Genomic DNA, 115343 nt, shown 5'->3' on the forward strand with positions numbered 1-115343 from the left:
ATGGCTTTACGTTTCAACTCCGGGTCGGTAACGTCGGCGAGTTGGTCAAGGAAGCGGTCTTCGGCATCGACACGAATAATATTGAGGCCAAAATGGTCGCCAAACATTTCTATGACCTGATCGCCTTCGTTCAAACGCAACAGGCCGTTATCTACAAATACACAGGTCAACTGAGTGCCAATGGCTTTGTGCAGCAACATCGCAGTGACCGAAGAATCAACACCACCGGATAAGCCCAGAATGACTTTGTCTTTGCCGACCTGTTCACGAATCCGTTCAATCGCATCATCAATAATAGTCGCTGGCGTCCATAGTTTTTCACAACCACAGATGTCATAGACAAAATGCTCTAGCATGCGCAGCCCCTGACGGGTATGGGTCACTTCCGGGTGGAACTGGATACCGTAAAAATGACGTTCAGTGTCGGCCATAGCCGCATGCGGGCAGGTTTTAGTGCGCGCGACTGTGGCAAAACCGGCCGGAATTTCAATTACCTTATCACCATGACTCATCCACACATCAAGCAGCGGCTTGCCGTCTTCACTGACCGCATCTTCGATGTTTTTGAACAGCTCACTTTCTCTGACACGCTCAACCTGCGCATAACCAAACTCACGTTCGTCGGAACCTAATACTTTGCCACCGAGCTGAGCCGCCATAGTCTGCATGCCATAACAGACACCAAGCACAGGCACACCCGCTTCAAACACGTAATCTGGAGCTCGGGGTGAACCGGGTTCAGGTACGCTCTCCGGACCGCCGGAAAGTATAATGCCCTGCGGATTAAAAGCTTTAATATCTTCAGCATCGACGTCCCAGGCCCAGAGTTCACAATACACGCCAATTTCACGAATGCGACGCGCGATAAGCTGCGTGTACTGTGAACCAAAATCGAGGATAAGAATGCGGTGTTGATGAATATCAGTGGTCATGTGTTCTCTCGTTTTAATTTCATTTCGGGCAGGCGCGGCCTGCCATCAGATGTAGCGTGGCGGCAGGCAAAGCCTGCCCTACGATTTTCAGATATCGCGCAGAAGCGAGCGTGCGATTTTAACCTAAACGATAGTTCGGTGCTTCTTTGGTAATTTGCACATCATGCACATGGGATTCACCCATACCTGCCGAAGTCACCCGAACAAACTGCGGTTTAGTACGTAACGTCTGTATATCAGCGGAACCGGTAAGCCCCATTGCCGAGCGTAAACCGCCCATTTGCTGATGGATAATAGTGGCCATAGGGCCTTTATAAGCAACCCGACCTTCAATGCCCTCAGGAACCAGTTTTTCCGCCTGATTGCTGCTCTGGAAATAGCGGTCTGACGAGCCATGGCTCTGATTCATAGCGCCCAGGCTCCCCATACCACGGTAGGACTTGTAATAACGTCCCTGGTAGAGTTCGACTTCACCTGGCGATTCTTCGGTCCCAGCCAGCATGCTGCCTACCATCACACAACTAGCGCCGGCAGCTATAGCTTTGGCGATATCACCAGAGAAACGTATGCCACCATCGGCAATAACTGGAATATCACGGTCCTGCAGAGCTTCAACGGCATCCGCAATAGCCGTGATTTGCGGAACACCGCAGCCGGTCACAATACGGGTGGTACAAATAGAACCCGGACCAATACCGACTTTAACACCATCCACACCGGCGTCTGCCAGCGCGATAGCGCCATCTTTAGTGGCCACATTGCCAGCAATAATCTGGATATCAGGGAAGTTCTTGCGTACCCAGCGAACCCGTTCGAGAACACCTTCCGAATGGCCATGGGAAGTATCGATTAAAATAATGTCAACGCCGACATCCACCAAAGCGGCAACCCGTTCTTCGGTACCAGCACCCACACCAACGGCGGCGCCGACACGCAGACGGCCCTGCTCGTCTTTACAGGCGATAGGTTTATTCGCTGCTTTTTCAAAATCTTTCAGCGTAATCATGCCCAGCAGGCTATGGTCGTCGTTCACCACCAGAATTTTTTCAATGCGATGCTGATGCATTAAGGCCAGGATTTGTTCACTTTTGGCATTACTTTTAACAGTGACGAGGCGCTCTTCAGGGGTCATCACATCAGACACATTCTTGTGATTATCATCTTCAAAACGAGTATCGCGGCCGGTTACAATACCCACAAGGCGGTTGCCTTTGACCACAGGAAATCCCTGAAAACCATGTTCGGCAGCCAGTGCTTTAACCTGCTGAATGGTCATATCGGGAGTTACGGTCACGGGGTCAGAAACAATGCCGCTTTCGTATTTTTTCACTTTGCGCACATGAGCAGCCTGTTCGCTGATACTCATATTTTTATGAATGAAACCAATACCGCCTTCCTGCGCCAGAGCAATGGCAAGGTTGGCTTCGGTCACAGTATCCATGGCAGAGGACACCATAGGGATGTTGAGCTCAATGCTGCGCGTTAAGCGTGTTCTTAAGTCAGCAGTATGAGGAAGTACAGTCGAGTGACCAGGGACGAGTAAAACGTCGTCAAAAGTCAGGGCTTCTTGAGCAATTCTTAGCATAGCAACATCTCTCTAATGACAGGAAGGAGCGGGATCAATGTTGCGGCGGTATTTTACTCATCTCGCCGCCTCCAGTAAACTAGTTTTTTATTTTTATCAGCAGGCAGGCTTATTTGTGTTTAATTCAACACCCCCGGATTCCGGCAGCCAGACCATATACAGCGTATCTAAACTCAACGTAGCGGTGCGTAGATTGCTGGAAGGTCACTTTGGCCAAATCTGGTTAGTGGGCGAAGTTTCCAATTTTTCTGCACCGGCTTCCGGTCACTGGTACTTTACGCTGAAAGATGAACGCGCTCAGGTGCGCTGCGCCATGTTCAAAAACGCCAATCGTAACGTACAAATTCCAGTAGCGTCCGGTAAACAGGTACTGGTACGCGCTAAACCTGCTCTTTACGAACCCCGTGGTGATTACCAGTTAATTGTTGAACATCTGGAAGATGCCGGCGTTGGATTACTGCAGCAGCAGTTTGAAGCCTTAAAAACGAAACTGGCGGCAGAAGGTTTATTTGCCAGTGAACATAAACGGGCGCTGCCAGAGCAGATTCGCAAGGTAGGCATTATCACCTCTCCCACTGGCGCCGCCTTGCATGATGTATTGTCCGTACTGGCACGCCGCGACCCTTCTGTTGAAGTTATTGTCTACCCCACCCAGGTACAGGGCGAGAATGCCCCTGGGCAGCTGCTGATGGCACTCAACGATGCCAACCGGCGTAATGAGGTGGATGTACTACTACTGACCCGTGGCGGTGGCTCTCTGGAAGATCTATGGTGCTTTAACGACGAAACCCTGGCCCGTGCTGTATTTACCAGCCGCCTACCCGTAGTCGCAGCGGTTGGCCATGAGGTGGATTTCTCCATCGCAGACTTTGTCGCTGACTTACGGGCCGCCACTCCATCGGCTGCAGCTGAACTGGTCAGTCGTGATCGCAGTCACCTGCGCCAGCAACAACAGCAAATGGCGCAACGTCTGTGGCGCGCATGGCGCAGTTATCTGCAACAGCTGCAACAGCAACAAAGTTATTTGCAACAACGCTTACAACCACTGCATCCACAACAACAGTTGCAGCAGCAACAACAACGCCTGGATGATAACCGGCTGCGCCTGCAACAGAGCTGGCAACGGGCATTGACGCTTAAGCAGCAGCACCAGCAAAATCTGCAGCAACGCCTGTGGCAAAAACAGCCAGGCAAAGACGTGCAGCGACTGGATGAGAAGTTACAGGGCCTGATACAGCGCCAGCAACGTGCTATGACCCAGTTACTGCAGCAAAAACAACAACAGGCGGCCCGTCATGCGCATGCACTGCAACTCGTCAGTCCCTTAGAAACTCTGAGTCGGGGATACAGCATCAGCTTTACCGAATCAGGCGAGGTGATCAAAAGCGCCGGGCAAGTAAAACCCGGCGCTACTATCCGTAACAAACTGGCGGATGGCGAACTGCTAAGTCAGGTGATCAGCAGCTCGTCAGAGAAAAATTAATGCTGCTCGTTATCTGTCGCAGTATTTTTTGCCGCATTTTTGTCACTCAGAACTGACTGAATACGTATTGGCCCTTCATCGCTGCCCGCCTGATGCAAATGCACGTCCATCTGCGGAAAGGGAATGCCAATACCGTTTTCATCCAGGCGGATTTTGATTTTTTCCATCATATCCCAATACACCGGCCAGTAATCAGCGCTATCCACCCAGGGCCGCACAATCAGGTTAACCGAAGAATCGCCCAGCTCAGTCACCGCCACTCTTGGTTCGGGATCCGGCAATACACGCTCATCTTCGTTAATAACCTGCATCAGTACTTCTTTGGTTTTCTTCAGGTCCGCGGCATAAGACACCCCAATAACCATATCAACCCGCCGGGTTGGCTGCCGGGAGTAATTAGTGATGGGGCTATTGGTAATTTGCGAATTCGGCACTGTCACTACCTTATTATCCGGTGTTTTCAATACCGTGTTAAAAAGCTCAATACTCAGTACTGTGCCCGCAATATTGCCCGCTTCTACATAGTCACCGGAATAAAAAGGCCGGTAAATCATAATCAACACACCAGACGCAAAGTTAGATAGTGAACCTTGTAAAGCCAGGCCTACGGCTAAACCCGCCGCACCCAGAATGGCGATAAAAGAGGTGGTCTGAATGCCAACGTGAGACAACGCCATCAACAAGGCAGCTACTACGATAATGGTACGCAGTATACCGACCAGGAAGGATACTACGGCATTGTCTATCTGGCTCTTATCCAGACGCCGTATCATGGTGCGGCCAATGGCCTTTGAAATCACAAAACCACCAACAATGATCATCAGGGCAATAAGCAGGCGGCCCACATAATAAAAAATACCGGCCTGATTTTCCTGAAACCAGAGAATCACATCATTCATGAAAAATCCTTATAAAATCTGAGTATGAATATCAGCTTACCCGAAGACGAAAGCCATGCAAGTCAGGACATGATTAGAAGGTAAAGTTTAAACGTTGAGTCTGACGTGCTTCAGGCGGTAAAACGTCCATCAGGTTACGAATGGCTCTGGGTGCTTCCGGCGGAGGATTAATACTGAATTCAGCGCGTGCACCCTGCGCCCAGATTTCCGCATCTGCGGTTAAACCCAGTCGGTTAGCATCGTCTAACAGCGCTATAATACGCCCATTTTCACAGTTCAGATCAGCATTGAAGTCACCCAGTTCTTCCCAGTTACGTCCTATTTGCAGGGCGGCATTGTTAACCTGTACCTGACCATTGAGTTCACTGCACAGCGGCTGCCCCCATTGATAGTGAGTGAGGTTCAGGGAGAACTCCCCCTGCAGCGCAAAGGGGCTGGGCACCGGGCTCAAAGTCGCCAAATCAGCCACTCGCCCATGCAGATTAAGGGCTTCAACTGCAAGCGTGGAAGAACTCATACGCAGCTCTCCCTGACCGGTTATTATATTGTCCGGGTGATCACCAATGTGAAGTGACACCTGAGCGCGCCCCACCACCAGTGCGAGCGGACTCAAACGCCAGTCTATCTCGCGCAGGGTGATATCCTGCACACGTAAGGTACCGATTTGTCCTGACCATATACTGCCCGACACAGCGCCCCATTCGACTTCAGCTGGCGGCTGTACAAACTGCAGCACAAAACGTGCGGGTAACAATACCACCAGAGCCACCAGATAGATAAATACCAGTAACCCAATAATGCCCCATTTATTCACTAACCAGCCCTCACTTGCAAACGGCGTACACGCACCACGCCCGCTTCATCGGTTTCCGCCAAATCCATCACATCGATCTGCACCTGCCGCTCAGCAAGAGCGGCAAGAAACTCCAGAAAATCATCAAAGTCAGCCTCATTAAAAACTATCAGCAGCGCTTCACCCTGAGGCTGTATACGCGATATCTCCAGCTCCAGTTCGGAACTGACCTGGTTGATGTACTGAGTTAACTGATTGCTGCTCAGCGCATTAACCTGGGGCGTATCCTGTTCCCGTAACTGCTTCACCCGCTGTGTATTTTCGCTGACCCAGCGCAATGTTTCCTGTTGTACCGCCACACTGCGTTCAGTCTGTTCAATGCCTTGCTGTAACGGTTGCCACACCACAAACCAGAAGAAAGCGATAATCAGTACCAGGCTCAGTCCTGCCAGCAGTCGCTGTTCGCGAGTCTCGCGTTGATTCCACCAATGCAAGGCGCGGGTTCTGTAGGCCTGTATATGCTTTTTCATGAGCCACTCCGTATAATTAGCGTTCCTGCTATCTGCCCGCTGCGACTGGTCAATTGCCCCTGTTCGATATCCAATTGCTGTTCCCGGGCCAGTTCCTGAAAACGCTCAAAAGCGAGAAAATTCTCGGCATTTGCCTGCACTCTGAGTTCATTGCGGTTGCGGTCAAACTGTAACAGCGTAACTTCCAGTTCGCTGGCATCAAAAGCCGGAGCCAATTGCTGCAATAGCCGCAACACATCACTACGACCACCGCCACCCTGCAGTTGCTCCAGATGCCGGGTAAGCTGAGCCCGCACATTCACTATCCGGGTCTCATCCGGAAATGCATCGCGATAAGTCTGCTCAATAGCAGCGGTCAACTGGCTGTGCTGTTGCTGTAATTGCAACCGGTAAAGCCCCTTTTCAGCAAAAACCAAAGTAAGTAACACTGCGGCCGCAATAGCTGGCCAGCGCCAGATTGACCACTGGTTGTTTTTTTTCTGACGCCCTTTAAAGTCGCCTTGCATGAGGTCAATACAACCGGCTGCGGGTATATTCAAAGCCAGTGATAAAGGGTTGGTTTCCTCAGCTGACACCAGTTCAGACGGAGCGTGCGGCCATTCTACCTCGCCCCAGCAGCGTATACGCTGCGGTGGTTCCAGTTCATCACTAAAAAGCCCAGCCAGCTCGGCAAAAAGACCGGCTTCGATAGCAAAACCACGCCATTTTTCATGTCGCACGATAATATCATCGTCAATGCGCACCGCACTCCATTCGTCTTGAGTCATCGGTAGCATATAAAGATCGGGAATAATTTCCTGGTATTCAAGACCGGCTTCATGCAGCCAGCTCTGCCACTCTGCAATTTGTTTTTTAGCCACTACCGCTACCGGTAAAGGGGCATCTTTTTGGGCAGGAATACGCCAGCAAAAATGTAATTCAGCAATATCCTGCGCCAGCTCTTCTTCCAGTGCGTAAGGTACTACCTGCGCCAGATGTCGGCGCGAACCAGGGGGGAGCTGTAAAGTATGAAAAGCAATTTCAGTACTGGCGCAAAGTACCAATAGGCGGGCTCCCTGACTGACACTTCTTAGTTGCCCAAGCTCCGCTGCCGATTCCAGGGTACCGCTTTGTAGCTCAGCGTTGTTGTGGTGGTCCCATAACAACCAGGGCACATTGCGCTGATATTGTCCGGCTAAGCGTATTATTAAAGTTTTAGTCATTCCAGTCATATCCTCGCCGTGAGCGATGCAGGGTCCTTGCTTCGCCTTCTCTTACCTGCAGCTTAGAAACGGCGAAAAATTCTATCTCACCATACTGAATTGCTGCACGTAATTCAAAATACTCACTCGTTACACTCAACATATCGCTACCTGGTGGTGCATTGGTTGAGTTTGGATCAATCGCCTGTATTTCAGGCTGGTCTATCACTTCGTCGGTAGCCGCAAAACCATCATCGGGACGAGCTGCCAACACATTAGCGGCACTTTGTACGTCCAGACGACCACCAAACACAGCACTTAATAACTCAGGTTGTTCCGCGTCAATGGTATTAATATTGGGCTGCCACTCAGCCACTCCGGGAATCACACACACATAGGGTCTGATCACTTCGTAAACTTCGCGTGTATAGCCCTGAATCTGACGTAAGTCAGAAACATGATTAAGCAACGCATTGGCGGCCTGATAAGGCCGCGGCAAAGATTCATAATCCGCATCCTCAGCTCCGTACTGATTGATCAATTGATTATCCTCATCCAGCCAGTCAGTCAGTGTAGCCGCCAGTCTTCGGCTTGTGTACTCATCAAACTCCAGAGCTTCAAGCAAAGCACGATAACTTTCATCTATTAATTCGTAAGTCGCGGTGTCGTTCGGGTCACGAAACATAGCATTCAGATTAAAACAGCTCTGCAGGTCATACACAGTACCTGCTATATATCCGCCCTCTACCGGGTAAGGTCCCTGCTGAGTCGCCCAGTTCTGATTCAGATGTATGGTTTCATCTTCTTCCTGCTCGGCCAGTAATACCTGACGCACCAGTTCTTCGGCACTTAACCAGTGCCAATAGGCTTGTTCTGACTGCTGCACTGCCATCACGCGGTCAATCTGGCCTTTCAGCCGACCCCCCATGCTGACCGCAATAACAGCCACCAGTGCTATTACCAGCAATACCATGACCAGAGCGACGCCCCGTTGTCGTGCACAAATACTCATGGTGTTGCTGCCTCCAACTGTGCCTTACCCGAGGTCAGAAACAGGCGCTCAATATAGCCATACTCTTCCAGAGTAATTTGCACTACAACGATTTGCGGTAGTTCACCGGGCCTGTTCCAGGTATTTATACTTTCACCGTCATGCAAATAAGCTATCCGGAAATCCTCTACCCCATGCAGTAAATCCTGCACATAAGGACGCGCGCTAACATCATCAACATAGGTATTATAAATACGCTGAAGCACATTATCGCGTACCCTGTATAAAACTGGTTGTAAAGTAGAACGAGGTAGCTGTGCATTGGGATTGCTCCAGCCCGCCCTGACAAAAGCCAGTCCGTCCATATCGCTATCCAGAGTACGGCCGTCTGAGAGCACAAATATATCACGCTGCTCCTGCGGCACTGCACGTACCGGGCGTCTCACCATCTGGCGTACATCCCGTTCCAGCATTAACATGGCAAACTGCACTTCATTAAGTGCCTGCTGTCGTTCTTTACTGCGCGCATCGCTGTCAGTCATCTGACTCAGCACCGTATAACTGGCCAGGCCGATCAATGCAAAAATGAGCATAGCTACCAGCAACTCCACCAGCGTGAAACCTCTAGTTCTCATCGTCGCCCCACGAAGCCGCTTAAGCGAGACTCTTCCGGCCCATCTTCACTACTGCGCACGATAATAGTCACTTCGCGTAAATCGCTGGTCACCGTTTCCACCACCTGCTGTTCCCAATACCAGGTACGGTTAGCCAACTCAGCGCTACCGGATTGCTCGTTCTGCGGAGGCCAACGATCGCTGTAATGAACTTCGGCCATGCGGTTGGCAGCCACCATAGTGGCAAAGGTACGCTGCTCCAGGTAACCAATACTACGCAAGTGCTCACTGGACACCTGCAACGCCGCCAGCGCAGCCATGGCGAAGATGCTCATAGCCAGCATTACTTCAATCAGGGTAAAACCTTTATCTTTCATGGCTCTTCCGTCACCAGCAGGGTATGCAGACCATCATTGCCATCAACCCAGTAGGAATAGCCTTGAAAAAGCGGATGAAAGGCAACCTGAAACGGTATGAAATCGGTACTTTCAAATATCAATAAACCTGGCTGAGGTCTGTCTTCATCGCGATCACGATCACCTGGTGCAAAAACAGCGCTGCGGTCACCGTCAATAATATTATCCAGTATGGCGAAGTCGCCGAGCTGCAATTCCATAGCAAGGTCTTCAGGTAACTGAACTTCCTGCAAGGGTGGTTCGCTAAGTAACTGCCACTGGCCCTGAGACCAGCGATAGAAGGTATATCCGCTTTCTTTAATATCAACGCCTATCACCCAGTTTCGTAACAATGCGGTTTGCCGGGCGTGGTTGATTTTCTCTTTAAATACAACCGCGGCATCCTGAGCTGAACTGCCGCTTCTTTGGGGCGGCATGGTATACACCACAGCGCCGGCCATTATCCCCAGCAGCAGTACCACTATCATTATTTCCAGCAACGTAAAGCCACGTTGCTGATGCCTGGCCAGGTTATGCATAAACTTTAATTCTGGTATTCATCCAGATTCCAGTTACCAATGTCGTCATCAGTACCTGCCTGACCATCCGGACCTGCTGAAAATATATCGATATTATTGTACTGACCCGGGTTCAGTAACTGATAGTCATTGCCCCAGGGGTCGCGTGGCAAACGGCGTATATAACCACCCTGGCGATAGCGTCGCGGCTGTGGGTCCATACGCGGTTCATTAACCAATGCGTCCAGACCCTGTTCAGTAGTCGGGTAAATACCGTTGTCCAGACGATACATATCCAGCGCATTTTCCAGCGCTACTATGTCCGAAATTACTTTCTGGCGTTCACCTTCGTCACGGCTGCCCATGACGTTGGGTACTATCATACTTGCCAGGATTCCCAGAATGACCAGAACTACCATTAATTCCAGTAATGAAAAACCGCGTTGTTTTTGCATCTTCATAGTTTAAAAACCTACCTGTTGATTAAGCGCCAGTATCGGCTGAATAATGGCGAGTACAATGAATAACACGATACCAGCCATGCTCACAATCAGAGCTGGTTCAAATATTTTAAGGCTGACATTCACTAAGGCCGCAAACTCGTTGTCCTGATTATCAGCACAACGTTTTAGCATTTGTTCCAGTTCACCACTTTTTTCACCGGACGCAATCATATGTAACATCATCGGTGGAAATAACTTACTGTGCGCCAGTGATGCCCGCAGACTGGTACCCTCGCGCACCCGATCACAGGCATCTTCAACCACTTCCCGCATACGCAGGTTACTCATCACAGAAGCTGTTATTTTCAAGCCATCCAGCAAAGGCACCGCGGAAGCGGTTAAAATACTTAAAGTACGGGCAAAGCGTGCTGTGTTCAGGCCTCTTATAATACGTCCAAAAAACGGCATGAAAAGCAATTTACGATGCACCTTATAGCGAAAAGCCGGCTTTCGCAGTGCCTGCTTAAAAAGCACAATGCTTAACAGTATAGCGAGCCCCAGTAGCAGCCCGTAGTCGCGGATAAAGTCACTGATCGCAATCAGAAACAGGGTCACACCGGGCAACTCCTGTCCCTGATCGGCAAACTGGTCAACAATCTCAGGTACTACAGAGGCCAGCAAAAAGATAATTACCGCCAGAGCTACTACCGTCAAAACGCCGGGATAAACCGACGCCTGCTGGATTTGACTGCGGGTTTGCTGTCGTTGTTCCGTATAGTCAGCCAGGCGATTAAGGACTTCATCCAGGTGCCCTGACTTTTCCCCGGCCGCTACCATAGCGCAAAACAGTTCGTCGAAAATCTGCGGAAAGTCACGCATGCCTTCGGCCAGCGTATAACCTTCAACCACCTTACTGCGAACGGCCATCAGCATACGCTGAAGGCGTGGTTTTTCAGTTTGTTCTGCAACCGCCAGCAAAGCTTGTTCCAACGGCAAACTGGAAGCCACCAGGGTTGCCAGCTGGCGAGTAATCAAAGCAAGATCGCTGGCACTGACCCGTGGCTGGAAAAAGCTGCGTCTCTTCTGCGGCCCTTTCTGGTCCGCGCCTGCTTCGCTTATTGTCAGTGGAATAAGACCCTGTTCACGCAGCTGTTGTCGAACCTGACGCTCGGTGTCCCCGTCCAGTACGCCCTTTTTACGCCTTCCTTTGACATCCATGGCCTGATATTCAAAAGCTGCCATGTATTATTCCTCGCGGGTCACACGCATGACTTCTTCCAGCGTGGTGATACCCAGTAAAATTTTATCCCGTCCATCCTGACGGATGCTGGGAAAGCGCGTGCGGGCATATCGTTCGATCGCCTGTTCACCCTTACCATTGTGCACGTGCTCACGAATCTGATCATCGACTACCAGCATTTCATGAATACCTGTACGTCCTTTGTAACCCGTGTGGTTGCATTTATCGCAACCAACCGGACGATAAATATCATCAATTTCCTGATCGACCGCCAACCCCAGCAGTTCGCGTTCTTCTGCTGAAGGCTGATACGCTTCGCGACAGACCGGACATACGGTACGTACAAGTCGCTGCGACACCACTGCCAACAGGCTGGATGACAATAAAAAAGGCTCGATGCCCATATCTTCCAGACGCGTAATAGCACCGGCCGCAGTATTCGTATGCAATGTCGAAAGCACCAGGTGCCCGGTTAAACTGGCCTGGACACCAATTTGGGCAGTCTCGGCGTCACGTATTTCACCTACCATGACTACATCTGGATCCTGCCGCAAGATGGCCCGTAATCCCCGCGCAAAGGTCATATCAACCCGCGCGTTGACCTGCATTTGACCAATACCGTCAATAGCATATTCAATAGGGTCTTCGACGGTCAGAATATTGCGATCTTTGGAGTTAATTTCGCTGAGACCTGCATACAGGGTTGTACTCTTACCTGACCCGGTAGGCCCGGTAACCAGAATAATACCGTGTGGCTTATGAATAAGTTCAGCAAATATTTCACGATTTTTTTCTGTCATGCCCAATTGCTTTAAACGCAGGCGGGCATTATTTTTATCCAGCAGCCGCAACACCACCCGCTCACCGTGATTCGAAGGCATCGTAGAAACCCGCACATCGACAGCCCGACCAGCAATTAATAAAGAAATACGACCATCCTGCGGCAGTCGTTTCTCGGCGATATCCAGCTGTGCCATGACTTTAATGCGCGATACCAGCAAAGATGCCAGTTTACGGTTGGGACGCAGGATTTCACGCAATACACCGTCGATACGAAAACGCACCAGCAGGTCTTTCTCAAAGGTTTCAATATGAATATCTGAAGCACCTTCTTTAATAGCCTCGCTGAGCATCGCGTTAATCAATTTAATGATCGGCGCATCGTCTTCGCTTTCCAGCAGGTCCTCGGTTTGCGGCATTTCATCTGCTAATGAAAATAAATTGACTTCATTTCCGATATCTTCCATCAGCTGTTTCGCTTCCGAAGAGTCGCGCTGATAAGCTCGGGTCAGTAAGGCTTCAAACTCCGCTTCAGAATGGCGTTCCACTTTATAAGCACGACCCAGTAAACGTCGTACTTCATGTAACGCATGAGGCGTCACCGAAGGGCGACAATGCACCACCACCTGCTCTTCCATCTGCATGAGCACAACCCCATAACGCTTAGCAAAAGCAAATGGCAGGCGAGTGAAGATAGGAGTCGCGGAAGCTTCCGTCATGTCTTACTCCTCTTCCTCTTCATCCCGTTCTTCATCCTGTTCTTCATTCCGTTCAGGTGGCTCTTCTTCAACACGGTCGTCTTCCAGGTAAGGTTCGAAACCTGGTGGTAACAACTTATGCTCTTCCCATTCTGGCAATACCGGAATGCGTGAGTCCTGACGCAGTGACAACCCTTGTTCGCGCTGTGATATCTGTTGCGCCCGGATATAGCTGTATTTGCGACTGCTTAACTGGTCCATAAGATAGTCATCACGAATGATGGTAGGTCGGATGAATATCATCAGGTTACGTTTTCTGGTGGTCACACTGGTGGACTTAAATAAGTGTCCAAGAATAGGAATGTCGCCCAGAATTGGAACCTTAGACAGACTTTCCTGTACGTCTTCGTCGATCAGGCCACCCAGTACAATGGTTTCGCCATCACGGGCCAGCACCGTCGTATTCAATTCACGTTTATTAATGGTAATGTCTACTGCAGTAGCACCTGCCAGGCTTGAAACTTCCTGTTCAATTTTCAGCTGTACTGAGTCGCCTTCATTGATTTGCGGTGTGACCCGCAAACGTATACCAATTTCGGTACGGTCAATGGTCTGGAAGGGATTTTCATTGTTTGAGCCCGGCGTAGAACCGGTTAACGTGGGCACGTCCTGCCCTACCAGAATATTCGCTTCCTGATTGTCCATCGTAGTAATGCTTGGCGCCGACAGAATATTTGAGTTGGTATCTGTAGACACGGCCTGAACAACCGCTGCCCAACCGTCTCGTGCAGTCCCCAGCATCAGGCCGTTTGCCTGGCTCAGCAGCCCCGCCAGCATTGAATAATCACCCCGGCGATCCGGCTCCCGGGTGGTGAACTCGTTACCCGCATTGTCGACACGAACCGTCTCACTACCACGCTGCGTGCGCGCTGCTTCGGCAGCCACACCCAATTGCCCTAAAGGAACCTGATTGCCATTGGTGTGTTGCATCAGGCCAAAGTCTTCACTTGCCCACTGCACACCAAAATTAATACCGTCACCCTCAAATACCTCAACAATGATAGCTTCAACCAATACCTGAGCACGACGAATATCTAGCTGGCGAATAACACCTTCAAAAGAGCGCAACATATCCGGCTGCGCTGTTATCACCAGAGCGTTGGTGCTTTCATGGGCTTCTATGCTGACCTGATTTCCCATCATGCCACGACCTTGCTGAGCACCTCGCTGCTGACCCGATCCGTTACTGCCACCACTGCTCTGCCGCTGTTCTTCGGCAATAATGGTATCGCTCATGCCGCGCAGTACATTAACCATGTCTTCAGCCTGCGCATATTTCAGATAAAAAACCTGGGTGTTACCGGTACTTTCAAGTTCTGCATCCAGTTCTTCAATTAAGCGTCTTACCCGAGTTCGTACCCGCGGCTCGCCGCTCACCAACACGCTGTTGGTGCGTTCGTCAGCGACAATACGAGGGAGTAGCAGCTCCGGCGTATTGCCCGACGAGCCCTGAGGATTAAAAATACTTTGTGCTATGCGCACCATTTCAGCTGCTGATGCATGCTGCAATTCGATACGTTCTACATCCTGATCACCCGCCCGGTCAACGCGCTCAATGATTTGTACCAGACGATTAATTACTGATGCACGACCCGTCATCATAATCACGTTAGAAGGATCGTAACTAACCACGTTACCGCCACCGGACTGATCATTTAACTGGCGTAACAAAGGTGCCAGCTCACGAACCGACACGTTCTCTACCGGTATCACCCGGGTAATCAGGGTAGCGCCCACCGATTCGTCGTCATCAACCACAGGAATGGCTGCATTTCTGGAATCGCGGTCACGAATAACTTTTAGTTCGCCGTTGTCAGACTCAATTGCGGCGTAACCATAAACTTCCAGCACGTTCAGGAAAAATTGATAATACTGATCTTCAGTCATCACATCATAGCTGCGCACATTAATGCGCCCACGCACTTCAGGATGAATAATAATGGTTCGTTCCAGGTTGCGACTTACTGCCTGAATAAATTCATTAATATCAGTATTTTTAAAGCTGGCCGAAAACTCTTCCTGTTCCTGCGCGGATAAAGCGCCCGAAGTCGCTAATGTAGCCGCTAGCAGGGCTCCTGTTATTGCTTTTATCAAATTCATCAATTGCACCTACTGCTGGCTGGGAACACGAAGTTCCAAATCAATTATGTCGTCATTGCGGCGGACCTGCACAATAGCGCTTGCCGCATCCTGTATTTCGCTCATGGCCGCCATAGCCTGCGCGGTATCCGTCAGGTCATAGCCGTTAATAGCAATAGCTATATCGCCTGGCTGTAAACCAACCGCAGCGAATAGCTCAGAATCCTGGCGTGGCTGCAAACGATAGCCCGTAATCTGTCCGTCACTACTAATTGGGGAGATATTTATAAACTCCAGCAGCTCAGTCGGATTTTCCCGCACCGCACTCAGAGCTCTGCTTAATTCTTCATTCTCTTCCAGGTTAACAACTTCACTTTGTGTTTCCCGTCGTCCTGGCGCCGGAGTCGACTGCTGCACCTGCAGCTGGGCTTCATACCCATCACGCCCTTCAAGATAAAGAGCTTCGCGCCGACCACTGTTGTCCAGTATTACCCGGTCACTAAAAACAGCTTCCAAAGTTGCGCGGCTATTCGCGATACGCTCACCGATAATATAAGTTTGCTGATTACCACCCTGCTCAATGATAGCAGCAGACAATAGCTGGTTTCCGCTGGCAGTCAGCCCCACCAGGCTAATATTAAGAGTGGTCTGTGGCGCGTCTATTTGCTCGCTTTGTGCTCGTGCTTCTTGTTCACGGTCACCAAACAGCTTCAATTGTTTAATACTGTTAATTTCTAACGTCTGCACCTGAGCTACTGGCGCCTGATTATAACTTCCCGCAACCACAGCAGCAGTAGGCGTCAGCAATTGCCAGGTCAACTGAGCCAGCCACCATACGGCTAGCACAGCAAGAGTGGCGGCCAGTGCTAATGCACTGCCCCGAAGTCTCGCTGGCGTGATAAAATCTTTAATCTGTGATTGTATTGTTAGCACTGCTTTTATAATCATTGTTTTATTTCATTTGGCCGGACATTCTAGCGCGGCCTACCCTAGACAACAACAAATAGTCAACAGATTATTCAACGCTTGTAGGACAAATGTATGAGTTCTGAATCCACAAATAATATAAAAGTGAGACTTGATAAGTGGTTATGGGCTGCCCGCTTTTTCAAAACCAGAGCACTTGCGCGTCAGGCCGTTCAAGCAGGCAAAATAAGCTATAACCAACAACGTTCAAAACCCGCCAAAATAGTTGAAATCGGAGCTACTATTGTTGTTCCCAAAGGGTATGACCGTATAGAAGTAAAAGTGTTGCAACTTTCTGAACAACGACGCAGCGCTCCAGAGGCTCAGTTATTGTATGAAGAAACTGCGCAGAGCATCAAAAAGCGCGAAGAAAATGCTACAGCAAGGAAAGCTAATGCCATGTATAATCCCCACCCTGACGGGCGTCCGGATAAAAAACAGCGACGCCAGTTAATCAAATTTAAAAACCGATAGAGGTCTCAATGTTGGATTCAGGCGACAGCTTATTACGCTATACTTTTGGTTCGCTTCCGGTAAGGGGTGAGCTGGTGCAATTAACAGGAAGTTACCAGCGTTTAACCGCAGGCCATAACTACCCGGCGGTCGTTCAACAGATGCTCGGTGAATTAATGGCGGTTGCCAGCCTGTTAACAGCGACACTCAAATTTGAAGGTCATATTAATTTACAGGTTCAGGGTAACGGCTGTCTTAATTTCATGACAGTTAATGGCAGTCATGACCAGCAACTACGCGGCCTGGCGCGGTTAACCAGCGAACCTATGGATGACACCTTTAGTGGCCTGACCGGCAACAAAGCCTACCTTATTATTACCCTTAGCCCAGCTCAGGGTGAGCGTTATCAAGGGGTCGTCGAAGTTCGCCCCGAAGACACCCAGCTTAACCAGGTGATTGAGCGTTATTTTGCTCAGTCGGAGCAGCTCAGGACCCGTATCTGGCTACACGCCGATGCCGATTTCTGCGGCGGTATGTTGCTTCAGGCATTACCTGGCGAAGAGCAGGATGACGACAGTTTTCAGCATCTCGAAGCACTAACAGATACCATTCGTAGCGAAGAGTTGAAGACACTGGAAGGCACCCAGATTCTGCATCGCCTGTATCATGAGCAGGACGTGCACCTTTTCCCGGCAATGCCAGTTCGTTTTCATTGCGGCTGCTCTCATGAAAAGAGCATGCAGGCACTCTATAGTGTACCCGTTGCAGAGCTAAAAGATATTCTGCAGGAAGATGGCGAGATTAAGCTGACTTGTGATTATTGTCTGACCGAATATCGTTACAATGAAGAGGATGTAGCCGCTATTCAGGGGCATCAGCCGCCGACGCATACTCAGTAAAAGCAGATATGCACATGCAAAAAGGCCAGCAATCATGCTGGCCTTTTTGTGTTTACTTTTTAACGTGCCGCATCAGTCGTCTGCGCTTACGCTGCTGTGACAAAGTCAGTTTATTTTTCTTACCTTCATAAGGATTTTCACCTTCACGAAATTCGATTTTAATGGGCGTACCCATAACCTTCAAAGCGCGTCTGAAATAATTCATTAAATAACGCTTATAGGTATTCGGCAATGACTTTACCTGGTTGCCATGAATGACTATCAACGGCGGATTATAACCACCTGCATGAGCATATTTAAGCTTGACCCGACGTCCGCGTACTAAAGGCGGCTGATGTTCTTCTTCCGCCATTTCCATAATACGAGTCAGCTGGGAGGTGCTAATACGCTGTGTAGCACTATGATAGGCTTCTTTAACAGAACCAAATAAATGACCCACGTTAGTGCCATGCAGAGCTGAGATAAAATGCATGCGGGCAAAATCAACAAAACCAAGACGCCGATCCAGTTCCACTTTCAACCATTCTTTAGCATCCGGGTCCATTCCATCCCACTTATTGACGGCAATAACAATCGAACGACCTGCATTCAGCGCAAATCCAAGCAGGCTCAGGTCCTGATCACCAATATTGTCGTGTGCATCAATGACCAGCATGACAACATTAGCATCCTCAATTGCCTGCAGGGTTTTAATTACCGAGAACTTTTCTACCGCTAAATCTATTTTGCCGCGCTTGCGCACTCCGGCAGTGTCTATGATCGTGTACTTCTGATCATCCCGTTCCATATCAATATAAATACTGTCGCGGGTAGTGCCAGGCATATCGAAAACAACCACTCGGTCTTCGCCCAGTAGGCGGTTGGTCAGTGTTGACTTGCCCACATTAGGACGGCCTACAATAGCCAGTTTGATCGGCTGGTCAGCGTAAAACTCAGCCTGTCGAACAAGGCCTTCGTCGTCTTCAGGTAATTCTTCGTCGACTTTTAATACATCCGGGTATTCGATGGCTAATGGCTGCAACGTGCGTTGCAGTAGCTGATTTATACCTCGCCCGTGAGCGGCAGCTATATGATAGACCTCGCCTAGCCCCAGCTGATAAAAATCTGCGGCGGCGCTATCCGCATCCAGCCCATCCACCTTGTTCGCTGCAACCCAGACTGATTTTTCCTGACGTCGCAAATGCTCAGCAATAGACTGATCAGAGGCCGTCACACCTTCCCGAGCATCGACCAGAAAAAGCACCACATCTGCTTCATCAATGGCTTGCAAGGACTGCTCAGCCATACGCAGATCCAGTCCTTCTTCATCACCTTGAAGACCACCGGTGTCAATGACGATAAAATGGTAACCGTCATAATTAGCCTGACCATACTTACGATCACGGGTCAGCCCTGGAAAATCTGCCACCAGAGCATCCCGGGTACGGGTCAGACGATTAAATAGAGTAGATTTGCCCACATTAGGGCGACCTACCAGTGCTACCACCGGAAGCATACTAAATCCTTTCCTGTAAGGTTACTGTTGTATTGCCAGTATGCGCCCGCGAACGGTTTGCACAATCAGGTAATCACCTGCACGCACAGGAGCCACCTGAACAGATTCATTTCTAAGCTCCATACGACCTACTATCTGCCCATCATCCCGGTCAAACCAGTGGAGATAGCCGAAGCGGTCACCTGCCACTACATGTCGCGGCATGACCGTAGCTTCCGTCAGACTCCGGTTATAGAGCTGATCATTGCGCCAGCGCTCGTTACCATTCAATCGGTCAAGACCAATGACATGGCTGTTGCTGTCGGTGACAAATATACGGGTACTCGTCACCTGAGGGGTCCGATAACCTGAATAATCACGTTTCCAGATTGTCTCACCAGTGCGTAATTCAAGTGCAACCAACTCACCATTATAACCCAGCATGTAAGCCGTATCGCCACGGATTACCGGTGTCGCATCAATATCTACCATGCGTTCCAGATCACTGCTGCCCGTTGGGGTTACAATACGCTCATCCCAGGCCAGCTGACCATTTTCCAGGATTAACACAATAGCGCGACCGCTGTTAGTGCCAACCAGAACACCACCAGTCTCTATGACCGGCGCCGAAGTACCCCGTAATGATAAAGTAGGGACATCTTCTTCATGCAGCCAGCGTTGGCTGCCATCCCGGGCATCCAGTGCGATCACCGAACCATCACCCAGGTGAGCAATGACAAATCCATCACCCACGGCAGGTTCAGCTAACACTTCACCCGGAACCTGGCGATGCCAGAGAACCTCACCAGACTCTTTATCCAGGGCGTAAATATCGCCATTTTCAGTACCCAGATACAGGCCATTAGCCGCTACCACCAGACCTCCGCTTATACGAGCGGGAGGACCTTTACGGAAAACACTAAATAGCGAAAAAGGTTTATCGGGCGCTATACTGGTGCGCCATAAGCGGTCGCCATTTTCAGCATTAAATGCAGCTATCTGACCTTGTCGATCCGCGGCATAAAGCACGCCATCACTGTAGGCAGGCCGCAAACGACTAAAGTACTCATCACTGCCGCTACCGACCCTGGCTCGCCATGCAATACTAGGGGTGACCTGTTCATCAAAAGTCTGTAATTCAGCATAATCAGGTTCAGGGGTACCTGAACAAGCGCCTAAAACAGCTACAACTGCAGCGGCAGAAAGCCAGTTCCGCCATACCAAATACTTCATTGATTACTCGCTTGCCAGGTTATCGAATTTCATCTGCAACGCAGGTGACACCGATGCATCGCCTTCATTTATTGCAGTCTGATAAGCACTTCGCGCTTCACCATGATTGCCCTGAGCCAGGTATACATCACCCCGGACTTCAGCAACCTGCCCTTTAAAACTTTGCGGAACGTCCTGCTGTAATGTAGTTAGTGCGGCATCGTGCTCGCCCAGTGACATCTGCACTCGCGCCAGACGTACCAGTGCCATTGCTTTGACCACTGGCTCTCCGGCCTGCTCATGAGCCTTGTATAAAATGTCAGCAGCGCGTTCCAACTCTCCGTCACGGACTGCCTGTTGCGCTAGCTGTAACCGGGTTACCACCGCATAACTAGTATCGTCCATTTCATTCAGAAGCTGATCAGCCAGTTGCATGGTCTCGTCGTCAGCACCACGCTGTAAACGCTCACTAACCTGTTCGTAAGCGGCAGTTCTCTGATGCTGGTCATCAATAGTTGACGCCTGCCAGGCACGCCAGGAAAATAGCGACCCTAATCCGATCACTATGCCGGCGCCAATCCAGATACCGTACTCACGCAGAAATTTCTTTATCTGTTCTACCTGTTGATCTTCGTCTTCCACCGGGAAATCCTCTTTTATTTGTCGTCTAAAGTTGTTAAAACTGTGCTTAGCTCGTTCCAGCTTAGCTGTTGCTGAGGCTTGTCCTCACGCAAGTACTTCACACTTACTGTATTTGCTTTTATTTCGTCTTCGCCAAGTAACAAGGCTACCACAGCGCCGGACTTGTCGGCCCGTTTCAGCTGCTTTTTAAAGTTACCACCACCACAGTGCTGCATGATGCGTAAAGCAGGAAAGTCATCTCGCAGGCGTTCGGCAATTTTCAATGCCGGAAGTTCCGCCCCTTCGCCCATGGCCGCCAGGTAAACATCGACTTCTCGCGGTAACTCAACGGCATCCAGTTGTTCCAGCATCAATACCAGGCGTTCCAGCCCCATCGCGAAACCTACAGCAGGCGTAGCCTTACCTCCAAGCTGCTCGACCAGACCATCATAACGTCCACCGGCACATACGGTTCCCTGGGCTCCCAGGCTATCAGTCACCCATTCAAACACAGTACGGTTATAGTAATCCAGGCCGCGTACGAGCCGCTCATTATGCACATAAGAGATACCTGCGGCATCTAAGCGCTCGCAAAGCGCGGTAAAATGAAGTCGCGATTCCTCATCCCAGTATTCAGACAGCTGCGGCGCCTTCGCCAGCATCTCTGCCATCGCTGGGTTTTTAGAATCCAGAATACGCAATGGATTGCTATGCAAGCGTCGTTTGCTATCTTCATCGAGTAACTCGCTATGCGCACTTAAATACTCAGTCAAAGCTTCACGATAAGTAGCTCTGGCTTCATTTGACGCCAGTGAGTTAAGTTCCAGCGTCAGATACTCACTAAGGCCTAACTGCCGCCATAAACGGGCAGTCATTAAAATAACTTCAACGTCGATATCCGGCCCATCCAGGCCAAATACTTCAACTCCAACCTGATGAAACTGACGATAACGACCTTTTTGTGGCCGCTCATGACGAAACATGGGGCCCATATACCACAGGCGCTGTTGCTGATTGTATAACAGACCGTGCTCGTTACCGGCGCGCACACAACTGGCCGTTCCCTCAGGACGCAGGGTCAGGCTGTCACCATTACGGTCTTCAAAGGTATACATTTCCTTTTCGACAATGTCAGTCACTTCGCCAATCGAGCGCTTAAACAAATCAGTTTGCTCAACCACTGGCATACGAATTTCCTGATAACCATAACTGGCCACCACATTGCGAATACTTGTTTCCAGATACTGCCAGCGATTGCTCTGTGTTGGCAGTATGTCATTCATTCCACGAATTGCCTGAATTTGCTTGGCCACGATGTGCTTATCCTGCAGTCAAAAATGGCGCCATTATAGAGGCTGGCTGTTGTCGGCGTCCACCTGAGTGATCGCTATTTGCTGGGAATCCTGCTGCTTGCTCACCCGGGCGCGAATTTTTCGTTCCAGAGCGTCCACTAAATCATCATTCGATAAACGTTCTTTTTGTCGCTCACCGTCAATGTATAGTCCCGATTTATTTTTTGCCCCGGCCAGACCCAAATCAGAAATTAAGGCTTCACCCGGGCCATTTACCACACAGCCGATAATAGACACGTCCATCGGCGTAGTAATATCTTCCAGGCGTTGCTCCAGCGCATTCACCGTAGCTATTACATCAAACTCCTGGCGCGAACAACTTGGGCAGGCGATAAAATTAATGCCTCGCGAACGAATGCGCAGCGATTTGAGAATATCAAAACCCACTTTTATTTCTTCAACCGGGTCAGCTGCCAAGGAAACCCGTAAGGTATCACCAATGCCTTCTGCCAGGAGCATGCCCATTCCCACCGCAGACTTCACCGCGCCAGAGCGAGCTCCACCCGCTTCCGTAATACCTAAATGCAGCGGTTGTTCAATTTCTTTCGCTAATAAACGATAAGCATCAACCGCTAAAAATACGTCTGAGGCTTTAACGCTGACTTTAAAATCGTGAAAGTTCAGTCGCTGTAGAATATCAACATGACGCATTGCCGATTCTACCAGCGCCGCCCCGGTAGGTTCGCCATATTTTTCCTGCAAATCACGTTCCAGAGAACCTCCATTCACGCCAATGCGAATCGGTATATTATGCTCCCGGGCGCAATCTACTACGCTACGAATACGCGCTTCGTTGCCAATATTACCTGGATTAATACGCAGGCAGTCGACTCCATATTCCGCAACTTTAAGCGCAATACGGTAGTCAAAATGAATGTCAGCTATGAGGGGGACAGTGCTTTGCTGTTTAATCAGTTTAAAAGCTTCAGCGGCATCCATAGTAGGCACCGACACCCGCACAAGATCAGCACCCGCTTTTGCCAGGGCCTGTATTTGCGCCACCGTCGCCGCTACATCGGTGGTTGATGTATTAGTCATGGATTGCACCGCTATCGGAGCTCCATCTCCAATCGGCACGTCGCCTACATAAATACGACGACTTTGACGGCGTTGTATGGGGGATTCTGAAAGCATTTTTTTCTACTACTCTGCTTGCGGTAATACAATGCGAGCTACACGTCCTGGACGGTAACCACTTAAATCAATTTCTTCGCCGCGGAAGGTCATATTGACCACTTCAGGGGCACCCAGGGTGACCTCGAAAGGAGCTTCACCTTCCAGGTTAATAACATGTCCTGCGGGTTTAACGCCAAAAGCGATGGCCTGGCCGGTGGCATCTTCAATGCGAATCCAGCAGTCTCCTTCAAAACCCAGTACCAGCTCTCCGTCAGGCAGTTCACTGACACTCACATTGGCATCAGGCTCTTCCTCCTCCGTTCTCGCCTGGCGTTCGGCTTCCTGTTCAGCTTCAGCTCTTTCTCGTGCTTGCTGCGCCTGCCGCTCTTCTTCCGCGCGCCGCGCAGCAGCCTGCTCTGCTTCTCGCTCGGCTTCTTCATCAAGAATCGATTCTGCTTCGGTTTCACTTGCAACCGGATCCGCTGTGCGCTCAACGTTACTTTCATCAATGAAGATTGGCTCTCGCGTCGCGCGGGTAATTTCTGCCGGTCCAGCGTCATCCTCAGCAGATAGTTGCAGCTGCGAATCCTGTTCTTCCAGCATACGTTCAGCTACCGTACTGCCGTTGCTCTCGACTTCATCATTGGAGGCGTTCTGCAGCCAGAAGATAACTGCTGAGCCAATGATCACCGCCACAATAATATAGGTAACGGCCATCAAGCGACTGTCCTGAGTCTGCTCTCGGCGACGCCGGGAAAAGCTCTGCATGGTATCATCCGGGCGCTCTTCGACATTCATGGCTTCATAAGATTTAAAAAGCAAATCCTCATCCACCTGAACTAAGCGAGCATAGGCCCGCAAATACCCCCGGGTAAAAGTACCAGCGACATATTTACTAAATCGGTCATGCTCAAGATCTTCGACAATCTGCACTCGCAAACGCAAACGCTCAGCGACCTGTTTAGTGGTCAACTGCATCTCATCCCGGGCAGCCAGTAACATCTGACCTGGCGTTGGCAAATCTGACTGCTCTTTGTTCTCGTTCTCTGTGTTCTCGTTCACTGTGCTTTGTTCCGTATCCGTCATGCTAGCTCGGTCCCCGGTAAGTTTCCGGCGCAACAATAATGACCTCGCTTATGCTTGGCCGGTCTCGCTACACCGATTTGACAGCGATGGACTGTTTTTGTTGTTGTTTTTTTAACAGCCGTTTTGTGCGGTCAACCACGTCTCCGACTAATTGACCACAGGCGGCGTCAATATCATCGCCCCGTGTTTTTCTAACCATAACGGTATAACCATGCTGCATCAATACTTTTGCGAAACGATCGATACGCGAATTACTGGACCGTCCGTATGGTGACTGCGGAAATGGGTTAAATGGTATCAGGTTAATTTTAGCCGGGGTCCCTTCCAGACAGCGTGCTAGCGCGTGTGCCTGGTCGGTAGAATCGTTAATATGGTCCAGCATGACATATTCAACCGTGACTTTATGCTGAGCTTTGGACATCTCAACATAACGCTTAGCAGAAGCTAAAAATTCTTTAATCGGGTACTTTTTATTGACCGGCACTATTTCATTACGCAGCTCGTCGTCCGGCGCATGCAACGAAATAGCCAACGCCACATCGATACGCTCACGCAGCATATCCAAAGCGGGTACCACGCCCGAGGTGCTTAATGTTACACGACGCTTAGATAAGCCATAAGCCAAATCGTCCAGCATCAATTCCATCGCTGGCACTACGTTCTGAATGTTGAGTAACGGCTCACCCATGCCCATCATCACTACATTGGTTACCGGTTTAACATTGGTTTTGCCTACCGGGCCCAACAACTGGTTTACCCGCCATACCTGGCCAATGATTTCAGAAACTTTCAGGTTACGGTTAAAGCCCTGGTAGCCTGTCGAGCAGAAGGTACATGCCAGTGCACAGCCAACCTGAGAAGATACACACAAAGTCGCCCGGTCGTCTTCGGGAATCCATACCGCTTCTACTTCCTGACCATCCAGCAATTCCATAGCAAACTTAATAGTGCCATCGGTAGACTGTTGTTGAAGCTTGATTTCAGGCGCCCGAATTTCGGCGATATCGCTGAGTTTCTGGCGCAGTACTTTATTCAGGTTGGTCATTTGCTCAAAGTCATCGACGCAAAAATGATACAACCATTTCATCACCTGCTCAGCACGAAATTTCTTTTCGCCTAATTCAGCAAAAAAGTCATACATGCCCTGCCGGTTTAAATCTAACAGATTAATTTTCTGCGTTGCGGTTGTCATACTTTACCTCCGATGCCTTGCTATAAATCTTTGCAGGCTATATTCAGCCAAAAAAGGGGCGCAGTTCGGCCCCTTTTTTAGCTATAAGACCGCCTGCAGCGGTCTTAGTTTTACCGTGTGCGTGAGCAAACTTCTTCGTCAGTGAAGAAATAACTGATTTCACGCGCTGCTGATTCCACAGCATCTGAACCATGTACGGCGTTTTCGTCGATAGTTTCAGCATAGTCAGCACGCAAAGTACCGGCAGCTGCTTCTGCAGGGTTAGTTGCACCCATGATTTCGCGATTCTTACGTACCGCGTCTTCACCTTCCAGCACCATCACTACGATTGGACCAGAAGTCATAAATTCCACTAAAGCGCCAAAGAAAGGACGTTCGCTGTGTTCTGCGTAAAAACCTTCCGCCTGTTCTTTGCTCAGGTGCATCATTTTTTGTGCCACGATGCGCAAATCTGCAGATTCAAAACGGTTTACGATAGCGCCAATTACGTTTTTCGCTACTGCGTCCGGTTTGATAATAGACAGGGTACGTTCCAAAGCCATGCTGTTACTCCGATTCTGTATAAAGTGTTGTCTGTTAACACAAGTCTTAAAGTCGCGCGAATTATACGCGATCTGAGCACTAATTCCCAATAAAACTTTATTACAAGGGGGCTTTTCAAAGCAGAAAACATGATCTATTATAGACGTCTATACGCCCAGTGGCATTGAGGTAATTATATGTCGGTAACAAACACTGAAAAATCAGTAGAAACCCGGTCAACCAGGTAGCTACCTTGGGTGGCGGTTGTTTCTGGTGTCTTGAATCTGCATTCGCGCAGGTTGAAGGCATCATTCAGGCCGAATCCGGATATGCCGGAGGCCATGTTGCAAACCCGACTTACCAGGATATCTGCACCGGCGAATCGGGCCATGCCGAAGTCGTGCGCCTGACTTATGATCCTCAGCTGATTAACTATCGTGATATTCTGGAAATTTATTTTTCATTGCATGATCCTACCCAACTTGACCGTCAGGGCAATGACATTGGCCCTCAGTATCGCTCAGTGATATTTTTTCATAACGATGAGCAGTGCAATCAGGCGGCTTCTATTATTGCTGAAATGAGCGCCGACAACACCTGGCCTGAACCTGTCGTCACAGCCGTTGAAGAAGTAAGCAATTACTATCCAGCAGAGGCTTACCATCGTAGCTATTATGAAAATAATAGTCAGCAACCTTATTGCGCTATGGTAGTAGGCCCTAAACTGGCAAAGTTCAAACAGAATTTCGCCAACCGCCTGAAAAGCAGTTAAGCAGGTTTTACCCTGGCAACGCCTTCGACATGGCCCGAAGTGGACCGATGGCGTTGCGCACATGCTCGATAGCCGCTTTCACATCCTCTTCCGTGGTAAAGCGGCCCAGGCTAAAACGCACCGATGCATGGGCCTGTTGATCACTTAGTCCCATTGCCCGCAGTACGTAAGAAGGCTCCATGCTGGCGGAATTACAGGCCGAACCGGTAGATACCGCCAGGTTGTTAAGTGCCAGCAGCAACGACTCGCCATCCACTTCTTTAAAACCAACATTCAGAATCCCCGGCGCCCGCTGCTGTTCGCTACCATTCACAAATACACCTTCGATCCCACTAAGGCCCTGCCATAGGCTCTCGCGCAGTTGCAGCAGAATTTTACTTTCCTGCTTCAGTTCTGCGTGAGCTATGCGTGCCGCTTCGCCAAGGCCGGCTATCTGGTGCGTCGCCATAGTACCTGAACGCATACCTCTTTCATGGCCGCCACCATGCATCTGCGCATGCAGGCGAACTCTGGGCTTACGTCGCACATAAAGCGCGCCCACACCTTTAGGGCCATATATTTTATGCCCCGAAAGCGATAGCAGGTCGACACCAAGCTGCTCCACATCGACATCTATTTTAGCCACGCTTTGTGCTGCATCGACATGCAGCAGGACATTCTTTTCACGACACAGGTTGCTGATTGCCGGAATATCCTGAATAACACCCGTTTCATTATTGACGTGCATCACGCTGACCAGAATAGTATCCGGCCGTATAGCATCGCGCAGTTCCTGCAGCGACAACAAACCTTCTTCATCCACACTCAGATAGGTCACTGCGAAACCACGGCGTTCCAGATCAGCGCAGCTATCCAGTACTGCCTTGTGTTCGGTTTGCACAGTAATGATGTGCTTGCCCTGCTCCTGATAAAATTCAGCCACGCCTTTCAACGCCAGATTGTCTGACTCTGTCGCACCGGATGTGAAAACAATTTCGCGAGGGTCAGCATTGAGCAATTCAGCAACCTGTGCACGGGCTTCATCTACCGCCTCTTCAGCCTGCCAGCCATAACGATGAGAACGCGAGGCCGGGTTGCCAAAAATGCCATCCATTGTCAGAAATTGCATCATTTTCTCGGCTACCCGCGGGTCAACCGGTGTAGTAGCCGCATAATCGAGATAAATAAGCTTGTTCATCAGCTACTCCTTATCCATCCGTTTATCAAATGAAGTCAGCATGCCGCGTAGAATATTCAGTTCATTCTCTTCTGGACGCGCCCGGTTAAACATACGACGAAGCTTATTCATAACCAGTCCCGGATGCTGACGTACAATAAATCCCGAATCTGTCAGGCTCTTCTCAAGATGGACAAAAAAACGTTCCAGATTTTCGCCATTTGGATACTCCGGCAACTCAATCGATTGCGGCTGTTCTTCAAGCTCCAGCCAGGCGGTTCGAATTTCATAACTCAGAGTCTGCACGGCCATGGCCAGATTCAAGGAGCTGTACTCCGGATTCGCCGGAATATGCACATGAAACTGGCTCATTTGTAGCTCTTCATTGGTCAGGCCACTGTTTTCGCGGCCAAATACCAAAGCTACCTTAGCTGCCTTGCCTTCCTGTACTGCTTTAGCGCCAGCTTCCCGTGGACTAAGCATAGGCCAGTCCAGCGTGCGGTTACGCGCGCTCGTTGCCAGTACCAAAGGACAATCCGCAATCGCTTCCTGCAAAGTGTCCACGGTGTGTGCCGCCGCCAAAATATCGGTAGCACCTGCCGCCAGTGCAGACGCATGACTTTGCGGGCTCTCCACCGGGTCCACTAACACCAGATCTGTTAACCCCATGGTCTTCATAGCACGCGCCGCAGAGCCTATATTGCCCTGATGGGAAGTGTTCACCAAAACGATACGAATATTGTCTAACATCAGTAGTCTCTGCAGCTATAAATCGGCCGCAAATTCTAACACAGGCCAACGCAGCCGTCATTTGTGTTTGCTTACCATAGCCCTTTTAGCTTATAATCGCGGCGAAATTTTCACCGTTCTTTAGCAACTAAAAAGGTAATCACATGCATCCGATGCTTAACATCGCGGTGCGCGCTGCGCGCGCGGCCGGAAAAGTTATCATGAAATCAATGGCTCAGGCCGAGCAACTCACCATTGAGAGCAAAGGTCAGCACGATTACGTGACCAATGTTGATCATGCCGCAGAAGCCATCATTATCGACACAATTCGCAAATCTTACCCGGATCATTCAATCCTTGCCGAAGAATCCGGCGAGCAAATTGGTCGTGACAGTGATTACCAATGGGTTATTGATCCAATTGATGGCACCGCCAATTTCATGCGCGGTATTCCTCATTTTTGCGTATCTATTGCCTTAGTTGTCAAAGGGCAGGTTCAACAGGCTGTTATTTACGATCCTGTACGCGATGAGCTCTTCACTGCAGGTCGTGGCAGCGGCGCTCAATTAAACGGCTACCGCGTACGCGTGGGTCGTGCCAAAGAACTCGACGGCACCTTGCTGGCAACCGGTTTCCCTTTCCGTATGAAGCATATACTGCCCCACTACCAGGAAGTCTTTAACAAGTTCTTCACTCAGGTCGCTGACGTGCGCCGTATGGGTTCAGCTGCGCTGGATCTTGCTTATGTCGCCTGTGGTCGTTATGACGGCTACTGGGAAGCGGGCCTGCAAAAATGGGACACCATGGCTGGTGACCTGCTGGTACGTGAAGCAGGTGGCATGATCACCGACTTCGGTGGCGGCCACAATCACCTGAAATCGGGTAACATAGTTGCCGGCAACCCTAAAGTATTGCAAGCCATGGTCAGCCAGATGCGTCCGCTGCTACCTAAAGGCTTACAAAATTAATTCGTAGGGCAGGCTCCGCCTGCCGTTCAGCCCCGGCGGCGTATTCAACATCCCTCGGCAGGTAAAACCTGCCCTACCTGACATTAGCAATCCCTCGTAGGGCAGGCTCCGCCTGCCGTTCAGCCCCGGCGGCGTATTCAACACCCCACGGCAGGTAAAACCTGCCCTACCTGACCTTATCAGTCCCTCGTAGGGCAGGCTTGGCCTGCCGTTCAGGCCCGGCGACGTATTCAACATCCCTCGGCAGGTAAAACCTGCCCTACCTGACATTACCAATCCCTCGTAGGGCAGGCTACGCCTGCCGCTCAGGCCCAGCGGCGTATTCAACATCCCTCGGCAGGTAAAACCTGCCCTACCTGACATTACCAATCCCTCGTAGGGCAGGCTACGCCTGCCGTTCAGGCCCGGCGGCGTATTCAACATCCCTCGGCAGGTAAAACCTGCCCTACCTGACATTACCAATCCCTCGTAGGGCAGGCTCGGCCTGCCGTTCAGGCCCGGCGGCGTATTCAACATCCCTCGGCAGGTAAAACCTGCCCTACCTGACATTACCAATCCCTCGTAGGGCAGGCTCCGCCTGCCGTTCAGCCCCGGCGGCGTATTCAACATCCCTCGGCAGGTAAAACCTGCCCTACCTGACATTACCAATCCCTCGTAGGGCAGGCTCCGCCTGCCGTTCAGGCCCGGCGACGTATTCAACATCCCTCGGCAGGTAAAACCTGCCCTACCTGACATTACCAATCCCTCGTAGGGCAGGCTCGGCCTGCCGTGGTAGCAATCCGCATGCACCATGCACCGTTCGAAAACGCAATTTCCTCCACATTATATATGCTTGCGTCAGATACCAGACGGAACAATGCATCGAAGAACCCCATGGTTTCCAAGGCAGGCTGAGCCTGCCCTACCGGAAAAACGGCATGAAAAACAATCATCAATGTTAATACAATGGTAATAAAACTATTTTACTCTGTATAAAGTTATGGTAAAACGTAAAGGCGCTGATATTTTTGTTAATGAGTCGTAGACAGGGGGAACACCCATGGACCATTCAGAAGAACTAAATAATGTAGCAGAAAAAACCAGCAAATCACGCGGCAGCAAACGCAAGTGGCGTGAAATAGAAGTTCTTAAAGAGCGTCATCGCTTACGTAAGGAGCTCATGGACATCGACCATTGCTTTGATTGCGAATTAGAAGAACTCGAACTTTAAGTCACAACGCCAGCTTTTGCTGGCGTTGCTGTTTATCACTATCGTTAATAGCTGTCCAATCGACAGGCGGGCGTTTCTGTTGCTGTAAAAACTGATTCGCTTTACTGAAGTGATGACAATTGAAAAATCCCCGATGAGCTGACAGCGGCGAGGGATGCACGCTATGCAACACCAGATGGCGAGGGTCGTTAATGACCTCACCTTTTTGTTGTGCATGTTTACCCCAAAGCAAAAATACCAGCGGTTGCGGATGCTGGTTAAGCTTTTCCATCACCTTTGTTGTAAAGGTCTCCCATCCCCATTTTGCATGACTATGCGCTTTACTGTCCTGTACAGTTAATACAGTGTTCAGTAACAACACGCCCTGCTCTGCCCAGCGCTCCAGGCAGCCATGAGGAGGGCTGACAAAACCTTCTATGTCCAGCTCCAGTGCTTTATAAATATTGCGCAACGAAGGTGGCACCTTAATATCCGGTGGTACCGAAAACGCCAGTCCATGTGCCTGCCCTGGCTGGTGGTAAGGGTCCTGCCCCAAAATAACTACTTTAACCGTTTCAAAAGGGGTTTTGTTAAACGCAGTAAACACCTTATCCCTCGGCGGATAAACTGGAACAGCGCCACTGCGGGCTTGTTCCAGCTTATCTTCCAGCTGCTTAAAGTAAGCTTGCTGGCGCTGTTCGGCTATAAGCCCGCGCCAGTGTTCACAGCTCACTTCAGTCTTCATTGTTGGTCGTACGGAATTTTTCAAACCAATACACAGCATAAGCAGGTTTTGCCATCAGGTTACTGGGCCGTGCATGCAGTGCATGTGAGGCACCAGGTACACGCACCATGGCACTTTCTACGCCACGTAATTGCAATGCCTGATAATACTGCTCAGTTTCAGAAATAGGTGTGCGATGGTCCGATTCACCGGTAAATAAGATAGTCGGGGTACTGACATTACCGACATAACTAATAGGTGAATGCTTCATATAATGCTCAAGGTTGTCCCACGGCATACCAGGGAACCAGTACTGAGTGAAGTAGTTGTACATATCAGCGGTCAGTACAAAGCTATACCAGTTGATAACCGGATTGACCACGGCTGCAGCTGCAAAACGGTCAGTATGACCAATGCTCCAGGCAGTGAGTACACCACCACCACTACCGCCCATGATAAAGAGCTCATCTTCGTTAATAAAGCCACGCTCAACGACGTGATCCACACCATCCATCAGGTCATTATAATCTTCACTGGGATAATTATGGTGAATCAGGTTTGCAAAGTCTTCACCATAGCTGGTGCTGCCACGAGGGTTGGTATACAGAACGACATACCCCTGCGCTGCCATCAACTGAAGCTCCATCGCAAATACCGGGCCATAAGCCGTATGCGGCCCGCCATGTATTTCCAGAATCATCGGGTATTCTTTGCTGTCATCAAAGCCTGGAGGGTACATAATCCAGCCCTGAATACGCTGGTCATCTACGGACGAGTCATACCAGAATTCTTCAACTTCACCGATGTCCCGTTTTGCCAGGAAATCACGATTGATATTAGTTATCTGTGTTGCCTGGCTACCACGCAATAACGCCAGTTCAGCAGGTCGGTTGCTGGCCATCTGAGTAAACACCAGGTTGCCATCTGAGGCCACACTAAACTGACCACCTGTATAAGGGCGTGAATAAGACAGTCCGCCAACTCTGTCCGTCAAAGTTTCCGCAACGCCACGCAACGGCTGCAGCGCGAGTTTACCCTGACCTTGGTCGTCGTACATGAAATAGATACCACGACCATCCGCTGCCCATTCAAAGCTACTCACATGGCGATCTAAATCTTCAGTCAAATTACGTACATTACTGCCATCCGCGTCCATCACGTATAAACGATTTGCCTGGTGCGCGAGTCTGCGGTCGTCATAACCAAGAAAAGCGATCTGACGTCCGCTGGGTGACACTTTAGGACTGCTATCGGGTCCATTACGGTCGGTTAATTGAGTCAGTTCTGTTGATTCTATATCCATGCGATATATTTCCGACCGCGCCAACTCTTTGCGTGGGTCGTCACTGCGATCAGCAGAAAAATACAGTGCGCTGCCATCCGGTGCCCAGCTAATCTCGCCACTATGATGATGGTCGCCTGAGGTCAGCTGACGAGGTGTACCGCCTTCGGCTGGTAACAAGTAAATATGACGGAAGCCCTGCGGCAAATATCCAGCCCCATCAGCACGATAATTGAGGCGGTCCACATATACAGGCGAGTCAGCCCAGTCCGCACCTTGTGGGCGGCCTGGCAGGTTCACAGGGTTGGACTGTTGCTCTGGGGTAAACATAGAGAATGCCAGCCACTCGCCGTCTGGTGACCAACTGATATTAGACGGCGCGTGTTGTAGATCAGAAATAACAGAAGAATGACCGCTATCCTGCCAGCGTATATGAATTTGCGACGAACCTGAGGCACTGGAGACAAAAGCCAGTCGTTCGTAATCCGGTGACCAGCTCGGTGAACTCTCATTGCCGCTACCATCAGTCAAAGGACGCAAGTCGCTTCCGTCACTGCTGACACGCCATAACCGGCCTTCCGTGCGATCATTGTTACGGTTCATACTGCGGCGCACGAAGACGATTTCCTCGCCGTTCTGATGGATTTGCGGGTCTGCCGCTATTTCAATAGCAAATACATCATCCAGCTGCAGGGGGTTTACATCTTGCGCCGTGGCCACACCAGCAAAAGCCAGTAAAGTAGCAGAGCCTGTCAGCAACCCGGTTAACGATAGTCTCATATAAACCTCTGAGTTATAAAACAAATGGCCTTGAGCAGTGGCCAGTAAGTAACAAAAAAGCCAGCATAAGCTGGCTTTTAAAATGCTGCAAGGAATTACACCCTGCTGAACAGTGCGCTCAACGAGTTCTTAAAAAGAAATCGAGAAGTTAGCTGACAAATGATCACGATCTTGCATAGGATCGTAATCAGCACCACGATAATGGTTATAAGCCAGACTCAGGCGATAATTCTGATAGCTCGCATCCAGCAAGGCACCCACATTAATACGTCCCTCAACAAAATTAGGGTTCGGTGAGTAACCGCTTACATCATGATTAAATACCAGTGTCGGGCTCAGGTTCCAGCCCATAATGGCATTATTAAAGTCAAACACGAAGCGAGTACGGTAGCCCCACGAAGTGCTGGTAACAAAACCATCGCAGTTCTGATTTGGGCCTCCAGGGTTACCTAGATCAGCTCCAGTCAGACACTTACCATACACGGGATTACGACCAAAACGCTGTTCATCCAGCCCTGGCAAGTCAGCAACATGGTTCATGCCCACTTCACCAATGAAGGTCATACGGTCAGAGCCCCACAGGCGCTCAAAGAAGTTCACGAACGTCATTTGCGCCTGATACACTTCCAGCTCTTCATAACCACGTGCGTAAGCACCAGTCGGGATTTCCTCTGGACGGGCTTCATTGATCCGTGAACGGAAGCTGCTGGGGGCAGCTGGCTGCAAACCTGCCGCTAGTATTTCAGTGGTATTAATCTGCACAGCCTGATTTGGACGATAACTTACTTCACCTGACCATGACCATACGCCCAGCGTAGTACTGAAGCTGGCACCAAAAATCTGGTTATCTTCCGGCCATTCAGCAAAATACTGAGGGCCAATAGCCGACACATTCGCAGTACTTATATTGCCTGCGGCCCAGTCTTGCGGAGTATCCCAGGCTGCGTCCTGCCAGTCATAGGCAGAAATAATTGGCTGCGTATTGTGTACATTTATAAAATAAAAACCAAATTCGGTGTCCAGATCCATAGCGTAATAGCGCGCCGCCAGACCGAACTGACCACTGTCGCTGGCATCTCTGTCTCCCGCACGGGTGATATATGCACCGGCATCTACCGACTCACGGTCACTTAAGAAGCGGCCAGGAGCAACTTCCGGGTTCAGTGTCACTTTATTACAACCGGGTCCACCCAGAATATCAACGGTTGAGAAGAAAGTACCGCAGCCATCAAGCTTGGTATTATCCCACTCGAAACCGACAAAAGCATCCAGACTCAGTGAGTCAGTCAGACCTAAACCCAGACTGACCATACCAATTGGTAACAGAGCTTCACGAACTTCAGCACCTGGCCGACGAATAGCATTTACGTCAGCAGGGTTAATAGAATTGATACCGTTTTGAATGAAAGTACTTTCGCCCCAGCTTAAAACCTGGCGACCCACGCGTAAGTCTGCTGGTACCCGGCCAATGTCAAAGCCGGTATATACAAAAGCATCCAGCAAGCGGATGCCGCTGCCCGCAGAATAAGAGTCAAAAGCATCATTATTCAGCTGTGCGTCAGGAAAATAGTTAGTCGCAGTATGCCCGTGTGCCACATTTTCGTTTTCTAGTACATCGTCATACCAGTAATTAAAACGAACAAAAGCACCATGGTTGCCACCATCAATACTGATATCGTGAATACCACGGAATACTAAAGAGGTTAAGTCACCACTGTCATAGTTCAGGTTACCATCGTCCGCCACACCGGATTGCCCCTGACCACCTTCATAATTTCCCGGATGCAGTGTCCTGGGGTCTGCGCTTTCAGCACGCATAGTAGCGCCCAGTGACAACCTTGAATCGACATTGATGTAGTAAGGGCCAAGATCAAAATCTACGGCCTGTGCTGGCAATGCGACAGCCATAGCAATCGCAGAGGCGAGAGGTAATTTTTTAAGCATAGTTGTTTTTCTTTTCATTGTTGTTGCCACCTATCCTGCGTACCCAGAAGCTGGGGGTCATTGGCGATATAATTATTAAATCATGTTGGATGAATACCTTTGATTAAAGGTTATCCATCACAACCAACAGGATTTATGTTTTTTATTACTATGACAAGCAGGTTAGCAGAGGAATAACCTGCTTGTCACTAGTTGTTAACAACTCAGGATAAAGCCTTTTCTAATTCAGGCAATACATCAAAAAGATCAGCGACTAAGCCATAATCGGCAACCTGAAATATCGGCGCCTCTTCATCTTTATTGATAGCCACAATAACTTTAGAGTCTTTCATGCCTGCCAGATGCTGAATAGCACCGCTAATACCCACAGCTATATATAGCTGTGGTGCAACGATTTTGCCAGTCTGACCTACTTGCATATCATTAGGTACAAAACCAGCATCCACAGCAGCACGTGAAGCGCCCACTGCAGCACCCAGCTTGTCCGCGAGCGACTCCAGTAACTTAAAGTTTTCGCCATTTTGCATGCCACGACCACCTGATATGACAACAGGTGCGCTTGCCAGGTCAGGGCGTTCAGATTCAGCTAACTGCTCACCAACAAATTCAACTTTATCATTGTTAAATACATCGGTAACGGCTTCTACATTAGCACTACCGCCTTCTGCTGCGGCGGCGTCAAATGCAGTACCGCGCACGGTAATGACTTTAATACTATCACTGCTTTGCACGGTGGCAATCGCGTTACCCGCATAAATTGGACGCTTAAAAGTATCATCGCCTTCAACAGCAATGATGTCGGAAACCTGACCTACATCCAGCAGGGCTGCCACACGCGGCATGAAGTTTTTACCTGTAGTAGTCGCAGGCGCAAGGATATGACTGTAGTCAGAAGCTAACTTAGCAACTAATTCGCTAATATTCTCAGCCAACTGATGTGCATAGGCTTCATTGTCTGCCTGCAATACACGTTCTACACCGGCTACCTGGGTTGCGTTGTCTACAACGCCCTGACAATTATGCCCGGCAACCAGTACTGCTATGTCGCCACCAATCTGGGTAGCAGCAGTAATAGTTTTTAAAGTGGCCTCATTTAAGGTCTGGTTATCATGTTCGGCAACTACAAGAATGCTCATAATACTTTTGCCTCGTTCTTCAGTTTGTCAACAAGCTCTGCTACGTCGGCCACTTTCACACCGGCGCTACGCTGAGCCGGAGCTTCCGCTTTCACAAGCTTAATATTGCTGCTTATTTCTACACCAAGATCAGCTGGCGACTTCACATCCAGAGGCTTACGCTTAGCTTTCATGATATTAGGCAGCGAAGCATAACGCGGTTCGTTCAGGCGCAAGTCTGTAGTGACTATAGCTGGTAAGGTCAGACGCAACGTCTGCAGACCGCCATCGACTTCACGGGTCACATCGACTTTACCGTCTGCAACTTTTACTTCAGAAGCGAAGGTTCCCTGTGGCATGCCGGTTAAAGCGCCCAGCATCTGACCGGTCTGGTTATTATCTGAATCAATTGACTGTTTACCCAGAATCACCATGTCAGGTTTTTCTTCAGCAACTACTTCTTTCAGTAGTTTAGCCACGGACAGGGAGTCTGGCATGACATCAGATTCAACATGGATAGCTCGATCGGCACCCAATGCCAGGGCGGTACGCAATTGCTCCTGACAGGCCTTAGGCCCAATAGACACCACGACCACTTCTTCTGCGGGTCCTTTTTCTTTTAAACGAACCGCTTCTTCAATAGCGATTTCACAAAAAGGGTTCAGCGCCATTTTCACATTTGCCAGATCAACATCTGACTGATCGGCTTTCACGCGCACCTTGACGTTGTAGTCAATAACGCGCTTTACCGCGACCAAAATTTTCATAGTTTCAATCCTTCTTTACTTAGTAAAGAATCAGGTAAATCCCGATTAACCGTGCTGCATTATGTAAAACCCGCCTGCAACAGACAAGGTTTGTGAGTATAATATCGTCGAATTTACGTCATCTTGCTGTCAACTTATAGTGTCAGCGTTCAAATTTCGTTCACTTTGAAGTATTTTATGTCTGTCTACTCCGAATCGGCTCAGCGCATACAACAGCAATTACAAAGCCAGCCCAACTGGCAGGAAAAATATCGTGTGCTGTTGCAGGCAGGCAAAGAGGCGCAACCTCTGGCTGCCGAATACCGAACTGATGACTATAAGGTAACAGGCTGCGAAGCCAATGTCTGGCTGCTTGCCGAAGGGTCTGCCACTAACCTGCAGTTGCATTTCTTCAGTGACGCACGTCTGGTGCATGCACTGGTTCACGTTGCCTTACTACCTATGCAGCAGCAAAGTGCTGATTTTATCGCACGCTTCGACACCACTCGCTGGCTTCAACAATGCGCGCTGGATGACCATCTAAGCCCCTCGCGCAGTAATGGCTTACAACAGGTTATAAAACGGGCTAAGCAGTTGGCTTTGGCTCAGGCAACAAGCGATTAATTAAGGTTGCTGCCGCTTGCATACCAAACGCGCCGGTGACCATCATACAGGCACCAAAACCTGTGCTGCAATCCAGTCTGGCCGCGCCATGAGCCGGTTTAGCATGGGACACCTGTCCCTCAGTCGCAGGATAACGTAACTGCTCAGTTGAATACACACAATCAATGCCAAACTTACGCTTTGGGTTACTGCTGAAATTATAATCACGGCGCAATTGAGAGCGTACTTTTGCCATCAGCGGGTCCTGAATAACCCGGGCGATATCTGCCACTGCGATTTGCGAAGGGTCAATCTGACCGCCTGCACCGCCAGTGGTCACCACTCTGATCTTCTGCCGTTTACACCAGGCCAGTAAAGCTGTTTTCGCACTGATGCTGTCAATAGCGTCCAGCACGCCATCGGGGCGATTTGTAAAACATTCAGCCAGATTTGACGGACTGACAAAATCATCCACCTGATTTATTTTTAACTCAGGATTAATGCTTTGCAAACGTGCCGCCAGCACTGCAATTTTAGGCTGGCCTACGGTTTCGCTCAGTGCATGGGACTGACGATTAACGTTGCTTAAACAGACATCATCCATATCTATCAAGGTCAGCTCGCCCACTCCGGTTCTGGCCAGCGCTTCTGCTGCCCAGGAACCCACACCACCGACCCCCACAACCGCCAGGTGCAGTTCACGTATGCGCTGGGCGTTGGTATGACCATACAGCCGTTGAATACCTGAAAAGCGTTGTCCGTAATTATCCATGCCTGACCTGTTTAAATCGCAATAGGAGCTTTGATATGCGGGTGCGCTTGATAATTCACCAGTTCAAAGTCTTCATAAGTAAAGGCAAATAAATCTTTCACCTCTGGATTGAGTTTCATTTGCGGCAGTGGCAAAGGCTCCCGACTTAGTTGCTCACGGGCCTGTGTAAAGTGGTTGCTATAAAGATGTGCATCACCAAAAGTATGCACAAAGTCACCCAACTCAAGGTCGCAGACCTGAGCGACCATCATAGTCAGCAAAGCGTAGCTGGCAATATTAAAAGGCACGCCCAGAAAAATATCGGCACTGCGTTGATACAGCTGACAGGACAAACGTCCATCCGCGACATAAAACTGAAACATGGTATGACAAGGCGGTAGCGCCTGCAGCCCGGCTTCTGCATTTTGCACAGGACTCTGGCGGCTGTCAGGCAGCACCGCCGGATTCCAGGCACTGATCAGTAAACGCCGTGAGTCTGGGTTGTTTTTTATCTGTTCAATCAGCTGCTGTATCTGATCCAGGCTACCACCGTCAGGCAACGGCCAGCTGCGCCACTGGGCGCCATAGACAGGGCCCAGGTCACCGGACTCTGTGGCCCAGCCATCCCAGATTTTAACACCGTTGTCATTCAGGTATTTAATATTGGTATCACCCGCTAAAAACCACAGCAGCTCATGAATAATAGAACGCAAATGGCACTTTTTAGTGGTTACCAGCGGGAAACCCTTGGCTAAATCAAAGCGCATCTGATAGCCAAACACACTGCGTGTTCCGGTTCCGGTACGGTCGCTTTTGTCGGTGCCGTTATCCAGCACATGTTGCATTAAATCCAGATAAGCGCGCATTGCTGACCTTTCCTATTTTGCTGTTTGTTTCAGGTTTTTGCCAAACTGGCCACGATAAGCAAGCCACATAATAACTGCCCCGCCAATAATCATAGGTAGTGACAACCATTGTCCCATCGACAGCGAGCCAGCCAATAATCCAAGGTGAGCATCCGGCTCGCGGAAAAATTCGGTGAACAGGCGTGCGCAGCCATAACCGAGCAGGAAAAGCCCGCCTATAGCGCCCACAGGTCGAGGTTTACGACTGAACCAGTAGAGGAGCGCAAAGAGCACCGCGCCTTCCAGAAACGCCTGATACAGTTGTGAAGCATGCCGGGGTTCTGGACCGCCAGCAGGGAAAATCACCGCCCAGGGTACGTCAGTAACCCGGCCCCAAAGCTCACCATTAATATAGTTGCCAATGCGCCCGGCGCCCAACCCAATAGGTACCAGAGGCGCGACGAAATCGCCAACAGACATGATGGAACGTTTCTTTTTCAGTGCATAAAAGACAATAGCGGCGATGGCACCCAATAAACCACCATGAAAGGACATACCACCGGATGTAATATCAAAAAGATACAACGGGTTGGCGAGCATGCTTTCAAACTGATAAAACAGTACATACCCCACTCGGCCACCGATAATCAGTGCCAGAAAACCCCAGAACAACAAATCGCTCCAGTTTTCCCGACTCCAGTCCGGGTGACGATCCGCCTGCTTATTGCCCCACCACCAGGCAAACGCCAGCCCGATCAGGTACATAAGCCCATACCAGCGAATATCCAGAGGACCCAGGCTCACCAGAACCGGATCGTAACCGGGGTGAACGTAATAATCTTGATTCATGCCTTATCCTTTCTTCTGCAATAAAGTTCGCTTAACCGCTAACGAATAAATGTATTGAAACCACAATAAGTAAAAAAGCAAAAGCCCGTTGTAGCCAGCGCACCGGCATTATCTGCGCCAGTTTAGCGCCCACCGGAGCAAAAAGCCCGGAAGCCACCGATAAACTTAACCAGGCAGGCAGGTAAATAAAGCCCAGACTCATACTGACTTTGTCTGCCACTACCTGTTGCCCCAGCCAGGCGTACGTAAGGGTGCCAAAAAAGGCAAGCATCACGCTGCATACAGCGGCAACAGCCACCGCATTGCGCATAGCAACCTGGTAATAATGCAGCAAAGGCACTACCAAGGCACCGCCGCCAATGCCAACCAGCGATGAAATAACGCCAATCACAGCTGACCAGGCGCGTACTGGCCCTTTGCTGATATGCCTGTCCTCTGCGACGGGTTGCGTTTTCCAGATCATGCGCACTGCCAGAACCAGCAGAACCGTCGCAAATACCCGTTGCAGCAGTTCAGGAGCCAGTTGGGTGCCAAGAGTGGCACCGGCAATGCCGCCTACAATCAAAAAAGGGCCAATTAAGGCGACCCAGGACCAGAGGATTTTATCATGACGATGATGCGCATAGGCACCAGAAAGTGTAGTTACCACGATAGTCGCCAGACTGGTGCCTACCGCCATAGGCACCACTAACGCAGCAGGCACTCCCATAACAGGTAACAGGTAGATCAGCAAAGGCACCACTACAATGCCACCGCCTATGCCCAGCATACCCGATAAAATACCAGCAATCGCACCGCCCAGCAGACAGATTAAGATGCTGATGATCATTTATTTGCCTGCCCGCACAAAACCGCCCAGACCTAAACTTTCCAGTTTATTGTTAACCACTCGCCGCACCTGCTCTGGATATTTCGCTTTCATCGCCTGAGCCAGCAATACCTGTAACGTACTGGTATGCACGTTACGAATAATCCATTTTATTTTGTCCAGATTCTGGCTGCTCATGCTCAGGTTTCTATACCCCATCGCAGTTAGCAATAAGGCACCACCGGGCTCCCCGGCAAACTCACCGCATACACTGACGGGCTTATTCAATTCGTTGCAGGTCTCGATAATATGAGTCAGAGCGCGCAGCACTGAAGGATGGTAAGGGTCATACAAACTGGCCACCCGTGGATTATTGCGATCAACAGCCAACAGATACTGAGTTAAATCGTTCGTGCCCACCGAGAAGAAATCGACCCGTTTAGCCACTTCATCCAGCTGATATAAAATAGCCGGAACCTCGATCATGACCCCCAGCTCGGGTCTCGCTAATTCTTTACCCGGCTGTTTTTGCACCAGTTCATTGCGTACTTCAAAATAAGCCTGATTAATCAGGCGGGAAGCCTCGTCGACTTCTTCCAGTGAACTAATCATAGGTAGCAGAATTTTCAGGTTACCCTGCCCTATATTTGCTGCCAGCATAGCGCGCGCCTGAACCAGGAAGATTTCCGGATGGTCCAGTGTCAATCGTATACCGCGCCAGCCTAAAAAGGGGTTGTCTTCACGCAGCGGGAAATACGGTAAGGGTTTATCGCCACCGACATCCAGAGTGCGCATCACCACAGGTAAATCGCCAAAGTTCTTTAACACCTGATGATAAAGCTCGCGTTGCTCAGTTTCCGTCGGGAACCTGTCCTGCATCATAAAGGGTATTTCGGTGCGATACAGACCTATGCCATCAAACTTACCCTGCTGTTCTACGCCATGTTCGATATTAAGCCCTGCGTTGATTTGCAGGCTAATCGACTGACCGTCTATGGTTTCTGCCGGAAGGTCCCGATGCTCAGCGACTATAGCTTCAAGCTCAAGTTCTTCCTGCTGCAACTGGCGGTATTCATCCAGTACCTGTTCAAAAGGGTTAACAAACAGCTCACCACTATAACCATCGACAATCAAAAACTGCTGATCCAGATATTCCAAAGGCACATCTTCAATACCCAGTACAGCAGGTACGCCCATGCTTCGTGCCATTATAGCTGCATGAGAGTTGGCCGAGCCGCTCATAGAGACAATGCCCTGCAGTTTTTCACGCGGTAGTTCCGCCAGCATGCTTGCGGTCACTTCTTCGGCCACTAAAATACAGTTATCAGGAATTTCCAGTTCACGCTGATTCCGTTTTTGCAAATGCGACAGAATACGTTGCCCGAGGTCACGAACATCTACAGCCCGTTCCCGCAGGTAGGAGTCATCTAAATCTTCGAATTGAGCGACAAAGTCTTCGACCACCATTTTTACCGCGGTCTGTGCCATCCAGCCATCGGTAATGGTGCGTTCTACCGCGTCCCCCAAACTGGCGGCATCCAGTAACCCCTGATACACATCAAAAATCGCCAGCGTATCCTCGGCAACATGGGTGGCCACCTGCCTGGCCAGTTCTTGCAATTCACGACGGGTTTGCAGCACCGCTTTACGGAACAAACGGATCTGACGCCAGGGTTTATCTGTTTTGCGTGGCACCACTGAACTTAAACGTGCGGCGGGTTTACCAATGAAAGCGGTGCCTATCCCCACCCCGGGTGAGCCGGGAATAGCACGTAAACTACGCAACCAGGGAGCGGCCTGTCCAGCCAACAAACCTTTAGCTTCAGCGTGAGCAATAACCGCGGCTAACTGAGCCGCCAGCGTTACAATAAAGGCTTCTTCGTCTTCCGAAAAAGCGCGCGCATGAGCCTGCTGTACCGCCATCACACCCAGCACTTTGCGCTGATGGATAATAGGCGCTACCAGCATAGCTTTAAAGGCTTCTTCTTCTACCGATTCGACCAGTTTATAACTGGGGTGGAGGGTCGCATTGGCAACATTTAAAGGCTCTTCCCGCTGTGCGGCCAGACTGATAAGGCCCTCACCAAATGATAAAGTAACCCGTTCGCCAGGCGCTACGCGCAAACCATCAGAAGCCATCAGCACGAACTCACTGGCGCTATGGTCAGCGATATAAATGCTGCAAACGTCGGTTTCCATGGCCGCCTTAACCCGGGTCACCATAGTACGTAGCGCCGAATCAAATTCCGGCGCCTGGTTAACAGCTTCTACAATCCGGTGTAACTTAGCCAGCATACACTATCGCCTGCGTCTGCGTTTATTGCGCCTGTGCTGGAATGGCATTGCCATGGGCGCAAACTCTTTCATCACACGACGATATACATCGCGCTTAAAAGAAACCACCTGGCGAACCGGATACCAATAACTTACCCAGCGCCAGCCATCAAACTCAGGATGGCCCGACTGTAAAACGTCGACATCCGATTCCGGGCAGGTCAGGCGTAACAAAAACCATTTTTGTTTCTGGCCAATGCAAACTGGTTTTGCGCCTTTGCGCACCAGGCGCTTAGGCAGTTTATAACGAAACCAGTTACGACTGGTGTATACAATTTCAACCTGTTCTGGCCGCAAGCCCACTTCTTCATAAAGCTCACGATACATTGCCTGTTCCGGCGACTCACCACTGTCAATTCCACCTTGTGGAAACTGCCAGCTATTTTGACCATAACGTCTGGCCCAGAAGACTTGCCCGTGCTCGTTACATATCACTATGCCGACGTTTGAACGATATCCTTCGGCATCTATCACGCGAGCATCCCCTTCTAATTCACAATAGGTTGATTCTTCCATAAAGGCTGACAATGGGCAAACATTGTTATTGCCTGTTAGTATGCCTCTAAGATGAAAAACTCATGTGTAGGCGATGACTGAATTCTTACAACTACCCGAAATAGCTACGGCTCCTCCTGCCACCGAAGTTGAATTACTCAACCGGGCCAGAATGCTGGCAGGCATGCCTCTTGGCTGGTTAGCTGATAAAGCCGGTTGGCAAACGCCGGATAACCTGCAGCGCGCTAAAGGCTGGACCGGCCAGCTTATTGAACTTTACCTGGGCGCTCAGTCCGGCTCCCGGCCCGAACAGGATTTCCCGCAACTGGGAATTGAATTAAAAACGATACCCGTCACCCCGGAAGGCAAACCTCTGGAAACCACTTTTGTCTGTGTGGCCCCGTTAACCGGACTCAACGGTGTGCAATGGGCTGAATCTAATGTACGTAATAAACTGCAATCAGTGCTTTGGATCCCGGTCGATGGCCGCCGCCAAATCAAACCCGCGCAACGCTGCCTCGGCATGCCCGTATTATGGCAACCCGATGCAGACGAAGATGCCCTGCTCAAAGCAGATTGGGAAGAGATTACCGAAGCCATTATTCTGGGCCAGGTCAATCAGATTACCGCCCGTCATGGCCAGGCATTGCAGTTAAGGCCCAAAGCGGCTAACAATAAAGCCTTGACGGCAGGCATAGGCCCGGATGGCGAGTCGATACAAACGCTGCCGCGTGGCTATTATCTAAAAACTCAATTCACGGGGCAGATTCTGGCCCGTTTATTACAGCAACAATATCAGGATCCGTCATGACGTCCCCAGAACAACATATTCATCCTCACACCAAACGTAATGGGATGACCTTTTGCCTGCTCGGCGCAGGTGCTTTGCTGCTGATTTTGTATGTACACCATAATGTCGTCCTGTTGCCCTGGCCGCTACGCCTGACATTGCTGGCTTTCGCCTTAATCACCTTAGCACTGGGCGTTGCCAAGCTATTAGAACCCGCCACTTCATTGCGCATCAGTCCCCAGCAGATCACCTTCTTACACCGTAAAGGTCAGTGGCAACTAAGCTGGGATGATATTTTACGTTTTGATATACCGCGCGTGCATCGGGGGCTGGAACTTCAGGAACTGCCTTTCCTGGGTTTTAGGCTGAGCAGTTACGATGCTCTGCTTAAACAACTTTCTCCAAGGCTCGCAGTGCATTTACTGATGGAACAACGTCAGCTTATGATCATGGCCCTGCGCAGTGAAAAACCTGCACACAAACCCTATACCGATTATTTTGACGTACCCGACTATTTTAAAAGTGAAAGCGGGCAGGTTTACCGTGGCGTGCTGGCAACCTTCGCAGTACGAATGCAATTAATGCGCGAATTACTGGGGTATGATCTGTATATTTCACAAAATGCTTTTGACCGCCCGCTCGAAGAGTTCAAAACCCTGTTAGTGGAGCTACAAACAACACGGCAACAACATCTATAACCTCACCACCACTTAGGGCTGCTGGCCTTTTCCAGTTCCGGGCGCTGAAAATAATACCCTTGCATCAATTCAATGCCACTGTCTTGCAGAAACTGAAATTCATCTACAGTTTCTATGCCTTCAGCCAGCACGGTAATTTCAAGATCACGGCAAACACTATGAATACCGGCGAATATCGCTTTCTTTACCCGGTCTTTATGAATATTACGGATCATCTTCATATCCAACTTCAATAAATCCGGTTGAAAGTCGGCAAGCAAATTAAGACCGGCATAACCTTCACCAAAATCGTCAATAGCAGTCATAAAACCGTGTTCCCGATAAGTTTTGAAAACCTCTACCAGCAATTCATGGTTTTCTACTTTTTCGTGTTCGGTTACTTCGAAAATGATTTTCTGATGGGGGAAATTAACTTTTTTTGCCGTCTGCAGCGTTTTTGCCAGGCAGGTTTCGGGGTCATAAATGGCATTGGGCATAAAGTTAATGCTTAACCTGGCAGGCAACCCAACACGTGCAGCCGTTTCGATGGCGCAAACCCGGCAGGTCTGATCAAAAGTATAAATATTCTGACTATTCACACGGCCAATAACTTCACCGGCTCCTTCACCATTTTCACCACGAACCAGCGCTTCGTGGGCGAAAACACTATGGTCTGTCACATTCACAATAGGCTGAAAAGCCATTTTTATGCCAAAACCCAGAGGGCGGTGGCAACTGCATTCGTCACAAGTCGGCATAGTATTTTCCTCCTGGTTAGTTTACCAATAGAACAAAAAAAGGATTACGAAGAATAACAGTCTTTACTAAAAAAGAGCACCAATCTTTCAATGCTCTATGCAATTGATTCACCACGTCTCGCGCTTCCCACGTGATCCAAAAACGCAACCACTCCGTTTTCCATGTCAGCTTATTGGCACGCTCACACAAGGCAAACTATAAATCCACAAGACAATAGTTATAAAATGCCCTACCCTTAGCAGTTGTAGCCATTTTGGTAGCACAAAGGAGACAATCAGTGCCCACCAAACCTATAAAAACTCTCGGCTGGCGTGAATGGGCGGCGCTGCCTGACCTGGGTATTGACGCTATAAAAATGAAAGTTGATACCGGTGCCAGAACATCATGCCTGCATGCCTTTAAGCTCGAACCATTTACCCGCGAAGGCAGAGAATGGCTAAAAATCTGGGTGCACCCAGTACAAAACGACAATACGGAACATGTGTGTGAGGCTCCTATTCTTGAACAGCGCAATGTTACAGATTCAGGAGGGCACACCGAAGCCCGTTACGTTATTGAAACCAGACTTCAGATCGGTGATCAAACATTTTCTGTGGAACTTACTCTGACCAATAGAGATACCATGAAATTCCGTATGCTACTTGGCCGCCAGGCTATGCTGGGCCGCTTCTTAGTAAATCCAGCTGCATCTTATCTGACAGGAGAACTCGCATGAGAATCGGCATACTATCCCGTAACAAGAATTTATATTCGACCCGCCGACTAATAGAAGCGGGTGAAAGTCAGGGGCACGAAATGATCGTGCTCGACCCCCTGCGTTGCTACATGAACATTAACGCTAAAGAACCGTCCATCCACATGCGGGGTAAAGAATTACCCACTTTTGATGCGATTATTCCCCGCATAGGTGCGTCTATTACCTTCTACGGCGCTGCGGTACTGCGCCAGTTCGAAATGATGGGTGTGTATCCACTCAACGAGTCGGTAGCCATCAGCCGCAGCCGTGATAAGTTACGCTCATTGCAACTGTTATCACGCAAAGGCATTGGACTACCCGTTACCGGTTTTGCCAGTAAACCAAACGACATCCCTGATTTAGTAGACATGGTTGGCGGCGCGCCACTGGTCATTAAGCTGCTTGAAGGCACCCAGGGAATTGGTGTGGTTCTGGCTGAAACGCCAAAAGCGGCAGAAAGCGTAATCGAAGCTTTTATGGGCCTGAATGCGCATTTCATGGTGCAGGAATACATTAAAGAAGCCGGCGGTGCTGACATTCGTTGCCTGGTGATCGGCGACAAAGTAATTGCCGCCATGAAGCGCCAGGCCAAACCAGGTGAATTTCGTTCCAACCTGCATCGGGGCGGCAGCGCAACTCTGGTTAAGCTAACGTCCGCCGAACGGGCGACTGCGGTGAAAGCTGCAAAAACCATGGGGCTGAGTGTTGCTGGCGTTGATTTATTGCGTTCCAATCACGGCCCGCTGGTGATGGAAGTCAACAGTTCACCGGGTCTTGAAGGCATCGAGGCTGCCACCGAGAAAGACGTTGCCAAACAGATTATTGCCTTTATTGAAAAGAATGCTGATAAGGTCAATAAGACCCGCACTAAAGGTAAAGGCTGAGCATGCGCCCCTTTAAATTACACGACCAGAACATAGCCCCTGGCAGTCATGCCAGTGTGCGCCTTCCGGTAGCACGCCTATATAACGATGCCCCTATGGATCTGCATGTCGAAGTTTTCCACGGCATCCGGCGCGGCCCTGTAGTGCTGGTCTGTGCCGCCATCCATGGTGACGAACTGAACGGTATCGAAGTATGCCGGCGCCTTATCAACGAGCTGGATGCAACCCGTTTAACGGGGACCGTCATGGTGGTGCCTGTCGTTAACATGTTCGGTTTCATTCAGCAGTCTCGCTATTTGCCGGACCGTCGTGATTTGAACCGCTGTTTTCCAGGTTCTGAACGGGGCGCTCTGGGTAGCCGCCTGGCCTATTTATTCAACCATTGCCTGGTGCAGCGGGCGACCCACATTATCGATTTACATACCGGGGCAATTCACCGCAGCAACCTACCCCAGATCCGCGTGAATATGGATAATGCAGTAGCAACCCAGATGGCAGAAGCCTTTAACTGCCCTGTGATCATGAATGCGAAAGACCGCGACGGCTCATTGCGCGCGCTTGCGGCTGAACATGACATACCTTTGATATTGTATGAAGCAGGCGAAGGTCTACGCTTTGATTACAGCTGTATCGAGGCGGGCATAAATGGCGTAACGAACGTCCTTAAGATGCTCAGGATGATGAAAGGCCGACGTACCCGTAAAAAGGTTAAGCCGGTATGGGCACAGAAATCAGTCTGGGTGCGCAGTGACAGCGACGGTCTGGTCATTAAACTGGCCGACCTCGGGCAAACCGTAACCCGTGGACAAACACTGGCACAAATCGCTAACCCTCATGGAGATACCGTTGATAAGGTGGTAGCTTCAGTCAGCGGTATTATCATTGGCGCCAGCAATATTCCGGTGACCAATGAAGGCGAAGCTTTGTTTCACATCGCTTGTTTTGAAAGTGACGAAGCGCCGATGGCGACAGAAATGGTAGAAACCTTTGTCGAAGCCTATCCTAATCAGGCACCACTGGAGTAACTCATCAGGTTAACCGAAAAAAGTTAAGCTTGCACAAAACTGGCCGATACAGCAGTCAATAGTAGTTTTGTGAATGAGGCTAACCTTATGTACCAACTTGCGAAGATAACCCGGACCTTGCTGATAGGCAGCTTTACGCTCTGGCTGGCTGCCTGTGTCAGTACCGGAGAAGAAACGGTCGAAAGTCAAAGCCTGCATCAGCATACTCAGGCTCTGGCTGAGCAATTATTTGCCAACGGTATACGGCCTTCACGAGTGGCAGTCGGTAGCTTCGTGCCCACTGACGAGCTGCGCCAACAGGGTGCCGGTGAAGATCGCATTATGGCCCGGCAGATTCAGGAAAGCCTTATTACAGCGGCCACACAACAAGGTGCTCAAATCACCGAGTACCGCACTTCCCGTCAATTACGGCTGCAGGACTCGCAGGAATTAATGCTGACTCGTGAATTAAATGACCTGGCAAATCGTCAACAACTGGATTACTTTCTGACCGGAACTTACAGCGAAGTACAGGGCGGATTACTCGTCAATGCACGCTTGATTCACCTGCGTGACTCCAGTGTCAGTGCCGCTGCCACTCATTTCTTTCCCTGGACGACTCTGCAAGGACCCGGACAACGCAGTGAGATGCGTGCGGGCGCTTTATATCGCCACCCAGCGACAGGAGATAGCGAATGAAACACCTGATTATCGTAGCCTGTAGTTTAGTATTAGTAGCCTGCAGTAACGGCCATTCGCTGCAAGGTTCATCAACACAAACAACTACCCAGGCAACGCCTGCCGCCAGTACTACCCAGGACTATTCACGCCTGATCGCGCAGCAGCTTATGAATAGTGCCCGGGGGATCAGTAATGGACAACGAGTTGCTATCACCAGCCCCGTATGGCTGGATGGTGATTATCAACAAAGCCCGCTGATTGGCCGTCAGTTACAAGAAGAAATAGGCGCAGAAATGCACCGGTTATCTTTGCAAGTAGTTGAGTTTAAACTGACCGACGCCATTCGGGTTACTCCACAAGGTGATTTTGCACTGTCCAAAAACTACCTCGAACTACGTGAACTGCAACAGGCCGACTATATTCTGGCAGGCACATTAGTTGAAAATGGCAGCGGCGTGACCTTTAATGCTCGTTTGATTGATTTTCACACTCAGGTGATACGTGCGACAGCCCAGGTTACGCTGCCGCAACATCTGATCGAACAAATTCGCTCTGAACAAGGCGTAGAGCTGGTTGGTGGTTGATGCAGCAAAAGCTTACGCAACAAAAAGGACAGCAGAACTGGCTCCAGCCTGACGAAGGGCTTGCGTACTGTCAGCTCAATAAGCAGCTATATTATAAAGTGTTGCATAGCTTTTATCGCCAGTACCACTATTTAAAACAACGCTCGCAGCTGACACCAGAGTCGACAGCTCAACTGGCGCACAGTTTACAAAGCACAGCTCCCCCTGGTGGAGCTCTGCGACTGGCAAAATTAGCAAAGAAACTGGCACCACCAGCACCATTGCCTGAACCGCAGGCATGTAAGATTCTTCTTGATGCGGTGCAGCATACATTAGTGGCGATAGAGGCCTACTTGCCTGAGCCACAACAAGAAAACCGCACAAAAGACTTGCTTAGCCAGCTTGAACAGCACAATATTGAAGCCATAAAATTGTTTAAAGAATGGTCAGCGCAGGAAGCTAAGAGCTGGCCCAGTGAGTATCAAAATCAGATTCATCAGGCGCTTTTAGTTTTTGATTTCAAGCAGGCCTATAACCTGCTGCTACAGGGACTAAAAAAGTTTGCGCTGGAATCATAATAAGAAAAAAAACAGTTAACCTGACAGACCTAGACAGACCTAGACAGACCTAGACAGACCTAAAAAAATTATAAGCTGAGGTGCAGCATCAAAGGCGTCAATTTTATAGTTACTGACCAAACTGTTTCCATCTCTATTGATGAAACAACAGAGCTCAGTCAATTAACCGAAAAATTACTAGCAGACGCTTTTGCAGCGTCTGAATATAAAAACTCTGTGCTGGATGAAAATGCGCTGAGCCGGGCGCTAACCCAATTCAAAACCGAGAATCAGCGCGTTGCACGTATTGGTGCCTGTGTCCCACCCAGGCTTGAACTGGTTATCAGCGACGATGACATGCAGGTTACCGCGAAAGTCACAGCTCCTCAGGGTGGCCCCCCTCTTACAGTTAATACCTTTTTGCAGGAACTCCGCGAACAAGGTGTCACTCTGGGTATTCGCCGCGCAGCAATTGATAAACTCATTCAGCATACGCTAAGCGCAGAACCAGGCAGTAGCACCGAGGCCCTGATTGCACGCGGAAAATTTCCCGTCGACGGCAGTGATACCCAATTTAAACAGCTAGTCCAGGACGCCCGCCAGCGGGTACTGCAACCCAAAGAACTGGATGGTGACAAAGTAGATATGCGGGATCTTGGGGAAATACTCAGCGTTGACAAGGGTACACCGCTGTTGCAACGAATTCCGGCAACACCCGGCACTGCCGGTTTTACCGTTCGAGGCGCCACACTTGACGCAGCAGCAGGCGCAGACAGAGAACTGCAAGCTGGCATAGGCACAGAAATCAGTGCTGACGACCCCAATATACTGCTGGCTTCCCGCCAGGGCCTGCCCTGCCTGGTCGACAATGCGGCAAATGTCGACGATGTCTTGTCGATGCGCAAAGTAGACGCCACTACCGGCCACGTCGAATATGAAGGCTCAGTACTGATTCAGGGCAATATTGGCCCAGGTATGCGAGTCATAGCCGGCGGTGACGTAACGGTTAGCGGTTATGTCGATTCCGCACACATTGAATCGGGTGGTAATGTAACGATAACCAAAGGTGTTATTGGCCAACAAAACGAACTGGACAGTGATGATGTTGAAGATCAAGTGCCAGAACACTCTACCCAGATTTCAGCTAAGGGTTCGATTTGGGTTTCCTACAGTCAGTACGCTACGCTCACCAGCGAACACGGCGTCATCGTCGATAAACAACTGACCCATTGTCACGTAATTACCAAAGGCACTCTTTGCCTGGGAGGCGAAGGCAAAGAAGCCCGCGGCAAGCTTATCGGCGGAGTTGTAGACACCTGCAATCATATTTATGCAGGACAGATAGGTGCACCTGCCGGTACCCGCACGTCGATAAACCTGAGTATGCCACCCGTGCCTGAAGCTTACCTGCAGGAACAGGAGAAGCTCACCGCCGAACTGCGCGACGAATTAGGTCTGGTCAAAAAACTAACCCGGGTGCGCCAGAAAGCCAGCCTTGAAGAGTCAAGCCCTAAGCTGAAAGAGTTTCTATCAACCCTGGACCAGAAACTCGAAAACCATCGTCGCAATGTAACCGTGTTACGCATCAGAGCAGCCGAATTGCTGAAGAAAGATCCGGCTAAAGCCCCTATTATCAGCTACGCAAACCGGGTCCTGTATGCAGGAACCCTCTTCCGTAGCGATGTAGAAACCAAAGCTATTCACGAAAACAGGGGCCCTTCGACCCTGATTCTTAGAAACGGGAATTTTAATTACCAATATGTTGGATAAAACCAGTCAGCTGCTGATCCGTCAGCAGCTATTCACCTCTGATGACGTTCTTCTGGTCAATGCTCAGGACGCATACGCTGAGCAAACGGGTGCTGCCAGTCATTACCTGCACTGGGGACATTATCAGCAATTTGGTGATTTAAGAGCAAAGTTCGGGGCAGAGGTACAGCAACGCGCCACACAGGTGGTGCTTTATGTTCCCAAAGAAAAGAGTCTGGCCCTGATGTTATTAGACAATCTGGCCGCTGTTATGCAGCCGACCGATACTTTATACCTGGTTGGTGACAATAAAGGCGGCATTCGTTCACTGGCGAAAAAATTACCCGCCAACTGGGGTAATTGCATAAAAATAGCCAGCGGCAACCATTGCCTCTTATACAGCACGCAGCTTTTAGAACCGGCGCCTTTTAACTTATCCTCATATTTGACGCCCTACCTGATTGATACTGCCGACAAGACGCTCAAAGTGTTTAATTTGCCCGGGGTTTTCAGCCATCAACATCTGGATCCAGGGACCGATCTCTTATTGCAGCATCTGCCATTATCGATTTCAGGTAAAGTCCTCGACTTCGCTTGCGGGAGCGGCGTAATTGCCAGTTGGCTGGGAAAGTACAGCAGTGCCGAATCAATTCACTTAAGTGATGTTAGCGCTCTGGCCCTGCAGGCAAGTCAGCATACCCTGAACGCAAACCAGGTCCAGGCAAGTTGCATTGCCAGTGATGGTCTTAACCAGGTCGCAGGGAACTACGACTGGATCATCAGTAACCCACCGTTTCACACTGGCAAAAACACTGACTATGAAATCGCCCGGCGTTTCTTTGCAGCGGCTCCCTCTCAACTCAATAAAAACGGTCGCCTGTTGATCGTAGCTAACAGTTTTCTGCCCTATCCTGAACTGTTAGGACAATACTTCAAAACGGTCGTAGAAAAAGCTAATAATGGTCGTTTTCGGATTCTGGAGGCGCACTAATGATATTCTCCGGATCGTTGCGCCGAGGGCTACTGTTAGTCAGCTTGCTCATTGCTACTTTGACGCTGCTTCCGGTTTTTGCTATTTACAGCACTCTTCAGTATCAGGAAATGCGGAATATATTGCTGCAACGGGCAGATAATTACGCCGAATTATTAGCCAGCAATGCCCAGCATCAAATGACAGACGATAGCTTTGCATGGAGTGAACCCAGCTTTGAAGTTATTAGCCGTTCATCCTTCGTGCAGACGCTACATATTTATCGCTATCGCGAGAGCAACGCCGAACTTAGTTTTCATGCTAGTTATAATCGCCCTGGTAGTCCGCCTATTGCCGCACGTTTTGCAGAAATAGAAACGCTCAGTAGTCCCGTCATTGAAGGCTCTTCCATTGAAGTAATTAAACCTGTTTATTCTACCGAAGGCATTCAGGGCTACCTCTTTTTACGCGCTGATATGCATGAGCTGTATAACTTAATGCGCCTGACTGCTGGCAGTGCATTACTGCTGCTATTGCTGGCAATTGTACTTGCTTTATCAGGCAGCCAACTACTCAGTCGTTATTTTACACGCCCTTTAAACCGCACTATTTCCACCATGCAGGAAGTTGCCCGCACTAAAAACTATAGTTTGCGATTGGCGGATTCCGACCTTATTGAGCTGGATATGCTGGCGCATAACTTCAACACTATGCTGGATCGTATTCAGCAGTATATCCGGCAACGGGAGAAAGCGGATCTTTATGCCCATCAGTTAAATACAGAACTAGAGCAACAGGTTCAACAACGCACAGAAGCCCTGCGCCAGGCCAATCAGGAACTGCTGGATACACTGGAACAATTGCACCAGCATCAGGGTAAACAGGTTGAAGCCCAGAAAATGTCTTCATTAAGCGAGCTGGTGGCAGGCATTTCTCATGAAATTAACACCCCGGTTGGGTTGGCCGTTACCGCGTCATCCATGATGCAGGATAAACTTTATGATATGCAGCAGGCTTTTGCCCGCGGCGAAGTTTCCAATACCCAGTTTGCCAACTTTCTGAGTGAGTCCAACGAAAACCTCGATATTATCAACCGCAACGTTAACCGCGCCGCAGATCTGGTCAATAATTTTAAAAAGCTCGCAGTAGAGCATGCTACTGAATCATATGTAGAGGTAAACCTCGCACAAATGCTAAACGACATAATTGCCAGCGCCGACTCTTCATTATTACCAAAGGATAAATTTCCGGTGCGCCTGGATTGTCCGCCAGATATAAATATCCGCACTAAAACGGGTGTGTGGCAACAGGTTCTATTTAATTTACTGGAAAATTCAGCATTACATGCTTTTCACGAACGAAATAGCGGAGAGATTCGGATTCAGGTGAGTTGTAACGAATTTATGGTCAAAATAGTATATAGTGATAGCGGTACTGGTGTACCTAACGACATATTACATAAAATTTTCGACCCTTTTATTACCACTAAACGTGGTAGTGGTAATAGTGGCCTTGGTATGCACCTGGTGTATAATCTGGTTACTCATACGCTAGGCGGGCGAATTACTTGCAAAAGCGAGCCTGGTGAAGGATTTGTAGTGATTATGGAATGCCCTGTTGAACAGTTGAACCTGCACTAAGACTTGCAATTAACTATTCAAAAATCATATCCTTGTTACTTATTGTTTAATTTTTTTGCTAAAACCGCACAGAATTACAGGACTTAATATGAGCGCGAAACTTCTTATTGTGGAAGACGAAGTCGTTACCCGACAAACTCTGGCTCGCCTGTTCCAGCAAGAAGGCTACGAAGTTTTTGACGCCGCTGACGGCAAGCAGATGGAACATATCATGGGCCAGCAGCCTGTCGATCTGATTATTATGGATGTGAATCTACCCGGCCAGAGTGGTCTGGAACTGGCAGAGTCTCTGCGCGAGCAAAAGAATATCGGTCTGGTATTTCTAACTGGCAGAGATAGCGATGAAGATCGCTTATTGGCACTGGAACTGGGTGCTGATGATTACCTGATTAAGCCATACAATCCAAAAGAATTAACTATTCGTGTACGCAATTTATATCGGCGCATCGAGCACAGCCAACAGCCTACCGAACCTAAAGTAGAAGGCAGTCGCGAATTTCATTTCAATGACTGGGTGTTGGACTGCGACAGTCGTTGCCTGTATTCGCCAGCGAAACAAATGTTTCGTCTGCCAAAAAGCGAATACCGTGCACTTGAATTGTTTTTAACCCAGCCAGGTAAAATTCATGACCGTGAAACCCTGGTGCGTAAAATGCTGGATCGCGAGCTGCGTCCTAACGACAGAACCGTTGATGTTGCTATTCGTCGTATTCGTCGCCACTTTGAGTCTCACCCGGAAACACCTAACCTGATTACCACCATTCACGGTGAAGGTTACCGTTTTGTCGGTGATGTACGAGTTGAAATTTCGTCTTAAAAAGCAAGACGCAACCTGACACCATTCAGTTAGAGCATTTTGACTGAATGGTGTACTGGTTTTACCTGCCCTGCCCCCTTCACATTCTCATTTGCTTATTCTTTATTACAACTGGTTACTATTACAACTGGTTACAATTTTTTTACAAAAACACCACACAGTAATACTCCCCTTAAGGCATAGTAAGTCCTGGCTAAAAATTCAGCTTCGCCCTAACACAATAAAAAAACCTTAAATCAAACAAAGGGACTTACTCATGCTCAGTATTCGCAATTTATCGAAAACCTATGGTAACCAGGTCAAAGCCCTGGACAATGTCAGCCTGGATATTCCACCCGGTATGTTCGGACTATTAGGTCCTAATGGCGCAGGCAAGTCCTCGCTTATGCGCACTATCGCCACATTGCAGGGTGCGGACAGTGGCGAAGTTGTATTTGACGGTATCAATGTGGCTGAACAGCCCCAGCAAGTCCGGGCTACTCTAGGCTACCTGCCCCAGGACTTTAATGTTTACCCAAGAATTAGCGCCTACCAACTACTCGACCATATCGCGATACTAAAAGGGATAACCAAAGCTAAAGAACGCAAAGCTTTGGTGGATCGACTATTAGAACAAACCAATCTGCATCAGGTGCGCAAGAAAGCCGTAGCTACTTTCTCTGGCGGGATGCGCCAACGCTTCGGAATTGCCCAGGCGCTGATTGGTGACCCTAAGTTAATTATTGTTGATGAACCCACTGCAGGTCTCGACCCAGAAGAGCGTAATCGCTTTCATAACCTGCTGGCCGACATAGGCCAGCATAAAGTCGTCATTCTCTCCACACATATTGTTGAAGACGTGGCAGATCTTTGCCCGCGCATGGCCGTATTGGCCGATGGTCGCATTCAGTTAGAAGGCGAACCCCAGGTTTTAACCAATGAATTAGATGGCCAGATTTGGCGCATCACTGTGGATAAGCAGGACGTAGCAGCCACAATGGAGAATTTCCCGGTCATATCCAGTCGACTGCAAGGTGGACGCAGTGTGCTGCATGTCCTGGCCAGTGAAAATCCCGGTGCCGGTTTCGAAACTGTCACCCCGGATCTCGAAGACGTTTACTTTGCGACCTTGCATCGTGTTCGCCAGCAACAATCCAGCACTCAAAGCAACGCAGCCTAACCGCGTCCTGCAACTCACGGAGATACCCTTATGTGGTTAAAACTCGTTGCTTCTGAATGGAGCTATTTAAGACGCCTGCCATCATTTTATATCGTCAGTGCGCTATTCTTCCTGCTCGCCTTTCTGGCGATGACCATCGACAATGTGCAAATCGCCATTGGCGGGCCCAACGTCATGCAAAACGGTCCATGGTTCCTGGCTATTGCCATGGTCGTATTCAGTATTTTTGGTATGTTTGTCGTGGCGAACTTTGTCGGTAATACCGCCACCCGGGACGTCAGCTGCCGCATGGACGGTATTATTCTGGCCACTCCTGTGCCGCGCGGTGCTTACCTTTGGGGGCGGATGACCGGTGCATACCTGATTACCATGCTGGTCTTCTGCGCTATTCCTTTAGGCCTACTACTGGGTAGTTTAATGCCATGGGTAGATGCAGAACGCTTCGGCCCTACTGTGATTGCCTACTATCTCTGGCCGCTGGTAGTGCTCGTCGCCCCAACCCTGCTCTTTTGCGCGGTGCTCTTTTACGCGTTGGCGATGGCTAGTCGTTCAATGATGGGCATGTACCTGGGCGTGGTTGCCTTTTTTGTGCTCTATCTGATATCTGGCAGCTTACTTAGCGAACCTGAGCACCGCACCATCGCCGCATTAGTTGACCCTTTTGCCAGTTCAGCATACACGGAACTGACACGCTACTGGACGGCGATTGAACGCAACACGCAAATTGTCAGTTTTGAAGGTGTACTGCTGTATAACCGGCTACTCTGGCTCGGTCTGGCTGCGCTTATTATGGTCATTTGCCAGTTTACTCTGGATCCTCGCCGACCATTAACGGGTCGTAGCGCACGCAAACGTCAAAAACAGCTCCAGCAAAATACGTCTCCTGTACCTTCCCCGGCGGCTGCAAGCGTTCAGTTGGAACTCCCCAGGGTGCAGCAACAGAGCGGTTTTACCAGTTGGTGGCCACAACTGGTACGGCAGACTCGCTTCGAAGTGAGCCAAATAGTGAAGAGCGCACCTTTTGTGATCCTGCTGATGATCACTATGGTAATGCTCGGCACTGCACTGATGTTTGACGCCAACACCACTTATGGTACCGCCAACTGGCCGTTTACCCGGCTGATGGTGAATGAGGTCATCAATGCAACCTCGTTGCTTGCTATGGTGGTAGTGATTTATTACAGCGCGGAAAGCGTCTGGCGAGAGCGTCAAAGCGGCATGGGGGATATCGTCGATGCCACCCCGACGCACAGCTCGGTGTTTTTCCTGTCTAAACTGGCTGGTCTGCTGGTGGTGCTGGTTGGCCTCTGTCTTGCGGCTGTCGTAGTCACCGTGCTGTATCAATTAAGCAAGGGCATGACCCAGCTGGAACTGGGGCAGTATGCACTGCGCTTAGGACTCTGGTATGTGCTACCTCTGCTGATGACTGCGGTATTGGCGGTATTTGTTCAGGTTCTCAGCCCGAATAAATTTGCCGGTATCGGTATCATGGTGGTGTTCATCATTGCCCAGTTAACCTTAAGTGCAGTCGGCCTGGAGCACAATATGTACTCCTTCTCAGCGTCTCCTGCACACATGTATAGTGATATAAACGGCTATGGCCATTATATCGCACCACAGCTGTGGTACATGTTGTATTGGGGCGGTTTGACACTGGTGCTTGCCGTTCTGGCTTATACATTATGGCGGCGGGGATCTGAGGCGCGACTAAAAGATCGCAGCCAGCACCTGTTAGCTAAACTAGGCTGGTCTGGTGGTAGCATGATCAGCGCTGGTTTACTGGCATTCATCATTGCAGGCACTGTGATTGTGCATAATACCCGGGTGCTTAACGAATTCACGCCGTCTAAACACGCCATGGATCTACGCGCGGAGTACGAAAAAGAACTGCGTCAATACCACGATATAGCTGTGCCCTCGATTACTGCGGTTGACCTGGAAGTTGAACTATTTCCACAACAGCGCAGCGCTGTCGCGGTCGGCGACTATGTTTTAGAAAACCAAAGTGACCAACCTATTGCGCGTGTACTCGTGCAACTTCCGCAACATGGTTCACGCGCCAGTAACACTGAAATACAGGTGGATGGCGCGCACATCGGTGAAGTGGATGCACGCTTCAACACCCAATGGCTTGAATTTGACGAGCCGCTGGCACCCGGTGACGAAACTCGCATGAGCTTCCGGGTGGAGCGCACCAACCAGGGCTTCGTCGACAAAAACGACGACCTGAGTCTGTTGTACAACGGTACCTTCATTAATAACGGTGCTTTGCTGCCAACACTTGGCTATCAAGCCCGGGCCGAGTTACAGGATCGTCACGAGCGGCGTAAGCGCGACTTACCTGCTCGCCACCCGTTACCCGATCTGGACGATGAAGCGCAGAACAGGGTCAATGCCTTCACCGGAGACACTCATTACATTGACTTTAATGTACTAGTATCGACAGAGCTGGGTCAGACCGCTATTGCACCGGGTTACTTAACGGAGCAATGGGACGAGGGCGAGCGTGCCTATTTTCGCTATGCGATGGATGCGCCGATTCTGAACTTCTTTAACCTGATGTCTGCAGATTTAGACGTCACGGAAGATCAGCATGAGGGCGTTGCGATTAGTGTGTATCACCATGTTCGTCATGATATGAACGTGTCACGCATGATTGCCGGGGTAAAGGACTCGCTGGATTATTTCAGCACTCACTTCGGTCCTTATCAGCATCGTCAATTGCGCATTATCGAGTTTCCGTACCGCAGTTTTGCTCAGGCGTTCCCCAATACGGTGCCATTCTCGGAAAATATGGGTTTTGCACTCGACTTGCGTGACGAGGATGATATTGACTTCGCCTATTATGTGACGGCCCATGAGGTTGCCCACCAATGGTTTGCCCATCAAATTACGCCGGGTAATGTACAGGGTGGTCAGGTATTAAGCGAAACCTTATCGCAGTACGCCGCCCTGATGGTGATGGAAAACACCTATGGTGAACAGGCGATGCGTCGCTTCCTTAAGCGTGAACTGGATCGCTACCTTTCAGCACGTAGTTTTGATGTGATTGGTGAGTCACCGCTATATCGGGTAGAAAGCCAGGCCTACATTTATTATCAGAAAGGTTCGCTGGTCATGTACGCCTTGCGCGATTACTTAGGTGAAGAAGCAGTCAATACGGCTCTGCGTAATCTGATTAATGAGTTCCAGTACCAACATTCGCCCTATCCAAACACCCGGGATTTAATCCGCGTGTTACGGGAACAGGCCACTGACGAGCAACAGGTACTGATCACCGACATGTTTGAGCGAATCATACTCTTTGATCTGCAAACCACGGACGCTGAACTGACCGAGCTCGACAATGGCCGCTGGCAACTTAGCCTGACCATTGAAGCGCAGAAGCTGGAAGCAGACTCAATGGGCCAGGAAGAATCAGTCGACTTCACGCAAAGCTTTGATATTGGTGCACTACGTGCGCATCCTGACCAAATCAGCGATGCGGATGATGTGTTGTATCTGCAAAAACACCCCATTTCACAAGGTGAAAACCAGATCGTGATTGAGCTTGATGAGCGTCCTGCTTTTGCCGGGATTGACCCCTTCGTCAAATTAATCAGCCGTGATGTCAGTCAGAACGTGCGTTCGGTGCGTTAGTTAAACGCCCCTACGGCATATCAAAAGGAGGCACCATTCAGTTAAGAGTATTTTGACTGAATGGTGTTTTTTATTATTCTAAGCGGTTAACCAGCGCTGCGCTTGTTGTATATTTGACGGTAATCCACTCTGCCAGTCATCAATCACAGTTTTCGCTTCCTGCCAGGTCCAGCTTTCCCGCTCCAGGAACTGCATTTTTGCGCCTAACCGAACAAAACCAAGAGAACGGCAACCGCCCTTAATTTTATGGGCCTGACGCCGGAATCCACTTTCATCCCGCTGTTCATAAAGTGCCACCAATTCGGCCAGGTATTTGGGCATCAACGTTGCAAAAGTTTCCAGACTCTCAGCGACCCCGTCCTGCCCAATAATATCCAGGTACTGTTCCAATAACGTAAAATCTATATTTTCAGGCTGTTCCTGAGTTGCCATTAAATTTTCTCCTCTCTGTGAATATCCAGCAATCCAAACTCGAGCGAAGCACGTAATAAGGCAGGATAATTGTCTTTTCTTAAATTTACTGGACAAGTCAGTTATAATAGCTCGTCAACATTAATTTTGACACCCATTCAAGAACTCGGAGTAGTAGCTGAATGCCAACCTCAATGCCAGATATAGCCAATCAAACCAGCGCCCAGACTATGGGGAACCTGGATTGGGTTGGTATGAGTAATATTGAAATGCCTTTACTGGTAAGCGTTCCGGGTCAGCCTGACCGTCAGGTCAGTGCTAAAGTAGATGCCTTTGTCAATCTCGGAGATCCGCAAGCTAAAGGCATTCATATGTCGCGCCTCTACCTTGCAGTAGACGAACTTGCCGCTAGCGGCAGCCTTCAGCCATCTCAGATTGATACGCTGCTAAAAAGTTTTATCAGTTCGCACCTGGAACTCAGTCACCAGGCCTTAGTGCGTTTCACTTTCGATTATCACCTGCGTCGTAAATCTCTGGTCAGTAAAAAACAGGGTTGGAAAGCTTATCCGGTAACGCTTCAGGCAATACTGGATGATCAGGGACTGGAAATAGAGTTACAGGTAGAAGTACCTTACTCCTCCACCTGCCCTTGCTCGGCAGCACTGGCTCGGCAGCTGATTCAGGAAGCTTTCGATAAAAAATTCAACGCCGCCAGCGTCAGCAAAGAAGATGTCAGTGCATGGTTAGGTACAACCGATGGCATACCGGCAACGCCCCACAGCCAGCGTTCAGTAGCCGATGTTAAAGTTAAACTGAATACTGGGGCCACCGACCTGCCTATCGAAGATTTGATCGATACGATTGAAGACGCGCTACAGACACCAGTTCAAGCGGCAGTAAAACGTGAAGATGAGCAAGAATTTGCCCGTCTCAACGGTCAGAACTTAATGTTTTGTGAAGATGCAGCCCGTCGTTTACAACATCGCCTGAATCAGGAAAGCCAGTTTCATGATTTCTGGATCCGGGTAAATCACTACGAATCTTTACACGCCCATGATGCCGTCAGCATTACCACTAAAGGCATTAAAGGTGGCTTTCAGGCCCGCTAACATAACCTGATTTAATAAAAGAGCGCTTTTTTAAGCGCTCTTTTTTATTGTTGGCCCCTAATTTGCATTATCTCAGACACAGGTTTTCGTTTTGATTGTTTCAGATGGGGTTGGTTATGGAATTCATGCTCATTGGTTTTATCGTAGTGCTGGTGATTATTGCGATGATGGCATCACGCTTATCCGAGCGCTATGCGCCTTATCCTTATAAAAAACGTCAGGAAAGTTTCTTTTCAGCAACTGAAGAGTCTTTTCTGACCTTGCTTGAACGCGCGTGTGGCGACGAATATCGAATCTTCACAAAAGTACGCCTGGGCGATGTTGTCAGTGTGCGCGAAAAAGGGCTTTCCCGCTCCGCTCAGCGTGATGCACAAAACAAAGTATCCAGCCGCATGCTGGACTATGTTCTCTGCGACCGTTCAAACATGCGAGTGGTAGGGGTTATCGAGCTGGAGCCTATTGAAGCCAACAGCAATCAGGCTAAACGCAACTGGTTCCTTAAGAACTCACTCAATGCCGCGGGTATTCCTTTCCTGCGCTTTAAAGCCAAGCCTGGTTACCGTGCCGATGAATTAGGCCGCTTTATTGATTCCAAGCTGAATCAGTCTGATTTCGTACGTGCAGCAAGTCCTAAGAGCCGCGGTGCGGACGGTCATAATGCTCCTATGGCAGCCTGATGTTCTGCACTGGCTGTTATTCAGCCTGGTAATCTGGGGGGAGCGCTTGCTTCCTCTGCCCTTTTATCTTCATCCATTAAGCATTTTTCATAGTCTGGCAATGCGTATGGCAAAACGTGTACACCCCTCGTGTGCACGCAGTCGCACACAGCAACGCATCTCTGGTTTAATGGCCCCTATGGTACTGATAACCCCCTGGCTGGTCATTGCCGCCCTTATATACTGGCTGTCACCGTCCGACTGGTTATTTGCAGCACTGCTACTCTTTATAAGCCTGCGCACCCATTCTGCTATACGCGACCATACAAGCATCCAACAGGCACTTGAACTGCAACAAAAGCAACTAGCGCGTGAATTTCTGCAACCCTATGTGGCAAGAGATAGCAAACCACTGTCGTTACTCGGCATACGTAAAGCCAGTATCGAATGGCTTCCCCGGTACTGGGTGGAAAGCTGGCTGGGTGTTATATTCTGGTTTCTACTGGCAGGGCCTGTGGTTGCTTTAGGCTATCGGATGCTGATCGACTTACAGCGAGCCTGGCCCGCTAGTCAACAACATTGGCGTGACTTTGCAGCACCCGTTGCAGCCTTCGCTCAGATAGCGAGCTGGCCTGCGTTCTTTCTTTATTGGTTACTATTGGCGCTACGGCAGCTGCTGAGCGGCAAGGTCTTGCCGTGGAGCTTTACCGCACAACGCTGGATCACGGCACCGGAAGGACGTCTGTTACGCGCACTGTCGATGCGGCTGAAATGCCGACTTGGCGGCCCTGTCTTTCTCGATGGTATAAAACGGCAACGCCCCCGCTTTCAATACGGTAATGAACCGGAAAACAAAGAGTTGCAGGCAACACGACGCTTGCTTCTGCATAGCCAGATAACCTGTTGGCTCCTGTTGAGTCCGCTCTTCCTGCTTGGCTTTAGCAGCTTTTAAGTTGCTTCCTGTCAAGTTATAGACAGCGGGGATCGATCCCGCTGCCAGCTTCGTATATAATTGCCACCTTAATAATCCTTGGATTTTTTACCCATGAAAAAATATGATGTCATCGGCCTTGGCAATGCGCTGGTCGACCAGGAGTATAAGGTCACTGATACCTTCCTGGCTGAACAACAAATTGAAAAGAGCATCATGACTCTGCTGGATGAACAGCAACAAAACGAATTGCTGTTGCAATTAGATCAGCAATTCACGCTGGAAAAACGGGCTGGGGGTGGTTCCGCGGCCAATAGTCTGGTGGCTTTAAGCCAGTTTGGCGGACGTGCTTTTTACTGCTGCAAAGTAGCCAACGATGAAGCCGGTAGCTTTTATCGCCATGATTTAGAAACAGCGGGTGTCGACACCTGCCTGCATGAACAGGATAACGATGGCCTGACCGGTAAATGCGTTGTTATGGTCACGCCGGATGCCGAGCGCACCATGTGCACGTATTTGGGTATCACTATCGACTTTTCACTGGACGAACTGGAGTTCAGCAAAGTTGCCGAAGCTGAGTTTCTGTATATTGAAGGCTATCTGGTCACGTCACCTGTTGCTCGTGAAGCGGTTGCCAAAGCTCGCGAACTTGCAACGAATGCCGGTACGCGCATCGCTTTAACCTTTTCTGACTCGTCCATGGTCAAATACTTTAAGGAAGGCCTTGAAGAATTTCTGCACGCCGGCGTCGACCTGCTTTTTTGCAATGAAGAAGAAGCCCTGATGTTTACTGGTGAAGAAGACTTCGACAGTGCGATGCAAGCCTTATTACAATACGCAAAAGAAGTAGTTATTACTCGCGGTCCTGCTGGAGCAGTGATCGGACAGCCCGATAAGCGCGTACAAATACCTGGTTTCAAAGTGAAAGCTATCGACACTAATGGCGCTGGCGATATGTTTGCCGGTGCCTACCTTTATGGCATTACCCAGAACATGACCTCTGCTCAGGCAGGAACACTCGCCAGCCGCTCGGCTGCAGAAATAGTTAGCAATTACGGGCCTCGTCTGGAGACTGCCCAGCAAGAAGCCATTATTAAAGAATTAGGTATGCAGCCTGCGGCTGCCACCACCAACAGTTAAAAGGATATACTATGACCAACGATTATAAAGTAGCTGACATTAACCTTGCCGATTATGGCCGCAAGGAAATAGCCATTGCGGAATCTGAAATGCCGGCACTGATGGCAATTCGTCGTAAATACTCAGACAGCAAACCTCTATCCGGTGCCCGCATTATTGGCTGCATTCACATGACTATCCAGACTGCAGTACTTATCGAGACTCTGCTCGAACTGGGTGCTGAAGTGCGTTGGTCATCGTGTAACATCTTCTCAACTCAGGATCACGCTGCGGCGGCTATGGCGGCAGCTGGTGTTCCAGTGTTTGCCTGGAAAGGTGAAACCGAAGAAGAATACGAATGGTGTCTGGAACAAACCTGCAAAAAAGACGGTGAACTTTGGGACGCTAACATGATCCTGGATGACGGTGGTGATTTAACCATGCTTATCCATGAGCAATTCCCGCAAATGCTGGATAACGTGCACGGTGTTACCGAAGAAACCACAACGGGTGTGCATCGTTTACTGGAAATGCTGCAAAAGAACACACTTCGTGTGCCTGCCATTAACGTGAATGACGCCGTTACTAAGTCAAAAAATGACAACAAATACGGTTGCCGTCACTCACTGAACGATGCCATTAAACGCGCTACCGACCATCTGATGTCCGGCAAGAAAGCATTGGTCGTGGGTTATGGTGACGTCGGTAAAGGATCTGCGGCCAGTCTGCGGCAGGAAGGCATGATCGTTAAGATTACTGAGATTGACCCCATCTGTGCCATGCAGGCCTGTATGGATGGTTATGAGGTGGTTTCTCCTTATATCGGTGGCGTCAACAATGGCGATGGTAGTAATCTCAACACCGACGTACTGGGCAACACTGACCTTATCGTTACCACAACGGGTAACTACAACGTTTGTGACCGCTACATGCTAGCGGCATTAAAGAAAGGCGCGGTAGTTTGTAACATCGGCCACTTTGATAACGAAATTGATACTGCTTATATGCGCAAGAACTGGCGCTGGGACGAAATTAAGCCTCAGGTACATCAAATCTTCCGCTCCGATGCTAAAGAAGATTATCTGTTGCTGTTGTCTGAAGGTCGTCTGGTTAATCTGGGTAACGCAACCGGTCACCCAAGCCGCATCATGGATGGTTCTTTCGCCAACCAGGTACTGGCTCAAATCCACCTGTTTGAGAAAAAGTTTGCTGACTTACCGGAAGGTGAGAAAAATGCGAACCTCAGTGTCGAAGTACTGCCTAAGCAACTGGATGAAGAAGTCGCCCGTTATATGGTAGAAGGTTTTGGTGGCGTAATTACTAAACTTACCAGTGATCAGGCAGACTATATTCACGTTGAAGTCGGCGGTCCATTTAAGACTGACGCATATCGTTATTAATTAAAAGGCGAAACACTGCATGCCGGAAACAACTCCGCGCCTGCACTTTAGACCTATGACGGCGGCGGATTTTGCCGCCGTTATTGTTTTAGCTAATAAAGTGCATGGTGATAATTATCTGACTGAAAGTAGCCTTTCAGACTATTTTACCCGAGGTCTGCAACAGGGGCGGAATTTGCACTGGCTGGGTTTTGCAGATAACCAGCTGGTCGGCCTGCGTCTAACTTTTGCCCCTGGCAACTGGGATATCGATAGTTTTTGTACCCCATCCAGCTGGCCTGTCAGTACCGAACAGATGTGTTATTTCAAATGTGCCGCTATCGATCAGGATTATCAGGGCCTGGGTATTGGCAAAAGCCTGCTGCAGCATTCTGTAGTAGAAGCTTCTGGTTTAGGCTGTCAGGCAGGGCTTGCCCACATCTGGCGGCAAAGTCCGAATAACAGCGCCTTTGCATATTTCAGTCGCTGCGGTGGTGAACTCATTCAGGACCATCCGGATCGCTGGTATCAGGCGTCGGTCGAAGACGGCTATTTTTGTCCGGTATGCGACGGCATCTGCCATTGCATAGCAGCGGAAATGGTATTGCCCTTTAAACGTATTAACCTGGGTTAAGCATGTCCCGGTATCGCAGCTATGATCCGCTGACCGACGCCGGGATAACGTCGGATTATGCCGACCATATCAAAAGTTACTGGAACAGCCTGCCAACCACAGAGTCACCCGCCTGCCCGCCACTTCCAGAAAAAGCACCGCTGGTGATTATTGGCGCGGGTTATACCGGCCTGAATGCCGCTTATCGGCTGGCCAGTTTTTACCAACAGGAAGTTGTTGTACTTGAAGCCGGTGACGTCGGCGCAGGCTGTAGTGGTCGCAATGCCGGATTTGTATTGCCCGGCAGCGGCCGTCTTAGCCTGGGGGATTACCAACAGCGCTATGGTGATGATCTGGCCCGGGCCGTACAAAAAGAATTCCAACGAAGTGTCGAACTGGTTCAGGAACGCATCAGCCAAGACCAAATTGATTGTGACTGGTTACCAGGGCGCTACTTGCGTGTCGCCCACACCCCCAGGCAGGCCTCAAAATTAGCAAAACAGTTTGCCAATAGTCAGGGCTGGTGGCCGCAGCAGTTCCTATCAGAACAGCAACTACGCCAGCAACTGCCTGGAATCAACAAAGGTTACGCCGCTCTCGAGCAAGCTCCCGCAGCCAGCGTGCAACCCAAAGCACTATTGCAGGGCTACGCGAAAGCGGCAAGTCAGGCCGGAGTCCAGATACACACGCGAACGCCGGTTTTAAAGTGGCAATCCACGGTGCAGGGAGAACAATTGCATACACCACGAGGCAGGGTCCTCGCTGAACAAGTGCTGGTGTGCAGCAACGCCTACACCACCTCCTCACTGCTGCCGCAGCTCAGCCGGCGACAACTCCCTGCTTTGTCCAGTGTTATCGTCACACAGCCGCTCACAGAAGCACAGCTGCAAAGCACTGGGTTGAACCAGCGAGATTTGATTATGGACACCCGGGCGCTTAAATATTATTACCGCTTATTGCCCGATAACCGTATGCTGTTTGGCGGACGCGGAGCGGTCAGTGGCCACAATGCCAGACACCCAAGCTACTGCAGGCGCTTGCATCAGGCTCTTATAAAGACCTGGCCTTCATTGCAGGATCTCAGCGTTGCTTATAGCTGGCACGGCTGGGTTAGCGTATCGCTGGATTCAATGCCCAGGGTTTTTAGCTTGAATGACCGTATCCACGCCAGTATGGGCTATTGTGGTGCTGGCATCGCATTTTCGACCCTCGCCGGCCAACGACTGGCTGATAAAGTAATGGGCGAAAAACTACCCGACCTGCCCTTTTACCAAAGTGCCCTGCCCACTTTTCCGCTACCGGGATTTCGGCGAGTCGGCCAGGCACTTTATTATCAATACGCCCGACTGAAAGATCGATATTAATTACAAACACAAAAAAACCCGCGACAGGCGGGTTTTTTTATTCAATACGTCTTAGTCAGTTCGTTCACGAATTGCATTGGCAATTTCAGAATCACCATGACCATTCGCTTCAGCCCAATCCAAGTCGCCGTTACCGTCAAGACTTGAACCTGGTAACTGACTGACAATGAAAGAACCTATATCCTGCGAGTCATTTGCCATAGCAAACTGCAACAGACTCATGCCATTGCATACAATGCCATCGTACACGGAGCGCAGGCGAATACGATCTTCACGCATGCGCTGACGCATACGCATACGGTCGTCACCCTGAACGTAGGTACATAGGTTAAGTGCCAAATCCTGTGCCTGTGCCGGCTGAACTGACGCTACTGAAGCAGCCAGTGCAACTAAACCTGCGGTGATAGTAGTAGTAACTACCTTATACATACTTGCCCCCAATCTTGTATAAAAATCGCTCAAAATAGTACTTTATTCGTACCCATAGTTCAATAACGACATAGCTTTTCTATGTAACCATTTAAAATTAGGCTATTTTTCAAGTAGATAGGCGGAAAAACCTGGTGTTTCAGGATTTTTCTGCGGCTCATCCCTGAGTAATGTACTAACCCATTTGTCTGATACATAGTCAGGAAACCACGTATCGCCCTCAATGTCGAGATCGATTAAGGTAAGATACAGCCGACTTGCGACAGGAAGAAACTGTCGATATATTTCTCCCCCGCCAATCACCATAATCTCTTCTACCTGACCAGCTTCTGCAATCGCTTCATCAATAGAAGTCACACCAGTGACTGAATCAGGCAGCTTCCCCGGATCACGGGTAATCACAATGTTGTGTCGTCCCGGCAGTGCCCGCCCGATAGACTCAAAGGTACGCCGACCCATTATAATCGGCTTACCCCAGGTGATTTCCTTAAAGTACTTGAGCTCCTGCGGCAGATGCCAGGGCATCTGTCCATCTTTGCCTATTACCCGGTTGGCTGCCATCGCAGCCACTAGTGAAATATGCATCAGTAAGCCCTATTCCTTAGTGTAAATAACCTCAACATCATGATCATCGTCATCATCTTCTTCATCGTCATCTGCGTCATTTTCTTGAGCGTTTTCCAGTTCACGATCGTGATAATCATCCCATTTAAACTCGACCATTTCAGGTTCTTCAGCAACCGCTTCGGTTTCTTTAGGCAAGCTCTCCAGATACTGCATAATTTCATATACTAATTGATCGCGGGCATTGCCCTGCAAGGCAGAGATTTCATAGACCGGTCCGGTCCAGTCCAGCGCTTTTACAATCTTCTCGCGTTGCTCTGCAATTTCTTCAGGGCTCAGCAAATCAGTTTTATTAAGTACCAGCCAACGTGGCTTCTCGGCCAGCTTCGGACTGTATTTTTCCAGCTCATGCACAATAACCTGTGCCTGTTCTGCCGGATCTGTCTGATCAAAAGGTGCCAGATCAACCAGGTGCAGCAACAAACCGCAACGTTCCAGATGTTTGAGGAACTGAATGCCCAGACCAGCGCCTTCAGCAGCACCTTCAATCAAACCTGGGATATCGGCAATAACAAAGCTGTGATGAGCCGCAGGGCGCACTACACCTAGGTTAGGTACCAGCGTGGTAAAGGGGTAATCGGCTACTTTAGGTTTAGCTGCAGATACGGAACGGATAAAGGTAGACTTACCTGCATTCGGCAGCCCCAGCAAACCGACATCGGCCAATAGCATCAGCTCAAGCAATAAGGGTCTGATTTCCCCTGGGGTACCGTTGGTTTTCTGACGAGGCGCACGATTGGTACTGCTTTTAAAACGTGTATTACCTAATCCGTGGAAACCACCTTTGGCAACCAGTAAACGCTCGCCATGACGGGTCATATCACCAATTACTTCACCGGTGTCCACATCTTTTGCCCGAGTTCCTATCGGAACTGCAACTTCCAGATCCTGGCCGCGTTTACCGGTGCAATTTTTACTCATTCCGTTCTGTCCGCGCTCGGCGCGGTGAAACCGTTCAAAGCGATAATCAATCAACGTATTCAGGTTTTCATCTGCACGCAGCCAAACGTCACCACCATCCCCGCCGTCGCCACCATCGGGGCCACCTCTGGGTATATACTTTTCCCGACGAAAAGACACACAACCGTTGCCTCCGTCGCCTGCTTCTACCCTAATTTCTGCTTCATCGACGAACTTCATGGCTAACCTGCCTGCACTTCAACTTGAGGCCTACGGCCTCGGAATATTACCAAATACTATAGCGCAAACAAAAAACCCCGCGACAACGCGGGGTTTCATGTTTCGCAATTAACGAGTTACTTATTCAGCAACAACGCTAATGAATTTGCGATTGTTCGGGCCCTTGACGTCAAAAGAAACTTTGCCGCTGGCTTTTGCGAACAAGGTGTGGTCACGACCAACACCAACATTATCCCCAGCGTGGAAACGTGTACCGCGCTGACGAACTAAGATGTTACCTGCTAATACGGATTCGCCGCCATAACGCTTAACACCCAGACGTTTCGACTCTGAGTCACGACCGTTACGGGTTGAACCACCTGCCTTTTTATGTGCCATTTGTCGTTACTCCTTAATTAGGCGCCAAAACCAGTGATTTTTACTTCAGTAAACCACTGACGGTGGCCCATCTGAGTACGTGAATGCTTACGACGACGGAACTTAACAATGTTCACTTTATCGCCGCGACCATGGTTGATAACTTCAGCAGTTACCTTACCACCTTTAATCAAAGGCGCACCAATAGTCACATCATCACCGTTTGACAGCATTAAAACCTGATCAAACTCAACAATATCACCCGTTGCGTTTTCTAACTTCTCCAAGCGTACCACTTGGCCTTCAGAGACACGGTGTTGCTTACCGCCACTTTGGAAAACCGCGTACATAATTTTCTCCACTGCCCCGACAGGGCGCTTAAAACTCAATTCAGGGCGCGAATTTTACGCAAAAAGCTTGCTTTGCGCAAGGGTAAATTGCTAAAAAATCAACCTTTATCAAACTGCTCCCCTGAACACTGGCGAATTCTTAAAGATCCTGTAAAATCTGCGCCTACTGGTGACCTCTGAGACAAATAAATAATGATGGATCTGGCAACGATCAAGAAGCTAAGCGAAGCCGATATGAATGCCGTAGACAAGTTAATCATGGCTCAGTTGCAATCTGATGTCGCACTGATTAACCAGCTTGGTCTTTATATTATCAGTGGTGGTGGTAAACGCCTGCGCCCTCTATTAGCCGTGTTATCTGCTCGTGCGCTGGGCTATCAAGGCAAACATCACCATACCCTGGCCGCAGTAATAGAGTTTATCCATACCTCCACTTTACTGCATGACGACGTGGTTGACGAGTCAAATATGCGGCGAGGCCGGGCTACAGCAAACGCAAAATTTGGCAACGAAGCCAGTGTATTGGTTGGAGATTTTCTTTACTCGCGAGCATTCCAACTGATGGTTTCTATGGAATCCATGCGCGTAATGGACGTATTGGCCGACGCCACTAACGTTATCGCCGAAGGTGAAGTCATGCAGTTAATGAACTGCAACGACCCGGAAACTACTGAAGAACGTTACTTCGCAGTGATTTACAGTAAAACCGCACGCTTGTTCGAGGCAGCAACTCAGCTGGGTGCCGTATTAGCTGGACAGGACCAGGCCACAGAAGAGGCCATGCAAGCCTATGGCAGGCATTTGGGCACTGCTTTTCAACTGGTTGATGACATCCTCGATTATACCGCTGATGCCGATGCTATGGGCAAAGAAGTAGGCGATGATTTAGCTGAAGGCAAACCTACATTACCTCTACTTTACGCCATGTGGCATGGCGGCAAAGAAGAATCCACCGTTATCCGCAATGCCATCGAACATGGTGGTCAACGCGACCGCCTGCCCGAAGTTATGCAAACCATGCAATCAACTGGCGCCATTAAGTACGCTCAGCAAAGAGCTCAACAGGAAACTGATAAAGCGAAAGAAGCTATTCAGGCACTGCCAGAAACAGAATATAAAGCAGCATTACTGGCTCTCGCTGACATAGCCGCAGCTCGTATGGCCTGATGCCAGAGGACTAATTTATAGAACAAAAGTAAAGTATATTAACTAGCCTTTTCGGGTTAATATTTGTCCATATTGTGACAATTAAGATGGATCTGAATGCGCTTTTTACTACTTGTACTAGTACTCCTGTCTGCCAGTTTGCCCAGTGAGGCGTCTAACACTCTGCGCCTGCAGCAGTTATCCGTTCAGGAAGGTCTCTCACAAAATAGTGTGACGCGCATTGTTAAGGACCATGAAGGCTTTCTGTGGGTGGCCACTGAAGGTGGGCTTAACCGCTATGATGGCTATAGTTTTCATCACGTTCCAGGCCCGGGCAATCAATTTCTAGATGCTTATGTAAGCACTATTAATATCACTTCAGACGGTAGTCTCTGGGTTGCACTGCCAAGTCAGGGCGTATTTCAGCTGCCCCCGCAAGGTGACGATTTTATTCTGCATATTGAAGCACGCATGATCGACGACTGGTGGCTTGATGAAGTGATAGCTATTAAGGAGTATCAGAATCAGTTGCTGATCATCAGCGAGTCACACGTGCGCCTTTATGATCCTGAGACACAAGAGGTTCACCAAATCTTTGAACTACAAACCGAAGATGGCAATTTTGAGGATATCATTCGCAGTCATCACCTCATTGATGACATTATTATACTCGCCACTTCAGCTGGTGTAATAGCTCTGACCCCTGAAGATTTTTCGGCTGTTAACCTCTGGCACCTCGACCCGGAAGCCGCGAGTCCGGATATGCTGAACACTAAGGCTTTCGCTCAATTTGAACAGCGACTATTTGTGGCTACCGTACAGGGTCTCTACTCCTGGCAACTGGATACACTAACCACCTATATAACTGAGCAGGATCAGCTGCCACCAGCACAGATGCATGAGAGCCAGATGAATATCTGGGATTTACATGCAACCGACAACAGCTTATATATGGCTACCCATCAAGGGCTATATGAATATCGCGCAAGCTGGCAAACCCCCGAACAGCTGCTGCGTTTCAGCGACGCTAACCTGAACCTTTTCGACAACAGCATTCGCACTTTTTATTATGACAGTAATCAGCAATTCTGGTTGGGCACTGCCATTAACGGACTCTTCCACTGGCAACCTGCCTCGCAAAATTTCACTAGTCTGGTGCGCGGAATAGCTCCCGTTGAAGAGCTTTCTCATAATGTGGTCTGGGCCCTGGCCGAGGATATAGATAACCGTTTATGGATAGGTACCCAAAACGGCCTTAACATGCTGACTCCTGACAATCAGCTACAAACCTACCTTGAGTCTGATGACGAATACTCGATGTTCACCAGCGGTACAATCTTTGATATTTTCCCCGATCCGCAAGTAGCGGATAAGTTATGGCTTTATCTTGCGGGTGAAATTGTTCAGTTTGACGCCGAATCGGGTGATATAGAAAAAGTACCCACCAGCGATACCGAGTCCACCGAGATTATGGCGGATTTTGGCTGGGGATACCGTTTACTGGAGGACCATAAAATATGGTTCTTCATCACCGACGGATTAGTCAGCTATGACATCCAGACTGGCCAGGCCAAGATATATAAGGACACACAGGACGATGGCTTTAATGCACTGAATGCATACCATATATTGGGAACCCGGCAAGGTCACCCTGACCAGATCCTGCTCGGGTTAGCCAGCGAACTCTGGATCTTCGATACAAGGGACAGTACCTTTGAAAAAGTTTATCAACATGAACCTTATCAGCTGTATTCCTATATAGCACCGGAAAGCCATCTGGTTGATCAGGATAATAAACTTTGGATTACTATGGAAGGCGCGGGTATCGCCGTACTGGACAATGACACTCTGGAGTTTAAATTTCGCTTACAAACTACCGATGGTCTGCCTACCAATGCCGTCTATTCGGCACAGCCAGGTCTCGACGGGGAAATCTGGTTCAGTTCTCACAGTGGTCTCCTGCGTGTAAACCCAGTTACCCTGCATGTTGAACAATTTACATATCAGGACGGCATTAGTGGCAATGAATTTAATGCACGAGCCACAGGCCTTTTTGACGACGGTGTTATTGCTTATGGCGGCATGCGCGGCGTTACTATGTTTCACCCGGATAACTTTCAGCGCAGCCCTCAGCCCCCCAAAGTTAGCATTACCGATGTCGACAGGCTAACCAGCAGGGAACGGCTCAATTTACCTTTACGCAACCTGAATCAACAGCGTATTCATCTCGATTACGATGAGAATAATCTGCGCGTGCACGTTTCCACCCTGCAATATGACCGGCAACATCGGGTCCAATACGATTATCATCTCTCTGGTCCCACTACTTTTTCAGTACTGGAAACCACAGACAGATACGTGACTTTTCCGCGCCTCCAACCCGGTTCTTATCAACTTACCGTGAATGCTTATGATAGCCGCAGCGGCGTCCGTGGTGAATCCGCAATCCTTTATATTGAAGTTGGTTACCATCCGTTTTTTTCACCACTCGCTATTAGTTTATATGTACTCTCTGTACTTCTGATCGCCGCCTTCCTGATATATTACCGCTACCAGCAACACCAGCAGGTAATACGTAATAAAAAACGCGCAGAGGCCAGTGAAGAGCGTTTGCAGCTGGCGTTGAGCATTACCGGCAGCGGAGTCTGGGACTGGCACCAGGAAGAAAACCAATTATATGAAAATCGAATCCGTCAGGAACTGGGACATACCGTTTTTCGGGAACCGCTGTCCATTGACGATCATCTGCAACTAATCCACCCACAGGATCAGAAGCTATTTGAACAGCGCTGGACACAACTGATAAAAGGCACTGCAGAAAACTTCGCTTGCACTTACCGTATGCGCCACCAGGACGGGGGCTGGTTATGGTTTACCGATCTTGGCAAAGTATCCGGCCGCAACCAAAGTGGTATTCCCAAGCGAATTACTGGCACCTTTCAAAACATTACCGAAGCCAGGGCCAACCGGGAAAAAGCATTGCTCTTCGGCAAAGCGTTCGAACAAACCATGGACTGGGTCCTGCTACTCAATGCAGATTTTCTCCCGTTAACGGCAAATAAAGCATTCTGTAACGCTGTCGCGATTGAGGACATGGAAAACATTAAAGACTATGACTTTACCCGCATGAGCAAGCAACGGCTGCGCAATTACCGGAACATTCTCAATACGTTAAAGCCCGGTGAGCAATGGCGTGGGGAGGATGTTATTCAATTAGGTGACCAACAGGAAACTCCGGTGCTGATGAATATTAGTGCAGTACTGGATAATAATGATCAGGGAATGTTTTATGTTGTTGTAATAACCAACATAAGTGCTCAAAAAGAAGCAGAAAAACAACTTCGTAAACTCGCCAATTATGACTCCTTAACCGGATTAGCAAACCGTACTTTATTGCACGATCGGGTATTTAGCATTATTCAGGATGACTCTCTGCAAAAACAAAGATTTGGAGTTATCTTCATTGACTTAGACCGATTTAAGCAGGTCAATGACTCGCTCGGTCATAGCGTCGGTGACGAGTTACTCTGTATTATAGCAAGCCGTCTTAGCACCTATTTGAGCGAACAGGATACCGTCGCTCGCCTCGGAGGCGACGAATTCATTGTTCTATTGAGAGATGTCAGCAATCCAGAAAAGGTAGAGCAAACCGCACGAAGCATTATCGACACTATTAATGAACCTGTATTATTACAACAACACCATATACGTACCTCACCTAGCCTGGGCATAGCCCTGTATCCCGAGCATGGTATTAACACTGATGAACTGTTAAAACACGCCGATGTGGCTATGTATCACGCCAAAGGGTCAGGCCGTAATTGTTACCGTATTTTCGAGCAAGAGATGGATATTAAGGTTCGCGAACGTCTGGCTCTTGAAACTGAACTAAAGCATGCGGCCAGCCATCATCAGCTGCTCAATTATTATCAACCCATTATCGCAGCTGATAGTAACCATACGGTAGGCGTAGAGCTCCTCCTGCGCTGGCAACACAAAGAAACTTTCATAGACCCAGATAAGTTTATTCCTATCGCCGAAGATCTCGGTATTATCATTTATATGACCAATCAGGCTATGCAACAAGGGCTGGCTGATTTAGTTGAGATGCGCCGCATACAACCTGACCTTTACTTATCCGTTAACCTTTCGGTCAGTCATCTTGACTATCCGCATCTGCCTGCTCAGGTCGAACAACTGCTGGCCGAGTACCAGCTACCAGCCAGTGCGCTACGCTTCGAAATAACCGAAGGAATTCTGATTGAAGAAACCGTGCGCGCGGGTTCGGTTATGCGCGAATTGCGCGACCTGGGTATTCATCTGCTACTTGATGATTTTGGTACTGGTTATTCTTCCCTGCGTTATGTGAAAGAGTTCCCGGTTGGCATTATAAAAATAGATCGCAGCTTCACGCAGGACATAGGTATCGATACTTCCAATGAAGCAATTATTGATTCTATTCTCGCTATGGCTCGCAATCTGGACAAAACCTGTATTGCGGAAGGTGTGGAAAGCGAAGCGCAAAAACGCTGGCTGTTAGCACGTCATTGCAACCTGATGCAGGGGTTCTTATTTGCCAGGCCTATGCCGCTAAACGAGCTCCTCGAATGGTTTCCCAGGCACTAAAAAAGGCTCCCTTGGGAGCCTTTTTTAAGTCTCAACACGCACTTACTTATTTGCGAATTCGATACCTGTCTGAATATCGCCTTTCAGGCCATCCAGCATATCCGCTTTAGCTTTCGTTTCAAAATCACTAAGCTCGCCGTATGGTAGTATTTCAAGGATACCATCAGTACCTAGTCTAACTGCTTGGGCAAAAAACTGGGCATCGCTACCATCGCCTTCTACGTAAGCATATTCAGTAACTTCTTCACCCTGCTTCGCTTTTGCCAGTGACAGGCAAAAACGCGCTGCGGCCTGGCCCATAGAAAGGGTTGCAGAACCTCCACCAGCTTTAGCTTCAACAACTTCAGTACCGGCATTCTGGATACGATGAGTCAGTTGCTTAATTTCATCATCGCTAAACTGAATACCCGGTACCTGAGACAATAATGGCAGAATAGTAGTGCCACTGTGACCGCCAATAACTGGCACATGAACATTCTCTGGATTAAGGCCTTTCAATTCAGCTACAAAAGTTTCCGCACGAATAACATCCAATGTAGTGACACCGAATAGCTTGTTCTTGTCGTACACACCTTTTTGCTTCAGCACTTCAGCCGCAATAGCGACCGTGGTATTTACTGGGTTAGTGATAATACCTACACAGGCTTTCGGGCAATTGTCAGCAACTGCTTCCACCAGGTTTTTAATAATGCCCGCGTTCATATTGAACAGATCTGAGCGGTCCATACCCGGTTTACGAGGAACACCGGCTGGAATAAGTACAATGTCAGCACCTTTCAGCGCGACATCTAAATCATCCTGACCATAGCCTTTCACATCAACAGCGGTCGGTATATGGCTTAGATCAACAGCCACACCTGGGGTTACTGGTGCGATATCGAATAATGACAACTCGGTACCCGCTGGCAACTGAGTTTTTAACAATAAAGATAATGCCTGGCCAATACCACCGGCGGCGCCTAACACTGCTACTTTCATGATGTACTCCATTTAACTCGGGGTTAAGAGGGCTAAAACCATACTGGATCATGCGTTAAAAGACAACCGAATTAGGCACTTTACTGGGCCTTTCAGCGCAGTTCAGGTATGCTTGAACATAAAGCATAACGAGACCTGAACATATGGCAAACGCACAACAGGAAAGTTTAGTAGAACATTTTAAGGCCCTGCTTAAAGAAGAGCGTTACGGTTCACAAACTGCAATTGTAGATGCTCTCAAAGCACAGGGTTTTCAAAATATAAGTCAGTCCAAAGTTTCACGACTGCTCAGTAAATACGGTGCGGTGCGAACCCGCAATGCACGGCAGGAAATGGTTTATTGCCTGCCTGCCGAACTTGGTGTTCCGTCAGCAAAAAGCCCGGTGCGTCAACTGGTTCTGGAAATCGAACATAACGACGTGATGGTCATTATCCGCACCTCTCCTGGCGCTGCTCAGTTGATCGCCCGCTTACTCGACTCAGTAGGCCGTAAAGAAGGAGTTCTGGGAACTATTGCAGGCGATGATACGATTTTCATTGCGCCGATCAAAGTGGCGAATATTGACTTTACCCTGGCAAAGATCAAAGCTCTGTTTGAGCGGGTGTAGTTTGTTCTGTTTGTTCTGAAGTGCGCTTAAACCAGTTCAGCGGTGGCGCAAAGAATGCCGCGTTGAGGTTGCTTTGCATATAATCCAGTAGAGGGTCACAATAACCGTCCCGATCCGGCACAAAACGCCGCTTCAGCCACTTTTGCATCGCTGCCGGGCTACGGCTCCATAACAGATCCAACTGCCGCTGATTGCGCATGTCGGCTGCAGGCAACTGTTGCCAGACCAGTACCGGGTTACCCGGATCGCTCAATGCCAGTGAAGCCTTGCGAGCATGCCCTGGCTGATCTCCAGGCCAGAATTTACCGCTCACTTTTTCACGCCCCATAATCTGCCGCTGTTTTTCCACCGTTAATGCCTGCCAGGCTTTAATATCCAGCTCATACTGCTGCAAATACAGGTAACTCCCCTGCGCCAGCAACTCATCGTCTTCATCATTTAACAAAGCGACTTCGCGACGCAAGCGCCCATGAGGGTTGTCCGGTACACAGGGAAAACCAAACAGATTACGGTTATCCAGGTAGTGAAACAGGGGTTGCTCATGTTGTAACCAGACATCCGGAGCCAACCACTCCAGCAGCACCCGGCCAGCAAAATAATTGCAATCGGCACGGTCAGAACGCAACACAATAACCATATCAAAATCAGTGGCCTGCAGCACATAGTGGCTGTCTGCTATTTCTGGAAATGTGGCCAGCTGACGAGGTCGGTGAGCTGGCCATAACTGATTCCAGCATTCAGTGCCAAAAGCCATGACTACACTGAGCAAAGCTTCCGAAAAACGCTGGTCTAAATTAGTTACCAGTTCAGGAAAACCACTGAGTTTTTCGCGTAGCGAATCCAGCTGCCCGGGTTTACTGTTCAATAATAAAACCAGCCCATGCAGGCTGGTTTCAGCACAGATCCCGGTTTGCGGTTTGTTAATAACCGGCCGCATGCCCGTCTTTGCGACTTTCTGATGCACCGTAGTAAACACCTTCTTCATGATCCTTCATGATCGCCTGATAACCGCCATAAGGTCCTACAGCTTCCTGTAAGCGGTGGCCCATTTTAGTTAATTCACGACGAGTATAATCAGAGAAACCATTCTCCAGACTTAACACACCACCGTCGTCCATAATTTCACCAGTCGGCTGACTAGACCCCGAATGCAATATACGTGGAGCGTCACCAGCTTCCTGCAGGTTCATGTCAAAATCAATCATATTGATCAGGATCTGCGCATGCATCTGTGGCTGCGTACCGCCACCCATAACGCCATAACTCATATAAGGTTTGCCGTCTTTGGTGACGAACGCAGGAATAATAGTATGAAACGGGCGTTTGCCTGGTTCATACACGTTCATATGGTCAGTATCCAGCGCAAATAACTCAGCACGGTTTTGGATCACAAAACCCAGACCTTCTGGTGTAATACCTGAACCCATACCGCGGTAGTTACTCTGAATCAAGGACACCATATTGCCGTCTTTGTCCGCAACGGTCAGATAAATAGTATCGCCATTCATCGGAGGGTTACCCGGTTCATAAGCGCGGCCGGCACGCTCACTGTCAATCAACTGAGCCCGCTCGCTGGCATATTCTTTTGAAATTAACCAGTCCACCGGAATGTCGTTAAAATCCGTATCGGAGTAAAACTTGGCCCGGTCTTCAAAGGCCAGCTTTTTAGCTTCAGTAAAATGATGCACGTACTCAGGACTGTCAAAGCCCATTTCTGCGATATCATAACCTTCCAGAATATTGAGAATTTGCAGCGCGGCTATGCCCTGAGTATTCGGTGGTAATTCCCACAGGTCATATCCCCGGTAATTGGTGGAAACCGGATCCACCCACTCCGACTCATGCGCAGCCATATCGTCATAACTCAGAAAACCGCCATGTTCCTGTACGAAATCCCCCAGAGTCCGGGCAATATCGCCTTTGTAGAAAGCGTCCCGACCACCACTGGCGATTTGCCGGTAGGTGTTAGCTAAATCAGGGTTCTTAAACATCTCGCCTTTTCGCGGTGTGCGGCCTTCTTTCATAAAGACCTCAGCAAATCCCGGATAGTCCTTAAGCACCTCGGCGTTACGCTCAAAGTAATAAGCAATCACTTCAGTGACCGGAAAACCTTGTTCGGCATAATCGATTGAAGGTTTAAGAATATCTTCCATCGACAGCTTGCCAAATTTCTCATGCATCTCAAACCAGCCATCTACAGCACCAGGCACGGACAGCGGCAAAACTCCGCGCTGTGGAATGCTTTCATAACCGTTTTCAATAAAATAATCTAATGTCAGGCTCTGCGGTGAACGTCCTGATGCATTGATACCATGCAGAGATTCAGACTCAGCATCCCAGACAATAGCGTAAAGGTCACCACCGATGCCGTTTCCAGTTGGCTCCACCAATCCCAGCAGGGCATTGGCTGCAATCGCAGCATCTACAGCACTACCACCTGCCTGCATAACGTCGAGGGCTACTTGTGTCGCTAGGGGCTGGCTTGTTGCAGCCATGGCATTCGGCGCTATGACTTCAGAGCGCGAAGCAAAATGATGACCAGTAATACGGTCATAGGCGGCCGCCTGACCAGCAAAAAAGGTACAGCCAGCAACTGCCAGCGTTGTAATAAGTGCTTTCATGAATTCTCCCGTTGCGAGTCCTGTACTTTACGTATCTGTTTACGCATTCCAGTGACTCCTTTATTACCGTGATAACGCCCTTTTTCAATATGCCGTATGCGGTAAACACCTGGCACCTCAACTGGCACACCATGAGTTCCCAGCAGCCAGCGAAAGGTGCGGTCTTCAAAGGTCTTCTTCCAGCGGTCCGTAGGTCGCTGATAAGCACTGACGTCTTTACAATACCCCATATCACGACAAATATCGCCATGCACTATCTGATACGCACCTACCGCACGTTCCAAAGTTCTGAGCTTAAAGTCCTCGACATTAACCGAAACCACTTTTGGTTCTTTACTGGGTTTGAGCATAGGGCTATCGTTGCTTAGTAGCGGCGTAATACGTTCCTGCTGGGGAAATACCAGAAAATCATCCCGCCCCTGTAATGACTGTCCCAGGCCGTCCAGACAACCATCACCAAAGACTAAATCGCAATCGGCGAACCACACCCAATCTGCTTCGGTATTTAAAGCCACCTGGTTTCTGCCAATGGCACGGCGAAATAAATCAGGGGCCGGAATCTGCTGCCAGTTCCAGCGCACATTGGGGACTTTCTTAGTTGCGAAAAAGTCCAGTAACTGCACCGTGGCTTCATCTTCGGCCGCGTGAAACACCGTCATAATCACTTCCACATTCTGCGGCGGGTTATTCACCAGCGAGCTCAGCTGATAGGCGTGTAAATGCGAATAACGCCAGCAGTGACTGACTATTTCAATTCTCAGTTTACCTTCTTTGCCCGAAACACTCGCGGGGGGCTTCGCATAAAATGCTCGCAAAGGCAGTAACTTACTTACTGCAAGCCGTAGCGCCAGCTCCTGAATACCCTGATACCACGGTGTCTGCACCTCAAATGTAAGATTATCTGACATTCTTATTTCTCTTTATTGTCGGTTTCAGATAAAGCGCCTTACAGGCGCCAGCTCGGCGTGGGTACTATGCCTTTGACATCAATAATCAATGACTCGCCGCGGCACATCTTCTGGTAATCCGCATCGCCGTAAGTTTTATACTCATCGTGAGCAACGGCAACAATCACCGCATCATATTCACCTGGGCATTGCATCGGGTCATCACAAATACCAAAGCTTGAAAATTTTTCCAGTTCACTGTTTTCCACGCCGGGGTCATGCACATCAACCTGCACACCAAAGTCACGCAATTCGCTGATAATATCCACCACTTTCGTATTGCGAATGTCCGGGCAATTTTCTTTAAACGAGAAGCCCAGAATCAGCACACGAGAGCCTTTAATAAGAATGCTCTGTGCAATCATTTTGCGGATAGTCTGCTCGGCAACGTATTTGCCCATACCGTTATTTATTAATCGCGACGACAAAATGAGGTTTGGTTTATAACCCAGCTCTTCCGCTTTAAAAGTCAGATAATACGGATCCACTCCAATACAGTGTCCGCCGACCAGTCCTGGGAACAGCTTGATAAAGTTCCACTTAGTCGCTGCCGCGTCTATCACTTCACGTGTATCAATGCCCATCTGGTTAAAAATAAGCGCAAGCTCGTTAATTAAAGCAATATTAACGTCCCGTTGGGTGTTTTCGACTACCTTTGCCGCCTCAGCCACCCGAATGCTTGATGCCAGGTGAGTGCCGCCAGTGACAACAGATGCATAGAGCTTGTCCACCCGCTGAGCCACCTCAGGGGTCGAGCCTGAAGTCACTTTCATAATGGTTTTAAACGTATTGGTTTTATCGCCTGGGTTAATCCGCTCTGGTGAATACCCACAGTGAAAATCCTGGTTAAAGATCAGGCCAGAAACACCTTCCAGTTCAGGTACGCAAATTTCTTCCGTTACTCCGGGGTAGACGGTGGACTCATAAATAGCCAGGTCGCCAGGCTGTAACACCTGGCCTACCGCTCTTGAAGAAAGAATAAGAGGCTGTAAGTCCGGTCGATTAGCTGAATCAATCGGGGTAGGCACGGTAATAATATAAATCGTACAATCCCGCGCATCTTCAATATCAGCACTGTAACTAATGTTTTCAGCCACGCTCTGCAATTGCTCAGCAGAAACCTCATGAGTCAGGTCATAACCTTTACCCAGCTCTTCAATACGCTGCTGGTTAACATCAAAACCGACGACCTTATATTGCTCTGCAAAAGCAACTGCAAGCGGCAGGCCTACATAGCCTAGCCCTACCACACAAATCTTATCTGCCACTTGTCTACCTCACACTGCTGGCTAAAAAATAAAAAGCCCCCTAATGCTAATGCATCAGGGGGCTTTATACATCCTTTTCACACTAATTCTGCATAATATCGGGCCGAATCAGGGGCCACCGGCTAAAAGCCTGAATCAGACCTGACTCTGCTGCACGTCCATAGCGTTGAATAAATTGAAGAGGCCACCCAAACGAGAGTCGTCAGCACTTCCGGTTTCAACCTGTTCCTGTAGCATATTCATTAGATTCTGGGGTTGGTCTGAACCACTCGTTAGCGAAGCAACAGACTTCTGCCCTTCCTCAAATAAAGAGGTTAACTCTTCGGCTTCAAGCTCAGAAATCATCCCATTGCCTCTGAGTTCATCACGCAATTCTGCAAAATCTGACTCAGTCAGATTCTGAACATCGAAACGCTGTCCCAGACTTTTTTCGGCATCAGCCATTTGCTGCGCCTGAGGGCTTATCTGCGCCATCGTCTGCGGTGGAATGGGTTGCGGCTGCACTGGCTGCTGCTTTTCCGACTTATCTTCCTTATCAATCCGCTGATTTTGCGGGGCGGCTACGCCTGACAGGGCTGTCAGATCCATAATTGCCTCCAAAATTGGTTGCAGTGTATGTAAATACCTGCCGACGACAGGCTCAAAATTAACCTTGCAAAGACCGATCCGGAAATTAAGAACCCAGATCCAGCCCTTGTGCAGCCTGATATTCACAAATATATAGTGCAGCACTAAAAATAAAAAAACCGGCAACCAAGTGCCGGTTTTGTCACTGTTTCCGTTAAAGCTTACAGAGCAAGGTTAATTGCCCGTAAGTTTATCAGGCAACGTTAATAGTCGGGATAATGCTCAACTTGGCATTATCTTCCGCTTTTTTGAACTCTGGCATTTGGTCAAAGTTCAGGTACTTATACACTTCGCCAGCCATAGCGTCGATGTTCTGTGCATACTCCATGTACTCTTCACGAGTCGGGATTTTGCCCAGAATAGCACCAACCGCCGAAAGCTCGGCTGAGGCCAGGTACACATTGGCACCGTCACCTAAACGGTTGGGGAAGTTACGGGTTGAAGTAGAAAGTACGGTAGCACCGGCTTCCACCCGTGCCTGGTTACCCATACACAATGAACAGCCTGGCATTTCCGTGCGCACGCCGTTGCGACCATAGATGTTGTAGTAACCTTCTTCCATCAGCTGTGCTTCGTCCATCTTAGTCGGAGGTGCGATCCACAGCTGAGTTTTCAACGCTTCAGTATTCTGTTCCAGCAATTTACCTGCAGCGCGGAAGTGACCAATGTTAGTCATACAAGAACCAATGAATACCTCATCTACTTTGTTACCCGCTACTTCAGACAATGTTTTCGCATCATCCGGGTCATTCGGGCAGCACAGGATAGGTTCTTTGATTTCATTCAGGTCAATTTCTACCACTTCTGCGTATTCAGCATCCGCATCCGCGCTCATCAACTCAGGGTTCGCCAGCCATTCTTCCATCTTACGGGCACGACGCTCCAGGGTACGCTGATCGCCGTAACCTTCGCTGATCATCCAACGCAACATGGTCACGTTAGAACGCAAGTATTCAGCCACTGAATCTTCGGACATCTTAATGGTACAGCCAGCCGCTGAACGCTCAGCAGAAGCGTCTGACAATTCAAACGCCTGCTCAACAGTCAGGTTATCCAGGCCTTCAATTTCCAGAATACGGCCAGAGAATGCATTTTTCTTACCGCGTTTCTCTACGGTTAGCAGACCCTGTTTAATGCCGTACAAAGGAATGGCATGTACTAAGTCACGTAAAGTCACACCCGGCTGCATTTTACCTTTAAAACGCACCAGTACTGACTCAGGCATATCCAGTGGCATAACACCAGTAGCTGCGGCGAAAGCAACCAGGCCTGAACCGGCAGGGAAAGAAATACCCAGTGGGAAACGAGTATGCGAATCACCGCCGGTACCTACGGTATCAGGCAGTAGCATACGGTTCAGCCAGCTGTGGATAATGCCGTCACCTGGACGCAGTGAAACACCGCCACGGTTCATAATGAAGTCCGGCAGCGTGTGCTGAGTATCGATATCAACAGGCTTAGGGTAGGCCGCAGTATGGCAGAACGACTGCATCACCAGGTCTGAATTGAAGCCCAGGCAAGCCAGATCTTTCAGTTCATCACGGGTCATAGGTCCTGTAGTATCCTGAGAACCTACGGTGGTCATTTTAGGCTCGCAATAGGTACCTGGGCGAACGCCATCGATACCACAAGCTTTACCGACCATCTTCTGCGCCAGTGTATAACCTTTAGTGCTATCACCAGGCTGCTCAGGAACACGGAACAAGTCTGAGTGGCCAGAGTTCAGGGACTCACGTGCTTTAGTTGTCAGACCGCGTCCGATAATCAGGTTAATACGGCCACCGGCACGTACTTCATCCAGAATTACTTCAGAAGCGAACTTGTATTCGGCAATGACTTCACCCTGCTCGTTTTCAATTTTACCGGCATACGGGTAAATATGAATCACGTCGCCTGTGTTCATTTGATCAACATCGGCTTCAAAGACCAGGGTACCGGTGTCTTTCATAGTATTGAAGAAAATAGGAGCGACCTTGCTACCAATGCAGATACCGCCGGTACGTTTGTTCGGCGTGCCTGGCATGTCTTCACCGATATTCCACAATACCGAGTTGGTCGCTGACTTACGTGAAGAGCCCGTGCCTACTACGTCGCCTACAAAAGCAACCGGATGGCCTTTTTCTTTCAGTTCTTTGATTTGCTCTTCAGCGTTAGTTACGCCTTCACGTGGCATTTTGTACATGGCTTTAGCATGTAATGGAATATCAGGGCGTGACCAGGCATCCGGAGCTGGCGATAAATCGTCAGTGTTGGTTTCACCTGGTACTTTAAATACGCTGGCAGTAATTTTGTCTGCAAGTTTAGGGCGACTGGTAAACCATTCGGCTTCAGCCCAACTTTCTACAACTGCTTTAGCAACTGCATTGCCCTTTTTCATTTTTTCTTCCACATCGTGGAAAGCGTCGAACATCAGAATAGTCTGTTTCAGTTCTTCACCCGCTAATTCAGCCAGCTCACTGTCGTCAAGTAAGTCAACCAAAGTCACGATGTTGTAACCGCCGTGCATATTGCCTAACAACTTAACCGCTTGCTGACGGCTAATAATAGGCGAACTGTCTTCGTTTTTAACAATAGCAGCCAGGAAACCCGCTTTCACATAAGCCGCTTCATCGACGCCCGGTGGTACACGTTCGCTGAATAATTCAAACAGGAAGTCTTCTTCGCCTGCCGGTGGATTCTTAAGCAGCTCAACTAACTCGGTAACCTGCTCTGGGTTAAGTGGCTTTGGTGGGATGCCTTCTGCTGCGCGCTCGGCAACATGTTCACGATACTGTTTTAACACTACTGCTTCCTCTTAATATGGACCCGCCGCAGAAAAGCGGCCAGTCATTGGAAAAACAGCTGCATTATACGGGATTTAGCAGTCAATTTGAATTTAGCTCGCGTTTTAAACAACCATGTCGGCCATTCATGGTATTTATAGCTGATGTACGCTCAACAATATAATGCCCCGATTAAACCGGGATGGCAGAAATATGACGATACAGATTAAGGGCGCGTTCCACTACTGTATAACCCTGAGTCTGCGCACTGAGTGATGACCAGTTTGGTGTGCCGCCAGTACGTGACCACTCGGCGTTGCGGCGGGCGTCACTGACTTCACGACTTTGCGCTGGAGTAGACTCCACTGTGGCCGCATTTGCATTAGCGGAAGAGGCTACTTCCGTGCCTTTATCAGCGAATTCGCGTCCAGCTTCCTGCGCCAGCTTCTCTTCTTTCAGCTGCTCAGGATCAAACTGTTTTTTATTACCCTCACCCGACTGTTGCTGCGACTGGGTATTGGCACTTTGTACCTTAGGGGGAGTCACTGACGGGTTAAAAGGAATATTTACATCCACGTTCGGGCACCTGTTTATTATGAGTAGTGATAGCGTCTTCTTCAAAGGTTAAAGCAAAGCGCATGCCAGGTTACTGTAGCTGTTGATGTTTTTCTTTATCAAAGTGCGCAAAAAACTGCCACAAGCCTTCACCCGCAGGTCCCAGCACCGTACCCGCCAGTTTTACCAAGTGTACTTCGGCGCTCATACGATCCATAAAACCCGGTATATCCAGCTCCACCAAAGTACCGGCAGCGATATCGGCGGCAATCAGTTGCCGTGGCACTATGCCCCACCCCATACCTGCTTTAAGAAACAGAATTAACGTCTGCACATCATTAACCCGAATACGTGACTGACCGCTAATACGGAATATTTGCTCCGGGTTTATGCCCATGTCCATATGGCGAGGCAAAATATAAGGTAAGTCGGTCAGGTCCTGGCGCTCTGTGGGTAGGCCCCGGCTGGCAATCATGCAATCAGCCATGACCACCACTAATTCGAAGTTCTGTACAAATAAGCTTTCAAAATCAGCGCGTTGCTGGAATACCGGCAGCCAGGGCGTTAACGCCAGTTCTGCCTGTTTTTCCTGCACCTGTTTCAGGGCACCTAATTGTGAATAGCCGCTGATTAGCAACTCAGTAGTAGGATAAGATTCCTGCACCTGGCGCAGCCCCTGCAACAGAACTCCAGCATCACAAGTGTAATCATAAGCCACCTGCAATCTCGGCTCAGCGCCAGAGCGCAGCTGCGAGGTTAGAGATTCCAGCCGCGAATGCTGACGCAGAAGCTCATGACTATGACGCATAAATTGCTCACCCTGGCCAGTCAGGGAAAGCCGATAACCACTGCGCTCAAGAATAGCGAAACCTAAATCCTGCTCCAGCTTATTCAAGGTCATACTCAACGCAGAAGGAGTGCGGTAGAGCTTAGCTGAAGCCGCCTGCAAACTACCTTCTTCAATTACCGCCTGCAAAACCTGCAGCTGCCATATAGTCATCCATAAAACCTTAATAAGTTACTTAATTTTATTCAATATTACTTTAATTATTTATGTTCTACACTAGGCTCATACTATACTGCGGCTACTCTTTTATTTCATGAGGATTATCATGTTGTTACGACTTACCCTTAGCCTGTTTGCCGGCCTTCTGCTGGCCACGGGCTGCTCACCGGTCGAAGAAGTTGACGGCGATCCAGCTCCTCGTCCTGTCAACTTGCTGACTGTAGCAGATGATAGCAGCAGCCAGATTCGCCGTTTCCCCGCGGTAGTAGAAGCAACGCAAACCGCAGAACTGGCTTTTCGGGTAGGCGGTGAGGTGGATACCCTGCCTTTTCGCCCGGGCCAATCGGTCGATGCCGGAGAGCTAGTCGCGGCTTTAGATGCCCAGGACTATGAGCTGGCGGTGGAACAGGCCTCGGCTCGTGCTGAGTTACTGGACGCGCAACACCGTCGAAATCAACGTATGAAGCAGCAGGATCTGATCTCTCCAGCTGAATTCGATCAGTCGCAGGCTGATTTACGTATCGCTGAAGCAGAACTGAACCGGGCTCAGACAAATCTTGAATATACCCGCCTGAAAGCACCTTTCGCAGGTGTGGTCGCTAGTCTGCATGTTGAAAAACACGAAAATGTATCACCCCAGCAACCCATTCTAACCTTGCAGGTAGACAACTTGATCGACGTCAGTATTCAAGTGCCTGAGCGATTGTTTGCCCGAGTGCGTCGTGACCTGGACTATCAGCCTGATGTGCTCTTTGACGGCTTACCCGGGCAGTTTTTTAAAGCCAGTATTCGCGAATGGGATCGGGTTGCTGATCCTGCCACAAACACCTATCGGGTCGTCTTCAGTTTACCGGCCCCTGCTAACGTCAATATTTTACCCGGCATGACCGCTACCGTTTTAATTGATGCTCACCTGATGACGCAGGATATCCAGAGCTCCTTGCTCGTGCCCGCCTCTGCCGTTTTTGCACCCGATGACAAACCACTGCAACCCGGCATCGCCTATGTCTGGCTGTACCACAGTGACAATGACGATGATGGCCATGTAAAACTGCATCCAATACGTATTGGCGACATGACCAACGACGGCCTGCAGGTTATCGAAGGCCTGCAACCAGGTGATCGAGTTGTGCATGCCGGGGTGCATCATTTAAGTGATGGTCAAAGAGTAAAACCCTGGGTTCGTGAGCGGGGTCTGTAAACATGGATGTCGCTAAGTACAGTATTCAAAAACGTACCAACAGCTGGTTACTACTGCTTATTCTTTTAGTAGGCGGTGCTGTGGCCCTGCAAAGCCTTGGCCGTCTTGAAGATCCTGAATTCACCCTCAAGCAAGCGTTGGTCATTACCCCCTACCCGGGAGCTTCCGCGCAACAAGTGGAAGAAGAGGTTAGTCATCGCCTGGAAAGCGCAATTCAGGAGTTGCCCTATATACGCCACATCACGTCTATTTCTAAGCCGGGATTATCGCAGATAACCGTCGAAATTGAAGACACCTACCGCAGCCGGGAATTAAAACAGATCTGGGACGAACTGCGACGCAAAGTGAATGACAATCAGGGCCGTTTGCCCCCTGGGGCTGGTAACTCCAGGGTCATGGATGATTTTGCCGATGTCTACGGCGTATTACTGGCGCTAACTGGTGAAGGTTATTCCAATAAAGCATTGCATGATCACGCCCGCTATCTGCAGCGTGAACTGGTTCTTATTGATGGCATTGGCAAAGCTACTATTTCAGGCACCCAGCAAGAACAGGTTATGGTCGAAATCTCCCGCGCCCGGTTAGCCAACCTGGGTATACCGCCAGAGCGGATTTATGATCTACTGCAAAATCAGAACACGGTTTCCAATGCCGGTCGCATTCAACTCAACGACGACGCGGTGCGTTTTGCCACCAGTGGTGAATTTATTTCGGTAGAAGCTATGGCGGGCCTGATCATCAGTAACCCAGGTGCCCGTGAACAGATTTATCTGGGCGACGTCGCTGAAATCTACCGCGCTATAGAACCTATTCCCGATCACATATTGCGTTATCAGGGACAAGCTTCTGTATGGCTGGGACTGTCTTTTTCACCGGACGTGAATGTGGTCAAGGTCGGTCAGCAAATTGAACAGCGGCTGGCTGAACTGGAATATGCCACACCTGCAGGAATGCAACTGACGCCGATTTATAATCAGCCCGCCGAAGTTGATGAGTCCGTGACAGGTTTCCTGATTAACCTCGCCCAGGCTGTCGTCATTGTGATGCTGGCTTTGCTTGTCACTATGGGCCTGCGCTCAGGTCTCATCATTGGCATCGTATTGTTAGCTACGGTATTAGGCAGCTTTATTTTTATGAGCATTGCCGGCATTAATCTGCACCGGGTATCGCTGGGTGCCTTAATCATCGCACTGGGTATGCTGGTCGACAACGCTATAGTGATCACCGAAGGCATGCTGGTTGGTATTCAGCGCGGACGCAGTAAACTACAGGCAGCGCAAGACGTTATACGGCAAAACATGTGGCCACTATTAGCCGCTACACTGATCGCCATTATTGCTTTTGCACCTATTGGGCTCTCTGCCGATGCAACGGGTGAGTTTGCCGGTTCTATGTTCTGGGTGCTGCTGATTTCATTGCTGTTAAGCTGGTTTACTGCCTTAACCCTGGTACCTTTTTTAGGCGAGCGTTTATTAAAAAATAAACCCGCTAAGGGGCCAGACTCCGAAGTGAACGACGACCCTTACAAAGGTATTTTCTACTCGACTTACCGGTCCTTACTCGCTTTTTGTCTGCGTTTTCGTTTGCTGACGGTAACCGTCATGGCCGCGCTTCTGGTTATCGCCGTCATTTCATTTGGTTATGTTAAACAGGCTTTTTTCCCGGCCGCTAACACCCCGCTTTACTATGTCGAGATCTGGTATCCGCAGGGGACTGATATCCGAGCGAGTAGTGAAGACATTAAGCAGGCAGAGCAGTTTTTAATAGAACATGAAGATGTTGAGCATGTCGCCACCACTATTGGTCAGGGCGCTCTACGCTTCACGCTTACCTATATGGTAGAAAAAGCACATGAAAACTATGCTCAGCTGATTGTAAAAGGCAAGTCGATGGACAGTCTGCAACAACTGATGCATGACACCAGCGACTACTTTGCGGCTAATCATCCAGACGCTCGCATTAAACTGCGACGCATGGAAATAGGGCCACCAACCATAGCCAAAATAGAGGCTCGTTTCATTGGCCACGACCCCCAGGTGCTGCGCAATCTGGCCAGTCAGGCGAAACAAATACTGGAAGCCGACCCAACGGCTGTCAATGTTATGGATAACTGGCGTGAGCGTGCGAAAGTGCTGCAACCCCAGTTTAATGAAACCGCCGCGCGTCGGGTCGGGATCAATAAGGCCGATGTGGACGAGCTCCTGCTGGCTACTTTTAAAGGAAAAGAGGTGGGTGTTTACCGCGACGGTACCGATCTCTTGCCCATTGTTGTCCGTGCTCCTGAAGATGAGCGACGGGATCTGGATAACTGGCAGGACATTCAGATTTACAGTTCAACCATGCAGCGCTACATCCCCCTGGCTCAAGTGGTGCATGATATGCCGCTGGCCTGGGAAGACTCTGTCATACAAAGACGCGATCGGAAACGTACACTGACTGTTATGGCCGATCCTGATTTATTCAGTGGCGAAACCGCCGCGGTAGTGCAGGCTCGAATACAGCCATTAATAGAAGCCATCGACTTACCGTCCGGTTATGAGTTGCAATGGGGAGGCGAACATGAAGCTTCAGGAGATGCCCAGAAAGCGCTCTTTACCTCTCTGCCCATGGGGTACCTGTTAATGTTTGTGATTACTGTGCTTTTATTCAGCTCTACTCGCAAAGCGCTGGTGATCTGGACCACCGTGCCGCTGTCAATTATCGGTGTCACCCTTGGCCTCTTACTGACCAATCAGCCATTCAGCTTTATGGCGCTGCTCGGTATGCTCAGCCTGACCGGTATGCTGATTAAAAACGGCGTCGTTTTGCTGGAACAGGTCAATGCTGAAAACGACAGTGGCAAAACGCCTTTTGATGCCCTGTTTGATGCTTCTGTCAGCCGGGTTCGCCCAGTCGCCATGGCGGCAGTGACCACCATACTGGGGATGATTCCGTTATTGTTTGACGAGTTCTTTGCCAGCATGGCGGTGGCCATTATGTTTGGTTTAGGCTTCGCCACGCTGCTAACTCTTATTGTAGTGCCTGTCATGTACAGCCTGATTATGCGCATTAAGCCAGTGCGCGCATAATCACAAACTAACAGTAGCCGCACTCAGGCGGCTACGCTGTTTAGCCAGCCAGAAAATAGCCAGGCCGGTCAGCGCAAGAATACAGCCCACCCAGCCGGTACCTTCATAACCCAGTGGTGAAATAATCGCCAGTCCACCCAACCAGGCGCCCAGGGCATTCGCCATATTAAAAGCCGAGTGGTTTAATGACGCAGCCAGGGTTTGTGCCTGGCCGGCAACATCCATTAGCCGGATCTGCAAAGCTGGCACTAGAGCGCCACCAGTGCCTGTTAGCAGGATCATCGGCAAAGCGGTCCACAATGACGACAAGGTAAAAGGAATCAGGGCTAATATCAGCGCACTCCATAGCAAAGTACCGCCAATGGCATATTTCAGATTACGATCGGCAGCCCAGCCACCCACAATACTGCCCGCTAGAGAACCAATACCAAACAATAGCAGCGCCACAGGGATCCAGCCCGGCGCCGCGCCGGTAACCAGCATTAGGGTCGGTGCTATGTAGCTGAGTACGGCAAACATGCCGCCAAAACCGACCGCACCAATGGCCAGGGTAAGCCATACCTGCTCTTTCGATAGCGCGCTTAATTCCTGCACGGCTGAACTGCGCTTCTCCTGCGGGTGCACGGGAACAAAGAACAATACCAACACAATGCTCAGCGTCCCCAGAATGGCGACCAGCTGGAACACTTCGCGCCAGCTGAAAACCTGCCCAAACCAGGTCGCCAGCGGGTTGCCGATAAGAATAGCCAGCGTCAGCCCCATCATCACCAGGGTAACCGCCATGCCACGCTGGTCTTTACGTACCATATCAGCAGCTACCAGGCAGGCAATGCCAAAATAAGCACCGTGAGGCAAACCACTAAAAAAGCGAAATGCTAACAGTGTGCTGAAGCTTTCTGCACTGGCACTAAACCAGTTGCAAATAACAAACAGCAACATCAGGATAAGCAGCATAGGTTTGCGGGGAAAACGAGCGCAGGTAATGGTAATTAAAGGCGCACCAATAACAACACCTAAGGCATACAGGCTAATAAGATAACCGGCCCGGGTATCACTGACCGCAAAGGCGGCTCCCACATCAGGCAGCAACCCCATGATCACAAACTCACCAATGCCAATGGCAAAACTGCCTAATGCCATAGCCAGTATGGCCACCGCTACCTGTCGCTGACTGAAGTACTGCATTTTATATCACTCCGGGCGCGCCTGAATTCAGGCGCGAAATGATACCCTAAACTAAGAGGCCTTCACCAGACCCAATGCCGCATGCGCAGCAATAAACGTTCACTGCTGCTTAACCCGGCTCTTTCTTTCATAACCGCTTTCAGCACATCGGGTCTGTCAGTGATAATACTGTCCACGCCCATATCAATAAATCGATGCATTTCGCTGGGGCTATTGATAGTCCATACATGCAGCTCATATTCGCCATCGCGGGAAGCCCGCAACTGACTGGGGGTTACCAAAGCATCGCGCAATGACAGCACGTCATAGGAATGGCTAGCAAGAACACCTATCGCGGTATGCACCAATAACGCTGTACGAAAGTCAGGCTCCAGCTGCAACACTTCCTCTAATACACCTGGTGTCAGAGCAGCCATTACCGTCTCCTCAACAAAATCCAGTCGCTGCAGTTCACGAACCGTGTCCGGTACAAGATTTGGCATAGCCGGGCTGGTTTTCACTTCCAGATACAACTGCGCCCGCCCACGAATTAACTCAACCGCTTCGGCCAGCGTGGGAATTCTTTCACCAGCGTATTGCGACGAAAACCAGCTGCCCGCATCCATTTCCCGCACTTCCGCATAATCAACCTGCCAGATGGAGCGACGATCTCCAGCCACCCGCAGATAATCGCGGTCATGGATAAGAATCAGTTCTCCATCCGCGGTTTGTTGCACATCCAGCTCGATGTAATCCGCGCCCTGCTGGATCGCCAGCTCAATCGCAGCCAGTGAGTTTTCTGGTGCATCCCAGGATGCACCTCTGTGGGCCGTGATAGTCACCTGCTCTCGTTCATCAAAACTCTGTGCTACCCACACCAGTTGTCCCAGCGCCAGCACCACTAAAACTGCCTCAATACCCCAGGCCAGAGGCCCTGTAGTGCGCGGTTCCAGCTCAGCAAAATTACCGGCCTGCTGACCACAGCAACGGAAATAAATTTTAAGCAGCAACATGCTATTCGCACTAATAGCCAGAAAAGACACCAGTACCGCGAACACTACGTACAAACCAATCAGCATGCCCAGTACCGTCACCTGAACTGCAGCAGGTCCAGGGATAATATAGACCAGCAAGGCGCCCAGGCTTTCAAAGCCCAGCGCCAAAAGCAGCGGTAACGAGGCCACCACCAGGGCCACCAGTAATACAATACGGGCTATTTTAAAGCGCGCTCCTTTCACTAGTTGCCAACTCTTGCGCAACGCCGTGCGCGGCGCATAACCTTCCAGCAAAACTAACGGCAAAGCCAGGCTCCAGCTGACGTACAAGCTACCATTGCCGATCAGAATGGCAGATAGCAAGAGTATCGCTAAGGGGGTAAAAAAGTAGAGTTCAGTGGGGTGTTCATTGATCACGTAATAAATATCATAACCACCTAATAACCACTGAAAAAGCACCGCCAGCAGCGCCAACAGCGGAGCCGCCAGCAGCAAGTGAGCCAGTACTTGCATAGCCGCCAGTTTTAACAGGATTGGGAAGCGCTTGATAACTCGCCATAAGGCGTTGTTCGCAGTATGAAATACATCATCAGCATCGCGCGCTGCAATCAGCATCATACCCGCAGCCTGAAAGAAGACTAATACCGAAATCAGAGTTGCTGAGACCATTAACCAGAACAGACCCGCTGGCGTAACCAGAAAACGCACCAGATCATCGTTGCCAACCAGACTCTGTCCGCTAAGCTCTACCAAAGCCGCCAGCAGCCAGGCTGAAGCAGGGCTGAGTGCAAACAAAGCGAGCAACGAAAAATAGACATGAAAAGCCAGCAAAGGTCTTTTATGGTAATCAATTCCCGCAATAATATCGCGGGCTAGCAATCTGACTCGTATCATAAGCAACAACTCTGGCAGTGGGCCGGCACTCGGTTAGAATCCAAGTGGAATGCCCAGCGTAAAGAAACCTATTAGCAAGAGTATCCATACGCCCAGGAAAGTGAGCGAATACGGCATCATCATCGCAATCATGTCACCAAAACTAAGTTCAGGTTTGTACTTGCGCATAAAGGCCAGAATGATCCCCGCATAGGTCATCATCGGAGTAATAATATTAGTTGCTGAGTCTGCCACCCGAAAGGCTGCGGCCACCAGGTCCGGCGTCATTTGCGGGTTCACCATGTACAGCATTGGAATAAATATAGGTCCCAGCAGCATCCATTTTGCAGTCAGACCGCCGACGAAAATATTAATCAGCGCTGTGGTTAGCACAAAACCAATGATCAGCAGAATGGGAAATTCCTGCAAACCCATGCTACTCAAACCGGTAGCGCCCAGATAAGTAATATAAGAACCCAGCCCCGAGTAGGAAAGCACCCCCAGAAAGTTATAACAAAAGAAGGTCAGCACCAGAATATAACCCATGGTGTCCATTTGTTTGACCATGGCTTTGACCACATCCATCATACTGCGAAAGTTGCCCGCCGCGACGCCAAAGAAGACCCCTACACTGAGGAAAACAAAGGTGATCATCAATATAATATTATTCAAAAAGGGGTTTATCGTCTGCCCTTCCGGAGTTTCGTAAGGTGCCAGCGGCCCCGCCGCCAGTGCCCAGATAGCAAGTAAGGACAAGACCAGGCCCAGGCCTGCTGCACGCAGTCCCCGGCTTTCCTCACGAGATACATCAAAGTCTGATATCTGCAGTTCCTCAGGGATCTCATAGGATTTCTTTTCCAGCCTCGGCTGGACAACTTTTAATGTTACCAAGGCGCCCGCAGTGCCCAACACGAAGGTCGATACCAGAATAAAATAATAATTCATAGTCGCTGGGGTCAGCGGGTCGCCCGCCGCATTCACAAAAGGGATGCCCTGAGATTCAGCAAACACCTGAGCATTGACCCCGATAATGACATCAATAGGCGTAGCAGGAATCAGGTTGGCACTAAAGCCTGCAGACACTCCGGCAAAAGCTGCCGCCATGCCGATCAAAGGATTTTTCCCCAGCCCGGCATATAACAAACCGGCTAATGGAATCAGTACCAGATAACCGGCGTCGGTAGCAATAGAGCTCATAATGCCCAGAAAAACCAACACCAATGGCAACCATTGAGTCGGAATGCTACGCCCTACTTTTTTTAAAACCGCTGCAAAGAGCCCCGAATTCTCGGCCACACCAACACCCAGCATGACGATAAGAATGACGCCAAGAACACCACCACCAAAACCTAGCCAGTTGTCCAGTAGCGCATTATCAAACAACCAGCGCAGGTTCTCAGCCGCTAGCATATTGCGGATTTCATGAGTGACTTCGCCGCCATCCGGCGCAAAAGTAGAAAACTGCAGCCCTCCGAGTGCCCAGCTGATCGCTATGGCAAAGAATAGGAAAAATATAAATATAATCACCGGATCCGGGATAAACCGGCCGCCCCGCTCAATCAGGGCAATGAAGCCTTTATCTGTTGATTCTTTATTATCCGTCACGTCGCTCTGCACCCCAGTCAATTACGCAGGGCATAAAGGTACCCCTTTTCCATCCATTATTGAATCCCCCTGGGGTCAGAGCTAAAAATCACCGCTGAACTCACTAAGTCTTTGAACTGGATAATAATAAAATGGTTAATTTTAGCTCTGACCCCATTGGTTGTTAAAACGTCCTACATTTTCTTACATTTTGACGGCTACTTTATATGCGCTATCAGATACAATGTCGCCGCTTATTATAAAAATATCAGGAAATATGATGACTTTATTATCAAAATCGACCTTAGCAACCTTGCTTGCTCTCAGTCTGGGTACTGCACCCGCGCTGGCTGATGAAAATGGCGACGAGGACAAAACCTACGCAGATCACGTTGCAGAATTGATTGCCAGTGAAGGTATTTTCAATTTCTACCGCGACGATGAGTCGGGAAAAACCATGCTTTCAATATCTGAAGAGCAATTGGACACTCCTTTCATTTATCACGCTCAAACCATGGACGGCGTTGTTGAAGCTGGCCACTTTCGTGGCAACTACCGGCAAACTCGCTTACTGGAGTTTCGCCGCCACTACGACCGCATTGACGTAGTCAGCTATACCCCGCGCTATCAGTTTGATGAGAATAACCCTCTGAGTCGTGCCGCCGACGCGAATATCAGCGAAGCTGTGCTGGCCAGTTTGCCTGTTGAAGCTTTTGATAGCGGTCGTATTCTGGTCGAGGCGGATCCTCTGTTTCTGAGTCAGGCACTGCATCGCGTTGCGCCCTGGGCTAACCCAAATGCCTCTGGACCTCAGTTTTCACTAGGTGGCCTAAGCACGGATCGCTCACGCATCCTGCGCGAACGGGTTTATGACGACAACATGGATATCGTAGTTGATTACGTATTTATGAATGAAGAGCCTGTAGTGCATGGCTCTGATGCGGTTGTCGACCCACGCTTTATTTCTATTAAATTGCAGCACTCCTTTATTGCGCTGCCTGATAACAACTATCAACCGCGTCGTGACGATGCCCGGGTCGGTTATTTTACTCAGCAATTTGATCAAATGACTAACCCCGAGTGGGCCCCGTATGGCGACGTTATCAATCGCTGGAACCTGGAAAAACAGGATCCGGATGCAGAGTTGTCAGATCCCGTTGAACCTGTTGTCTGGTGGATTGAAAATACCACTCCTCACGAATGGCGTGATGCAATTCGTCAGGGCGTAGAAGACTGGAATATCGCTTTTGAAGCCGCTGGCTTCACTAATGCCATGGTCGTTAAAGAGCAGCCAGATGACGCTGAATGGGATGCTGGTGACATTAATTACAATGTACTGCGCTGGACTTCTTCGCCACGTCCTCCGTTTGGTGGTTACGGCCCGTCACTGGCTAACCCGTTAACCGGTGAGCTTATTGGCTCCAACATCATGCTTGAGTTTGTCTTTATGTCCAACCGCTGGGCACTGGGCGAATTGTTCAGTGAAGGCGGTCATAGCGGCCATGAACACAAGGCTGATGACGCGACCATGCATTGCAGCCTCGGTCACGAGCTGCAAATGGGCCAGATGATGGCGCGTTTGAATAGTAACCGACGCATGGGTGAAGACTTCGCCGATGACACCATTATGGTGCAGGCGCTACGTCACCTGATTATGCATGAAGTAGGTCACACTCTGGGCCTGAACCACAATATGAAATCTCATATTCTGTGGGACAACGAAGAAGTACATAACGCTGAACTGACACAAGGCGTACTGGCAGGTTCAGTTATGGACTACAACCCAGTAAACCTGGCACCTCCTGGTAAACAACAGGGTGACTACTACAGTTTCATTCCAGGTCCTTATGACTTATGGGCTATCGAATACGGTTATTCTCCGGCACTGGCAGATGCAGAAGCTGAAGAGCAACGCCTGGAGTCTATTCTGAGCCGTTCTCACGAGCATGGTCTGGCATTCGGTAACGACGCAGATGACATGCGTGCTCCAGGTCGCCACATTGATCCGCGCATCATGACGGGCGCGCAAAGTTCAGACGCTATTGCTTATGCAGTTGACCGTTTTAACCTGGTCAATCACACCTTTGACAGCCTGCTCGACAAAGCTCGTCAGGACGGTGAGTCGCATCAGGAGCTGCTAACCAGCGCCAATATGCTGTTCGGCCAGTACCGTGGTCAGGCTAATGTAATTACCCGTTTTGTTGGCGGTATCTATGTTGAGCGTGCCGTTGTAGGTCAGGCTGAAGATGTAAAACCCTATACTCCAGTGCCTCGTGAAGACCAGCAGCGTGCAATGCAAGCTCTGGGACAACACGTATTTGCTCCGGATACCATGGCCAGCATGATGCCGGTTCTGAACTACATGCAGCAGCAACGTCGTGGTTTCAGCCATTATGGTAATAACGAAGACCCTAAACCGCATAGCATGATATTGAATATGCAACGCGGTGTTTTCGACCATATTTTGCATGCGAATGTGCTACAGCGTCTGTCGGATTCAGCTATGTATGGCAATGAATACAAACTGAACGACATGTTAAGCGACCTGAGCGACTCGATATTTGTTGGTGGCCGCGACTTAACAACAGTTAGTCAGAACCTTCAGGTTGAATATGTAAACCGTTTGATTGACATTGCCGGCCTTAAGTCCAGCTCAGGATACGACAATCTGAGCCAGGCAGCAGCGGTAGGTCAGTTACGTTCAATTCGTGACAAGAGCGCACCACGTCGCTCCAGCTCTGAACTGCAGAACCATTATGGGTATCTGCACCTGCTAATCGACAGAGCTTTTGAAGCTTAAAACCATCAAGCGATAAAGCACACTGACAAAGGGGCTTCGGCCCCTTTTTTGTTTGCTGTTACAGACGCTTAAATTCTTCTTTGAGCTGATAGGATTTGTCCGTCACTATGCTCTCAAGTGCAGCTACCCGTTCTTTTAGCGTGCTTAACTCGCCCTGCATGGCTTTCATTTCTGAACTGCTACCTGTCGCCTGTTTTTTTGTATAGATCCGATAACCTTCTAAAGCACACCCCAGCACTATTGCGATAGCACCTATTTCAAATGGACCCATGACTTCCTCCGGTAAATATATTATTGATTTAATGATTTATTTTTAATTATAGAGCAAATGTTGTACCACTATTTTTTGCTGTTTAAAATCAAATGGTTAAGTGTTTGTTCGCTTGAAGGTTCTGGTGGTTCTTACTAATTAATGGTTTAACCCACCATTTAACGGCAGGTGGAACCTGCCCTACCCAATTCCATCGTAGGGCAGGCTCAGCCTGCCGTGTAAGCATCCCGGCATCCCCATATATCCAACGGCAGGTGGAACCTGCCCTACCCCAGATTCTACCGTAGGGCAGGCTCAGCCTGCCGTGTAAGCATCCCGGCATCCCATATATCCGAAGGCAGGTGGAACCTGCCCTACCAATCACACCAACATCCCGTACATCCGACGGCAGGTGGAACCTGCCCTACCCGGCGATCGCGAGCAATATGCTGCGCAGACCGAGGGCGCAGGCGATGATGAACACAAGGCCACCCACCAGGTTCTGGCGAAAACTATTCCGATAGGCACCCAACACGTCTTTGTTCACCGCCAGCAACAAAAAGCCAGCAATGAAAGGTAGCAGAATGCCGTTAGCGACCTGGGCAAATACAATCAGAGTCACAGGCTGAATGCCCAGCGAAGAAATAATGACACCTACCACAATAATAGTCAGCCAGGTCAATCGGAAAGCGCGACCACGCATATTACCTGACCAGCCCAACACACCCGTTAATGCATAGGCTGACGCCAGCGGCGCGGTGACAGCCGAAGACACGCCCGCCGCTAACAAACCCAGTGCCATCAACCAGGTCGCAGCGTTGCCAAACAAAGGCTGCAAAGAGACCGCCAGGTCAGCTGCCCCTTCAATGGTTGCCGCGCGACCAAAATAAGCGGAAGCAGCGGTAGAAAGAATCGCCAGCGTAATTAATCCACCCAAAGGAATTGAGGTGCGCAAGTCTGAACGCGCCTCGCGCAACGCTTGATCAGTGCCCAGTTTCGCGGCAGGCCAACGCTCTGAAGCGCCAGCGGCATGCAAGAACAAAGCATAAGGCACCACAGTAGTACCAATAAGGGCCATCATGGTCAGCGCCCCGCCCTCCGGAATACCCGGCACCAAAAGCCCGCGCAAAATAGCCAGCCAGTCCGGACGTGACAATAAAAAAGTAGTCACAAACGCCAGGCTCATTAACAACACCAGGCCAATCAGAATTTTCTCAATGCGTCTGTATTCACCACTCCATAGGATCAGAATAGCAATGCTTCCGATAATAAATGACCAGGGGTTCAGCCCCCAGTTTCCGCGCACATAAAGCACCCAGGCTGCTTCGGCCCAGATACCATCGGCGCCTAAACTGGCGCCCGTCAGATTCCCCCCCTGAAAGGCGCTGTTCCCCACCACCACAGCGGCAACCACCAGCGCAATAAAAATAAATTTCAGTAGCGTCTGTTCCACCACATTGCGCAGGTTTTCCCCCAACCCCTGCTGAGTCACTACACCAATGCGAGCCGCCATTTCCTGCAACACCATAGTGGCGGCAATCGCAAAGAGTAGTGCCCATAATAGCGCATAGCCGAAGTTAGCTCCCGCCAGCGATGCGGTCACTACGGTACCTGGCCCGATAAAAGCAGCGGCCACCAAAGTCGCAGGCCCAAAACGGAAATACTGACTGAATTTTGCGAACACTATGCTTCCTCCATGCCCGTCATTGGGCGACTACTTCAAAGCTTACCCTTATACGGTTTCCGTTTAAATGCCTCTCATCTTTCCCATACGCATAAAAAAGGGCCCGCAAAGGCCCTTTTCAACATAGGTAAAGTAATTTACCAGATTCTGCTTACCAAATAACTACGCGCTCTTCCGGTGGCAGGTACATGCCATCGCCTTCCTGTACATTAAAGGCTTCGTAGAAGGCAGGGACATTACGTGGCGTACCCAGTACCCGGTATTTACCCGGAGCATGAGGACCTCGAGCGATTTGCTCACGCATAGCGTCATCACGCATCTTCAGCTTCCATATCTGGCCCCAGCTTAAGAAGAAACGTTGTTCACCAGTGTAACCATCAATCACAGGCGAATCTTCACCTTCCAGCGACTTCTGGTAAGCACGGTAAGCTGTTGTCAGACCGACCAGGTCACCAATGTTCTCACCCAGAGCTACCTGTCCATCAATGTTCAGGCCCGGTAACGGTTCAAAGGCGCTGTACTGATCAATCAGGACCTGAGTACGACCTTCAAAATTTTCACGGTCCGCTTCCGTCCACCAGTTACGCAGATTACCATCTCCGTCATAACGGGAACCCTGGTCATCAAAACCATGTCCAATCTCATGACCGATCACAGCGCCAATACCACCATAGTTCACCGCATCTTCCGCTTCCATATCAAAGAACGGAGGCTGCAGAATGCCGGCTGGGAATACAATTTCATTGGCCGTAGGGCTGTAGTAGGCATTCACTGTCTGCGGCGTCATGCCCCACTCTTCAGGATCTACTGGCTCTCCAATATCACTGATATTGTCACGATAGCCAAATATTGCAGCACGACGGGTATTACCAATCAGGTCGTCACCAGCAATTTCCAGGTCACTGTAGTCTTTCCACTGGTTCGGATAACCTACCTTAGGTGTGAACTTGCTTAGTTTTTCTAAAGCTTTTTCTTTGGTTTCGTCCGTCATCCACTCAAGTTCCTGAATGGAATCTTCAAAAGCAACCAACAGGTTATCAATCAGCTCTTCCATACGTGCTTTGGCTTCAGGTGGGAAATGACGAGCAACATACTCTTCACCCAAAACTTCGCCGAGTGCGCCATTAGTTGCTTGTACAGCTCGCTTCCAGCGGTCCTGCTGCTCGGGTACACCGTTCAGCGTGGTCTGGTAAAAATCAAAGCTAATGTCAGCAAATTCGCTACTCAAACGTGAGGCATAAGTATTAACTGTACGCAGGGTCATGTAGTCCTGCCAGGTTTGCAGATCAACATCGCCGTATATACCGCCAAGCGCTTCAAAATAAGAAGGCATGCGAACAATCATTGAGTCAGCGCGATCCAGTTCAGCCTGAGAAGCAAACAAACTGTAATCAAAATCACCCAAGAGCTGGTTCAGCTCTTCAGCTGTCATTTTATTATAAGTAGCTTCCGCATCGCGGGTTTCAGCGCGGGTCCAGTGATTTTCCGCCAGACGTTCTTCCAGTGCATAAATACGCTGCGCGGCATCAGCTGCGTTCGGGTATTCAGCGGCTGTCAGAATATCTTCAATGTACTGCACATAGGCTTCCCGGATGGTGGCAAAGTCTTCCTCATCACGGAAATAATAGTCGCGGTCTGGCAGGCCCAGTCCGCTTTGTGTCAGTTGCAGCACGTTGTACTCAGGGTTACGCGCATCAGCCCACACAAAGTGAGAAAAAGGACCGCTAATACCGCGCATTCTCAGTTGAGCCATAACGGCGGTCATCTGATCATGCGAGCTTACCCCGGAAATCATGTCCAGCTCTTCAGAAATTGGACTGAGGCCTAATGCTTCAATGCGATCCTGATCCATAAAGCTGGCGTAAAAATCGCCCAGCTTTTGAGTGTTTGAACCCGGCTCGACGTTTTCCTCAGCTGAGGCATCTTCGATAATTGCCAGTAAACGCTTCTCGTTTTCTTCATGCAGAATACGGAATGCACCATAGCTCGACATATCACCAGGGATTTCAGTATTTTCGTACCAGCTGCCGTTCACATACTGGAAAAGGTCATCCTGGGGGCGGGTTGAACGGTCAAAATCTTCAAGGTACAGGCCTGAATGTAGTTCAGTTTCAACCTGCTGTTGAGTTGTTTGTTCATCATTGGCCGGGCTACAGGCAATCATGCCAAGCGCCAAAGCGACGCTGCTGGCTAAAAGGGTTATCTTTTTCATTCGCGGGCATTCCTCATGCTGTCACGTAAAAATGTGGCAACAGTTTATGCCGCTTTGACACTGGCTGCAAAGAAGGAAACTACAAAATTGTAACTAATTACAACAGATGTCCGAATTTTTTGGTTTTGGTCGCCATATAATGCTTATTATGGGGTGTTCCCGCGACATGATGCGGCACACGCTCTGTTACATTAATACCGGCATCCTGTAGCGACTGCAGTTTTTCCGGGTTATTCGTCATCAGGCGAATCGCTTTGATGCCCAGAGTGTCCAGAATAGAAGCAGCTACCTGATAATCCCGCGCGTCCGGCAGGAAACCCAGTATCTCATTGGCTTCTACCGTATCCAGACCTTTATCCTGTTCCGCATAGGCACGCAGTTTATTAATAAGGCCTATGCCACGGCCTTCCTGGCGTAAGTAAACGATAACTCCGCGTCCTTCTTTAGCTACTTTCTGCATCGCAGCTTCCAGTTGAGGACCGCAGTCGCAACGCTGGCTGAATAAAGCATCGCCAGTCAAACACTCAGAATGCACACGCGCCAGCACTGGCTCATCGCTTTGATAGTCGCCCAGCGCGAGCACTACATGCTCCTGGCCGGATTCAGTATCAAAACCTATTAGCTTAAATTCAGCAAACGGGGTTGGCAATTTAGTTTCAGCTGCAATTGTGACCTGCATGAGCTCTCACTTACTTCGGGTTATCATTGACTACTGGCAGAGATGAGGTCGCTGCCAGTAAAATTCAATTATACCAAAGAGGTCAGGTGGGGCACAGCATAACTCTCAGCTGTTTAGTTATGCCCTAACTCTTTATCGGTAAACAGATATTCTTTCAGTTCACCACCGAAGCGTTTATTTTTACGGCGTATCCACTCCAAAGTCATGGCGGCATGTTCCATTTCTTCATCGCGATTGTGGATCAGTATCTTTTTAAGATCCTCGTCTTTGCATACATCAACCCTTTGATTATACCAGTCCACCGCCTCCAGCTCTTCCATCAGGGAAATAATCGCGCGGTGCATATCACGGGTTTCGTCGGATAACAGTTCATAGGGTTCATGGTAACCTTCGTTCGCCATTCAGCATCTCCTTCAATAAGTACTAAGCGAAGTTAATAAGTTCAAACACTTAAAAGCGTAGACGCTAATTGTTGACGACGCGACCTTAACTCAGGCAACTACCTGCCTGATAAGCAGAAACCCAACTTAGTGATCCAAAACCCGTGGTTTCCCTATTAATAAGAGATTCCATTCACCAATTCTCAGGAAACTAATGCGAGTTCCCTTCTTGCAGGCCAGATATTTTCGCCCCCTGCTGATAGCAACAACATCTGCTTTCCTGCTTTCTGCCTGCAGCGGCACCAGTCTGCTTAACAGCGTCGTTCCTTCAGGCAGTTATAATGTCAATGACGCCATTGTGTATGGAGAACATAATCGCCAGCGTATGGATATCTATCTGCCAGACGAAAAGCCTCATAAACAACAGGTAATGGTGTTTATCTACGGTGGATCCTGGGAACAGGGAGACAAGAGTGACTTTGAATTTATCGGCCAGGCGTTTGCACGCCTGGGGTACATCACCTTAATCCCCAATTACCGGATTTACCCCGAAGTTGAGTTCCCAGACTTCATCAATGACGTCGCTATGGCTTTAAGTACATTGCCACAACATATGCCCGGCGGCTGTCCCTCCGGACATGAAATCATCATTATGGGCCACTCCGCTGGTGCACACAGTGCCGCTTTGCTTGCAGCCGATCCCCGCTACCTGAAAAATAACGCAGCATCCGACGTACATATTTCCGCCCTGATTGGCCTGTCCGGGCCTTATGACCTGCCACTGAACCACGAGCGAGTGCGGGATAAGTTCACGCAGGTGAAAGGCGATGAAGCCAACGCCATCGCCCTGGCACATGAGAATATGCCAGCAACTTTACTCATTCACGGCGAATCAGACAGCGTCGCCGAACCCGAACATGCACACAAATTTAAGGCTCAGCTGCAACAACTTGAAGTCCCGGTCACGCTACATACCTACTCACGCCGCCGCCATGTAGATCTTATCGCTAGCCTGGCCAGCCCGTTGCGTTTCTGGACCCCTGCCTATAACGACATTCAGCAGTTTTTACAGGAGCATGGCCTTAATGGTGACTGCCATTAGACTGCGCCAACGAAGGGGGTTCTGAATAGCCATTTTCTTTCAGCGTATTCAGAATACGTATGATCTCGTGCATGCTTACGCTCAGGCCCAGTCGCCCCACCTGGTGATAATGCGCTTCACTTTGGCTAAATATTTCGCCTTTGCGGTACTGGCGAATATGAGCACAGGTATCTTTCATCTGGGTATGCAGACGCATTAAAAGCGAGACCAGTTCAGGCTCCATATATTCAGAATACTTCATGTTGATGATCTCCCAGAGGTCATCGGCTTTTTCATTAAAATACGTATACACGTCTTCCGAAAATACCGTACGTTCATCCACTCCGTGCAACACGTCAGATTCCCCACTACGCTCCAGCTTGTTAAGCAACTCAGCACGCTGGCCACGGATAACTTTGATCATTGCAGTTTGGGACAGCGCAACATCAATGCCCGGATTGAAACCGAATACCCGGGTAGCAATGCCATCACGTAAACGATTTACATTACGTGCTATCAGATAATCAACATGGGTTCTGACCATTTTCCAGCGCTTGCTTTTAGCCCTTACCAGTAAGGTATCAATGATAAAAAGGGTAAACGCAGCGCCCAATAACTCAGTGAACAAACCCAGTGTCAGTTCTTCATGAATCGTCTGAAAAATCCATAACAGCGCCATGGTTAGAAAAATCACCAGATACACCACCAGAGGAATTTCCGACCGGCTTAACACCGCGGTTAGCCGGTGTTTTATCTTAATAACATCATTTGCCGGAGTCTGTTTACTCATTTTTTATTCCTTGATCTTAAAAGATTACATACAACCTCTGTTACACAAGCGCATTGTACCTTTTAAAAGGTCTCACAACATCTGACAAGTCTGTCAGTAGCTTCAGTGACCGGACTTAGCTTGTGCTAAATACTGCAAATGACTTATTCTGAAACAATCATGAAAATACTTTCAATGACCATGGAATCACTATGAAAGGTGTACTACTCGACAGCGACACCCTGGGCGATGGTATTGACTTCAGTCCGCTAAAAAATCAGCTAAGCGAACTGACACTTTGGCCTTCAACGCAGCCTGAGCAAGTCCAGGAGCGCATTAAAGACACAGCCGTGGTGATGACCAATAAAGTAGTGCTTGATAGAGACACTCTGCAAGCTGCCACACAACTTAAGCTCATTTGCGTCATGGCTACCGGGCTCAATAATATAGATTGTGAAGCAGCCGCTGAACTGGGCATTCAGGTCTGTAATGTACAGGCTTACGGCACCGCCAGCGTAGCTCAGCATACCATGATGTTAATGCTCGCTCTGGCCACCCGCTTGCCTCGTTATCAACGTTCAGTGGCCGCAGGCGAATGGCAGGCTTCCCCCGCCTTTTGCCTGATGCAACACAGCACCTTGCAGTTACAAAACAAAAACTTGCTACTGGTCGGTTATGGTGAGCTGGGCCAGGCGGTCGGCAAACTGGCTCAGGCGTTTGGCATGCAGCTGCTGATAGCGGCACGACCGGGTAAAAAAGATGACCCGCGCCCCACTCTCGACGAACTATTACCCCAGGCCGATGTGCTTTCGTTTCACTGTCCGCTGACTCCGGCAACCCGGGAACTGCTCAATGCTGAACGTCTGCAGCTCGCAAAGCCCGGAGTGTTAGTGGTCAACGCAGCCCGCGGCGGCATTGTTCACGAAAGCGATGCTCTTAACGCTCTCCGCCGGCAAAAAATCGGCGGCTTAGCGGTTGATGTATTGACCCAGGAGCCTCCGACAGATGGCAATCCATTGTTGCAGGCGCTGAATGAAGATCTAAATTTAATAGTCACACCTCACAGTGCCTGGATAACACCCGAAGCACGGCAAAATATTATTAAGCTGACGGCAGAAAATATCGCCCGGCACAAGTAAGTCATTCACCATCAGGAGATATTCATATGTCCAGTTCAAAACAGGCCTCACTCTATCGTATGATGACCGACGAGCATACCTGCCCTTTTGGATTGAAAACTTTGCACCTGCTGAAAAGTCAGGGGTATGAGGTCGAAGACCATCACTTAACCTCCCGGGAGGAAATCGATAAGTTTAAAGAACAACATAACGTGGAAACCACCCCTCAGGTGTTTATCGATACACAGCGAATTGGTGGCTATGAAGAAGTACGCAAACACCTGGGTAAAAAGGTCAAAGACCCGGATGAAACCAGCTACCAGCCAGTGATCGCGCTCTTTTCACTCACAGCACTGACCGCTCTGGTACTTAATTTTTCGCTTTATGGCAGCCTTATTTCAGTGCAGGCAGCCGAGTGGTTCATTGCTTTGTCTATGGTGGTTCTGGCGCTGCTTAAACTGCAGAACGTAGAAAGCTTTTCAACCATGTTCTTAAACTATGACCTGCTGGCTAAGCGCTGGGTACCCTATGGTTATGTCTATCCTTTTGCTGAAGCTCTGGCAGGGGTATTAATGATGGGAAGTCTGCTCAACTGGCTTTCAGTACCCGTCGCATTTTTCATTGGCAGCATAGGTGCGGTGTCAGTATTTAAAGCCGTCTATATTGATAAGCGGGAACTCAAATGCGCCTGCGTCGGCGGCGCCAGTAACGTCCCACTGGGTTTTGTTTCACTGACAGAAAACCTGATGATGATCGCCATGGCGCTATGGATGGGTTTCACTCACGGACTTGTTTAGAACAACAAGGTTTAGTTAGTTCTTTTGGGTCGCACCACCACAGTGCCAGCAAGCTTGTCATGCCAACCTTTCTTTTTAGCGTCAAACGCTATCCAAAGAAAGCCTAGCCCCATTGGAACGGCGGCCAGATAATAGGCCAGATAGCGCGTAATATACTGAGCAGTAGTGGGAATTTGACCTGTTTTGTCATCTACAACTTTACAGGAGATGGCCATTTTACCCGGTGTTGCCTGCTTATATATCCAGAATAAAATAACTGCGACCGCCGGAAATACATAAGACAATAAAAAGTCTAAAGGGCCATACACCAGCTTCTCGCCCTCCCAATATCCAGCGCCATAATAATAGGCCAGAAAGGGTCCTGTCAGGGCTATCAAAATCACTCCGTCAATAAACGAAGCGCCAACGCGAGACCAGAATCCAACGTACTCCAGCTCCCTCTCCTCCATTGTATGAACTCCTTTCCACTACTTTGCGGTTCAGTTGCCGATGACTATTTACCATCGTAAATAGCCTCGCTTCCTGTTGCAAGACTGAGAATTACTTAACCACTTCAATTTCAACAGGAATCACACCAGAACTGGTGTTGCCGATACGCCCAAACGCGGAACGGGTCAGGTCAATAATGCGACCGTCTATAAATGGTCCCCGGTCATTAATTTTAACAATTACGCTCTCGCCGTTATTCCGGTTGGTGACTTTAACCTGAGTACCAAAGGGTAAAGTTTTGTGGGCAGCGGTATCCGCTAACTGGTTCAATCGTTCACCACTTGCAGTCTGGCGAAACTGATATTTATTGGCGTAAAAAGACGCTTCCCCCGCTTCAGTAAAACCAACGAGTTCAGGTGGCGAATGTTTGGGTACACTAGAACAACCCACAAGCAAAATCACGGCGAAAAACAGTCCTGTAAATTTCATCTGTTGCATGTCTCTCTTGTTATGCTGACTGGCGGGAAGTTTTACTTAATCTGCGGACACCTGCTCCAGTATGAGCCTATGGATAGTCCTTGTGTCTTCCAGTTCAGACCCTGTCATATGCTCATTAGCCTCAAAATAGCCCAGCGCATAGAGCACCAGCCAGTCACCATCTTCCTTAATAACAGGATCGTCGGTCAATTGCTGGAGACTCAGTCCGAGAGAATGCAGCTCCATCAGATCCTGTTCAAATTTGGCTTCAAGTTGTTCAGCGTCGAGAGCCCAAGTCACAATAGGAAACAGATACAGGCCAGTGCGCTCTTCAGCAGTAAAACCCAGTTTAGAAAAGGCCGCCAAGAGTGCATCTTCTGAAGGAGGCAAAGAGTCCGGTCGCCCAGAAGGTTGAGCTTGAGCTACAGGTTCAGGCTCCGAAGCCATCGTTTGAGTTTCATCAGGTACACTACCCGAAACACCACCACCCTCGCCTGTGGGGCCCTGCCTGCGGTCATAGTATTCAATGCTAATATGCTGCGGCGGCCGGCGCATACTGGCCATAAATGCCGCATCCATCAGCAACCTGAGTTGTTCCTGATCCAGCAACAGGCGCTCGCCGCCCAAACTGAGGGCCATATCCAGTACCTGCCAGGTACCGTCCTGACGCACCGGTCCTATCAGTTCACGGATTTCCTGTGGGTTCACCCGTTCACCAGTGCGGCTGTCCCAGAAAGCTACCCCGAGATGCTCCGGCTCAATGCGGATATTGGCTTCAATGCCCTGACTTAGCAGCGCCATCAAAGTACTGTCATCTAACTGGCCCTGATTCTGCATCAGCAGCTGCGCCATATCGAAAGCATTCAATGGCTGTTCCGAGGCCTGCACTGACAGATTTGAAAAAAAGCCAGTAGCCAGAAACAGCGAGCAAATAACAGACTTCATATACTTTATCCTTGTCGTTAAGAGACGCTAAAGATACCGAAAATCGACTTTAGCGTCATGTTTAAAAACAAGTTTTTCTTATTAGATGGCTAAAATCCAGCACTTAAAAGTTAAATACACGCACATCGGGGTTCAGTAACTTTTCAGCAATAGCGGGTGGTTGGGCAACGCTCACACCATCCAGTAAATCCGCTTCATCCTGACTGCGGTTAGGCAAAAACAACGCACAGACCTGCACAGTTGCGCCACCAGAGATCAAGTTCTCAAGCATAGTAACCGGAGTGACATTGCGCGGAGCCAGCGCCTCCGCACTATATCCTTCAATAGCCAACATACCAGCCTGATCACACAGCAGCACATGAACTTCAGCCCCCTGACTTTGCATAGCGTTACTTAACACCATTGCCATACCCTGAGTTTCCGTTGACTCAGCAGTAAGGGTTACCAAGACAGACTTATCGCTCGCCTGTGCGCCACCAATAGTCAGAATAGACAAGCTCAAAGCTGCGAAAAAATTTTGCATAATGTTCATAGAGCACCTCAATGTTAAGTGAAAGGAAAAAGCTCATTGAACAATAATCCAACCACCCGAAAATAACAATAAAGAATATACATATAACCTAAAAGAATTTAGTATTGATTTAGAATGGACACCAAATGTTATTCGCTAGCAATCTTAAGCCACTGAATCCTTAGATTTTATTTCTGGTCCATGATAAATTTAGCGCTATCTTATCGGGGGGAACTAATGACTCATACATTCAAAATAATTACTTATAGCTTAAGTCTGATATTACTTAGCATGCTCACCGCCTGCGCCAGTTATCCGCTGGGGATGAGTGAAGATGAATGGGAATCTTTGACCTCGGAACAACAGCTACAGGCCCGCAGCCGACAGGCTGAACTGGATCAGGCCGAGCGTGAACGCCGTGCCGAAGCGGCCCGATTAGCCGCCCAACGTGAGCAGGAAGAACGAGCCGCTTACGAAGAACGCCTGCAAAATGCAGCTTATGGTGAGGTGCTGCAATGTGTGGTGCGGGATGCTGAAGGCTACTTAGCCGGTAGCTGGCGACCCGCAGCGCCAGCTGGTTTCACACTGCTGCGTAATCATCCCACCAATGTGCGCTTTACAGAAGAAGGCCGTCCCACACGAGGGATTGACGGCCAGGCCACTTTCGATGGCGGCAGCGTCAGTTTGTGTCGCCCTAACCGTAATGAATGCGGCACTCTGGCCGGAACTCAAAACCAGTTTCGTCAGGGCGTGCAGCAAGTGATCGATATTCCACGCTTGGTACGGGGCACCTTGTACTGCGACTTGCCGCGACCGTTACCGGTGCATCGCCATTCAACTGAGGTCAGTACTCACTGACACCTTCGTCCGGATGGTAAAGCCAGTATGCACCGGACATGTTGAAACGAAGCTTGCCATCTTCCCATGCAATGGCGTCATAGTTCTGTTGCTCAGGCGGTATTTCTTCGTGGAATGGCGTGCGCACTGGAGTGTTGGCTTCAGCTACCGTAGCTCCCAAACGCGCAATATCGGTGACAGACAGCGTTGCACCACCCCCTGGGCCTGAATGCATAACGACCAGATATTCAGAATCAGGGTGCCACAGGCTTAACCTCAGGTTGCCGCCATACTGAAAAGCAGCCGGCTCGGGTTCACTGCCATCAAGCCGGTATATCCAGGCTGCACTATGGGCCGTGCCAGACGTAGTAAACGCCAGATAGTCACCATTGGGTGACATGCTCGCCTGCACAAAGCGGTTATGGGCTCCGAATTCTGTATCCGTTTCCACGCGAACGCGATTCGGCAACTGCTGCAGCGTTAGCAACGTATCCCGCGGGCATTATCAATCTGGTCATCAAACACCGTTAGATCCTGAATTCCGCTAACTGACTCCCGGTCAGACTGAGAACAGCCAACCATAAAAAATACCGCTAATAACATCAGGTAGCTAACTTTATTCATAAAACCTCTATTCAAGTCCGATATCTAAGGCAAAAGGAACCTCTGTGGTTTCACCGCGGTACCACACCTCAAAAATCTCAGGTTCGCCGTAAAAATAATACACATCAACCGGCTGGCCGTTCTGACGTGACAGCGTCATGTTATCGATTTCCGCCAGATAGCCCTGGCTGTCTTTGACAAAAACCTGATTCCGACGTTCTACAAAGCGCGAGCTAATGTCTTCCATCTCGCGCGCTTCAAATTCAGCATAATCAATAATCAGCTGATTGCCATTCAGGCGTACTCCCGCCGGCAGTTGCTCTTTAGGGTAACTGTCTTTAATCATGTCAGGCGCAGTCAGCACCGGAATAATGGCTTTAAGTCGTGCCGGTTTAGCACTGAACCGATCCGGATCGTACTCAAGACGGCTGACCGTAAAGTGAAACGCCGCCTTATTGCCGGAATCATCGTCCGCCTCTACTGTCAGCGGCGTACCCTGCTCATCGAAAAACTGTACATCGCTTGCAGCCGGCGCTTTGTAACGCTCAAATATATTAATAAAGAGATCGCTCTGCACCTGCGGATAGTACAAAAACACCTGAGCTGGAAATGTCAAACTTGGGTCGCTATGCAAAGCGATTCGGCGCTGGCGTATTTCAATCTGAGTGGCCATCTGCTGTGCGTCTAAATCAGTATCTATCGCTCTGACCCCGGTACTGTGATTATAAACCGGTGCTGTCAATGCAATCTCAGGGAAAGCATCCAGGTTGAGCTCTTCAGTCTGCGCAGATGGCGTGAATGCATATACAGGTAGGTCTAAATCCTGTTGCATTTCCTGGTTATACTCACTACCGACCAGCAAGGTCACCCGTGCCTTATCTACCGGCCCATGAAAAGCATGGGCTGAATACAATGCGGTTCCCTGGTCTTCTGCAAAACCTTCTTTTAATGACGCTAGTTCACTTCGGGCTTCAGCAAGCTCCAGCTCTCCCTTTTTCGCACGCGCAATCAAATCCTGCAGCAGCACATTGACCCGCTCCGTATTGTCTCCACGCTGCCGATTGGTTACCCGTTTTTTAATGTACTGACCATCCGCGGTTACCGCCTCAGCGATAACATGCTCGTCCTGCAAAGCCGTCGTGGTGCCATCCGCCGCATTCACCTCAAGCACATAACTGTACTCATTCAGTTCCACCAGCGTCACTTTATAGCCGTTCTGCACGATGCTTTTCCCGACATCTGCAGCACTGAACTCAAACTCAAGCACGTCCTGAGGCAATTCAGCAAAGAACTCTGCGCTTACGGTAACTGGCTTTGGCTCGCTCTCACTACGAGGCGCTGTAAAGCAATAACTGTCTCTTCGTTGAATCACATCAGCGCTTTGTTGCTGGCCATTGCCAGTGTCCGAAAGACTCAAGGCTTCGCCATTGTCGAGCACCATCTGGCTGTATTCAATATGGTGAGGGAACGGAAAGGCAAAACCTTCGTGCAGCCTAAACCCCTGCCTGTCGGAGTCCAGGGAGCACTCCCCGTAATCCGATCCGGTCAACGCTAACAAGCTTTGCAAATACGCCTCTGTCATTGCCCCGATATCAGGGTAATCGCTCAACCGCTGCAACTGTGGCTGAGTGAACTCTATCTCATAAGGTTTGCTGTTAAATGCCAGAGTTTCCAGCATCCAGTAATAATTGTTCTGCTCTTCACTTAACAATAACTGCGCCAGTGCCGGATCTTCAAGTTGCTGAATGCTCTCATGGCGAGCATTGTTCAGCTGCATACGCGCTTCAACCTGTTGCTGCATACTCAATGCCTCCTGCTCGGCAGTACAGCCGCTTGCCAGCACCGCGCTGATTACAGGGATTGCCAACCACGTCCGCTTAGATGCCATCATAAATAATAGTCCTTTAGCTGCATTAAATGGCGTATTTTTTCATTTTGCTCATGTCCTTATCTATGCCCGCTATATTCACTGCTTCGCCGGAGGTAATCGTTCGCAAGTGCGCGCTTAAGTACTTTTGTAACTCCCTGACAGGCGAAATATTATCATTGCTGAGCGTCAGTGAGAATCCGTAAACCACTGTTAATACTGCACTTTACCAATTTTTAACGCATAATCAGGAATCTAAACAAGAATAATTACCACTACACTATATTTGATAATGATTCTTATTTGCAATATCATTCCGGGAAAGTTTTCTCGGGAGTAAGTCAAAAATGACACAGAGACAGTGGTTTAAATTACATGGGTGGTGTTCTCTGCCTATCTGGATTTTATTCTGTTTTATCTGCATTACCGGAACCATTGCCGTGTTCAGTCACGAACTAACCTGGCTGTTTAATGAGAATGCCCGTGCAGTCAATCCTGAGAACCTGCCCGCTAAACCCATTTATGAATTAATCAACATTGTGGAAAGCCAGTTTTCTACAGCAA

107 protein-coding genes (2 of these 107 only partly in view) are annotated in these 115343 nt (G+C 49.4%); 39 read left to right on the plus strand and 68 right to left on the minus strand.

Annotated features, from left to right (window positions below):
* Together guaA and guaB are read right to left on the minus strand one after the other, a co-directional pair.
* Positions 1–932: the 5' portion of a glutamine-hydrolyzing GMP synthase gene (gene guaA, locus CWE09_RS06850; RefSeq protein ID WP_126803234.1), read on the minus strand. 646 nt of this gene lie to the left of the window's left edge; 932 of the gene's 1578 nt are visible here — the first part of the coding sequence; it begins with the start codon at positions 930–932; its stop codon lies beyond the left edge, outside the window.
* A gap of 118 nt (positions 933–1050) precedes the next feature.
* Complete coding sequence (gene guaB, locus CWE09_RS06855; protein ID WP_126803235.1) at positions 1051–2517, minus strand: IMP dehydrogenase; 1467 nt, start codon at positions 2515–2517, stop codon at positions 1051–1053.
* A gap of 115 nt (positions 2518–2632) precedes the next feature.
* Between guaB and xseA the strand changes: the two genes are divergently transcribed.
* A complete protein-coding gene (gene xseA / locus CWE09_RS06860; RefSeq protein ID WP_241974314.1) occupies positions 2633–4000 on the plus strand; it encodes an exodeoxyribonuclease VII large subunit in 1368 nt (455 codons plus the stop codon).
* On the opposite strand, the gene CWE09_RS06865 is transcribed toward xseA, so the two are convergent.
* The 13 genes from CWE09_RS06865 to gspC form a co-directional block, all read right to left on the minus strand.
* Positions 3997–4899 (minus strand): mechanosensitive ion channel family protein, encoded by a 903-nt coding sequence (locus CWE09_RS06865; protein WP_126803237.1) that lies wholly within the window; start codon positions 4897–4899, stop codon positions 3997–3999. The two genes, xseA and CWE09_RS06865, sit on opposite strands and share 4 nt — an antisense overlap.
* Positions 4900–4972: 73 nt before the next feature.
* Complete coding sequence (locus CWE09_RS06870; protein WP_126803238.1) at positions 4973–5713, minus strand: type II secretion system protein N; 741 nt, start codon at positions 5711–5713, stop codon at positions 4973–4975.
* Entirely contained in the window at positions 5713–6222 is a 510-nt protein-coding gene (gspM, locus tag CWE09_RS06875) for a type II secretion system protein GspM (RefSeq protein WP_126803239.1), read from the minus strand. Before gspM ends, CWE09_RS06870 begins: the two co-directional genes overlap by 1 nt.
* Positions 6219–7424 (minus strand): type II secretion system protein GspL, encoded by a 1206-nt coding sequence (gspL, locus tag CWE09_RS06880; RefSeq protein ID WP_157982829.1) that lies wholly within the window; start codon positions 7422–7424, stop codon positions 6219–6221. Before gspL ends, gspM begins: the two co-directional genes overlap by 4 nt.
* On the minus strand, positions 7417–8415 hold the full coding sequence (gene gspK / locus CWE09_RS06885; RefSeq protein ID WP_126803241.1) for a type II secretion system minor pseudopilin GspK: 999 nt from the start codon (positions 8413–8415) through the stop codon (positions 7417–7419). Before gspK ends, gspL begins: the two co-directional genes overlap by 8 nt.
* Entirely contained in the window at positions 8412–9029 is a 618-nt protein-coding gene (gene gspJ, locus CWE09_RS06890) for a type II secretion system minor pseudopilin GspJ (protein ID WP_126803242.1), read from the minus strand. The genes gspK and gspJ overlap by 4 nt, the downstream gene beginning before the upstream one ends.
* A complete protein-coding gene (gene gspI / locus CWE09_RS06895; RefSeq protein WP_126803243.1) occupies positions 9026–9385 on the minus strand; it encodes a type II secretion system minor pseudopilin GspI in 360 nt (119 codons plus the stop codon). The genes gspJ and gspI overlap by 4 nt, the downstream gene beginning before the upstream one ends.
* A complete protein-coding gene (locus CWE09_RS06900; protein WP_126803244.1) occupies positions 9382–9942 on the minus strand; it encodes a pilus assembly FimT family protein in 561 nt (186 codons plus the stop codon). The genes gspI and CWE09_RS06900 overlap by 4 nt, the downstream gene beginning before the upstream one ends.
* Before the next feature lie 5 nt (positions 9943–9947).
* Entirely contained in the window at positions 9948–10382 is a 435-nt protein-coding gene (gene gspG, locus CWE09_RS06905; protein ID WP_126803245.1) for a type II secretion system major pseudopilin GspG, read from the minus strand.
* Between the two features lie 3 nt (positions 10383–10385).
* Positions 10386–11606 carry a type II secretion system inner membrane protein GspF gene (gene gspF / locus CWE09_RS06910; RefSeq protein WP_126803246.1) on the minus strand — a complete coding sequence of 407 codons (1221 nt, stop codon included), beginning with the start codon at positions 11604–11606 and terminating at the stop codon, positions 10386–10388.
* 3 nt (positions 11607–11609) lie between these two features.
* The gene (gspE, locus tag CWE09_RS06915) at positions 11610–13103 is read right to left on the minus strand and encodes a type II secretion system ATPase GspE (RefSeq protein WP_126803247.1); all 1494 of its coding nucleotides are present in this window, start codon (positions 13101–13103) and stop codon (positions 11610–11612) included.
* A gap of 3 nt (positions 13104–13106) precedes the next feature.
* Positions 13107–15242, minus strand: coding sequence for a type II secretion system secretin GspD (gene gspD / locus CWE09_RS06920; protein ID WP_126803248.1), 2136 nt, complete (start codon positions 15240–15242; stop codon positions 13107–13109).
* Positions 15243–15251: 9 nt separating this feature from the next.
* Positions 15252–16154 carry a type II secretion system protein GspC gene (gspC, locus tag CWE09_RS06925; protein WP_198679653.1) on the minus strand — a complete coding sequence of 301 codons (903 nt, stop codon included), beginning with the start codon at positions 16152–16154 and terminating at the stop codon, positions 15252–15254.
* Between the two features lie 108 nt (positions 16155–16262).
* On the opposite strand from gspC, the gene hslR reads away from it, so the two are divergent.
* Together hslR and hslO are read left to right on the plus strand one after the other, a co-directional pair.
* Entirely contained in the window at positions 16263–16661 is a 399-nt protein-coding gene (gene hslR, locus CWE09_RS06930) for a ribosome-associated heat shock protein Hsp15 (protein WP_126803250.1), read from the plus strand.
* Positions 16662–16669: 8 nt separating this feature from the next.
* Positions 16670–17539 carry an Hsp33 family molecular chaperone HslO gene (hslO, locus tag CWE09_RS06935; protein WP_126803251.1) on the plus strand — a complete coding sequence of 290 codons (870 nt, stop codon included), beginning with the start codon at positions 16670–16672 and terminating at the stop codon, positions 17537–17539.
* Between the two features lie 52 nt (positions 17540–17591).
* Here hslO and der read toward each other — a convergent pair whose 3' ends face one another.
* The 8 genes from der to ndk all read right to left on the minus strand — a co-directional run bounded on the left by der (position 17592) and on the right by ndk (position 26134).
* Complete coding sequence (gene der / locus CWE09_RS06940) at positions 17592–19034, minus strand: ribosome biogenesis GTPase Der (RefSeq protein WP_126803252.1); 1443 nt, start codon at positions 19032–19034, stop codon at positions 17592–17594.
* A 21-nt stretch (positions 19035–19055) separates the two neighbouring features.
* The gene (gene bamB / locus CWE09_RS06945) at positions 19056–20246 is read right to left on the minus strand and encodes an outer membrane protein assembly factor BamB (RefSeq protein ID WP_126803253.1); all 1191 of its coding nucleotides are present in this window, start codon (positions 20244–20246) and stop codon (positions 19056–19058) included.
* Between the two features lie 3 nt (positions 20247–20249).
* Positions 20250–20867 carry a YfgM family protein gene (locus tag CWE09_RS06950; protein WP_157982830.1) on the minus strand — a complete coding sequence of 206 codons (618 nt, stop codon included), beginning with the start codon at positions 20865–20867 and terminating at the stop codon, positions 20250–20252.
* Positions 20868–20881: 14 nt separating this feature from the next.
* Positions 20882–22159, minus strand: a complete 1278-nt coding sequence (gene hisS / locus CWE09_RS06955) for a histidine--tRNA ligase (protein WP_126803255.1) — start codon at positions 22157–22159, stop codon at positions 20882–20884.
* A gap of 33 nt (positions 22160–22192) precedes the next feature.
* On the minus strand, positions 22193–23332 hold the full coding sequence (gene ispG / locus CWE09_RS06960) for a flavodoxin-dependent (E)-4-hydroxy-3-methylbut-2-enyl-diphosphate synthase (RefSeq protein ID WP_126803256.1): 1140 nt from the start codon (positions 23330–23332) through the stop codon (positions 22193–22195).
* Between the two features lie 9 nt (positions 23333–23341).
* Complete coding sequence (locus tag CWE09_RS06965) at positions 23342–24400, minus strand: RodZ domain-containing protein (protein WP_126803257.1); 1059 nt, start codon at positions 24398–24400, stop codon at positions 23342–23344.
* A 67-nt stretch (positions 24401–24467) separates the two neighbouring features.
* Entirely contained in the window at positions 24468–25592 is a 1125-nt protein-coding gene (gene rlmN / locus CWE09_RS06970; RefSeq protein ID WP_126803258.1) for a dual-specificity RNA methyltransferase RlmN, read from the minus strand.
* A gap of 110 nt (positions 25593–25702) precedes the next feature.
* Positions 25703–26134 (minus strand): nucleoside-diphosphate kinase, encoded by a 432-nt coding sequence (ndk, locus tag CWE09_RS06975; RefSeq protein WP_126803259.1) that lies wholly within the window; start codon positions 26132–26134, stop codon positions 25703–25705.
* Positions 26135–26367: 233 nt separating this feature from the next.
* On the opposite strand from ndk, the gene msrA reads away from it, so the two are divergent.
* A complete protein-coding gene (gene msrA / locus CWE09_RS06980) occupies positions 26368–26886 on the plus strand; it encodes a peptide-methionine (S)-S-oxide reductase MsrA (protein ID WP_241974315.1) in 519 nt (172 codons plus the stop codon).
* 7 nt (positions 26887–26893) lie between these two features.
* On the opposite strand, the gene CWE09_RS06985 is transcribed toward msrA, so the two are convergent.
* Positions 26894–28063, minus strand: coding sequence for an IscS subfamily cysteine desulfurase (locus tag CWE09_RS06985; RefSeq protein WP_126803261.1), 1170 nt, complete (start codon positions 28061–28063; stop codon positions 26894–26896).
* 3 nt (positions 28064–28066) lie between these two features.
* Entirely contained in the window at positions 28067–28792 is a 726-nt protein-coding gene (trmJ, locus tag CWE09_RS06990; RefSeq protein WP_126803262.1) for a tRNA (cytosine(32)/uridine(32)-2'-O)-methyltransferase TrmJ, read from the minus strand.
* Between the two features lie 143 nt (positions 28793–28935).
* On the opposite strand from trmJ, the gene suhB reads away from it, so the two are divergent.
* The gene (gene suhB / locus CWE09_RS06995; RefSeq protein WP_126803263.1) at positions 28936–29739 is read left to right on the plus strand and encodes an inositol-1-monophosphatase; all 804 of its coding nucleotides are present in this window, start codon (positions 28936–28938) and stop codon (positions 29737–29739) included.
* A gap of 1039 nt (positions 29740–30778) precedes the next feature.
* Complete coding sequence (locus CWE09_RS07000; protein ID WP_126803264.1) at positions 30779–30949, plus strand: DUF3545 family protein; 171 nt, start codon at positions 30779–30781, stop codon at positions 30947–30949.
* A gap of 1 nt (position 30950) precedes the next feature.
* On the opposite strand, the gene ung is transcribed toward CWE09_RS07000, so the two are convergent.
* The 5 genes from ung to CWE09_RS07025 all read right to left on the minus strand — a co-directional run bounded on the left by ung (position 30951) and on the right by CWE09_RS07025 (position 37540).
* Positions 30951–31673: a uracil-DNA glycosylase gene (gene ung / locus CWE09_RS07005; RefSeq protein WP_126803265.1), complete on the minus strand. Its 723-nt coding sequence runs from the start codon at positions 31671–31673 to the stop codon at positions 30951–30953.
* On the minus strand, positions 31663–33714 hold the full coding sequence (locus CWE09_RS07010) for an alpha/beta hydrolase family protein (protein ID WP_126803266.1): 2052 nt from the start codon (positions 33712–33714) through the stop codon (positions 31663–31665). Before CWE09_RS07010 ends, ung begins: the two co-directional genes overlap by 11 nt.
* A gap of 129 nt (positions 33715–33843) precedes the next feature.
* Positions 33844–35676 carry a DUF1302 domain-containing protein gene (locus tag CWE09_RS07015; RefSeq protein WP_241974316.1) on the minus strand — a complete coding sequence of 611 codons (1833 nt, stop codon included), beginning with the start codon at positions 35674–35676 and terminating at the stop codon, positions 33844–33846.
* Positions 35677–35861: 185 nt separating this feature from the next.
* Entirely contained in the window at positions 35862–36794 is a 933-nt protein-coding gene (locus CWE09_RS07020) for an electron transfer flavoprotein subunit alpha/FixB family protein (protein ID WP_126803267.1), read from the minus strand.
* Positions 36791–37540, minus strand: a complete 750-nt coding sequence (locus tag CWE09_RS07025; protein WP_126803268.1) for an electron transfer flavoprotein subunit beta/FixA family protein — start codon at positions 37538–37540, stop codon at positions 36791–36793. The genes CWE09_RS07020 and CWE09_RS07025 overlap by 4 nt, the downstream gene beginning before the upstream one ends.
* Positions 37541–37717: 177 nt before the next feature.
* On the opposite strand from CWE09_RS07025, the gene CWE09_RS07030 reads away from it, so the two are divergent.
* Complete coding sequence (locus CWE09_RS07030) at positions 37718–38143, plus strand: SufE family protein (RefSeq protein ID WP_126803269.1); 426 nt, start codon at positions 37718–37720, stop codon at positions 38141–38143.
* Here the strand turns inward: CWE09_RS07030 and tcdA are convergent.
* From tcdA to rppH, 6 genes are read right to left on the minus strand one after another with little or no spacing between them, the layout of a single operon-like run.
* A complete protein-coding gene (gene tcdA, locus CWE09_RS07035; RefSeq protein WP_126803270.1) occupies positions 38106–38894 on the minus strand; it encodes a tRNA cyclic N6-threonylcarbamoyladenosine(37) synthase TcdA in 789 nt (262 codons plus the stop codon). The two genes, CWE09_RS07030 and tcdA, sit on opposite strands and share 38 nt — an antisense overlap.
* 11 nt (positions 38895–38905) lie before the next feature.
* A complete protein-coding gene (locus CWE09_RS07040) occupies positions 38906–39739 on the minus strand; it encodes a thymidylate synthase (RefSeq protein ID WP_126803271.1) in 834 nt (277 codons plus the stop codon).
* Positions 39740–39751: 12 nt separating this feature from the next.
* Entirely contained in the window at positions 39752–40567 is an 816-nt protein-coding gene (gene lgt / locus CWE09_RS07045; RefSeq protein WP_126803272.1) for a prolipoprotein diacylglyceryl transferase, read from the minus strand.
* A 31-nt stretch (positions 40568–40598) separates the two neighbouring features.
* The gene (locus CWE09_RS07050; protein WP_126803273.1) at positions 40599–41396 is read right to left on the minus strand and encodes a sulfite exporter TauE/SafE family protein; all 798 of its coding nucleotides are present in this window, start codon (positions 41394–41396) and stop codon (positions 40599–40601) included.
* The gene (gene ptsP, locus CWE09_RS07055) at positions 41397–43670 is read right to left on the minus strand and encodes a phosphoenolpyruvate--protein phosphotransferase (protein WP_126803274.1); all 2274 of its coding nucleotides are present in this window, start codon (positions 43668–43670) and stop codon (positions 41397–41399) included.
* Positions 43671–43673: 3 nt separating this feature from the next.
* Positions 43674–44183: an RNA pyrophosphohydrolase gene (gene rppH, locus CWE09_RS07060; protein ID WP_126803934.1), complete on the minus strand. Its 510-nt coding sequence runs from the start codon at positions 44181–44183 to the stop codon at positions 43674–43676.
* 115 nt (positions 44184–44298) lie between these two features.
* Between rppH and mutH the strand changes: the two genes are divergently transcribed.
* Both mutH and CWE09_RS07070 read left to right on the plus strand, forming a co-directional pair.
* Positions 44299–45015 (plus strand): DNA mismatch repair endonuclease MutH, encoded by a 717-nt coding sequence (mutH, locus tag CWE09_RS07065; RefSeq protein WP_126803275.1) that lies wholly within the window; start codon positions 44299–44301, stop codon positions 45013–45015.
* Positions 45012–45692, plus strand: coding sequence for a DUF2982 domain-containing protein (locus CWE09_RS07070; RefSeq protein WP_126803276.1), 681 nt, complete (start codon positions 45012–45014; stop codon positions 45690–45692). The genes mutH and CWE09_RS07070 overlap by 4 nt, the downstream gene beginning before the upstream one ends.
* 2 nt (positions 45693–45694) lie before the next feature.
* Here CWE09_RS07070 and CWE09_RS07075 read toward each other — a convergent pair whose 3' ends face one another.
* Entirely contained in the window at positions 45695–46429 is a 735-nt protein-coding gene (locus tag CWE09_RS07075; RefSeq protein ID WP_126803277.1) for an EAL domain-containing protein, read from the minus strand.
* A 293-nt stretch (positions 46430–46722) separates the two neighbouring features.
* On the opposite strand from CWE09_RS07075, the gene CWE09_RS07080 reads away from it, so the two are divergent.
* The 12 genes from CWE09_RS07080 (at position 46723) to CWE09_RS07135 (ending at position 60829) form a co-directional block, all read left to right on the plus strand.
* A complete protein-coding gene (locus tag CWE09_RS07080) occupies positions 46723–47145 on the plus strand; it encodes an ATP-dependent zinc protease family protein (RefSeq protein WP_126803935.1) in 423 nt (140 codons plus the stop codon).
* A complete protein-coding gene (gene rimK / locus CWE09_RS07085; protein ID WP_126803278.1) occupies positions 47142–48050 on the plus strand; it encodes a 30S ribosomal protein S6--L-glutamate ligase in 909 nt (302 codons plus the stop codon). Before CWE09_RS07080 ends, rimK begins: the two co-directional genes overlap by 4 nt.
* Positions 48051–48052: 2 nt before the next feature.
* The gene (locus tag CWE09_RS07090; RefSeq protein ID WP_126803279.1) at positions 48053–49075 is read left to right on the plus strand and encodes a succinylglutamate desuccinylase/aspartoacylase family protein; all 1023 of its coding nucleotides are present in this window, start codon (positions 48053–48055) and stop codon (positions 49073–49075) included.
* 87 nt (positions 49076–49162) lie between these two features.
* Positions 49163–49753, plus strand: coding sequence for a FlgO family outer membrane protein (locus CWE09_RS07095; RefSeq protein ID WP_126803280.1), 591 nt, complete (start codon positions 49163–49165; stop codon positions 49751–49753).
* Positions 49750–50319: a FlgO family outer membrane protein gene (locus CWE09_RS07100; RefSeq protein WP_126803281.1), complete on the plus strand. Its 570-nt coding sequence runs from the start codon at positions 49750–49752 to the stop codon at positions 50317–50319. The genes CWE09_RS07095 and CWE09_RS07100 overlap by 4 nt, the downstream gene beginning before the upstream one ends.
* Positions 50319–50876 (plus strand): hypothetical protein, encoded by a 558-nt coding sequence (locus CWE09_RS07105; RefSeq protein ID WP_126803282.1) that lies wholly within the window; start codon positions 50319–50321, stop codon positions 50874–50876. Before CWE09_RS07100 ends, CWE09_RS07105 begins: the two co-directional genes overlap by 1 nt.
* Positions 50877–51092: 216 nt before the next feature.
* Positions 51093–52625 carry a DUF342 domain-containing protein gene (locus CWE09_RS07110; protein WP_126803283.1) on the plus strand — a complete coding sequence of 511 codons (1533 nt, stop codon included), beginning with the start codon at positions 51093–51095 and terminating at the stop codon, positions 52623–52625.
* Positions 52615–53595 (plus strand): class I SAM-dependent methyltransferase, encoded by a 981-nt coding sequence (locus tag CWE09_RS07115; protein ID WP_126803284.1) that lies wholly within the window; start codon positions 52615–52617, stop codon positions 53593–53595. The genes CWE09_RS07110 and CWE09_RS07115 overlap by 11 nt, the downstream gene beginning before the upstream one ends.
* The gene (locus tag CWE09_RS07120; protein ID WP_126803285.1) at positions 53595–55214 is read left to right on the plus strand and encodes a sensor histidine kinase; all 1620 of its coding nucleotides are present in this window, start codon (positions 53595–53597) and stop codon (positions 55212–55214) included. The genes CWE09_RS07115 and CWE09_RS07120 overlap by 1 nt, the downstream gene beginning before the upstream one ends.
* 88 nt (positions 55215–55302) lie before the next feature.
* Positions 55303–56031, plus strand: a complete 729-nt coding sequence (gene arcA, locus CWE09_RS07125) for a two-component system response regulator ArcA (RefSeq protein WP_126803286.1) — start codon at positions 55303–55305, stop codon at positions 56029–56031.
* A 256-nt stretch (positions 56032–56287) separates the two neighbouring features.
* Positions 56288–57190, plus strand: coding sequence for an ABC transporter ATP-binding protein (locus CWE09_RS07130; protein WP_126803287.1), 903 nt, complete (start codon positions 56288–56290; stop codon positions 57188–57190).
* Positions 57191–57220: 30 nt separating this feature from the next.
* Positions 57221–60829: a M1 family aminopeptidase gene (locus CWE09_RS07135; RefSeq protein ID WP_126803288.1), complete on the plus strand. Its 3609-nt coding sequence runs from the start codon at positions 57221–57223 to the stop codon at positions 60827–60829.
* A gap of 78 nt (positions 60830–60907) precedes the next feature.
* Here CWE09_RS07135 and CWE09_RS07140 read toward each other — a convergent pair whose 3' ends face one another.
* Positions 60908–61261, minus strand: coding sequence for an Hpt domain-containing protein (locus tag CWE09_RS07140; RefSeq protein WP_126803289.1), 354 nt, complete (start codon positions 61259–61261; stop codon positions 60908–60910).
* A gap of 161 nt (positions 61262–61422) precedes the next feature.
* Here CWE09_RS07140 and folE2 point away from each other — a divergent pair, with 161 nt between their 5' ends.
* From folE2 to CWE09_RS07175, 7 genes are all read left to right on the plus strand, one after another.
* Positions 61423–62349, plus strand: coding sequence for a GTP cyclohydrolase FolE2 (gene folE2, locus CWE09_RS07145; protein WP_126803290.1), 927 nt, complete (start codon positions 61423–61425; stop codon positions 62347–62349).
* 116 nt (positions 62350–62465) lie between these two features.
* On the plus strand, positions 62466–63026 hold the full coding sequence (locus tag CWE09_RS07150) for a DUF2726 domain-containing protein (RefSeq protein ID WP_126803291.1): 561 nt from the start codon (positions 62466–62468) through the stop codon (positions 63024–63026).
* On the plus strand, positions 63007–63957 hold the full coding sequence (locus CWE09_RS07155; RefSeq protein WP_126803292.1) for a cobalamin biosynthesis protein: 951 nt from the start codon (positions 63007–63009) through the stop codon (positions 63955–63957). Before CWE09_RS07150 ends, CWE09_RS07155 begins: the two co-directional genes overlap by 20 nt.
* 93 nt (positions 63958–64050) lie before the next feature.
* Positions 64051–65076, plus strand: a complete 1026-nt coding sequence (locus tag CWE09_RS07160) for an adenosine kinase (protein WP_126803293.1) — start codon at positions 64051–64053, stop codon at positions 65074–65076.
* An 11-nt stretch (positions 65077–65087) separates the two neighbouring features.
* Positions 65088–66455 carry an adenosylhomocysteinase gene (gene ahcY, locus CWE09_RS07165; protein WP_126803294.1) on the plus strand — a complete coding sequence of 456 codons (1368 nt, stop codon included), beginning with the start codon at positions 65088–65090 and terminating at the stop codon, positions 66453–66455.
* Positions 66456–66474: 19 nt separating this feature from the next.
* Positions 66475–67068 (plus strand): GNAT family N-acetyltransferase, encoded by a 594-nt coding sequence (locus tag CWE09_RS07170; protein WP_126803295.1) that lies wholly within the window; start codon positions 66475–66477, stop codon positions 67066–67068.
* A gap of 2 nt (positions 67069–67070) precedes the next feature.
* Entirely contained in the window at positions 67071–68411 is a 1341-nt protein-coding gene (locus tag CWE09_RS07175; RefSeq protein ID WP_126803296.1) for an NAD(P)/FAD-dependent oxidoreductase, read from the plus strand.
* Between the two features lie 51 nt (positions 68412–68462).
* Here the strand turns inward: CWE09_RS07175 and CWE09_RS07180 are convergent, their stop codons facing one another.
* From CWE09_RS07180 to rplU, 5 genes are all read right to left on the minus strand, one after another.
* Positions 68463–68840, minus strand: coding sequence for a DUF3718 domain-containing protein (locus tag CWE09_RS07180; protein WP_126803297.1), 378 nt, complete (start codon positions 68838–68840; stop codon positions 68463–68465).
* A 102-nt stretch (positions 68841–68942) separates the two neighbouring features.
* Positions 68943–69425 (minus strand): type 3 dihydrofolate reductase, encoded by a 483-nt coding sequence (folA, locus tag CWE09_RS07185; protein WP_126803298.1) that lies wholly within the window; start codon positions 69423–69425, stop codon positions 68943–68945.
* Positions 69426–69434: 9 nt separating this feature from the next.
* Entirely contained in the window at positions 69435–70604 is a 1170-nt protein-coding gene (gene cgtA, locus CWE09_RS07190) for an Obg family GTPase CgtA (protein WP_126803299.1), read from the minus strand.
* Positions 70605–70724: 120 nt separating this feature from the next.
* Positions 70725–70982, minus strand: coding sequence for a 50S ribosomal protein L27 (gene rpmA / locus CWE09_RS07195; RefSeq protein ID WP_126803300.1), 258 nt, complete (start codon positions 70980–70982; stop codon positions 70725–70727).
* 17 nt (positions 70983–70999) lie between these two features.
* Positions 71000–71311, minus strand: coding sequence for a 50S ribosomal protein L21 (gene rplU / locus CWE09_RS07200; RefSeq protein WP_126803301.1), 312 nt, complete (start codon positions 71309–71311; stop codon positions 71000–71002).
* Positions 71312–71506: 195 nt separating this feature from the next.
* On the opposite strand from rplU, the gene ispB reads away from it, so the two are divergent.
* Together ispB and CWE09_RS07210 are read left to right on the plus strand one after the other, a co-directional pair.
* Positions 71507–72478: an octaprenyl diphosphate synthase gene (gene ispB / locus CWE09_RS07205; RefSeq protein WP_126803936.1), complete on the plus strand. Its 972-nt coding sequence runs from the start codon at positions 71507–71509 to the stop codon at positions 72476–72478.
* 96 nt (positions 72479–72574) lie between these two features.
* Positions 72575–77083, plus strand: coding sequence for an EAL domain-containing protein (locus CWE09_RS07210; protein WP_126803302.1), 4509 nt, complete (start codon positions 72575–72577; stop codon positions 77081–77083).
* Positions 77084–77125: 42 nt separating this feature from the next.
* Here the strand turns inward: CWE09_RS07210 and mdh are convergent, their stop codons facing one another.
* Positions 77126–78061, minus strand: a complete 936-nt coding sequence (gene mdh / locus CWE09_RS07215) for a malate dehydrogenase (protein WP_126803303.1) — start codon at positions 78059–78061, stop codon at positions 77126–77128.
* A gap of 143 nt (positions 78062–78204) precedes the next feature.
* On the opposite strand from mdh, the gene argR reads away from it, so the two are divergent.
* Positions 78205–78669: a transcriptional regulator ArgR gene (argR, locus tag CWE09_RS07220; RefSeq protein WP_126803304.1), complete on the plus strand. Its 465-nt coding sequence runs from the start codon at positions 78205–78207 to the stop codon at positions 78667–78669.
* Here argR and CWE09_RS07225 read toward each other — a convergent pair.
* The 8 genes from CWE09_RS07225 to CWE09_RS07260 all read right to left on the minus strand — a co-directional run bounded on the left by CWE09_RS07225 (position 78644) and on the right by CWE09_RS07260 (position 88449).
* Positions 78644–79654 carry a Dyp-type peroxidase gene (locus CWE09_RS07225; RefSeq protein ID WP_126803305.1) on the minus strand — a complete coding sequence of 337 codons (1011 nt, stop codon included), beginning with the start codon at positions 79652–79654 and terminating at the stop codon, positions 78644–78646. The genes argR and CWE09_RS07225 overlap by 26 nt on opposite strands.
* Entirely contained in the window at positions 79590–81290 is a 1701-nt protein-coding gene (ggt, locus tag CWE09_RS07230; protein ID WP_126803306.1) for a gamma-glutamyltransferase, read from the minus strand. The genes CWE09_RS07225 and ggt overlap by 65 nt, the downstream gene beginning before the upstream one ends.
* Entirely contained in the window at positions 81287–82198 is a 912-nt protein-coding gene (locus tag CWE09_RS07235) for a glycosyltransferase family 2 protein (protein ID WP_126803307.1), read from the minus strand. The genes ggt and CWE09_RS07235 overlap by 4 nt, the downstream gene beginning before the upstream one ends.
* A gap of 38 nt (positions 82199–82236) precedes the next feature.
* A complete protein-coding gene (locus CWE09_RS07240; protein ID WP_126803308.1) occupies positions 82237–83505 on the minus strand; it encodes a nucleotide sugar dehydrogenase in 1269 nt (422 codons plus the stop codon).
* A gap of 135 nt (positions 83506–83640) precedes the next feature.
* Entirely contained in the window at positions 83641–84093 is a 453-nt protein-coding gene (locus CWE09_RS07245; RefSeq protein ID WP_126803309.1) for a hypothetical protein, read from the minus strand.
* Between the two features lie 232 nt (positions 84094–84325).
* Positions 84326–86914 (minus strand): bifunctional aconitate hydratase 2/2-methylisocitrate dehydratase, encoded by a 2589-nt coding sequence (gene acnB / locus CWE09_RS07250; RefSeq protein ID WP_126803310.1) that lies wholly within the window; start codon positions 86912–86914, stop codon positions 84326–84328.
* Positions 86915–87086: 172 nt separating this feature from the next.
* Positions 87087–87470, minus strand: coding sequence for a hypothetical protein (locus CWE09_RS07255; RefSeq protein ID WP_126803311.1), 384 nt, complete (start codon positions 87468–87470; stop codon positions 87087–87089).
* A 70-nt stretch (positions 87471–87540) separates the two neighbouring features.
* Positions 87541–88449 (minus strand): LysR family transcriptional regulator, encoded by a 909-nt coding sequence (locus CWE09_RS07260; RefSeq protein ID WP_126803312.1) that lies wholly within the window; start codon positions 88447–88449, stop codon positions 87541–87543.
* A gap of 112 nt (positions 88450–88561) precedes the next feature.
* Between CWE09_RS07260 and CWE09_RS07265 the strand changes: the two genes are divergently transcribed.
* Positions 88562–89656: an efflux RND transporter periplasmic adaptor subunit gene (locus tag CWE09_RS07265; protein WP_157982831.1), complete on the plus strand. Its 1095-nt coding sequence runs from the start codon at positions 88562–88564 to the stop codon at positions 89654–89656.
* A 2-nt stretch (positions 89657–89658) separates the two neighbouring features.
* Complete coding sequence (locus CWE09_RS07270) at positions 89659–92724, plus strand: efflux RND transporter permease subunit (RefSeq protein WP_126803314.1); 3066 nt, start codon at positions 89659–89661, stop codon at positions 92722–92724.
* Here CWE09_RS07270 and CWE09_RS07275 read toward each other — a convergent pair whose 3' ends face one another.
* The 3 genes from CWE09_RS07275 to CWE09_RS07285 form a co-directional block, all read right to left on the minus strand.
* A complete protein-coding gene (locus CWE09_RS07275; protein WP_126803315.1) occupies positions 92725–93909 on the minus strand; it encodes an MFS transporter in 1185 nt (394 codons plus the stop codon).
* Positions 93910–93971: 62 nt separating this feature from the next.
* The gene (locus tag CWE09_RS07280) at positions 93972–95777 is read right to left on the minus strand and encodes a glycerophosphodiester phosphodiesterase family protein (RefSeq protein WP_126803316.1); all 1806 of its coding nucleotides are present in this window, start codon (positions 95775–95777) and stop codon (positions 93972–93974) included.
* A 33-nt stretch (positions 95778–95810) separates the two neighbouring features.
* Positions 95811–97361 (minus strand): AbgT family transporter, encoded by a 1551-nt coding sequence (locus CWE09_RS07285; RefSeq protein ID WP_126803317.1) that lies wholly within the window; start codon positions 97359–97361, stop codon positions 95811–95813.
* Positions 97362–97617: 256 nt separating this feature from the next.
* Here CWE09_RS07285 and CWE09_RS07290 point away from each other — a divergent pair, with 256 nt between their 5' ends.
* Positions 97618–100140 (plus strand): zinc-dependent metalloprotease, encoded by a 2523-nt coding sequence (locus tag CWE09_RS07290; RefSeq protein WP_241974317.1) that lies wholly within the window; start codon positions 97618–97620, stop codon positions 100138–100140.
* A 58-nt stretch (positions 100141–100198) separates the two neighbouring features.
* Here the strand turns inward: CWE09_RS07290 and CWE09_RS07295 are convergent, their stop codons facing one another.
* From CWE09_RS07295 to CWE09_RS07315, 5 genes are all read right to left on the minus strand, one after another.
* The gene (locus CWE09_RS07295; RefSeq protein ID WP_126803318.1) at positions 100199–100411 is read right to left on the minus strand and encodes a hypothetical protein; all 213 of its coding nucleotides are present in this window, start codon (positions 100409–100411) and stop codon (positions 100199–100201) included.
* A gap of 403 nt (positions 100412–100814) precedes the next feature.
* The gene (locus tag CWE09_RS07300) at positions 100815–102074 is read right to left on the minus strand and encodes an Nramp family divalent metal transporter (RefSeq protein ID WP_126803319.1); all 1260 of its coding nucleotides are present in this window, start codon (positions 102072–102074) and stop codon (positions 100815–100817) included.
* A gap of 151 nt (positions 102075–102225) precedes the next feature.
* On the minus strand, positions 102226–104286 hold the full coding sequence (locus CWE09_RS07305; RefSeq protein ID WP_126803320.1) for a M13 family metallopeptidase: 2061 nt from the start codon (positions 104284–104286) through the stop codon (positions 102226–102228).
* Between the two features lie 97 nt (positions 104287–104383).
* Complete coding sequence (gene ribA, locus CWE09_RS07310) at positions 104384–104965, minus strand: GTP cyclohydrolase II (protein WP_126803321.1); 582 nt, start codon at positions 104963–104965, stop codon at positions 104384–104386.
* 113 nt (positions 104966–105078) lie between these two features.
* Positions 105079–105366: an encapsulin-associated ferritin-like protein gene (locus tag CWE09_RS07315; protein ID WP_126803322.1), complete on the minus strand. Its 288-nt coding sequence runs from the start codon at positions 105364–105366 to the stop codon at positions 105079–105081.
* 193 nt (positions 105367–105559) lie between these two features.
* Between CWE09_RS07315 and CWE09_RS07320 the strand changes: the two genes are divergently transcribed.
* The gene (locus CWE09_RS07320; RefSeq protein ID WP_126803323.1) at positions 105560–106447 is read left to right on the plus strand and encodes an alpha/beta hydrolase; all 888 of its coding nucleotides are present in this window, start codon (positions 105560–105562) and stop codon (positions 106445–106447) included.
* Here CWE09_RS07320 and CWE09_RS07325 read toward each other — a convergent pair.
* Positions 106428–107216, minus strand: a complete 789-nt coding sequence (locus CWE09_RS07325) for a hypothetical protein (protein WP_126803324.1) — start codon at positions 107214–107216, stop codon at positions 106428–106430. The genes CWE09_RS07320 and CWE09_RS07325 overlap by 20 nt on opposite strands.
* Before the next feature lie 191 nt (positions 107217–107407).
* Here CWE09_RS07325 and CWE09_RS07330 point away from each other — a divergent pair, with 191 nt between their 5' ends.
* Together CWE09_RS07330 and CWE09_RS07335 are read left to right on the plus strand one after the other, a co-directional pair.
* The gene (locus CWE09_RS07330) at positions 107408–108334 is read left to right on the plus strand and encodes a D-2-hydroxyacid dehydrogenase (protein WP_126803325.1); all 927 of its coding nucleotides are present in this window, start codon (positions 107408–107410) and stop codon (positions 108332–108334) included.
* Between the two features lie 26 nt (positions 108335–108360).
* Positions 108361–109110 carry a glutaredoxin family protein gene (locus CWE09_RS07335; protein ID WP_126803326.1) on the plus strand — a complete coding sequence of 250 codons (750 nt, stop codon included), beginning with the start codon at positions 108361–108363 and terminating at the stop codon, positions 109108–109110.
* Between the two features lie 11 nt (positions 109111–109121).
* Here the strand turns inward: CWE09_RS07335 and CWE09_RS07340 are convergent, their stop codons facing one another.
* The 4 genes from CWE09_RS07340 to CWE09_RS07355 form a co-directional block, all read right to left on the minus strand.
* Entirely contained in the window at positions 109122–109559 is a 438-nt protein-coding gene (locus tag CWE09_RS07340; protein ID WP_126803327.1) for an RDD family protein, read from the minus strand.
* A gap of 91 nt (positions 109560–109650) precedes the next feature.
* Positions 109651–110037: a septal ring lytic transglycosylase RlpA family protein gene (locus CWE09_RS07345; RefSeq protein WP_198679654.1), complete on the minus strand. Its 387-nt coding sequence runs from the start codon at positions 110035–110037 to the stop codon at positions 109651–109653.
* A gap of 36 nt (positions 110038–110073) precedes the next feature.
* Positions 110074–110961 (minus strand): hypothetical protein, encoded by an 888-nt coding sequence (locus CWE09_RS07350; RefSeq protein WP_126803329.1) that lies wholly within the window; start codon positions 110959–110961, stop codon positions 110074–110076.
* A 103-nt stretch (positions 110962–111064) separates the two neighbouring features.
* A complete protein-coding gene (locus CWE09_RS07355; protein WP_126803330.1) occupies positions 111065–111493 on the minus strand; it encodes a DsrE family protein in 429 nt (142 codons plus the stop codon).
* A 216-nt stretch (positions 111494–111709) separates the two neighbouring features.
* Here CWE09_RS07355 and CWE09_RS07360 point away from each other — a divergent pair, with 216 nt between their 5' ends.
* Entirely contained in the window at positions 111710–112330 is a 621-nt protein-coding gene (locus tag CWE09_RS07360; protein WP_126803331.1) for a hypothetical protein, read from the plus strand.
* On the opposite strand, the gene CWE09_RS07365 is transcribed toward CWE09_RS07360, so the two are convergent.
* From CWE09_RS07365 to CWE09_RS07370, 3 genes are read right to left on the minus strand one after another with little or no spacing between them, the layout of a single operon-like run.
* On the minus strand, positions 112317–112796 hold the full coding sequence (locus tag CWE09_RS07365) for a TolB family protein (protein ID WP_157982832.1): 480 nt from the start codon (positions 112794–112796) through the stop codon (positions 112317–112319). The genes CWE09_RS07360 and CWE09_RS07365 overlap by 14 nt on opposite strands.
* Positions 112790–112933: a hypothetical protein gene (locus CWE09_RS14160; RefSeq protein WP_157982833.1), complete on the minus strand. Its 144-nt coding sequence runs from the start codon at positions 112931–112933 to the stop codon at positions 112790–112792. Before CWE09_RS14160 ends, CWE09_RS07365 begins: the two co-directional genes overlap by 7 nt.
* Positions 112934–112940: 7 nt before the next feature.
* Positions 112941–114803 carry a hypothetical protein gene (locus CWE09_RS07370; RefSeq protein WP_126803333.1) on the minus strand — a complete coding sequence of 621 codons (1863 nt, stop codon included), beginning with the start codon at positions 114801–114803 and terminating at the stop codon, positions 112941–112943.
* A 323-nt stretch (positions 114804–115126) separates the two neighbouring features.
* Between CWE09_RS07370 and CWE09_RS07375 the strand changes: the two genes are divergently transcribed.
* Positions 115127–115343, plus strand: the 5' end (the start) of a protein-coding gene (locus CWE09_RS07375) for a PepSY-associated TM helix domain-containing protein (RefSeq protein ID WP_126803334.1). Its footprint extends 929 nt past the window's final position; 217 of the gene's 1146 nt are visible here — the first part of the coding sequence; the start codon lies at positions 115127–115129; its stop codon lies off the right edge, out of view.

Source organism: Aliidiomarina minuta (genome assembly GCF_003987145.1).
Taxonomy (GTDB): Bacteria; Pseudomonadota; Gammaproteobacteria; order Enterobacterales; family Alteromonadaceae; genus Aliidiomarina; species Aliidiomarina minuta.

Coding starts and splice junctions, on each gene's coding strand:
- guaB (WP_126803235.1), bottom strand. CDS start 2,517: ATGCTAAGAATTGCTCAAGAAGCCCTGACTTTTGACGACGTTTTACTC.
- CWE09_RS06865 (WP_126803237.1), bottom strand. CDS start 4,899: ATGAATGATGTGATTCTCTGGTTTCAGGAAAATCAGGCCGGTATTTTT.
- gspM (WP_126803239.1), bottom strand. CDS start 6,222: ATGAAAAAGCATATACAGGCCTACAGAACCCGCGCCTTGCATTGGTGG.
- gspL (WP_157982829.1), bottom strand. CDS start 7,424: ATGACTAAAACTTTAATAATACGCTTAGCCGGACAATATCAGCGCAAT.
- gspK (WP_126803241.1), bottom strand. CDS start 8,415: ATGAGTATTTGTGCACGACAACGGGGCGTCGCTCTGGTCATGGTATTG.
- gspJ (WP_126803242.1), bottom strand. CDS start 9,029: ATGAGAACTAGAGGTTTCACGCTGGTGGAGTTGCTGGTAGCTATGCTC.
- gspI (WP_126803243.1), bottom strand. CDS start 9,385: ATGAAAGATAAAGGTTTTACCCTGATTGAAGTAATGCTGGCTATGAGC.
- CWE09_RS06900 (WP_126803244.1), bottom strand. CDS start 9,942: ATGCATAACCTGGCCAGGCATCAGCAACGTGGCTTTACGTTGCTGGAA.
- gspG (WP_126803245.1), bottom strand. CDS start 10,382: ATGAAGATGCAAAAACAACGCGGTTTTTCATTACTGGAATTAATGGTA.
- gspF (WP_126803246.1), bottom strand. CDS start 11,606: ATGGCAGCTTTTGAATATCAGGCCATGGATGTCAAAGGAAGGCGTAAA.
- gspE (WP_126803247.1), bottom strand. CDS start 13,103: ATGACGGAAGCTTCCGCGACTCCTATCTTCACTCGCCTGCCATTTGCT.
- gspD (WP_126803248.1), bottom strand. CDS start 15,242: ATGAATTTGATAAAAGCAATAACAGGAGCCCTGCTAGCGGCTACATTA.
- hslR (WP_126803250.1), top strand. CDS start 16,263: ATGAGTTCTGAATCCACAAATAATATAAAAGTGAGACTTGATAAGTGG.
- hslO (WP_126803251.1), top strand. CDS start 16,670: ATGTTGGATTCAGGCGACAGCTTATTACGCTATACTTTTGGTTCGCTT.
- der (WP_126803252.1), bottom strand. CDS start 19,034: ATGCTTCCGGTGGTAGCACTGGTAGGTCGCCCTAATGTGGGCAAATCT.
- bamB (WP_126803253.1), bottom strand. CDS start 20,246: ATGAAGTATTTGGTATGGCGGAACTGGCTTTCTGCCGCTGCAGTTGTA.
- ispG (WP_126803256.1), bottom strand. CDS start 23,332: ATGCTTTCAGAATCCCCCATACAACGCCGTCAAAGTCGTCGTATTTAT.
- CWE09_RS06965 (WP_126803257.1), bottom strand. CDS start 24,400: ATGACGGATACGGAACAAAGCACAGTGAACGAGAACACAGAGAACGAG.
- rlmN (WP_126803258.1), bottom strand. CDS start 25,592: ATGACAACCGCAACGCAGAAAATTAATCTGTTAGATTTAAACCGGCAG.
- ndk (WP_126803259.1), bottom strand. CDS start 26,134: ATGGCTTTGGAACGTACCCTGTCTATTATCAAACCGGACGCAGTAGCG.
- CWE09_RS06985 (WP_126803261.1), bottom strand. CDS start 28,063: ATGAACAAGCTTATTTATCTCGATTATGCGGCTACTACACCGGTTGAC.
- trmJ (WP_126803262.1), bottom strand. CDS start 28,792: ATGTTAGACAATATTCGTATCGTTTTGGTGAACACTTCCCATCAGGGC.
- suhB (WP_126803263.1), top strand. CDS start 28,936: ATGCATCCGATGCTTAACATCGCGGTGCGCGCTGCGCGCGCGGCCGGA.
- CWE09_RS07000 (WP_126803264.1), top strand. CDS start 30,779: ATGGACCATTCAGAAGAACTAAATAATGTAGCAGAAAAAACCAGCAAA.
- ung (WP_126803265.1), bottom strand. CDS start 31,673: ATGAAGACTGAAGTGAGCTGTGAACACTGGCGCGGGCTTATAGCCGAA.
- CWE09_RS07010 (WP_126803266.1), bottom strand. CDS start 33,714: ATGAGACTATCGTTAACCGGGTTGCTGACAGGCTCTGCTACTTTACTG.
- CWE09_RS07015 (WP_241974316.1), bottom strand. CDS start 35,676: ATGAAAAGAAAAACAACTATGCTTAAAAAATTACCTCTCGCCTCTGCG.
- CWE09_RS07020 (WP_126803267.1), bottom strand. CDS start 36,794: ATGAGCATTCTTGTAGTTGCCGAACATGATAACCAGACCTTAAATGAG.
- CWE09_RS07025 (WP_126803268.1), bottom strand. CDS start 37,540: ATGAAAATTTTGGTCGCGGTAAAGCGCGTTATTGACTACAACGTCAAG.
- CWE09_RS07030 (WP_126803269.1), top strand. CDS start 37,718: ATGTCTGTCTACTCCGAATCGGCTCAGCGCATACAACAGCAATTACAA.
- tcdA (WP_126803270.1), bottom strand. CDS start 38,894: ATGGATAATTACGGACAACGCTTTTCAGGTATTCAACGGCTGTATGGT.
- CWE09_RS07040 (WP_126803271.1), bottom strand. CDS start 39,739: ATGCGCGCTTATCTGGATTTAATGCAACATGTGCTGGATAACGGCACC.
- lgt (WP_126803272.1), bottom strand. CDS start 40,567: ATGAATCAAGATTATTACGTTCACCCCGGTTACGATCCGGTTCTGGTG.
- CWE09_RS07050 (WP_126803273.1), bottom strand. CDS start 41,396: ATGATCATCAGCATCTTAATCTGTCTGCTGGGCGGTGCGATTGCTGGT.
- ptsP (WP_126803274.1), bottom strand. CDS start 43,670: ATGCTGGCTAAGTTACACCGGATTGTAGAAGCTGTTAACCAGGCGCCG.
- mutH (WP_126803275.1), top strand. CDS start 44,299: ATGACTGAATTCTTACAACTACCCGAAATAGCTACGGCTCCTCCTGCC.
- CWE09_RS07070 (WP_126803276.1), top strand. CDS start 45,012: ATGACGTCCCCAGAACAACATATTCATCCTCACACCAAACGTAATGGG.
- CWE09_RS07075 (WP_126803277.1), bottom strand. CDS start 46,429: ATGCCGACTTGTGACGAATGCAGTTGCCACCGCCCTCTGGGTTTTGGC.
- rimK (WP_126803278.1), top strand. CDS start 47,142: ATGAGAATCGGCATACTATCCCGTAACAAGAATTTATATTCGACCCGC.
- CWE09_RS07090 (WP_126803279.1), top strand. CDS start 48,053: ATGCGCCCCTTTAAATTACACGACCAGAACATAGCCCCTGGCAGTCAT.
- CWE09_RS07095 (WP_126803280.1), top strand. CDS start 49,163: ATGTACCAACTTGCGAAGATAACCCGGACCTTGCTGATAGGCAGCTTT.
- CWE09_RS07100 (WP_126803281.1), top strand. CDS start 49,750: ATGAAACACCTGATTATCGTAGCCTGTAGTTTAGTATTAGTAGCCTGC.
- CWE09_RS07105 (WP_126803282.1), top strand. CDS start 50,319: ATGCAGCAAAAGCTTACGCAACAAAAAGGACAGCAGAACTGGCTCCAG.
- CWE09_RS07115 (WP_126803284.1), top strand. CDS start 52,615: ATGTTGGATAAAACCAGTCAGCTGCTGATCCGTCAGCAGCTATTCACC.
- CWE09_RS07120 (WP_126803285.1), top strand. CDS start 53,595: ATGATATTCTCCGGATCGTTGCGCCGAGGGCTACTGTTAGTCAGCTTG.
- arcA (WP_126803286.1), top strand. CDS start 55,303: ATGAGCGCGAAACTTCTTATTGTGGAAGACGAAGTCGTTACCCGACAA.
- CWE09_RS07130 (WP_126803287.1), top strand. CDS start 56,288: ATGCTCAGTATTCGCAATTTATCGAAAACCTATGGTAACCAGGTCAAA.
- CWE09_RS07135 (WP_126803288.1), top strand. CDS start 57,221: ATGTGGTTAAAACTCGTTGCTTCTGAATGGAGCTATTTAAGACGCCTG.
- CWE09_RS07140 (WP_126803289.1), bottom strand. CDS start 61,261: ATGGCAACTCAGGAACAGCCTGAAAATATAGATTTTACGTTATTGGAA.
- folE2 (WP_126803290.1), top strand. CDS start 61,423: ATGCCAACCTCAATGCCAGATATAGCCAATCAAACCAGCGCCCAGACT.
- CWE09_RS07150 (WP_126803291.1), top strand. CDS start 62,466: ATGGAATTCATGCTCATTGGTTTTATCGTAGTGCTGGTGATTATTGCG.
- CWE09_RS07155 (WP_126803292.1), top strand. CDS start 63,007: ATGCTCCTATGGCAGCCTGATGTTCTGCACTGGCTGTTATTCAGCCTG.
- CWE09_RS07160 (WP_126803293.1), top strand. CDS start 64,051: ATGAAAAAATATGATGTCATCGGCCTTGGCAATGCGCTGGTCGACCAG.
- ahcY (WP_126803294.1), top strand. CDS start 65,088: ATGACCAACGATTATAAAGTAGCTGACATTAACCTTGCCGATTATGGC.
- CWE09_RS07170 (WP_126803295.1), top strand. CDS start 66,475: ATGCCGGAAACAACTCCGCGCCTGCACTTTAGACCTATGACGGCGGCG.
- CWE09_RS07175 (WP_126803296.1), top strand. CDS start 67,071: ATGTCCCGGTATCGCAGCTATGATCCGCTGACCGACGCCGGGATAACG.
- CWE09_RS07180 (WP_126803297.1), bottom strand. CDS start 68,840: ATGTATAAGGTAGTTACTACTACTATCACCGCAGGTTTAGTTGCACTG.
- folA (WP_126803298.1), bottom strand. CDS start 69,425: ATGCATATTTCACTAGTGGCTGCGATGGCAGCCAACCGGGTAATAGGC.
- cgtA (WP_126803299.1), bottom strand. CDS start 70,604: ATGAAGTTCGTCGATGAAGCAGAAATTAGGGTAGAAGCAGGCGACGGA.
- rpmA (WP_126803300.1), bottom strand. CDS start 70,982: ATGGCACATAAAAAGGCAGGTGGTTCAACCCGTAACGGTCGTGACTCA.
- rplU (WP_126803301.1), bottom strand. CDS start 71,311: ATGTACGCGGTTTTCCAAAGTGGCGGTAAGCAACACCGTGTCTCTGAA.
- ispB (WP_126803936.1), top strand. CDS start 71,507: ATGGATCTGGCAACGATCAAGAAGCTAAGCGAAGCCGATATGAATGCC.
- CWE09_RS07210 (WP_126803302.1), top strand. CDS start 72,575: ATGCGCTTTTTACTACTTGTACTAGTACTCCTGTCTGCCAGTTTGCCC.
- mdh (WP_126803303.1), bottom strand. CDS start 78,061: ATGAAAGTAGCAGTGTTAGGCGCCGCCGGTGGTATTGGCCAGGCATTA.
- argR (WP_126803304.1), top strand. CDS start 78,205: ATGGCAAACGCACAACAGGAAAGTTTAGTAGAACATTTTAAGGCCCTG.
- CWE09_RS07225 (WP_126803305.1), bottom strand. CDS start 79,654: ATGAAGAAGGTGTTTACTACGGTGCATCAGAAAGTCGCAAAGACGGGC.
- ggt (WP_126803306.1), bottom strand. CDS start 81,290: ATGAAAGCACTTATTACAACGCTGGCAGTTGCTGGCTGTACCTTTTTT.
- CWE09_RS07235 (WP_126803307.1), bottom strand. CDS start 82,198: ATGTCAGATAATCTTACATTTGAGGTGCAGACACCGTGGTATCAGGGT.
- CWE09_RS07245 (WP_126803309.1), bottom strand. CDS start 84,093: ATGGATCTGACAGCCCTGTCAGGCGTAGCCGCCCCGCAAAATCAGCGG.
- CWE09_RS07260 (WP_126803312.1), bottom strand. CDS start 88,449: ATGACTATATGGCAGCTGCAGGTTTTGCAGGCGGTAATTGAAGAAGGT.
- CWE09_RS07265 (WP_157982831.1), top strand. CDS start 88,562: ATGTTGTTACGACTTACCCTTAGCCTGTTTGCCGGCCTTCTGCTGGCC.
- CWE09_RS07270 (WP_126803314.1), top strand. CDS start 89,659: ATGGATGTCGCTAAGTACAGTATTCAAAAACGTACCAACAGCTGGTTA.
- CWE09_RS07275 (WP_126803315.1), bottom strand. CDS start 93,909: ATGCAGTACTTCAGTCAGCGACAGGTAGCGGTGGCCATACTGGCTATG.
- CWE09_RS07280 (WP_126803316.1), bottom strand. CDS start 95,777: ATGATACGAGTCAGATTGCTAGCCCGCGATATTATTGCGGGAATTGAT.
- CWE09_RS07290 (WP_241974317.1), top strand. CDS start 97,618: ATGATGACTTTATTATCAAAATCGACCTTAGCAACCTTGCTTGCTCTC.
- CWE09_RS07295 (WP_126803318.1), bottom strand. CDS start 100,411: ATGGGTCCATTTGAAATAGGTGCTATCGCAATAGTGCTGGGGTGTGCT.
- CWE09_RS07305 (WP_126803320.1), bottom strand. CDS start 104,286: ATGAAAAAGATAACCCTTTTAGCCAGCAGCGTCGCTTTGGCGCTTGGC.
- ribA (WP_126803321.1), bottom strand. CDS start 104,965: ATGCAGGTCACAATTGCAGCTGAAACTAAATTGCCAACCCCGTTTGCT.
- CWE09_RS07315 (WP_126803322.1), bottom strand. CDS start 105,366: ATGGCGAACGAAGGTTACCATGAACCCTATGAACTGTTATCCGACGAA.
- CWE09_RS07320 (WP_126803323.1), top strand. CDS start 105,560: ATGCGAGTTCCCTTCTTGCAGGCCAGATATTTTCGCCCCCTGCTGATA.
- CWE09_RS07325 (WP_126803324.1), bottom strand. CDS start 107,216: ATGAGTAAACAGACTCCGGCAAATGATGTTATTAAGATAAAACACCGG.
- CWE09_RS07330 (WP_126803325.1), top strand. CDS start 107,408: ATGAAAGGTGTACTACTCGACAGCGACACCCTGGGCGATGGTATTGAC.
- CWE09_RS07335 (WP_126803326.1), top strand. CDS start 108,361: ATGTCCAGTTCAAAACAGGCCTCACTCTATCGTATGATGACCGACGAG.
- CWE09_RS07340 (WP_126803327.1), bottom strand. CDS start 109,559: ATGGAGGAGAGGGAGCTGGAGTACGTTGGATTCTGGTCTCGCGTTGGC.
- CWE09_RS07345 (WP_198679654.1), bottom strand. CDS start 110,037: ATGCAACAGATGAAATTTACAGGACTGTTTTTCGCCGTGATTTTGCTT.
- CWE09_RS07350 (WP_126803329.1), bottom strand. CDS start 110,961: ATGAAGTCTGTTATTTGCTCGCTGTTTCTGGCTACTGGCTTTTTTTCA.
- CWE09_RS07355 (WP_126803330.1), bottom strand. CDS start 111,493: ATGAACATTATGCAAAATTTTTTCGCAGCTTTGAGCTTGTCTATTCTG.
- CWE09_RS07360 (WP_126803331.1), top strand. CDS start 111,710: ATGACTCATACATTCAAAATAATTACTTATAGCTTAAGTCTGATATTA.
- CWE09_RS14160 (WP_157982833.1), bottom strand. CDS start 112,933: ATGAATAAAGTTAGCTACCTGATGTTATTAGCGGTATTTTTTATGGTT.
- CWE09_RS07370 (WP_126803333.1), bottom strand. CDS start 114,803: ATGATGGCATCTAAGCGGACGTGGTTGGCAATCCCTGTAATCAGCGCG.